Source organism: Pseudomonas baltica (assembly GCF_031880315.1).
Classification (GTDB): Bacteria; Pseudomonadota; Gammaproteobacteria; order Pseudomonadales; family Pseudomonadaceae; genus Aquipseudomonas.
The window spans coordinates 6305252-6420594 of record NZ_CP134771.1 but is presented as its reverse complement, the minus strand read 5'-3'; the positions used below and the strand labels follow the sequence as shown (position 1 = coordinate 6420594).

89 protein-coding genes (1 of these 89 cut by a window edge) are annotated in these 115343 nt (G+C 61.1%); 51 read left to right on the top strand and 38 right to left on the bottom strand.

Features of this window, described 5'->3' with window-relative positions; translation table 11 throughout:
• Positions 1 to 132: 132 nt before the first annotated feature.
• From REH34_RS29130 to gloA, 5 genes are all read left to right on the top strand, one after another.
• Positions 133 to 1236: a sn-glycerol-3-phosphate ABC transporter ATP-binding protein UgpC gene (locus REH34_RS29130; RefSeq protein ID WP_311970167.1), complete on the top strand. Its 1104-nt coding sequence runs from the start codon at positions 133 to 135 to the stop codon at positions 1234 to 1236.
• 14 nt (positions 1237 to 1250) lie between these two features.
• On the top strand, positions 1251 to 2732 hold the full coding sequence (locus REH34_RS29125; protein ID WP_311970166.1) for a mannitol dehydrogenase family protein: 1482 nt from the start codon (positions 1251 to 1253) through the stop codon (positions 2730 to 2732).
• 7 nt (positions 2733 to 2739) lie between these two features.
• Positions 2740 to 4212, top strand: a complete 1473-nt coding sequence (gene xylB, locus REH34_RS29120) for a xylulokinase (RefSeq protein WP_311970165.1) — start codon at positions 2740 to 2742, stop codon at positions 4210 to 4212.
• Between the two features lie 221 nt (positions 4213 to 4433).
• Positions 4434 to 4799 carry a histone-like nucleoid-structuring protein, MvaT/MvaU family gene (locus REH34_RS29115; RefSeq protein ID WP_311972183.1) on the top strand — a complete coding sequence of 122 codons (366 nt, stop codon included), beginning with the start codon at positions 4434 to 4436 and terminating at the stop codon, positions 4797 to 4799.
• 304 nt (positions 4800 to 5103) lie between these two features.
• Positions 5104 to 5628 (top strand): lactoylglutathione lyase, encoded by a 525-nt coding sequence (gloA, locus tag REH34_RS29110; RefSeq protein ID WP_226502530.1) that lies wholly within the window; start codon positions 5104 to 5106, stop codon positions 5626 to 5628.
• 54 nt (positions 5629 to 5682) lie between these two features.
• On the opposite strand, the gene ahpF is transcribed toward gloA, so the two are convergent.
• From ahpF to REH34_RS29090, 4 genes are all read right to left on the bottom strand, one after another.
• On the bottom strand, positions 5683 to 7245 hold the full coding sequence (gene ahpF / locus REH34_RS29105; RefSeq protein ID WP_226502529.1) for an alkyl hydroperoxide reductase subunit F: 1563 nt from the start codon (positions 7243 to 7245) through the stop codon (positions 5683 to 5685).
• A gap of 255 nt (positions 7246 to 7500) precedes the next feature.
• Complete coding sequence (gene ahpC / locus REH34_RS29100; RefSeq protein WP_311970164.1) at positions 7501 to 8064, bottom strand: alkyl hydroperoxide reductase subunit C; 564 nt, start codon at positions 8062 to 8064, stop codon at positions 7501 to 7503.
• 221 nt (positions 8065 to 8285) lie between these two features.
• Positions 8286 to 10718, bottom strand: a complete 2433-nt coding sequence (locus tag REH34_RS29095; protein WP_311970163.1) for an autotransporter outer membrane beta-barrel domain-containing protein — start codon at positions 10716 to 10718, stop codon at positions 8286 to 8288.
• A gap of 630 nt (positions 10719 to 11348) precedes the next feature.
• The gene (locus tag REH34_RS29090; protein ID WP_311970162.1) at positions 11349 to 13370 is read right to left on the bottom strand and encodes a hypothetical protein; all 2022 of its coding nucleotides are present in this window, start codon (positions 13368 to 13370) and stop codon (positions 11349 to 11351) included.
• Positions 13371 to 13826: 456 nt separating this feature from the next.
• Between REH34_RS29090 and REH34_RS29085 the strand changes: the two genes are divergently transcribed.
• Positions 13827 to 14102 (top strand): LuxR family transcriptional regulator, encoded by a 276-nt coding sequence (locus REH34_RS29085; protein WP_311970161.1) that lies wholly within the window; start codon positions 13827 to 13829, stop codon positions 14100 to 14102.
• Between the two features lie 62 nt (positions 14103 to 14164).
• Positions 14165 to 14773: a response regulator transcription factor gene (locus tag REH34_RS29080; RefSeq protein WP_226502524.1), complete on the top strand. Its 609-nt coding sequence runs from the start codon at positions 14165 to 14167 to the stop codon at positions 14771 to 14773.
• Positions 14774 to 14823: 50 nt separating this feature from the next.
• Here REH34_RS29080 and REH34_RS29075 read toward each other — a convergent pair whose 3' ends face one another.
• From REH34_RS29075 to REH34_RS29060, 4 genes are read right to left on the bottom strand one after another with little or no spacing between them, the layout of a single operon-like run.
• Positions 14824 to 18894, bottom strand: coding sequence for a sugar-binding protein (locus tag REH34_RS29075; RefSeq protein ID WP_311970160.1), 4071 nt, complete (start codon positions 18892 to 18894; stop codon positions 14824 to 14826).
• A 60-nt stretch (positions 18895 to 18954) separates the two neighbouring features.
• On the bottom strand, positions 18955 to 21573 hold the full coding sequence (locus tag REH34_RS29070; protein WP_311970159.1) for a hypothetical protein: 2619 nt from the start codon (positions 21571 to 21573) through the stop codon (positions 18955 to 18957).
• 30 nt (positions 21574 to 21603) lie between these two features.
• On the bottom strand, positions 21604 to 24024 hold the full coding sequence (locus REH34_RS29065; protein WP_311970158.1) for a hypothetical protein: 2421 nt from the start codon (positions 24022 to 24024) through the stop codon (positions 21604 to 21606).
• A 38-nt stretch (positions 24025 to 24062) separates the two neighbouring features.
• A complete protein-coding gene (locus REH34_RS29060) occupies positions 24063 to 25841 on the bottom strand; it encodes a hypothetical protein (RefSeq protein ID WP_311970157.1) in 1779 nt (592 codons plus the stop codon).
• Positions 25842 to 26042: 201 nt separating this feature from the next.
• On the opposite strand from REH34_RS29060, the gene REH34_RS29055 reads away from it, so the two are divergent.
• The 7 genes from REH34_RS29055 (at position 26043) to REH34_RS29025 (ending at position 37440) form a co-directional block, all read left to right on the top strand.
• The gene (locus tag REH34_RS29055; protein WP_311970156.1) at positions 26043 to 26606 is read left to right on the top strand and encodes a hypothetical protein; all 564 of its coding nucleotides are present in this window, start codon (positions 26043 to 26045) and stop codon (positions 26604 to 26606) included.
• 17 nt (positions 26607 to 26623) lie between these two features.
• Positions 26624 to 27190, top strand: a complete 567-nt coding sequence (locus tag REH34_RS29050; RefSeq protein ID WP_311970155.1) for a hypothetical protein — start codon at positions 26624 to 26626, stop codon at positions 27188 to 27190.
• Between the two features lie 44 nt (positions 27191 to 27234).
• Positions 27235 to 32151 carry an RHS repeat-associated core domain-containing protein gene (locus tag REH34_RS29045; protein ID WP_311970154.1) on the top strand — a complete coding sequence of 1639 codons (4917 nt, stop codon included), beginning with the start codon at positions 27235 to 27237 and terminating at the stop codon, positions 32149 to 32151.
• A gap of 207 nt (positions 32152 to 32358) precedes the next feature.
• Entirely contained in the window at positions 32359 to 32922 is a 564-nt protein-coding gene (locus REH34_RS29040; RefSeq protein WP_311970153.1) for a fimbrial protein, read from the top strand.
• A 115-nt stretch (positions 32923 to 33037) separates the two neighbouring features.
• On the top strand, positions 33038 to 33736 hold the full coding sequence (locus tag REH34_RS29035; protein WP_226502515.1) for a molecular chaperone: 699 nt from the start codon (positions 33038 to 33040) through the stop codon (positions 33734 to 33736).
• 22 nt (positions 33737 to 33758) lie between these two features.
• Positions 33759 to 36308 carry a fimbria/pilus outer membrane usher protein gene (locus REH34_RS29030; protein ID WP_311970152.1) on the top strand — a complete coding sequence of 850 codons (2550 nt, stop codon included), beginning with the start codon at positions 33759 to 33761 and terminating at the stop codon, positions 36306 to 36308.
• Positions 36298 to 37440 carry a fimbrial protein gene (locus REH34_RS29025; protein ID WP_311970151.1) on the top strand — a complete coding sequence of 381 codons (1143 nt, stop codon included), beginning with the start codon at positions 36298 to 36300 and terminating at the stop codon, positions 37438 to 37440. The genes REH34_RS29030 and REH34_RS29025 overlap by 11 nt, the downstream gene beginning before the upstream one ends.
• A gap of 8 nt (positions 37441 to 37448) precedes the next feature.
• On the opposite strand, the gene REH34_RS29020 is transcribed toward REH34_RS29025, so the two are convergent.
• The 3 genes from REH34_RS29020 to galU all read right to left on the bottom strand — a co-directional run bounded on the left by REH34_RS29020 (position 37449) and on the right by galU (position 41393).
• A complete protein-coding gene (locus tag REH34_RS29020) occupies positions 37449 to 38960 on the bottom strand; it encodes a hypothetical protein (protein ID WP_311970150.1) in 1512 nt (503 codons plus the stop codon).
• Positions 38961 to 39086: 126 nt separating this feature from the next.
• A complete protein-coding gene (gorA, locus tag REH34_RS29015; protein WP_226502511.1) occupies positions 39087 to 40442 on the bottom strand; it encodes a glutathione-disulfide reductase in 1356 nt (451 codons plus the stop codon).
• A gap of 111 nt (positions 40443 to 40553) precedes the next feature.
• A complete protein-coding gene (galU, locus tag REH34_RS29010) occupies positions 40554 to 41393 on the bottom strand; it encodes a UTP--glucose-1-phosphate uridylyltransferase GalU (protein WP_226502510.1) in 840 nt (279 codons plus the stop codon).
• 280 nt (positions 41394 to 41673) lie between these two features.
• On the opposite strand from galU, the gene REH34_RS29005 reads away from it, so the two are divergent.
• Positions 41674 to 41952: a hypothetical protein gene (locus REH34_RS29005; RefSeq protein ID WP_226502509.1), complete on the top strand. Its 279-nt coding sequence runs from the start codon at positions 41674 to 41676 to the stop codon at positions 41950 to 41952.
• A gap of 69 nt (positions 41953 to 42021) precedes the next feature.
• Here the strand turns inward: REH34_RS29005 and REH34_RS29000 are convergent, their stop codons facing one another.
• Positions 42022 to 42378 carry a hypothetical protein gene (locus tag REH34_RS29000; RefSeq protein WP_226502508.1) on the bottom strand — a complete coding sequence of 119 codons (357 nt, stop codon included), beginning with the start codon at positions 42376 to 42378 and terminating at the stop codon, positions 42022 to 42024.
• Positions 42379 to 42525: 147 nt separating this feature from the next.
• On the opposite strand from REH34_RS29000, the gene REH34_RS28995 reads away from it, so the two are divergent.
• The 5 genes from REH34_RS28995 to modC all read left to right on the top strand — a co-directional run bounded on the left by REH34_RS28995 (position 42526) and on the right by modC (position 45630).
• Positions 42526 to 42828 carry a DUF1883 domain-containing protein gene (locus REH34_RS28995; RefSeq protein WP_226502507.1) on the top strand — a complete coding sequence of 101 codons (303 nt, stop codon included), beginning with the start codon at positions 42526 to 42528 and terminating at the stop codon, positions 42826 to 42828.
• 28 nt (positions 42829 to 42856) lie between these two features.
• Complete coding sequence (locus tag REH34_RS28990) at positions 42857 to 43018, top strand: hypothetical protein (RefSeq protein ID WP_311970149.1); 162 nt, start codon at positions 42857 to 42859, stop codon at positions 43016 to 43018.
• 87 nt (positions 43019 to 43105) lie between these two features.
• On the top strand, positions 43106 to 43852 hold the full coding sequence (gene modA / locus REH34_RS28985) for a molybdate ABC transporter substrate-binding protein (protein ID WP_311970148.1): 747 nt from the start codon (positions 43106 to 43108) through the stop codon (positions 43850 to 43852).
• On the top strand, positions 43852 to 44532 hold the full coding sequence (modB, locus tag REH34_RS28980) for a molybdate ABC transporter permease subunit (RefSeq protein WP_311970147.1): 681 nt from the start codon (positions 43852 to 43854) through the stop codon (positions 44530 to 44532). The genes modA and modB overlap by 1 nt, the downstream gene beginning before the upstream one ends.
• Before the next feature lie 3 nt (positions 44533 to 44535).
• Positions 44536 to 45630 carry a molybdenum ABC transporter ATP-binding protein gene (gene modC, locus REH34_RS28975; RefSeq protein ID WP_311970146.1) on the top strand — a complete coding sequence of 365 codons (1095 nt, stop codon included), beginning with the start codon at positions 44536 to 44538 and terminating at the stop codon, positions 45628 to 45630.
• 38 nt (positions 45631 to 45668) lie between these two features.
• Here the strand turns inward: modC and REH34_RS28970 are convergent, their stop codons facing one another.
• Together REH34_RS28970 and REH34_RS28965 are read right to left on the bottom strand one after the other, a co-directional pair.
• On the bottom strand, positions 45669 to 49328 hold the full coding sequence (locus REH34_RS28970) for a transporter substrate-binding domain-containing protein (RefSeq protein WP_311970145.1): 3660 nt from the start codon (positions 49326 to 49328) through the stop codon (positions 45669 to 45671).
• A gap of 3 nt (positions 49329 to 49331) precedes the next feature.
• Complete coding sequence (locus REH34_RS28965; RefSeq protein WP_226502501.1) at positions 49332 to 49958, bottom strand: response regulator transcription factor; 627 nt, start codon at positions 49956 to 49958, stop codon at positions 49332 to 49334.
• 295 nt (positions 49959 to 50253) lie between these two features.
• Between REH34_RS28965 and REH34_RS28960 the strand changes: the two genes are divergently transcribed.
• Both REH34_RS28960 and REH34_RS28955 read left to right on the top strand, forming a co-directional pair.
• Positions 50254 to 51282, top strand: coding sequence for a DNA topoisomerase IB (locus tag REH34_RS28960; RefSeq protein ID WP_226502500.1), 1029 nt, complete (start codon positions 50254 to 50256; stop codon positions 51280 to 51282).
• A gap of 85 nt (positions 51283 to 51367) precedes the next feature.
• Positions 51368 to 52042 carry a TIGR02466 family protein gene (locus REH34_RS28955; protein ID WP_226502499.1) on the top strand — a complete coding sequence of 225 codons (675 nt, stop codon included), beginning with the start codon at positions 51368 to 51370 and terminating at the stop codon, positions 52040 to 52042.
• A 70-nt stretch (positions 52043 to 52112) separates the two neighbouring features.
• Here REH34_RS28955 and REH34_RS28950 read toward each other — a convergent pair whose 3' ends face one another.
• Complete coding sequence (locus tag REH34_RS28950; protein ID WP_311970144.1) at positions 52113 to 52265, bottom strand: hypothetical protein; 153 nt, start codon at positions 52263 to 52265, stop codon at positions 52113 to 52115.
• A 144-nt stretch (positions 52266 to 52409) separates the two neighbouring features.
• On the opposite strand from REH34_RS28950, the gene REH34_RS28945 reads away from it, so the two are divergent.
• The 3 genes from REH34_RS28945 (at position 52410) to csrA (ending at position 55526) form a co-directional block, all read left to right on the top strand.
• Positions 52410 to 53210, top strand: a complete 801-nt coding sequence (locus tag REH34_RS28945; RefSeq protein ID WP_226502497.1) for a glucose 1-dehydrogenase — start codon at positions 52410 to 52412, stop codon at positions 53208 to 53210.
• Positions 53203 to 55059, top strand: coding sequence for a glycoside hydrolase family 15 protein (locus REH34_RS28940; protein WP_311970143.1), 1857 nt, complete (start codon positions 53203 to 53205; stop codon positions 55057 to 55059). Before REH34_RS28945 ends, REH34_RS28940 begins: the two co-directional genes overlap by 8 nt.
• A gap of 275 nt (positions 55060 to 55334) precedes the next feature.
• On the top strand, positions 55335 to 55526 hold the full coding sequence (gene csrA, locus REH34_RS28935; protein ID WP_226502495.1) for a carbon storage regulator CsrA: 192 nt from the start codon (positions 55335 to 55337) through the stop codon (positions 55524 to 55526).
• Positions 55527 to 55646: 120 nt separating this feature from the next.
• On the opposite strand, the gene REH34_RS28930 is transcribed toward csrA, so the two are convergent.
• On the bottom strand, positions 55647 to 55970 hold the full coding sequence (locus tag REH34_RS28930) for a hypothetical protein (RefSeq protein ID WP_226502494.1): 324 nt from the start codon (positions 55968 to 55970) through the stop codon (positions 55647 to 55649).
• A 113-nt stretch (positions 55971 to 56083) separates the two neighbouring features.
• Entirely contained in the window at positions 56084 to 57709 is a 1626-nt protein-coding gene (locus REH34_RS28925) for a methyl-accepting chemotaxis protein (RefSeq protein ID WP_311970142.1), read from the bottom strand.
• 383 nt (positions 57710 to 58092) lie between these two features.
• On the opposite strand from REH34_RS28925, the gene REH34_RS28920 reads away from it, so the two are divergent.
• Positions 58093 to 58353: a DUF1652 domain-containing protein gene (locus tag REH34_RS28920; RefSeq protein ID WP_226502492.1), complete on the top strand. Its 261-nt coding sequence runs from the start codon at positions 58093 to 58095 to the stop codon at positions 58351 to 58353.
• Positions 58354 to 58411: 58 nt separating this feature from the next.
• Here REH34_RS28920 and REH34_RS28915 read toward each other — a convergent pair whose 3' ends face one another.
• Positions 58412 to 60988, bottom strand: coding sequence for a UvrD-helicase domain-containing protein (locus REH34_RS28915; RefSeq protein WP_409373200.1), 2577 nt, complete (start codon positions 60986 to 60988; stop codon positions 58412 to 58414).
• Between the two features lie 202 nt (positions 60989 to 61190).
• On the opposite strand from REH34_RS28915, the gene REH34_RS28910 reads away from it, so the two are divergent.
• Complete coding sequence (locus REH34_RS28910) at positions 61191 to 61895, top strand: pirin family protein (protein ID WP_311970140.1); 705 nt, start codon at positions 61191 to 61193, stop codon at positions 61893 to 61895.
• A 124-nt stretch (positions 61896 to 62019) separates the two neighbouring features.
• On the opposite strand, the gene pgm is transcribed toward REH34_RS28910, so the two are convergent.
• On the bottom strand, positions 62020 to 63660 hold the full coding sequence (gene pgm, locus REH34_RS28905) for a phosphoglucomutase (alpha-D-glucose-1,6-bisphosphate-dependent) (RefSeq protein WP_311970139.1): 1641 nt from the start codon (positions 63658 to 63660) through the stop codon (positions 62020 to 62022).
• A 202-nt stretch (positions 63661 to 63862) separates the two neighbouring features.
• On the opposite strand from pgm, the gene REH34_RS28900 reads away from it, so the two are divergent.
• On the top strand, positions 63863 to 65407 hold the full coding sequence (locus REH34_RS28900; RefSeq protein WP_311970138.1) for a sensor domain-containing diguanylate cyclase: 1545 nt from the start codon (positions 63863 to 63865) through the stop codon (positions 65405 to 65407).
• A 12-nt stretch (positions 65408 to 65419) separates the two neighbouring features.
• On the opposite strand, the gene REH34_RS28895 is transcribed toward REH34_RS28900, so the two are convergent.
• Both REH34_RS28895 and REH34_RS28890 read right to left on the bottom strand, forming a co-directional pair.
• Positions 65420 to 66148, bottom strand: coding sequence for a metallophosphoesterase (locus REH34_RS28895; protein WP_226502487.1), 729 nt, complete (start codon positions 66146 to 66148; stop codon positions 65420 to 65422).
• 37 nt (positions 66149 to 66185) lie between these two features.
• Positions 66186 to 66701, bottom strand: coding sequence for a DUF4946 domain-containing protein (locus REH34_RS28890; protein ID WP_311970137.1), 516 nt, complete (start codon positions 66699 to 66701; stop codon positions 66186 to 66188).
• A gap of 333 nt (positions 66702 to 67034) precedes the next feature.
• Between REH34_RS28890 and REH34_RS28885 the strand changes: the two genes are divergently transcribed.
• From REH34_RS28885 to REH34_RS28855, 7 genes are all read left to right on the top strand, one after another.
• Positions 67035 to 68306 (top strand): 3-methyl-2-oxobutanoate dehydrogenase (2-methylpropanoyl-transferring) subunit alpha, encoded by a 1272-nt coding sequence (locus REH34_RS28885; RefSeq protein ID WP_226502485.1) that lies wholly within the window; start codon positions 67035 to 67037, stop codon positions 68304 to 68306.
• Positions 68303 to 69364, top strand: a complete 1062-nt coding sequence (locus tag REH34_RS28880; protein ID WP_311970136.1) for an alpha-ketoacid dehydrogenase subunit beta — start codon at positions 68303 to 68305, stop codon at positions 69362 to 69364. The genes REH34_RS28885 and REH34_RS28880 overlap by 4 nt, the downstream gene beginning before the upstream one ends.
• A complete protein-coding gene (locus REH34_RS28875) occupies positions 69365 to 70699 on the top strand; it encodes a dihydrolipoamide acetyltransferase family protein (RefSeq protein WP_311970135.1) in 1335 nt (444 codons plus the stop codon).
• A 163-nt stretch (positions 70700 to 70862) separates the two neighbouring features.
• A complete protein-coding gene (locus REH34_RS28870; RefSeq protein WP_311970134.1) occupies positions 70863 to 71747 on the top strand; it encodes an EamA family transporter in 885 nt (294 codons plus the stop codon).
• A gap of 100 nt (positions 71748 to 71847) precedes the next feature.
• The gene (locus REH34_RS28865; RefSeq protein ID WP_311970133.1) at positions 71848 to 73083 is read left to right on the top strand and encodes an AGE family epimerase/isomerase; all 1236 of its coding nucleotides are present in this window, start codon (positions 71848 to 71850) and stop codon (positions 73081 to 73083) included.
• Positions 73084 to 73225: 142 nt separating this feature from the next.
• On the top strand, positions 73226 to 74833 hold the full coding sequence (locus REH34_RS28860; protein ID WP_409373199.1) for an inorganic phosphate transporter: 1608 nt from the start codon (positions 73226 to 73228) through the stop codon (positions 74831 to 74833).
• Between the two features lie 113 nt (positions 74834 to 74946).
• Positions 74947 to 75738, top strand: coding sequence for a methyltransferase domain-containing protein (locus REH34_RS28855; protein ID WP_311970132.1), 792 nt, complete (start codon positions 74947 to 74949; stop codon positions 75736 to 75738).
• Positions 75739 to 75968: 230 nt separating this feature from the next.
• On the opposite strand, the gene REH34_RS28850 is transcribed toward REH34_RS28855, so the two are convergent.
• Positions 75969 to 77252 (bottom strand): MFS transporter, encoded by a 1284-nt coding sequence (locus REH34_RS28850; protein ID WP_226502844.1) that lies wholly within the window; start codon positions 77250 to 77252, stop codon positions 75969 to 75971.
• A gap of 626 nt (positions 77253 to 77878) precedes the next feature.
• On the opposite strand from REH34_RS28850, the gene REH34_RS28845 reads away from it, so the two are divergent.
• Positions 77879 to 78697: an NAD(P)-dependent oxidoreductase gene (locus tag REH34_RS28845; RefSeq protein ID WP_226502480.1), complete on the top strand. Its 819-nt coding sequence runs from the start codon at positions 77879 to 77881 to the stop codon at positions 78695 to 78697.
• A 13-nt stretch (positions 78698 to 78710) separates the two neighbouring features.
• Here REH34_RS28845 and REH34_RS28840 read toward each other — a convergent pair whose 3' ends face one another.
• Positions 78711 to 80522 (bottom strand): ABC transporter ATP-binding protein, encoded by a 1812-nt coding sequence (locus tag REH34_RS28840; protein WP_311970131.1) that lies wholly within the window; start codon positions 80520 to 80522, stop codon positions 78711 to 78713.
• A 69-nt stretch (positions 80523 to 80591) separates the two neighbouring features.
• On the opposite strand from REH34_RS28840, the gene REH34_RS28835 reads away from it, so the two are divergent.
• The gene (locus tag REH34_RS28835) at positions 80592 to 81656 is read left to right on the top strand and encodes an FUSC family protein (RefSeq protein WP_311970130.1); all 1065 of its coding nucleotides are present in this window, start codon (positions 80592 to 80594) and stop codon (positions 81654 to 81656) included.
• A 24-nt stretch (positions 81657 to 81680) separates the two neighbouring features.
• Here the strand turns inward: REH34_RS28835 and REH34_RS28830 are convergent, their stop codons facing one another.
• Both REH34_RS28830 and REH34_RS28825 read right to left on the bottom strand, forming a co-directional pair.
• On the bottom strand, positions 81681 to 82169 hold the full coding sequence (locus tag REH34_RS28830; RefSeq protein ID WP_226502477.1) for a GFA family protein: 489 nt from the start codon (positions 82167 to 82169) through the stop codon (positions 81681 to 81683).
• 74 nt (positions 82170 to 82243) lie between these two features.
• Positions 82244 to 83395: an MFS transporter gene (locus REH34_RS28825; protein ID WP_226502476.1), complete on the bottom strand. Its 1152-nt coding sequence runs from the start codon at positions 83393 to 83395 to the stop codon at positions 82244 to 82246.
• 290 nt (positions 83396 to 83685) lie between these two features.
• Here REH34_RS28825 and REH34_RS28820 point away from each other — a divergent pair, with 290 nt between their 5' ends.
• Positions 83686 to 85761, top strand: coding sequence for a mechanosensitive ion channel family protein (locus REH34_RS28820; protein ID WP_311970129.1), 2076 nt, complete (start codon positions 83686 to 83688; stop codon positions 85759 to 85761).
• Between the two features lie 21 nt (positions 85762 to 85782).
• Here the strand turns inward: REH34_RS28820 and REH34_RS28815 are convergent, their stop codons facing one another.
• From REH34_RS28815 to lexA, 4 genes are read right to left on the bottom strand one after another with little or no spacing between them, the layout of a single operon-like run.
• Positions 85783 to 88944, bottom strand: a complete 3162-nt coding sequence (locus REH34_RS28815) for an error-prone DNA polymerase (RefSeq protein ID WP_311970128.1) — start codon at positions 88942 to 88944, stop codon at positions 85783 to 85785.
• Positions 88941 to 90356, bottom strand: coding sequence for a DNA polymerase Y family protein (locus REH34_RS28810; protein ID WP_311970127.1), 1416 nt, complete (start codon positions 90354 to 90356; stop codon positions 88941 to 88943). Before REH34_RS28810 ends, REH34_RS28815 begins: the two co-directional genes overlap by 4 nt.
• Before the next feature lie 7 nt (positions 90357 to 90363).
• Positions 90364 to 90984: a translesion DNA synthesis-associated protein ImuA gene (imuA, locus tag REH34_RS28805; RefSeq protein WP_311972182.1), complete on the bottom strand. Its 621-nt coding sequence runs from the start codon at positions 90982 to 90984 to the stop codon at positions 90364 to 90366.
• 44 nt (positions 90985 to 91028) lie between these two features.
• The gene (gene lexA, locus REH34_RS28800; RefSeq protein ID WP_311970126.1) at positions 91029 to 91643 is read right to left on the bottom strand and encodes a transcriptional repressor LexA; all 615 of its coding nucleotides are present in this window, start codon (positions 91641 to 91643) and stop codon (positions 91029 to 91031) included.
• Positions 91644 to 91910: 267 nt separating this feature from the next.
• Here lexA and REH34_RS28795 point away from each other — a divergent pair, with 267 nt between their 5' ends.
• Both REH34_RS28795 and REH34_RS28790 read left to right on the top strand, forming a co-directional pair.
• Positions 91911 to 93536: a methyl-accepting chemotaxis protein gene (locus REH34_RS28795; protein ID WP_311970125.1), complete on the top strand. Its 1626-nt coding sequence runs from the start codon at positions 91911 to 91913 to the stop codon at positions 93534 to 93536.
• Positions 93537 to 93690: 154 nt separating this feature from the next.
• On the top strand, positions 93691 to 94353 hold the full coding sequence (locus REH34_RS28790) for an HAD-IA family hydrolase (protein WP_311970124.1): 663 nt from the start codon (positions 93691 to 93693) through the stop codon (positions 94351 to 94353).
• A 103-nt stretch (positions 94354 to 94456) separates the two neighbouring features.
• On the opposite strand, the gene REH34_RS28785 is transcribed toward REH34_RS28790, so the two are convergent.
• Positions 94457 to 94888, bottom strand: a complete 432-nt coding sequence (locus tag REH34_RS28785; protein WP_311970123.1) for a carboxymuconolactone decarboxylase family protein — start codon at positions 94886 to 94888, stop codon at positions 94457 to 94459.
• 97 nt (positions 94889 to 94985) lie between these two features.
• Between REH34_RS28785 and REH34_RS28780 the strand changes: the two genes are divergently transcribed.
• Complete coding sequence (locus REH34_RS28780; RefSeq protein ID WP_311970122.1) at positions 94986 to 96371, top strand: PLP-dependent aminotransferase family protein; 1386 nt, start codon at positions 94986 to 94988, stop codon at positions 96369 to 96371.
• A 32-nt stretch (positions 96372 to 96403) separates the two neighbouring features.
• Complete coding sequence (locus tag REH34_RS28775; protein ID WP_311970121.1) at positions 96404 to 97255, top strand: CAP domain-containing protein; 852 nt, start codon at positions 96404 to 96406, stop codon at positions 97253 to 97255.
• Between the two features lie 13 nt (positions 97256 to 97268).
• Here the strand turns inward: REH34_RS28775 and REH34_RS28770 are convergent, their stop codons facing one another.
• Positions 97269 to 97448 (bottom strand): hypothetical protein, encoded by a 180-nt coding sequence (locus REH34_RS28770; RefSeq protein WP_311970120.1) that lies wholly within the window; start codon positions 97446 to 97448, stop codon positions 97269 to 97271.
• On the opposite strand from REH34_RS28770, the gene yghX reads away from it, so the two are divergent.
• Positions 97447 to 98334: a YghX family hydrolase gene (yghX, locus tag REH34_RS28765; RefSeq protein WP_311970119.1), complete on the top strand. Its 888-nt coding sequence runs from the start codon at positions 97447 to 97449 to the stop codon at positions 98332 to 98334. The genes REH34_RS28770 and yghX overlap by 2 nt on opposite strands.
• A gap of 29 nt (positions 98335 to 98363) precedes the next feature.
• Here the strand turns inward: yghX and REH34_RS28760 are convergent, their stop codons facing one another.
• The 5 genes from REH34_RS28760 to REH34_RS28740 form a co-directional block, all read right to left on the bottom strand.
• On the bottom strand, positions 98364 to 99527 hold the full coding sequence (locus tag REH34_RS28760) for an HlyD family secretion protein (protein ID WP_311970118.1): 1164 nt from the start codon (positions 99525 to 99527) through the stop codon (positions 98364 to 98366).
• On the bottom strand, positions 99524 to 101203 hold the full coding sequence (locus REH34_RS28755) for an MFS transporter (RefSeq protein WP_311970117.1): 1680 nt from the start codon (positions 101201 to 101203) through the stop codon (positions 99524 to 99526). Before REH34_RS28755 ends, REH34_RS28760 begins: the two co-directional genes overlap by 4 nt.
• A gap of 145 nt (positions 101204 to 101348) precedes the next feature.
• Positions 101349 to 102308 carry a zinc-binding alcohol dehydrogenase family protein gene (locus REH34_RS28750; protein ID WP_311970116.1) on the bottom strand — a complete coding sequence of 320 codons (960 nt, stop codon included), beginning with the start codon at positions 102306 to 102308 and terminating at the stop codon, positions 101349 to 101351.
• 79 nt (positions 102309 to 102387) lie between these two features.
• On the bottom strand, positions 102388 to 103185 hold the full coding sequence (locus REH34_RS28745; protein WP_311970115.1) for a helix-turn-helix transcriptional regulator: 798 nt from the start codon (positions 103183 to 103185) through the stop codon (positions 102388 to 102390).
• A gap of 194 nt (positions 103186 to 103379) precedes the next feature.
• Positions 103380 to 103706: a thioredoxin family protein gene (locus REH34_RS28740; protein ID WP_311970114.1), complete on the bottom strand. Its 327-nt coding sequence runs from the start codon at positions 103704 to 103706 to the stop codon at positions 103380 to 103382.
• 246 nt (positions 103707 to 103952) lie between these two features.
• Between REH34_RS28740 and REH34_RS28735 the strand changes: the two genes are divergently transcribed.
• The 3 genes from REH34_RS28735 (at position 103953) to REH34_RS28725 (ending at position 107555) form a co-directional block, all read left to right on the top strand.
• The gene (locus REH34_RS28735) at positions 103953 to 105635 is read left to right on the top strand and encodes an AMP-binding protein (RefSeq protein WP_311970113.1); all 1683 of its coding nucleotides are present in this window, start codon (positions 103953 to 103955) and stop codon (positions 105633 to 105635) included.
• A gap of 122 nt (positions 105636 to 105757) precedes the next feature.
• A complete protein-coding gene (locus REH34_RS28730; RefSeq protein WP_311970112.1) occupies positions 105758 to 106699 on the top strand; it encodes a class I SAM-dependent methyltransferase in 942 nt (313 codons plus the stop codon).
• Positions 106700 to 106784: 85 nt separating this feature from the next.
• On the top strand, positions 106785 to 107555 hold the full coding sequence (locus REH34_RS28725; RefSeq protein ID WP_311970111.1) for a 3-hydroxybutyrate dehydrogenase: 771 nt from the start codon (positions 106785 to 106787) through the stop codon (positions 107553 to 107555).
• Positions 107556 to 107669: 114 nt separating this feature from the next.
• Here the strand turns inward: REH34_RS28725 and REH34_RS28720 are convergent, their stop codons facing one another.
• Positions 107670 to 108827 carry a PilT/PilU family type 4a pilus ATPase gene (locus REH34_RS28720; RefSeq protein ID WP_311970110.1) on the bottom strand — a complete coding sequence of 386 codons (1158 nt, stop codon included), beginning with the start codon at positions 108825 to 108827 and terminating at the stop codon, positions 107670 to 107672.
• A gap of 85 nt (positions 108828 to 108912) precedes the next feature.
• Between REH34_RS28720 and REH34_RS28715 the strand changes: the two genes are divergently transcribed.
• Entirely contained in the window at positions 108913 to 110616 is a 1704-nt protein-coding gene (locus REH34_RS28715) for an ATP-binding protein (protein WP_311970109.1), read from the top strand.
• Positions 110617 to 110654: 38 nt separating this feature from the next.
• Positions 110655 to 110930 carry a peptidylprolyl isomerase gene (locus tag REH34_RS28710; protein ID WP_226502454.1) on the top strand — a complete coding sequence of 92 codons (276 nt, stop codon included), beginning with the start codon at positions 110655 to 110657 and terminating at the stop codon, positions 110928 to 110930.
• A 99-nt stretch (positions 110931 to 111029) separates the two neighbouring features.
• Here REH34_RS28710 and REH34_RS28705 read toward each other — a convergent pair whose 3' ends face one another.
• Positions 111030 to 111302 (bottom strand): DUF1652 domain-containing protein, encoded by a 273-nt coding sequence (locus REH34_RS28705; RefSeq protein WP_226502453.1) that lies wholly within the window; start codon positions 111300 to 111302, stop codon positions 111030 to 111032.
• A 352-nt stretch (positions 111303 to 111654) separates the two neighbouring features.
• Here REH34_RS28705 and REH34_RS28700 point away from each other — a divergent pair, with 352 nt between their 5' ends.
• From REH34_RS28700 to REH34_RS28690, 3 genes are all read left to right on the top strand, one after another.
• The gene (locus tag REH34_RS28700; RefSeq protein ID WP_311970107.1) at positions 111655 to 112563 is read left to right on the top strand and encodes a Ku protein; all 909 of its coding nucleotides are present in this window, start codon (positions 111655 to 111657) and stop codon (positions 112561 to 112563) included.
• Positions 112564 to 112814: 251 nt separating this feature from the next.
• Positions 112815 to 114725: an autotransporter outer membrane beta-barrel domain-containing protein gene (locus REH34_RS28695; protein WP_311970106.1), complete on the top strand. Its 1911-nt coding sequence runs from the start codon at positions 112815 to 112817 to the stop codon at positions 114723 to 114725.
• 555 nt (positions 114726 to 115280) lie between these two features.
• Positions 115281 to 115343, top strand: the 5' end (the start) of a protein-coding gene (locus REH34_RS28690) for an ABC-F family ATPase (protein ID WP_311970105.1). 1524 nt of this gene lie beyond the right edge of the window; only the first 63 of its 1587 coding nucleotides appear in the window; the start codon lies at positions 115281 to 115283; the stop codon falls past the right edge of the window.

Here is a 115343-nt window from a genome sequence, read left to right as displayed (position 1 = left end):
GGCCCGGCCCCTTCGCGGGCAAGCCTTGCTCCCACAGTGCAAGCCGGTATGGAGTCGTACACCTGTGGGAGCAAGGCTTGCCCGCGAAGAGGCCCGCCCAGACAACAACAATCCAATATCAGGAACCCAGACATGGCCACGCTGAAAATAAAAAACCTGAAAAAAGGCTTCGAAGGCCTGCAGATCATCAAAGGCGTCAACCTCGAAGTCCATGACCGCGAATTCGTGGTGTTCGTCGGCCCGTCAGGCTGCGGCAAATCCACCTTGCTGCGCCTAATCGCCGGCCTCGAAGATGTCACCAGCGGCACCCTCGAACTCGATGGCCGCGACATCACCGAAGTCACCCCGGCCAAGCGCGACTTGGCCATGGTGTTCCAGTCGTACGCGCTGTATCCGCACATGACCGTGCGCCAGAACATGGCCTTCGCCCTCAACCTGGCCGGCCAGGACAAGGCCGAAGTGACCCGCAAGGTCGACGACGCCGCGCGCATCCTCGAACTTGGCCCGCTGCTCGATCGCAAGCCCAAGCAACTGTCCGGCGGCCAGCGCCAACGGGTGGCCATCGGCCGCTCCATCGTGCGCAACCCCAAGATCTTCTTGTTCGACGAACCCCTGTCCAACCTCGACGCCGCCCTGCGCGTGCAGATGCGCCTGGAGCTGTCGCGGCTGCATAAGGAGCTGCAGGCGACCATGATCTATGTCACCCACGACCAGGTCGAAGCCATGACCCTGGCCGACAAAGTGGTGGTCCTCAATGCCGGCCAGATCGAACAGGTGGGCTCGCCGCTGGAGCTGTATCACAGCCCAGCCAATCTATTCGTGGCAGGCTTTTTGGGCACGCCGAAGATGGGCTTTCTCAAGGGCAAGGTCAGCCGCATCGACGGCCAGGCCTGCGAAGTCGACCTGGCGGCGGGCACGCGCATCACCCTGCCCCGGGTCAGCCCGACCCTGAGCGTCGGTGGCGAAGTCACCCTCGGTATCCGTCCCGAGCACCTGGAGCTGGCCAGCGAGGGCCAATGCCAACTGGCGGTGACCGCCGATGTCAGCGAACGCCTGGGCAGCGATACGTTCTGCCACGTGCTCACCGATTCGGGGGAGCCGCTGACGTTGCGGATCCGCGGTGACATGAGCAGCCAGTACGGCGAGCGCCTCAATCTGTACCTCAATGCCGAGCATTGCCACCTGTTCGATGCCCAGGGCGTCGCGGTCATCCCCGCGCTGCGCGCTGCGGCCTGAAATCGAGAACCGTCATGAAACTCAATCTGAAAAACCTGTCGCAGCTCCCCGCGCCTGTCGAACGCCCCGCCTACCAGGCAACGAGCACCACCCAGGGCATCGTCCACATCGGCGTTGGCGGCTTCCACCGCGCACACCAGGCGTTCTATACCGATCGCTTGATGAACCGCGGCGAGGGCCTGGACTGGGCCATCTGCGGCGCCGGCCTGCGTGCCGAGGACCGCAAGGCACGCGATGACCTGGCCGGCCAGGATTACTTGTTCACGTTGGTGGAACTGGCCGATACGCCGGACACTGAAGTACGCGTCATCGCCGCCATTACCGGCATGCTGCTGGCCGAAGATGACCCCCAGGCATTGATCGCCAAACTCGCCGATCCCGCCACCCGCATCGTTTCGTTGACCATTACCGAAGGCGCGTACTGCATCGACGACAGCAGCGGCGAATTCATGGCCCATCTGCCGCTGATTCAGCACGACCTGGTGCACCCCGACGCCCCCAGGAGCGTGTTCGGCTTCTTGTGCGCCGCGCTGGCTCGGCGCCGCGCTGCGGGGGTTGCGCCGTTCACGGTGATGTCCTGCGATAACCTGCCCCATAACGGCGCCGTGGCGCGCAAGGCGCTGCTGGCGTTTGCCGCGTTGGGCGAAGACCAGGCCCTGCATGACTGGATCGCCGCGAATGTGAGCTTTCCCAATGCCATGGTCGACCGCATCACGCCGATGACCAGCAACGCCCATCGCCTGGCGTTGCACGATCAACATGGCATCGACGATGCCTGGCCAGTGGTCTGCGAGCCCTTCGTGCAGTGGGTGCTCGAAGACAAGTTCAGCAACGGTCGACCCGCCTGGGAAAAGGTCGGCGTGCAGTTCACCGACGACGTCACCCCGTACGAAGCGATGAAAATCAAACTGCTCAACGGTAGCCACCTGGCCCTCACCTATCTCGGCACCCTGGCAGGTCATGAGTTCGTTCACGAGACCATGAACGATCCGTTGATCGTCGACTACATCCGCCAGTACATGGACCTTGATGTCACGCCCCAACTGGCCCCGGTGCCGGGTATCGACCTGAGCGACTACAAGGCGACGTTGATCCAACGCTTCTCCAACCAGAAGATCGCCGACCAGTTGCAGCGAGTCTGCTCGGACGGCTCGTCGAAGTTCCCCAAATTCACCGTGCCCACCATTGATCGTCTGATCGCCGATGGCAAGCCTCTGGACCGTGCCGCGCTGGTGGTAGCGGCCTGGGCCCTGTATCTGCAACAGCCGGCCGACGTGCGCGCCTATACCATCGTCGATCCGCGGGCCGACTTTTGCCGGGAACTGGTCAGCGACGATGCCAAGCTGACCGAACGCTTGCTGGGCGTCGAAGAGATTTTTGGCAAGACCATCGCGCAATCGACGGAATTCGCTGCAGCGTTCGAGCGTCAACTGCGCAACCTGCGCACATTGGGTGTGCAGGGCACGCTGCACGCCTTGCGGGGCAACGGGAGGTAGAGTGGGCATGTTTCTGGGCATTGATTGCGGCACTCAAGGTACCAAAGCGCTGATCCTCGATACCCGCACCGGCAAGGTGCTGGGCCACGGGTCCGCGCCTCACACGCTGGATGCGCAGGCCAATGGCCGACGCGAGCAGGATCCGGCCCAGTGGGTGGCGGCGTTCGAAACGGCCACCGCCCAGGCGCTACAGGAAGCGGGCATCGATGGCCAACTGATCGAAGGCGTCGGGGTGTCAGGCCAGCAACATGGCCTGGTGCTGCTGGATACTGATGGCCAGGTGTTGCGCCCGGCCAAGCTCTGGTGCGATACCGAAACCACCGCCGAAAACGACAGGCTGCTGCACTATCTGGGCGGTGAAAAAGGCTCGCTGGAACGTCTAGGGGTAGTCATAGCGCCCGGGTACACCGTCTCCAAGCTGCTATGGACCAAGGAGCAGTTTCCACAATTGTTTGCGCGGATCGATGCAATCCTGCTCCCCCACGATTACCTCAATTACTGGCTGACCGGACGGCGTTGCAGCGAATACGGGGATGCCTCGGGCACCGGTTACTTCAACGTGCGCAGTCGCCAGTGGGACCTGCAACTGCTGCGCCATATCGATCCCGATGGACGCCTGCAGGCAGCCCTGCCCGAGCTGCTGGACGCCCATGAGGCCGTGGGCCAGATACGCCCGGAAATCGCCCGGCGCCTGGGTATCAACCCAGCGGCTGTGGTCGCCAGTGGCGGCGGCGACAACATGATGGGCGCCATCGGTACCGGCAACATTGTCGCCGGGGAAATCACCATGAGCCTGGGGTCGTCGGGCACGGTATACGCCTACAGCGCCGAGCCGGTCATCAACCCGAGCAGCGAAGTAGCGACTTTCTGTTCATCCAGCGGCGGCTGGCTGCCGTTGATCTGCACCATGAACCTGACCAACGTCACCAGCGCCGTGCGCGAGCTGTTCGAACTGGACCTGGCGGGGTTCAATCACCAGATCGAACGCGCACCAATCGGCGCCGAGGGGGTGCTGATGCTGCCCTTCCTCAACGGCGAACGCGTCCCCGCCCTGCCACAGGCGCAAGGCAGCCTGCATGGCTTGACCAGCAGCAATCTGAACCAGGCCAATCTATGCAGAGCAGCGGTCGAAGGCACTACCTTCGGGCTGCGTTACGGCCTCGACCTGCTGCGCGACAGCGGCTTGCCTTGCCACAGCATCCGCCTGGTAGGCGGCGGGTCGAAGAGCCCGCTGTGGCGCCAGATAGTGGCCGATATCATGGGCGTTCCGGTGATTTGCACCGAAGAACCAGAGGCCGCCGCGCTAGGCGCGGCGATTCAGGCTGCCTGGTGCGTCAGCGCGGACGCGACGACGTTGCAAGCGCTGTGCAAACGCTGTGTGCGAGTGGACGACCACAGCCAGACGCCACCGGTGCCGGCGAACGTCGCCAAGTACCAACAGGTCTATCAGCGCTATCGCCAGCAACTAAAGGCGTTGTGAAAAAACGCCGTACAAGTTGATAGAATCGCCGCCAGCTTTTCAGGTGCGTAACTAACGACTTGATACAATTTTTGTGAAAATCAACTAAATCGCCGTCATTCAACGGCTTTTTAGTTGATTTTTTGCGTTCTTCTGCAGCTGGCTTATTTACGTTTTGTCTTTTGGACACTATTCTGGCGGCACATCAATGTGACCTCGTCACCCCTGCCGGAGCTTCAACCATGTCCAGACTCGCCGAATTTCGTGCTGCCGAAAAAGCCTTGCAAGAGCAACTTGCACAGCTGGAGACACTGAAAAACGACGCAGGCCTCAAGAAAGAAATCGAATTCGAAGAAAAACTTCAAGCATTGATGAAAAGTTACGACAAGAATCTGCGTGACGTTATCTCGATTCTCGATCCTTCCGCGGTCAACGCCAAATCCGCCCCCGTTGCCCCGGTCAAGACCCGCAAGCCTCGTGTACTGAAAGTTTACGAGAACCCGCACACCGGCGAACTGATCGAAACCAAGGGTGGCAACCACAGCGGCCTTAAGGCGTGGAAACGCGAGCACGGCAGCGATACCGTTGAAAGCTGGTTGCGCGCTTAAAAGTTTTTTTAAGGTTCACGGAACCACTGCCTGATTTTCACGGTATTTTCACCGTTGGAGGGAGATTATCAAGGCTGCTGAAGGACCAGCGCCCCATATGCCCGCTTCGGCGGGCTGCTTATTTCCCGCTCTGCCGTTTCAATCCTCTCCTGCGCTTCATTCGAATTCCATTTTCCTGAATATCCGTTCACATTCACTGCACTCCAGCCGTGCATTTGGCATTAGCGCCCTCCCTGCGTATTATTGATCAGCCCCGTCGCAAGACGCTTTGCATTGGCGACGATCATTTTCCAACGGAGCCCTCATGAGTCTCGACACCCTTAACACCTTGGCCGGCGTAACGGCGAGCCCTGACACAGCGACGCAACAGTTCGTGTTCAACCACACCATGTTGCGCGTCAAGGACATTACTCGCTCGCTCGATTTCTATACCCGCGTATTGGGATTCAGCCTGGTGGATAAACGCGATTTCCCTGAAGCCCAATTCAGCCTCTACTTCCTCGCCTTGGTCGATAAACAGCAAATCCCCCAAGACGACGCAGAACGCCATCAATGGATGAAGTCGATTCCCGGCGTATTGGAATTGACCCATAACCATGGCACTGAATCAGACGCCGACTTCGCCTACCATAATGGCAATACCGACCCACGCGGTTTCGGCCATATTTGTATTTCGGTCCCGGATGTCACAGTTGCGTGCGCCCGATTTGAAGAACTCGGTGTGACCTTTCAAAAGCGCCTGAGCGATGGCCGCATGAAGCATCTGGCCTTCATCAAGGACCCGGATGATTACTGGGTCGAAATCATCCAACCTGCGCCAATGGCGTGAAGGTATAAAAAAACCCGCGGATTCGCGGGTTTTTTTATCTATGCCAATACAGTATCAAGCCGGTGCGGAAGTGCGAATCAAGTGGTCGAACGCTGCCAGCGATGCCTTGGCGCCCTCGCCCATGGCGATGATGATCTGTTTGTACGGCACAGTGGTGACGTCACCTGCGGCAAATATGCCGGGATGGCTGGTTTCGCCCCGGGCGTCTACGATAATCTCGCCACGCGGGCTCAACTCGATAGCGCCTTTGAGCCAGTCAGTGTTGGGCAGCAAGCCGATCTGCACGAATATGCCTTCCAGCGCGACGGTGTTGAGCACGCCGTTGATGCGATCCTTGTAGACCAGGCCATTGACCTTCTGACCGTCGCCGGTCACTTCAGTGGTCAACGCGTTGGCGATCACCGTCACGTTCGGCAAGCTGTGCAGCTTGCGTTGCAATACCGCGTCGGCACGCAGGAGGCTGTCGAACTCGATCAGGGTCACGTGACTGACGATACCGGCCAGGTCGATGGCCGCTTCCACACCCGAGTTGCCGCCGCCAATCACCGCAACGCGCTTGCCCTTGAACAACGGGCCATCGCAGTGCGGGCAGTACGCGACGCCGCGGTTGCGATATTGCTGCTCGCCCGGCACATTCATTTCGCGCCACCGGGCACCGGTAGCCAAAATCAGCGACTTGGACTTGAGCACCGCGCCATTGGCGAAATGTACTTCATGCAGGCCGCCATCGACGGCGGGGATCAGTTTCTCGGCACGCTGCAGGTTCATGATGTCGACTTCGTACTGCTTGACGTGCTCCTCCAGCGCCATGGCCAGCTTCGGCCCTTCGGTTTCCTTGACGGAAATAAAGTTCTCGATCGCCATGGTATCGAGCACCTGACCGCCAAAGCGCTCCGCAGCCACGCCGGTACGAATGCCTTTACGCGCGGCATATACGGCCGCCGCCGCACCGGCAGGACCACCACCGACCACCAGCACATCGAAGGCTTCCTTGGCGTTGAGTTTCTCGGCCTGACGAGCACCCGCGCCGGTGTCGAGCTTGGCAAGGATTTCTTCCAGGCCCATCCGGCCCTGGCCGAAGTTTTCACCATTGAGGTAGAGGCTCGGCACCGCCATGATCTGGCGTCGCTCGACTTCGTCCTGGAACAGTGCGCCGTCGATGGCCACGTGGCGTACTTTCGGGTTGAGCACCGCCATCAGATTGAGCGCCTGGACCACGTCCGGGCAGTTCTGGCACGACAGCGAGAAGTAAGTCTCGAACAGGTACTCGCCGTCGAGCGCCTGGATCTGGGCGATGACTTCTTCGCTGGCCTTGGAGGGATGGCCGCCCACTTGCAGCAGGGCCAGTACCAACGAGGTGAATTCATGGCCCATGGGGATGCCGGCAAAGCGCACGCCGATGTCCGCACCTGGGCGATTGATGGAAAACGACGGCTTGCGTGCATCCTGGCCATCGCTGCGCAGGGTGATCTTGTCTGACAGTGCGTCGATATCCTGCAGCAGCCCCAGCAGCTCCTGGGACTTGGCGCCGTCGTCCAGCGAGGCGACGAGTTCGATCGGTTGGGTGACCCGTTCCAGGTACGACTTCAACTGCGCTTTGAGGTTGGCGTCCAACATGAGGGCGATTCCTTGGTGGTGTCTGAAAATAAAGGCGCAACAATCCCGCCCGCTGTTATCAGCAGAGTGGTCGATGCGGGTTTAAAAATAAAATATACAGCGGATCATTACCTTCACACCTGTAGGAGCGGGCTGTGCCCGCCAAGCTTTCAAGGTCGATAATGCCGACCTCTTCGCGGGCAGCGCGCGCCCCCACAGGGTGGATATGGCTGGCGATGGGAGCATCAGGGAGATGCTCTCAGCGCCGTCGGCAATTTAGATCTTGCCAACCAGGTCCAGCGATGGAGCCAGAGTCGCTTCGCCTTCTTTCCACTTGGCTGGGCAGACTTCGCCTGGGTGGGCGGCAACGTACTGAGCGGCTTTGACTTTGCGCAGCAGCTCGGATGCGTCACGGCCAACACCACCGTCGTTCAGTTCGACGATCTTGATTTCGCCTTCTGGGTTGATCACGAAAGTACCGCGGTCAGCCAGGCCAGCTTCTTCGATCAGCACGTCGAAGTTGCGCGAGACCAGGTGAGTCGGGTCACCGATCAGCGGGTACTGAACCTTGCCGATGGCTTCCGAAGTGTCGTGCCAGGCTTTGTGAGCGAAGTGGGTGTCAGTCGAGACGCCGTAGATTTCCACGTTCAGCTTCTGGAATTCAGCGTAGTTGTCAGCCAGGTCGGTCAGTTCGGTCGGGCAGACGAAGGTGAAGTCGGCTGGGTAGAAGAAAAAGATGGACCATTTGCCTTTGAGGCTAGCTTCCGAAACCTCTACGAACGCGCCGTTGTGAAAGGCAGTTGCGTTAAATGGTTTTACTTTGCTGTTGATGATAGGCATCAGGTGACTCTCCTTCAGGGTTGATAATCTGATGGGGGGTATCCTAACGGCCTTTTGCCCATCGTGCCCATTGGCAAAGTCGATGCGTGCGATTGCTTTTACCTATCGATGGACACTATAAAGAGTCATGGACGCGGGGATGGCACGCCCTGCTCCCACAAGTACAACTCAGTCTGTGGGAGCAAGGCTCGCCCGCGAAGAGGCCGAACCCGAACGCCGAATTACCAGCTATACCGCACCCCTACGTTAGCCCCCCAAGGCTGCGAGAGCTTCTCGCCATCGGTGTACTGGAAGTCGGCATGCACGTCCCACTTGTCGGCGATGGCCACCGACAGGCCCGCCCCAAGTTCGCCACGCGAGCCGGACAAATCGTTGTTGAAGCTGTTGCCGTTGACCGACACCTCGTTGCCCTTGGCAAATTCATGCACATAGGCCGCCCGCACATAAGGCTGGGCATAGCGCCCTTCGCCCAGATCAAAGCGGCGTCCGGCCGTGGCGCCCAGCTTGCCGAGCAGCGAGCGAGTACGTTCGCCACTGGCCTGCATGTCGTTGTCGAGGCTGTAATCGCGCCCCTGAATGAATACCGTGGCCAACTGCGCCGAGGGTTCGACGAAGTAGCCATCATCGAGCTTGATATGCTTGCCGAACTCCGCCGAGGCGCCCAGTGCGTTGTTGTCGTAGCTGCCTTTGGTACGGGTGCCGTCGCTGAGATTGACCTTGGAGTCGTTGTTGAACCGGTTGAATTTCAGCACGCCATCAAAGTAGTACCCGCTCTGGGCATCCAGCCAGGTGGTATAGACCCCCGCATAGTAACTTTTGACCGTACCGCTGGAACCCCGGGCCAGGCTCAGGTCGGAATCGCTATGACCCGCCAGCACCCCCAACAGCCACTGGCCGTCGCCCACGGGCAGCGGCGCATCCGCACCGATCGAGAAACCATTCTGCTGCTGGCTGTAGCTCAGGCCATTGTTGGCACTGACGTCGTACTTGGCGCCGTAGACTCGGCTCCACGCCCCGGTCTGGCTGCTGTTGCTGCGCAACTCACCCATGCGGCTGCGCAGCGAGCTCAACTCGCCGTACCACACGGTAGGCGCGGTGTTGAACAACGCCAGCACCGAGGCGGTACCGGGACTGATGGTCTTCTGCGAGGCATCCAGGTACCAGTCGGTACCTTCGCCGCGCAGTCCATAGGACCAAGTGCCCAGGTCGACAGCGCCGCCCACCAGCCCGAAGGTCGCATCGCCCGCGTTGATATGCACCACGTGCAGGCTGGTGTCGCTGACCGGATCGGTGCCGGTGCTGGCGATCAGCAACTCGTGATTGCCGCTGGCATTGCCGGTGACGTTGAGGAAGTCACGGTCGCCCGAAGCGAAATCGACGTCCATGACAAATGTGCCGTTGCCTGACAGATCGCCGACGTTCAGTGTCTGAAAGTCCGTGGCCTCGCCGAAGCGCACACGTCCGCCGTCCAAGCTCAGCGTGTCGACCGTACTGTCCTCGACCATCTGCCATTGCGCGTTATTGTTGATGCTCAGCGACTGCAGGTTTTCCAGACGACCGGTCAGCAAGGAGCCCGAGTCAAGGGTGACGTTGGCGGTTGTGCCGGCGGCGGCGATCACGTCACCGGTCAGTTGGCTGCCATTGGCCAGGGTTACTTGCGCAGTGCTGGTATCAGCCAGCTTGACCGAGCCAGTCATCTGGCTGCCGCTGTCGAGGCTCAAGCTAGCGCTGCTGGCGTCGTTGAGGTTGAGATCGCCCAGCAAATGACCGGCATTGGCGAGGCTTACCTGTGCCGAACTGGTACCGGCCAGGTTGACCGAACCCGTCATCTGGCTACCGCTGTCAAGGCTCAAGCTAGCGCTGCTGGCGTCGTTGAGGTTGAGATCGCCCAGCAAATGACCGGCATTGGCGAGGCTTACCTGTGCCGAACTGGTACCGGCCAGGTTGACCGAACCCGTCATCTGGCTACCGCTGTCCAGGTTCAAGGTGGCGCTGCTGGCGTCGATCAGGTTGATGTCACCCAGCAACAGGCTGGAAGTGGCCAAACTCAGCTGTGCGTCCGTCGTATCGGCCAGGTTGACTGACCCGGTCATCTGGCTGCCACTGCCCAGGCTCAGGCTGCCCGTACTAGCGCCGGCCAGATTGAAATTACCGCTCAGCAGACTGCCGTTGGCCAGTGCCAGGTTGGCCACACTACCGTCTTGCGCGTCGACATCGCCAGTGAGGCTGGCGCTGTTCATGCTCAAATCCAGCAGCGCATCACCGAACCCTGCAATGGGCGCATGCACGATAATGTTGCCTGTCAAATCGCTGTTGCTGACGTTGGCCTGTACCTTGCTGCTGCCATTGACGTCCAGGATTACCCCGTTACCGCCCACCAGGGTCGAGCCATTGCGGATATTGATCACTGAGGTGGTCAAGCCCCGATTGAACACATTGATCGCAGCACCCGTGCCCCCTTCTACCGAGGTGTTATCAAGATCGACCACCGAAATACCGTTGTTGGCCGGCCGTATTACGGTAATGCCGAAATTGCCGCCCTTGATCTGGCTATCGATCAACATGATCGTACCGCCACTGGAACTCAAACCGTTGCCATTGGCGCCAGTGGCGGTTACCTGCGAATTGATCAATGTCAGGTCGGATTCCGCCACATTAATGCCTCCCGTCCCTCCCGTTATTTGACTATTTCGAATGACGGCCGTGCTTGGACCGGCCAATGTGCTCGAGACCCGCATACCCGCTGCGCTACCGAAGATGACGCTGTTATCGACAGTCAGGGCGGAGCCTTGGTTATTCAGGCCAGTACCGGAGGACCCACGCAAGCCGATAGTTGCGCCACTGAGATTAACGGTAGACCCAAGGGTGCTAATACTCTCAGCATCACTGTTGATAACATTGAATACACCGCCATTGACCACATTCCAGGCCTGATAGGCTTGATCATTATCGATTAGCGAAACGGTGGTGCCATCCACGTCCCCTGCCAACGAGTAGCCACTCCACAGTAACGGCACCACGGTCAGGTACCTGATCAGGCCCGCCAAGGGGCTCAAAGGGAACTGTGCGGGACGGACGGGCAAAGCGTTGCGGGACGTATTCAACAAGATATCCTCTAGGGGGAGTGATGGGCATGGGTGGGTGCCCACCTCGCGGGTCCGCATGGTAGTTGCAACGATTTGTAATCTCTTTAGGACACGTCTGATTTTGCTTCTCGATCATTCAGTACCGACGCCAACAGGGCGCAGCGACCGGGATCACTGCGCCCACACGGCGTCTCTGACTCAAGGCAACTGGGGTATCTCGCACAAGCCGCCAGGGGTCCCCATCGTCACAAGGTTTTCTTTGATCTGCGACGTCACCGTCAACCCCTCGACCGCGATGGTGTAATAGTACTGGCACCAACCGGAGCCTCCTGTAGCGGGGTGCAAGCTGAACAACCGGTCCTCTGCGGGCTCTACCGTGGAAATATCGTTGGTGCTGCTCCACTTGAACGTTTTTGTCTGATGACTCTGAGGGATCTCGACACCCACTCCACCATCGGCAGCGCGCGTATAGCCCTTCCAATACACGGTCACCTCGGTTTTACCGTCTTCGAACTGCGGGTTACGAGGGATCTTTATATGGATGCGACCATGGTCCATGTGAGCGACTCTGCAATTGATGATGGCGCGCTCGTTGTCCGCCTCCGCCTGCGGCAGACCAGGGGCGATAAGGGTCAACTCGACGACGTTGACCAGAACCGGCGTCGGTTTGCACCAGAGCTCGTTGGCGCCGCTGGGATCGCTGATGCTGTAGGAAACCGGTACCTCCAGACCATTACCGCCAGCCTGTATCACCCCCCAGAGTATCTTGATGTCGACGGGACTACCGGGTAAGTCACCTGCTGCGACGGAGTGTGGGTCCCCGACTGGAACATCTCGCCAATAGGCCTGAATGACGTCGCCCTCTTTAGCGCCGTCAAAAAGCGCAAATTTCAGGGTTGCGTCTTTCTCGAAGTTGTCCTTCCCTTCAAGGGTGTTGTCGTCACCGGCGAACGGCTTGAGGGTTACCCGCGGCAAGTCGGGATTGACCGGCTCGGGCCACTCGGGATTGGGCGGACCTACGGTCTCGAAGTTAGCGGTGACAGTAATCTCAGCCGACGGCCAGGCGTTATAGCCCCGCCAGACCTGATACGACACCTTGATGTCGACATCCCCCGTGGTGCCTTCCGGATATTCCTTGCGCAGCACATCATTGGGCACACGGATATCCATCGGAAAACCCACGCCGTTATACAAGTAAACAGGCGGCAGATCAGTAGCGCCCCATGTCACCACGATGGAGTCGCTCGAACGGAAATAATCGCCAATCGGGCCAACGGTTACATCAATGCCTTGGGCAATATCCGCGTACTCGAGTTTCGGGTTGGCCAGAAACACAGAAGGACGGGTGATGGGACCTGGTACTGGCCCCTTGGCAACTTTGACCGGTAACGCCTGGGATAGACGGCTGATATTGCCGGGCTTGTCCTTGAGAAAATAGAAGAAATAACAGCGCCCGTTTACTTCGGCAGTATCGAGAAGCAGTTGCTTTGGAACAGTGACCTTGCGATCCACCAGCAACGCTTCTTGCATGTTAGGCAGCGGCTGTCCATCTTCGGGAATTTGCCCCAGCCATGACCACATGATCACATCGCCCGCGTCGTCATTGGCATAGGTGGGGATTTCCACTTCCAGCCCTTGGGTCAAACCGGCGATATAGGCATCGTCGACCAGAAAAGTTTCCTGGTCAAACGGGTATATGACCGGTGCGAGCATTTCGTCTGTTGCGCCAGGTGGGGTCCAGTCCTGAATGGCACTGACCACCTTGGAAGTTGACTCCGGCCCAGCCCAACTCTCCACACGGAAGCGATAGTCGAACGCCCCTTCGTCATTCATATACACCGCTGGCATCGATATACGAACCGGGAAAAGGCCGGCAACGGCTTCTAGCTCAATGACTTCACCTAGCAGTTGATAGGTCAGGTCCGGCTCGCCCTGATGCTTACGTTCAAGGAAAATCTTGTCGACTTCTCCAGGATACTCTGAGGGGTTAAAATATCCCAAGAGGTACACAGGCTGCGCCTGGTTCTTTTGCCCGGCCTTGAACCAACGGTCCTCGACCATATTGCTTGTTTCGAAATACGGCGCCGCTACTTCATTGTCAGCGCGCGGTTTGCGTTTCGATAAGGCCTGCGCCCGCAGATGTTGGTAAGCCTTTTGCCGACGTTCACGTTCATCCGCCCGCTTTTGCTTGGCTGCTTTCAACCTGGTGTTGAAGCTCATATCAGCAACTCCCTTATCGAACTCGGTGGTTGTGGGTTTACCGACATCTACATGACGCGCGGACGCCCTTACCACGGGATTAGGAGGCATATGACGGATTTCGCCTACTGTAAGAAATGACAGGTTTTTAGAACACTTCGCTATAGATATAATAGCCATTAGGCTTGGCGTACAAAAAATGAAGACTTTGATTTTAGTGAATATTTACTTTCATCAAAAAACGACGCAACGCCAGATATATCGAAAATTTCGACCTTTGTCATTTTTGTCGAAAATTCCTACAAATCCAATCAATTAGGTCCTACATTAATCTTCCGGCAGCACTACTAAACTGCAAAACCTGTCATTTCCTACAGGTTTCAAACATGGCAAATCAGGCTATAACCCATTGCGTATCCAGTCGCATCTACGCAGGTCCTAGCCAGCGACCTGCATCCACCGTTGGGAGTGATTGCCATGCCAAGGAATTCTCGCAAACACCTGACTACCCGCCCCGCCGATGCGGACACCGCCAAACATCTGGGGTCGATTTCGCTCACCTGCCGCGAGCAACAAGTGCTAATGTGGGTCGCTCAGGGAAAAAGCTCATGGGAAATCGGCCACATCATCGAATGCAAGGAATGCACAGTGAACTTCCATTGCCGAAACATCATGGGGAAATTGAATGTGAGCACCCGTGCTCATGCCTTGATCATGGCCGTGGGGCTGGGACTGCTAAGCCCCGGACCATAGGGCGCACCGCGCCCGGAGCGGCCGTCCATCTGCTGGGTAATTGAATCTTGGACCTCAAAGTAATGATCGCAGACGACCACCCCGTCGTCCTGCTCGGCACCACCGCAACGCTTAGCGCCGACCCTCGTCAAGGCTTCGAAGTGGTCGGCACCGCCAATACCGTGGTCGGCCTTTTCGATTTGCTTGCTCGGGTAACCTGCAAAGTCTTGATTACGGACTTTTCCATGCCCAAAGGCGAACTGGCCGATGGCCTGACGATGATCGGCCGCATACGCCGCGAATACCCCCAAGTACAGATCGTCGTGCTAAGCATGCTCAGCAGTACCCACATATTGCGGGCGTTACTGCGTATGGGCGTCATGGGTTTGTACAACAAGAACGAAAACCTGACCGAATTACCGCGGGCGACGCGTCTGGCGGGAATGAGACGTCGCTATATCAGTCCCAGTTATATGCGCAAGCTGGAACAACCCAACGATCCGTTGTCAGCACGAGAACTTGAGGTATTACGGATGATGGCCAACGGGTTGTCGGGTCGCGATATCGCCTTGCTTACCCATCGCAGCGAAAAGACCGTAAGCCGGCATAAACGCAATGCCATGGACAAGCTGGGGCTGGCCCATGACAGCGCGCTGCTCGATTACATCACTGGCCTGGACGCCAGCGGCTAAAAGGTCCAACCCTGCACGAAGGTCGATAATGGCCCCCGTGCAGGCATGCGTCATGCCTTGGGCGCGAGTTGCGTCTGATGCTCCGCTACCAGGGCATCACCCGCACGCACGATGGTGCGGGCGTCACCGTTGACCTCGACCAGGCTAACCAGCTCTCCGGATCGGTAGAAGCGGCGTTCGGCGGCGGCTTGGCAGATCCGATCGTCGGCGCTGTAGCGATAATCCAGCTCCGCCGCGTCGGTCGGCTTGACCCTGACCAAACGGCTCAGCCCATCGTACTCCAGCTCCCGGCCCTCCTCGTCTTGCAGCAGGCAGCCATTGGCATCGTATTTCAAGATCATGTTGAACCTGGCATACGCTGCGTGATCGTTAGTGATCTCTACCAGTTGCGCCGGATCTACAGCACTGTAGGCGTACGTGGCAAAGTTGCTCCCTGACGTGCCGTCAGCCTCCTTGAACTCGGTCAAGACAATCTCGTGGTTGTCGATGGCGTCGCACAGAAACACCTGGCTGACCATCTGCTTGTTCGCCGGATCAAAAGGCGCCTCACTGCCGGTGGCCGTGTACGTATCCAGCCGCCCGCGGACGTCGTAGTTGAAACCTTCCTCCCGCAGCACTGTGTCCGCTTCGCTGAGGGTGCGTTTGCTTATCTGGTCGAGCAAGGTGTAGGCCTGGGCGAGTTTTTGCACCTGGCCGTCGCCCAGGTCGAACGTGCGCAGGACCTCTCGCCCCTGTTCGTCATATTCCAGGCTAATGTTGACCTGCTGATCGAGTGCATCGTCCCGGGTATTGATACCATCGTTCAGGCCCGACGCGTTGTACGTCAGACGAGTGTGAGTGGTTCCCAGTCGAGTGGCGCTCAGACGTCCGCCCAGGTCATAGCTGTGGGTCTGGGTATTGCCCAGTACGTCAGTGTAACTGAGCAGTCGGCCGCGCAAGCTGTAGACGTAGCTCATGTCATGCTCGCCGTTGGCATCGATGAGCCGCTCGGACTTCAGCTCGCCTGTACTGAAGAACTCGCGCTTGAACTCATGCCCCGACTCGCTGCCTGACAACAACCGTGCATTTTGCTGGTCGAGGCTGTAGATCGCCGAAATAGGCCCGCCATCGATCTGCCGAGTTACCGGATCATCGCTCAGGTGGGGTTTGTAGGTGTAGGCAATCATATCTCCGGCTGGCGTGTGCACGAAATCCGGCTGCGACCCGGTGCTGTTGTAGGTATTTCTTCGATGACGGTTGCCGATGATTGAAACAGTGAGGCGCGACAACCCATCAAACTGCTGAGTCCCTAGATGATAGCTCTTGCCCGCCGCCACGACACCGATGGAAGTCGGTAGATCTTCGCTGCTATGCGCTGCAAACTCGCGTTTGACCACCGCGCCGTCCGGCAACAGGTTGCTGATCAGGCGGTCGAACACGTCATAGCTATAAGACGTCGCACGGCCGCGCGCGTCCTGCTCTTTGCGCAGCCGGCCCAGGCCGTCGTACTCGGAGGTCTCCTTGCTATACAACCCTCCGGCAACGCTCCGACGCTCTATCCAATCGGCCTTTTCGAACAGGTTGTTCTTGGTCACGGTCTTGCCAATCCCTGTACGCCAGGCGCTGGTCTCCAGAGACACTGGGTCGGTCTGCTCGTAGTCCACCACACCATCGGGGCCGGTCGCCGACTTTTGCTGGCCCCAATCGTCGTACGTAAACACAGTCGTCAAGGCCAGACTGTCTTGACCCAACCAATCCCATTCGGCCTTGGTGAATGAAGTATCGGACACCGCCGGAGCATCGCCCAAGCGCACATCAAACTCGGTTTCGCTGACCAACTGCCCCAGCGCGTCATAGCTGGCAGCGTAGGTCTGCACGAACTCGCTGGCGCGGGTCGGCGAATCGCAAAGCTGGCGCTCTTCTTTGATGGCGCGGTTGAGACCATCGAAATACGTACGGGTTTCCACCCCCTTGACATCGATGACCCGTTGCATGGCCTGTTCGCCCGCAGCATTGACCAACTCATAGAAATAGCTGCGCTGGGCACGCTCAGGGGTGTTGGGCGCAGCGATTTCAGCGGTTACCTGATCGAGCGCGTTGTACTGCGTTTCGATCTCCACGCCATTATCGTCGCGGTCAAGCAGGACGTTGCCGGTCAGTATCGACGCTTGGCGGCTGATGACCTTCTGTAGTGAATCGAAGGTGGTCGTGGTCTCTACGGTCTTCAGCGTGGCACTGGCAGATATTTTCTCGTACGTGTATTGGGTGGTCGATGCATAGCCGCCAGCGGTCACAGGCGCACCCGTGGCCGGGAAGGTGGTGACACCGCCCAGCGTGACTTTCACCGACTTGGTACGACCATGCTTTCCCGGGTGCGTCGGTTCATGCAGATAGTCGCTGACCTTCACCTGCACTTCGGTCGCACTATCATTGACCAGCGTGGTCTGCAGCTCGCTTGAAGGTGCCAGCCAAGGCATCAAGGAGCCCGACACCGGTGGCTGTTGGCCGGACTCGTAAGGGATCAGGTTCAGCGGATCCAGCAGTGCATAACGATAGCGAGTTCGCAGAACCGGCTCATCGGTATAGGCAGAGTTGGCCGGGTAGGTGGTTTGCTCGCGCAACTGGCTGACGAAGCCGTAAGGATGGGCTGGGCAGCCCTCGGAAGCTTCGGCGGGGTACCAGGTACTGACCTCACGCACACCATTGGCCGCCGTTGTTTCGGTCGGGTTGCCGTAGCGATCGAAGGTGCTGTATTCAGTCTCGGTACGTGCAGTGCCAGCGGCCACATTCCTCCAAGTGGTCTCGACTTGCCGGGGCAATTGGACTTGAGCAGGCTGCAGATCGAAGTCCAGCCCTTCAGTGATGTGATAACGGGTCACAACGCGCTTGATAGAGTCGTTCTGCTGGGTGCTTTCTTCAATCAACAGGTGATAGCGGTTGAACGTACGAGTGATGGATCGTACCGCCACGCCGGCCACCCACAGTGTCTCGACCGAGCCATAGCGATAAGCGGTGCGCGTCTTGTAGATGTTGTCCAGCCCGTCGTCTTCGAAGATGACATCGCTCAGGCCGGCCCCCAGAAAGTTGTGAATGCTGGGGTTTCCATCGAGGGTATAGGTGTAGCGGACCTCGATCAACGGCTGGCCGAACCCCGGATCGGTGACGTGGCGGGTTACCCGCGGCAACGGCGGGCGGGCTTTGGCGGCAGCACGTGCCTGCGTCACCGCCGGCGACTCGCCGCTGCGCTGGCGACGTCCAAGCTCGAAACGCTCCCGCGCTTCCCGGGCCAACAGGGACAACGGTTCGCCATCATCGGTCAGATGATCGGCTGCGCTTGAGCCGTCGGGGAATACGTGACCATCATCCAGATACTCGAGGGTTTCAACGGCACCGGTAGGCGAGCCGATGGTCTTGAGGATCAACATCCCTTTCGCCAATTCATAGGTGAATCGCCAGGAGGACGCGGGTGTCGATGGCAGGCTGATGCGATCGACTCGGTCGCCGGCGCCCAGCTGCAAGGTATAGCGGGCCCAGGCGCCGCCGTCCTCGGCGGCGCCCGGCCGTTGATCGATGTGTACCAGCTTGCCGTCGATCGAAATCTGCAACAGGACAGAGCTGTCGTCGCGCACGGTGGCTAACCGCAAAAAATTTCCGAAGGGTTGGTAGTCCAACTGCAAACGATGCCCCTGAGGCGACTCGACATAACGGGGCAGCGCCACCTGATAACCGGCAATGCCCTGCTCCTGGAGATACTCCACCAATCCCGACTTGTGGACTACACGGTACCAGCCGTTACCGTCTACAAAACAGCGAAAAGAGTCGAGTTTCTGCTCCTTGAATACCAGTCTGCCGCCCTCGGTAGCCGTCGACTTGAACGTTTCCCCCGTGCTCAGCGCGAGAATACCGGTAGCCGGCGTATACTGCGAAAGTTTCAAGTCCCACCCCAACCCATAGCCACTATGCGTGGTATTGAGCGGATTATAGCTGAGGGATATCGGGAACTCGGGGCCATTCAAATCATAGGACTGCAGCGCTGGCAAGTTGATCGCCAACGTATATTGCCCGGTACGCGGATCGACACCGCTTTCAATAAAGCTCATGAAATTAAAGGCATTGGAATGCACAGCGGTTGAAGAAGTCATTTAGGTCATGTCCTTTAAATTAAACCATGACCCCTGCGGGCCATGGGCATAGCGGGGGGTTTAAATAGGTTGGGAATTCCGCACTACCCTTTCCCGCTTATCGGCTTCGAACCCAAAGGAATTGCGATGTCGCGTACCATTTTCATCCCACAGGACGGCGGTGAAAGTACGCTCGAGATTGAAGCCCGGAATCAACGATTTTTGCCGATAGAAAACTTCCAGCACCCGATGCAGCGAAATCAACAGCGTACCGGTGTCACCTTTCTCGGCATCGATCACCCTGGAGCCTGGCACCTCATCGGTGAAGTCTGGACGGTCATACAACACCGAATTGTAGAGTTCGCTCGCATATCGCAAGTGCGTCTGAGGTGCGCTCTCGCGCTCTACCCCTACTAGCATATAGCCCAGGTAGCTGAATGCGTCTTCCTTGGGGTACGGGCTTTCCCATCTGACCCCGGGACCGTCTTGCTCCCATTGCAAACGCAGGAATCTGATCCGTTGCTGATCAAATAGCAGTTGATAATGCCAATAATCGACACTGGTAAAGTTCCACGCGTTATTAGGGTTGTCTGGCTTCCAGTACTGATCACTCGGGTCGTTGCTTTGGTATCCGCCTTCGACGCGTTTATTGGTCGTATCGTACTGATAAGACGAATACTGCGGTACAGCACGAGGTTCCACCGTCAGCTCCCGCTCATCTTGCTCGCCGCCCGAGACATTGGAAGTATGTTCACGATTGTAAATGTCGGTTAAACGCACAGCAAAAACGGCGGGACTTTCCGCCAGCGTGTGTAAATATAGGGGAACGGTTCGTGTATCGTTCGGAACAGCGGCCAGGTCGTGAGCGTTCGTCCCGCGCGCCAGATTGAAACGATTGCGCTTGGTACTGAACGCCCACGCCGGAACAGGGTCGGTAGACCCGGAAGGAGGCTGTGTCAAGCCTTCGACTGTCGTTGGCAGAAGCGGCACTTCCCGACCGTCCTTGAAGACAAGCCGCAGGGTTGCAAGTTCTTCAGGCAGCAACGGCTTGCCATTTTCGCCGGTGTCCCAAGTCACAGCGATCTCCAACTGCTGCAGACCATTGGCGTAAGGTCTAGCACCGGTCGACGCGGCCTTGAGTTTAAGTGTCAGGTTTTCCCAGTGTGCAGACTTGGTACTCATGTCGAATTGGACAATGCAATAGCCAAATCCAATGGGCATTACACCTGTGCCCATCTCTATCCAACACTCATAGACGACGACTTCGATATCGGCGGTAGGGTTTTGCGGCGATATATAGAACCCATCTTCGGCGACTGTGCCTGCGCCAATGACCGTCCAGCGGTTACGAAACTCAGGATGGCCGGCGTAAATATCATCGTCGGCCTCTAGAAGCAAGGCGGCATTGGGGGCGAAATTTTTTGCCAGGGGCGGATAGATTTCAATCCGGTTGGCCTCAGCCTGAAGGATGATACAAACCTCATGGTAAGCACCCGATGGGGTATGCGTCGCGAGCACGCGCTGAATAGCCACTTTTTCGCCCGCCGCCAGCGCTGCCGGAGGCGTATAGGTTGCGGACGCGCCGTTGGGCACGAGCGTGCCCAGGCCGGGAGTTTCAAGTTGCCAGGTCCAGACTTGCGTGGCGTCGCTCGAGGCCTGGATCCTCACCGCCGCGCTCCTCACTTCCCGGGTAATCACTTGCGCGGTCACTCCAGGTGTATGGCGTTGCGCGCGCGGTGCGTCCGGTGCGTCCGGTGCGGAGGCTGCTTTGCTGAAGCGCCCGAATACAACCTCATCCACGGTATCAGTATGACGGCTGACTACTGAAAAGTACTTCTCGTTCGGGAATAATAACTGACCAACTAACCGCTCTGCCTCGCCCTCCCTTAACTTCGGATACGTAGGCGCCACCAACACCGTGGCGCTGTAGTCACTGCCCGGGTCATCTGGAATGAAATACGGGAACGCGGCGTCATCGGGAACTCCTCCACGCGTACCGTCGGGATGCGCAATGAATAGTACCACCGCCCCCTCGCCGCTGGCGCTGTCAGGCTTGGCCTGGGTGCGGAGCACGAAACTTTTCGGCAGCGTGTGGCCGCGCTCGGTTTCGATCCAGCCTAGCGGCAGTTCCCCACTCGCATGGCTGGCATAGCGCAAGTTGATTTGCTCGAGCAGAAATTCGCCGAGTTTTCTGCGGGCGACATCGAAAGAGCCCAACTCGCAGTGTGGATTTTGGCCTGTCCCAAGGGTGAGCTTGACCGCGCCATAAGGATCTACAGTGCCCTCCTGCTGTGCCAGATCGACTTCGAAGGTGAACCGGTACGTGCGCCCTACGCTGGCGTTAATGATGCGAGTGACCCGTTCAGCCTGACCAACGCTCAGGCTATGCTCGGTATATATCCCTTTGGTCAGGGCAAAACTGACCAACATCCGTGAATCCTGCAAAGAGTTGGATATAAACGAGATGCGGGGGGCTTCTAACACCATACCCGTGAGGCTGGCGAAACTACTGCCGTCCTCGCTAGTACGGATTTGCGAGGCCTCGATAGGCGTCAATGCCGCCGAGCCATGAACCATCAGGGAATAATGGTCCGCCAGGCGCTGGGCAATCCTCGTCCCCTCGAATACTGCAATGGCGCCCCAACCCGCGGTATGGGAGCGACTTTTTAGTTGTTGCAATAACTGCTGTTTAGTAGCCATGAAGATAAGTCCTGATATAGGGGAAAGGGCTCAGCCAATGCAAACAAGCAAATTGGAAGCTTCCGGGGCCGGTGGTTCAGGCGGGAACGAAACCAGTGGCAAGGCGAGCAGGATATAGCCCCAATAAGGTGGCAGCCCTGGAATGGGTGCCTGATAAGTGGCAACCACCAACGCGAATGGCAGCACGGGATCGGCATCGGCTGTCAGCAATCCGTTGCTGGCTATGGTCGCGGAACCTGCCACGACCTCCCAGGTGATACCTGGAGGGTCATTCTCCAGACTGAGCTGTACCGTGCGATTTGCGCTATCGAACTGACTTGCCAACGGCTGGAATATAGGCAACAGGTTATGCAAAACCGCTACGAACACGCGTTCGGTGAGACTACCGACGGTAACGCTGATCGGTACAACCCTTACCAATGCATTGGCGATAGCCGTTTCTGGTGGGATGAAAAGCCGCGCGTTGGGTTCGCCCGGGATCAGTTGCAGTGTTCCATCCTCAGCGGCCGGGCCCGTCCACACAGCAGGTGTGGTGGAGAGTGAACCAAAGGATATCTTGGTGTCGCTACGTGACTGGATTTTGGTGAATTGAATCAGCGGGTTAAGTTCAAGCGATCGACGCACGGTAGTTACCAGAGCGGATGCGCGGGTCAAGCCCACTACAGCCTGGACCACCACTTGCACCTGCGATCCATTGAGTTGTGCGAGCGTCGGTGCGGTGTATCGGCCCGTTGAGCTTATGGAACCCGGGTAATGGGTTTCATCGGGCAAGTTGTGGACCGACCATGTCACCCCGGACCCGGGTTTGGAAATAGCGAAATCATGAGTGCTACCAGCGGCTAATACCGGAAACTGGTCGGTCACGGTAAAATCCAGCCAGCCTGGGGCGATATGGCCAAACATTGCCATATCCTGGCGTAAGGCGGCTTGACTGAGACGTGTCTCGAAAGGCCGATCAAGCAGCAGGCTCCTCAAGGGCACCGTCTCCAAGCCAGTTGCAACTCGCACCTTGCCCGCCATCCTTTCGAATATCATTGTCGTAAGAAGGAGGACTGTCGACTTCACATCCCCCCAGCTAACTACCTCAGAGTCATAGTTATATTCGCTGGCATCCACCCCAGATACGGCAGCTGATAGCACATTCGCCTCGATTTTCTGGGTAGTCGCATTCAACTGCAGTTTGTAGCGGATAGCAACCGAGCCGCTGATTTTTATCTGACACCTTCGGGTGCCATTGTTAGGATTGCCATCAGTATAAGAAGTTTCAAGTTGAACGACGACACTGGGCACTTCCACTTTTATCAAAAAAACGTCATTGAACCTACCCGACGAATCACGGCCTTCGACTTCAATTGATACTTTTGGACCATTGGCGGCCAGCGGCACAGTCGTGCCCCTAAGCGCGACTGCGGGATATCTCGACCCTGGTAGCGGCCACACAATCCAATCATTATAATTAACATTCAGCAGCCCTTCGGTCACCTCCAGACGAGTATTTGCATTTGCTCTATTCACTCTGGCCGCGAACGGTGCGGGAGGCGGCATGAGCACAGCCCAATTTTCACTATCACCAACAAAATAAGCCTTCAAGCAGGCCACCAATAACCTTGCATCCTGCAGGATAATCGTAGCGGTGTACTCATTGGCGCTATCATCAGGTACCAGGTAAGCAACGTCCGATTCACGCACAGGCCAAGTGGATGTCTCGAAAGAATCATCCATTTTGATGAAGGCGACGACGGCACCTTCCCCATATCCAACCTCAGCGCGACTCGCCGATGGCGCTTTGCGCTGGGTTCTTAGTGCAAATGATTGAATCGCGAGTGCACCGGTGTTTCTCCGAACCCGACTCACAATCCATTGCCGGTCGGCCTTGTCCCATTTTGTAAACTCTTCTTTTAAAAGTCTGCTATTTTCGCCAGGATCCCAAATGGTCTCACCAAAGTTTGCCTGGTAGGTCCCATCAGCCAAATCCAGTGCGATCACCCCCACGTGCCCTATTTGTTGCAAAGGCCTAAAATTTATCAGGCCACTGATGTTCGGCGCGTTTAACGCGGTGATCTCATTGATTCTCTTGCAGGTGACAAAGGACTCACCTGCATATTCGTATTGTGTTTCGCGACCTCCGACAACAGGCAACGTCACGCGCGTAACCGGGGCCGTCTTTTCAATGCTCGACTCTTCGAATGACACCAAAGCAGAGCCCAGCGATATGTTTTCAAAAAACCGATAAACGCGGTCTCCTACCGGCTCCGATCCGGTAATAAGAGGAAGACGTCCACCTCCGGTATAGCGTCGAAGGTACTGCTCACGGAATGCTGCATTAATCGTAGCCCGATCAAAGGCGGCTAACGCGTCCCAACCGAACGTTCTGTTCTTCGTCTGCAACCATTCCAGCAATTTGTCTTTGCTGATGTCAATGGCAGTATCGTCACTTGATGGATCTGACATGATGTAGTCCTCTGTTTGCAGTAAAGCCGCCTTACAACTTATAAGGTCGGCGCGATAATTTTGAAATAAACCCTTGGAAACAGGACACTCGTCTCCCCTCCATCAGCGGTCACACTGACGGTCAATTCAAGAGTGGAATCGGGCTTGAGTTTGAGCAGCCACTCCTTGCTCAAATACGCCTGCACTGGCGCGGTGGTGTTGGTGACTCTGCGGGCCTTGACGAATTCGTTGGTCTCGACGATGCCGGTGCGCAGAGTGCCCATTGCCGATATCGTCAGCAGTTGCCCCAGCGCAATCAGGGGCCAGGGGGCGACGCTCATCAAGGCTCCCGAGGAGCCAAGCCGCGCCACCTGCAATTCCCCATTGACCGCATCCGTAGATTGCAGGGTCGGATAGCCATTACTGGGAATCGGCAGCACCTTGAGGCTGAAAACCTCGGAATCACGGGGTGCGTCGCCATTGGCTGTGACGCGGTAGAACACCTTGACGACCTTGCCGATGTTCGACGCGACCACGTTGGGGCTGATCAAAAAGCTCGGCGGCCTGGCGCCGTCCGAGACGGTGACAATCTCGCTACCGGTGCCCGCGAACCCTTCCCAGTGCATCTGCACCTGCGCGTCGGCGGGATAAACCGCTTTGCTGGGCACTCGAACACGAATGCCGTCCTTGGTGTCCCCGGCCTTGAACTCGCCTTGCGCTTCACCTGCGCCACTGGCACCGTCGACCACCGGCAACGGCAGTTTCATGGTGGCCCTCACGGCCAGCACCAGAGGCTCGCCACCCTGGCCCATGCCAGGGCGGGCAACCTGATAGCGCAGGGCGATGTTGCGATCCAGGTAATCCTCGAGCCAGTCCCCCTGCAAGGTCGCTTCCAGCAAGCCGCTGTCTACCGAGCTGCGGTCCAAGCGAATACCGGTGATGAATTCGACCTGATGGTTGGCGGTATCCTCGATGCTGATGATCAGCGAGTCGCCTTCCTGCAGTTCAGGGTAAGCCGCGATGCGGAACGTCAGGCCATTGCTGACCAGTCCTGGATCGATAGGGCCGCCACCCGTATGTTCGAGGATACGCAGCATGGGCAGACGATCGGCTGGCGCTGGCAGTATGGCGAAACTCTGCGTGGGTGATGCGCTATTGCCGCCGTCCTTGTACTCGATGGAGTAACTCAGCACCCCAGTACCGTTTCTAATCAACGCAATGTTCGAGTACGGGATCTCGAAACCGACGGGCAGGCCCACTTCCGACTCCACCACCTCATGATCAGCCCTGAACTCGGGGATATTCCCGCCGTTGTCGCGAATGCCCTGCCAGCTCAGAAACACCTTGTCACCCGCCTGCATCGCTTGCCATGGTGGGATCGCCGCCATCGCGCCCCTGCCATCGAGGCCACTGGCATCGAATTGCAGCCGGTGCGCTTCCCTTATGGAGGCGACGGTCAGGCCTGCCCCGGGGAAATGCCGGAAGCCGACCAGGATATTGACCCGAAGCGATTCCGGGTAGTCATGTTCGAACTCCCAGGTGGGTTGCACCGTGTAGGAAAGCACCGCATGGCCCTGGTCGAGCTCTATGAGCATGAGGTATGGGATTTCGACCAGTATCTCTTCATCGCCTTCCACAAGTTCCCGAGAATCGGGAAACCAGTCGCGCTTCTCGCCGTTGCGGGTAGTACCGTGCCAATAAGCATGCAGCCACAATCCCTTCGCGGCCGTCGTCGCCTGGCAGATCGTGCGCAGCGCTTCGTTGTTCAGCTTTTCAAGGTCCAGGACCCCATATTGATCCAGCCCCGGAACCCTAGGGGGTGGTAGATCGAGTGCCATATCTCAGTCCTTCTTCAATGCCCCAGCGCGATCTCGTAATGGGGGAGACGTGTATCTGTCGGGCATTGTCGAACGCAATTGCAGGCCGCCGATACTCACAGAACTGATAGGTACGCAAACCAAAAACGGGTGCTACCGTTGGGCTTCGAGTTGCTGATGATCATTGGCAGCACCAAACGTTAATTACTAGCAGGGTTTGACATGAACTTCCTAACAGGTCGTTGGCATTCAGCGAAGACTATATTTTTTGGCGCTTCGCTTATATTTTTCTTGCTGGGTTGTCATCGACCGGCTGATACTGCTACTACTGTTTCTGGCAGCAAGACCACTACAGGAACAATTAGCTTGCTGACTGACTGGCATGAGGGGCCTGGCGCCTGCCACTTCCCCGCGTCTAATCGTGATATTGCCATAGCGGTCCCTATAGCTAATTGCGGTGTAAGGTGGCCGAAAGGGATTATCTTTACTGAAGTTCCGTCGGCTACAACCATACGTTTTATCGAATACCAGGGAATAAACGGGTGTAGCACTGCAGCGGATGCCCCGGTCTGGTATGACATTGAGTTTAAAACTCGTGGCGAATATACCAGTGACAACAAAGATCCTTGGAAAATTCAGTCACTGCTACGCGCCGCCAAGCCCGGAACAACTGTGGATCATAATTTACAGGTGATCAAAGTAGTGACTGTCGGCGACGACAAGGACGCGAGTTATGACTACCTGCGCAACCTGAACTGCATTCAGATCCGCGATAGCCGAAACTAACATTCCTGGAGATGACAATGAACGTAACAGACAAAAACAACTGGCGATGGGCAGGATTAGTGTATCTGCTTTTTTCAGTTATTGCGCAAGCAGACTCGAGACTTCCTCGCAATACTGGTTCTATTATCCTGAATGGAACATGTTTAATTCCGATTACTGAAAAGTCTTTAAGGAAAATCAGCAGCTGGGAGTATGGCACGTTCGAACCCTGTGATATCAACACCGTCAACACAATCCAGCTAAAAGATGTACGCTCTGCCGTGACTATAAAGTTGCGCAGTTATGGGGTGCGTGAGCGTCCTATAAGCGGGCTCCCCCGTCAGCCGCCCAACGACTGCGACGAAACTCAAAGCGAATACGCTTTTCGTATCGACATCAAAACAGTCGGCAATATCACCGGGACCAGCAAACCATTCGACATAGACGATCTGCTAAGTGCCAGTCCCGCATCGGGTGAAGTGCGTGCAAATAGCCACGGGGGCAGAGCGGTAGTCGAGAATCTTCGATTGGTTTCGAAAAGCCAGACCCTTACTCCAGAATATCCTATTCATGAGTACTTGAGCTGTTTTCACTTCGACTTCTGAACCCCATACGATGTTTAACGACATGACCCAGGAAGGGGATCGACATGACTGCACATAATAATATTTCTTCGAACGCCTTCAACGCGGTGAGTTTTGTCAGCAATGGCGTAGACCCGCGTACCGGCCAATACACGGTTACCGTCAATTTGCCCGAGCTCAATGGCAACCAGCTCTGCGGCCCTGCGTTACCTTTGGGCTTGAGCTTCAGCCCTATCAATACGCGCGACAGTGGCTACGGTGTCGGCTGGGACCTGTCCTTAACGCAGTTCAACCCGACCACTCGGGTACTCTCCCTCGCCAGCGGCGAAACCTACAAGGTCACAGGGCAAGGCTCGGAACCCAAGATCGCCGAATGCAAACTCGAGACCTTCAAGTTTTTCGACGAAGGCGCTGGGCGTTATCGCGTGGTGCACAAGAACGGGCTGGTGGAAGTACTGGCCGCCAGCGGGATCGCCGGCTACGTGCTGGCGCTACCGGTGCAGATTCAGTCACCGGAAGGCCATTCCCTGTCATTGAGTTACGAGCCTTATGGCAACTTTCAGCGTCTGCGCGAGGTCAAGCAAGCAGATGGCAGACAGCTGTTGCTGCTCAGGTACAGCAGCGGCTCCCTGAACATCAGCTATCTGGAGGGCGCTAGCGACCGGATTCTGGCCACCTACATGCTGATGCTCGACACCAGCACTAGCTGGCTGAAGCACCTGATTTTACCGAGCGGCGAAAATGCGCGATGGAGCTTCGATTACGAGCGTATTGGCGATTACACCTGCCTCAAGAGCTTGCGCTCACCCCAAGGGGCGATAGAGACCAACGTACATGGCGGACGTCATCCATTTCCCGCCAGCAACAAGGTGCTGCCAAGGGTCACCCAACACGTCATCGATCCGGGCCGCGGACAACCGGTGACCGAAACGCGCTATACCTATAGCAGCAACAACTTTCTGGGTTATAACGCCGCCAGCCTCACCTGGCGCGACGATGGCATGGATAATCTCTACAGGGTGACCGAGGCCTACGAGTACTACAGCATCCAGACCCGCTACAAGGACAATGTTGCGGGGCGCACCATCAAGTCCACCTACAATCGGTATCACCTGCTCACCGAGCAAGTGACCACCAACGGCAACGCTCGGCTGATCAACGCAACCGAGTACCATCTGGACGACAGCCTGCCTTTCGATCTGCAAATGCCGCAATGCCAGCTGCCGCGCAAGACCCTGTCGCGGTGGACCTTGGTGGACGACCCCACGAGTCTGCGCGACGAAGTTGAAACCACTCGCTTCGACGCCTTCGGCAACAAGATCGAGCATATCGATCCGAGTGGCGTTCGCGAGACCTGGAGCTACTACTCGGCACTGGGGGAGCCTGGCTGCCCTCCAGACCCGTACGGATTCTGCCGCCAGGCCAAAGCGCATCGACGTTATCCGGCCAAGCCGTCGGCTCCGGTTGCGGCGCCACTCCCACGGCTGACGAGCGCCCGCAAGATACCGGTCAAACGCAAACAGTCGACGCGGGTGTACAGCGATGAGCCGGTAATGATCACGGCCTACACGTACAAGACTCATCCACCGCTGAACGGTGGCCCGGTGACGCCGCTGGTGCTCGACACCTCCACCACCAGCACCGAGACGCCAGCCGGCGAACAGGTGCAGCTGCAATCCACCTACAGTTACTACGATTGCCCGGATATCCCCGGGCGTCACGGCAAGCCGCATACCACGGTCGAAGAGCTAAACGGTTACCGTTCCACCATCACCCACGACTATGACTATGTGACTCGCCCAGGGGGCCTGACCCACCGGGAGCAAGTCAGCCACGCGTTCGATGGGACCACGAGCGAAAGCCTGCAGTGTTTCGAGCTGTATACCGGCTTGCTGTTGGAAGAGCACACGCTTGAAGGTCGCATCCTGCGCAATGAATATGACGCGTTAGGGCGCCTGACCAGTGAAGGGGTGGACAGTGCCGACGGCCGGTATCCTGCCGTCCGCCGCTATAGCTATTCCTGGCCCACGACTACGGGGCGCTTTGCCGAGCATCGCGTGGTGGATGCAGAAGGCATCGAAACCATCGAGGAGCTCGACGGCATGGGCCGTACGATCCGCGAGCTACAGCAAAAAGCAGATGGCAGTAGTGACGATGATCAGTTCAGGCTGGTGTATAGCGCTCAGTATGGCCACGAAATGCAATTGCTCGAGGAAACCCGACACGACTGGCTCGACGACCAGCCATTGGCGACGACTCGACGCCTGGAGTACGACGAGTGGGACCAGGAACGCCGCGAGGTGGATGCCAACGGAATTGGCGTCAATACCCTGGTCGACCCCTTCGAGCGAACCGTGACCCGGTGGCAGGACGGCATGGCCAAGACCACCACGTACAACAATCAGTTCGGCAAGCCGGAATCCGTCATCATCTACCCGCCCGACTCGGAGCCCGATGCTGCCTGGGTCAGCCGCGAGCGATCCGTTTATGACGGGTACGGCCAGGTGCGCTTGAAGATCGCTAGCAACGGCGGCCGCACTTCCCACGATTACGACGTGTTCGGGCGACTCACTCGCCAGCAGTTGCCGGACCGAACCCGTATCTATCAGCATTATGCCGAACACAGCAGCTCGGCGTTGATCACCGAAATCCAGGTGAGCCACAATCACCGTACAACGGCACCGAGCGTGGTGGCGAGCCAGCGCTTCGATGGATTGGAGCGTGTCGTTCAGTCAACGGTAGGGTCACGGAACACGCAATTGCGCTACTACGGCAATCTGGACGTGGTCGATGAACGTATCACCCCCGCACAACAGACCATCAGCTATGAATATGATCTGGGCCTGGGCAACGAGGCCACCGCTACCCACGCCGAAGAATCCTGCACCTTCGAGTATCACCCGATAACGGCGGCGCTTACCAAAGCCACCTCGTCCCAGGGGACGCAGGAATACCACTACGATCGAGCTGGCAGGATCATCCTGGAGCGCAGTGAGACCGCAGGGAAAACTCGGGAGGTCTCCTATCGTCATTCTGCGGCTGGACGCTTGTTGGAGCAGATCGAGCGGGTCGGCGCCACGCAACTGGAAACCACTATCAAATATGATGCCGGCGGTCGAATCCAACGCACTGTTGCGGGGCAACTGCGCACCGATTTCGAATATAACCCCCAGGGTCAGCTTGCTCGTACCACCACGCAGGATCTATACAGCGGCAATACCTCGGTCACTGAACTGGAATATGATGCTCTGAAACGCGAAATCCTGCGCACCCAACGCCTGTCGGGTGCTGAATACCAGACGGCGCTGACCTGGGCGCCGGACGGTCATTTGCAGCATCGTGAGTTGCGTACCGGCATTGCGCAGACACTAGCGTTGCGCGAAAGCTTCACGTATGACCTGCGCGGGCGCCTCATCGAGTATGTCTGCAGTGGGCCGGACCTGCCGCAGGACGCTTACGGTAACTCGATTGTCTGTGAGCAGTTCGATTTCGACGAGCTCAATAATCTGATGTTCTGTACGCGCTGCTTTGGCGATGGCAGTAAAGATGAAGCCCGCCACTTCTATGCCGACGACGATCGCTGCCAGTTGCGCGCAGTGACCCATACCCACCCCGACTACCCGGCCGAAACCCTGTTCAGCTATGACGCTGACGGCAACTTGACACTCGATGCCAACGGCCGCGCACTACAATACGACCGCCAGGGCCGCCTGTTGCAAGTCAGCCAAGCCGATGGCGCGCCCCTCACCCGTTATCGTTACGATGCGCACGACCATCTTCTGGGTGTGACTCGCAGCACGGACGCCGAGACGCTGCGGTTTTATCAAGGCAATAAAGTGTGCAGCATGGTGGAGAGCGAACGTGTCCGCTCATTCAGTTACGCCGACGAGGTACCGCTGGGCGAGCAACGTGTGGGTGAACCCGATGACACCCTCTTGACCCTGTGTGGCGAGACCCACACCGTGCTTGCCGAGCTCAGGGGTAAAGGGCAGGTCAAACGCGCCAGTTACACCAGCTACGGTGATACCCCCAAAGCACTCGACAGCGCTTTGGCCTTCAATGGCGAGGTACGTGAAGCGGACACTGGGTGGTACCTGCTGGGCAAGGGTTATCGCGCCTATGATCCGCAGCTGCGTCGCTTCCTCAGCCCTGACAGTGCCAGCCCGTTCGGCGTGGGCGGTCTGAACTCCTATGCCTATTGCTTGGGCGACCCTGTTGGTTTGCGTGATCCATCCGGCCACTTCGCGCAACCGCAACGGGAGTTGCGTGAATATAACAAGGCGCTTGCAGCCGCAGCCGGGAAAAATGCCCTCGCTTCACTGGGTATGGGCACAATGTTTGCTGTTCTGGGCGCAGTGGTATTCGCTCCACTGACCGGGGGGTTAAGCCTGGCTTCGCTCTCTGTTGGACTAGCGATCGAGATGACCGAATTGTCGCTCAGGACCGCGTGGCTCAACGATATCCAGGCGAAGGGTAAAAGTACCCAAGCCTATAGTATTTATGACAATCTCACGTTGATTGTCGGGATTGTCGGGATCAGCGCATCGTTGTCACAAGCGATACCCAAGATTGGTGCGAAGCTGAGCAAACGCATACGGATGGACCAGCTATACGAACAAGGAAAGAACATTCCTCGCCCTAAAACCAAAGCGCCGCAAGTATCACCGCGCAGCCAATCGATACCTTACGCTGGCATTACAAGACCTAGGCCGAGCGTAAAACCTCGATCACCCGTCAATGAAATGATGCTTGACCCTAGAACAGGTATCGGTTCGACCAACGTCGCCCCTAACGTGGAAACCCCCTTTAGATACGACGATCCTAGTGGAAGCAACATAGATTTTGTCAGCGGCCTGTCAACGGAGTTCGAGGCGGGGTTGGGGCAAACGTCACAAATGCGGTCAAAATTCAAGTTCACGGGCGCTACGCGCGATAGGGAAAAGCGGGTGCGCAGTCCTCTGAGCGCCGAGCAAATGTACTAGCAAGCACCCAAATCCTGCACGAAATCCGCCCCCATTTCAGGGGGCGAACCCGCCTGAAAAAATCAGATATCTCTCATATCAACGCCCCCCTTCGCTCCCTAGACTCTTCCCCCACGCAGACGACCACTGACACGCTCCCCACGAGCGAGCCGGCACTGTCTTGCGCTTTTGAGTGCTGGCATTTTCAATCCAAACAAGGAAGCAACGATGAAAAAACTGCTAATGGCTGCACCTGTCGCACTGGCAATGGCGATGACTGCCGGCACCGCTGCTGCTGCCGAATCGGGCTCGGGCACTATCTATTTCACTGGTGAAATCAAAGCGGGCACCTGTGCAATCGATGTCACCACGCCAGGCTCCCCGGCGGGCAACCGCATCTTCCTCGGCCAGGCTACCCCTGCAGATTTTGGCGCGGCTGGAACCGAGGTCAACAACACCAAGTTCGCCCTGGTGGTAGACCCTGCCAACGGCTGTTCCGTAAATGACGGCGTCGCCAAGGTCAACTTTGCCTCCAACGACGGCGCGCACCCTGGCAACCCGCAACTGCACGCCCTGCGCGCCGGCACGGCTCAAGGCGTAGGCATCGCGATCCGCGACGCCAGTACCAAACTCATCATCGCCCATGGTGCTGACTCCAAAGACTTCACCACTGTGAAAGATCAGCCCCTGGTGATGGACTTCACCGCCGGGTACATGAGCACAGTCGCCTCCACCAACATCGTTGCTGGGGACGCTTACGCTGACGTGAACTTCACCGTCACCCTGCCGTAACACCCCGTACCGATGACAAAAGGTCGGGCACCAGCAGGGTGTCCGGCTCACAGGTAAGCCTATGCGCACTCATTTTTCCCCCTCTTCTGCCCCAGGATCCAAGGCTTGCTTATGCATGGCCGTCCTGGCATTGACCTGGCATGCGAGCAGCCAGGCCGCCCTGACCATGAGCACCACCCGGGTGGTGTATGACGCTGACCGTCGTGGCGTGTCGCTGTTGGTGGCCAACCCGAGCAAAAACGTGTTCGCCGCCCAGGCCTGGGTCAATACCGAGCAGGATGACACCACCAGCAGCGTGCCCTTCGTGACCAACCCGCCGCTGTTCCGGCTCGATCCGGTCAAGCAGCAGCAAGTTCAGATCAGCGTGCTGCCGAACGAGCTTGCACAAGACCGCGAATCACTGTTTTTTTTCAACTTGCAGGAAATCCCCCAACTCGACGACAGCCAGGCCAACGTATTGGCGATTGCCATGCGCACCCGCATCAAGCTGTTCTACCGACCGCCCGCACTCAAAAGCGGCCCGCAGCAGCAGTTCGACACCCTCAGTTGGTCGTTGGTGCAGGCCGATGGCAAGCGACGCCTGGCGGTCGATAACCCTACGCCCTATCACGTGACCTTTTCGCGGCTGCTGCTCAATGCCCACGGCAAGTCCGAAAGCATCAACACCTCGGCGATGGTACGGCCCCTGAGCCGCCTCTACTACGATCTGCCCGCCGGCTACAAGCAAGGGCCGATGAAGGTGGAATTTACCACCGTCAACGATCACGGCTCCTCCAGTCGACCGCTCACCATGACCGTCGCGCAGCCGCACTGAGCCCCTTTTGCAGGATTCAACCATGACCCGTTCATCAGGAACCGGACGTCCGGCTTTTGCGCTGCGCCTGGTTCGCCCTTTGGTCCTCGGTGCCGGCGTCTTTGCCTTGGCCGAACCCCACGCCTGGGCCAGTGACTCGACGCTCACGTTCCAGTCGCGTTTCATGTATCAGGGCGCGGGCTGGCCAACAGATGCCGGCCAGCTGGCGCTCGATGACCTCGCGCGTACCAGCGCGCTCGGCCCTGGACGCTACAGTGTGGCCTTGTCAGTTAATCTGCGGCCTTTCGATCAACGTGAGATCGACTTCACGCTCGACCCGCAGAATCGGCTACAGCCATGCTTGTCCAGCGCACTGCTGGAAGAGCTGGGCGTCAACCTCGGCGCAATCCAGGACAGAGCACTGCTCGAGCCATCCTGCATCGACCTGAGCAAGGCGATCACCGGCGCGTTCAGCGACTTCAACGCCAGCGAGTTGGCCCTCACGGTGTCGATCCCGCAAATCTCCATGCGCCGCGACAGCCACAAAAACGTGCCGGTGGAGCGCTGGGACCCAGGGATCAACAGCGCGTTCGTCAACTACCAGGCCTCGGCGCAACAGGGTCGCAGTGCCGATGGCCGCACCTATCGGAATCAGGACCTGTACCTGCTCAGCGGCATCAACCTGGGCGCTTGGCGACTACGCAGCAGCCAGTCGCTGCGCAATCACGAATCGGGCCGTGAATGGCAAAGGGCCTATACCTATGTCGAGCGTGATGTGCCCGGCACTCTGGCACGCCTGACGCTGGGAGAAACCTACACCGGCGGCGAAGTGTTCCGTAGCGTACCAATCCTCGGTGCGACCCTGGCCAGCGACATGGCCATGCTCCCCGACAGCGCGCAAAGCTACGCGCCGGTGATTCGGGGCGTGGCGCAAACCCGCGCGCGAGTCGAGGTGCTGCAGAACGGTTATCCGCTGTATTCCACCTACGTCAGCCCCGGTCCTTACGAGATCGACGACCTCAGCACCGGGGGCGGCAGTGGTGAGTTGGAAATCGTCGTCACCGAGGCCGATGGCCAGATACGCCGCTTTACCCAGTCGTACTCGGGGCTGAGCAACCTGATGCGCCAAGGCGTATGGCGTTACCAGGCCAGTGCCGGGCGCTATCACTCACCTGGCCAGAACGCCCAGCCGCTGCTTTGGCAAGGTGACATGGCTATGGGTATTTGTTGGCATTCGACGCTTTACGGCGGCCTGATGTTCAGTGACTTCTATCAAGCGCGCAATCTGGGCGTGGCACGGGACTTTGGCAGTTTTGGCGCGCTCTCGTTGGACATGACCTTGTCGGATGCCGACATCGGCAGCCAGCAACACTCCCTGCAGGGCAGCAGCTACGCCCTGCGCTATGGCAAAGCCTTCGCCAGCCGGACCACCTTGCGCTTCGCCGGGTATCGCTATTCCACCGAAAACTACCGTGATTTCGAAGAGGCCTTGAACCAGCGCACCCATCACTACAATTACCTCGGCAGCCGGCGCAGTCGCGTGGAGGCGGCGATCTACCAGAACATGGGCCGCTACAGCAGCCTGAGCCTGACCCTGTCGCAGGAGACCTACTGGAACAGCGATTACGAACGATCACAGTTCCAGGTGTATTTCAATACGTCCCACCGCAGTATCGGCTACAACCTCTATGCATCGCAGTCGCTGTCCGAACGCAACAACCGCTCCGATCGTCAACTGGGACTGAGCGTCAGCATCCCGCTCGGCGGGCGTAATACGCGGCTGAGCGTGGATGCACGGCGCAGCGGCGATCAGTGGTCAGAGCGTGCCAACCTCTCGGGCACTTTCGATCAAAACCGCTACAGCTACAACGCGTCGCTCGATCAACGCGGTGCCGGTGAGCGCAGCGGCGCGCTGTCGTTAGGCTATCAGGGGCCCTTCAGCACGCTGGGCGGCGGTTATACCCGAGGCAGCAACTACGACAGCCTGTCAGTCAACGCCAGCGGTGCCCTGCTGGCGCATGCCGACGGTATCGCGTTCGGGCCCTATGTGGGCGAAACCATGGGCCTGGTGCACGTCCCGGATACCCCCGGAGTCTCGGTCGCCAATACCACCGCGTCCAAAACCGACGCCAAGGGCTATGCGCTGATCCCGCACCTGCAACCTTACCGTATCAATCAGGTGCAACTGCACACCGATCACCTGGGGCCTGATGTCGCCCTGGAGAACGGCACCACGCAACTGGTACCGACACGCGGTGCGGTAGTCAAGGCCAGTTTCGTGGCGCGTCGCCAGCAACCGGTGGTCATCAATGCCTGCGGCCACGACGGCAACCCCCTGCCCTTTGGCGCCACAGTGCGCAATGCCACTGGAGTGACCCTCGGCGTCGTCGGCCAGGCCGGCCAGATCATGCTCGCCAGCCTCGACCAAGCGCAAACCCTGCACGTGCAGTGGGCACAAAGCTTGTGCCAGCTGCATCTGGACCCAAACACCATGACCGTCCGCGACGGTTATCGCCTGCAGGCCCTGACCTGCGACCGTACCCCACCCGCCACTGCCGTCCGTGAGCAGCAGGAGCCAGTCGATGAAGTTTGACGTCGTTACCCACGCAGGCCTTGCCCTGCTAGCCTTGAGCTGCGCCCAAGGCGCCAGCGCCGATGACTTCCGTTTCAACCAGTGCAATATGAGTAGCCGCAACAACAGCGACACCGCTCGCTATGTGGTGTCCATGGGCGATTTCTATGTGCCCCGGGACGTGCCGGTGGGTACGGTGATCGGCGAGGCGTTCAAAGGCAAGTCGACGCCCGCCCCGGGAGGGCTGAGCGTAAGTTGCAATCGGACTGCCTGGCAAAATCCAGACATCGACAACCCGGTATTCGTCTCGGACGTCATTGCCCTGGGCCGGCCTGTCCCTGGGGCGCTGCCTAGTGTCGGGGGGCAAGACCTGACCGGCAAGGTATTCGAGACCTCAGTGCCTGGGGTCGGCATCGCGGTGCAGTTTGGCAACCCCTATAGCGATCAAGGCTCGCGTCCCGGCGATTTCCAGACGCCTACTCGGCTTGCGCCGTTCAGCGCCACCAATTACTTTCCGAATCAGTCTGCCGGGCCCAACCTGCTGACCTTGACCGTGCGTACGCTGCTGATCAAGACCGGCCACATCGAACCGGGAACCCACAGCATCGCGCCGGACGTCCTATTCGAGGGCAGTATGATGCCCGCCGTGCCGAAGGCTTTTACCGTGGCCCTGACCGGCACGGTCCGGCAGGCCCAATGCACTTTGTCACCCAGCAATCCAGATATCGACGACCCGGTAGACCTGGGCGACTGGACCACTGACGACTTCAACGGCCCTGGCACCTTCACCCCGGCAAAGGCTTTCGGCATCAACCTGCAAGACTGCGAAAGCAACCCGGGCGATGATGCATTTGGCTTCGCCACCGCCCACGTGACCCTGACCGGCACTGACGGCTCGGCCATTGTCGACAAAGATATCGGGCTGTTCAGTCTCGACAGCAACGCCACTGCCGGCGGCGTCGGCATTCAGGTTCTCAAGGGTGATGGCGCCACCCCCGTGAGGCTGGGCGAAGCCTTCCCCATGGTGCGCATCAAACCGTCGGGCAATACTCGGATGGAATTCAGCGCGCGCCTCTATCAACTGCCCGACGGCACCCGGGTCAGTGCCGGGACCACCACGGGGGCGTTGAACTTCACCGTGAGTTATCTGTAGCGAGGCTGTCAGGCCACCACCGTAATGCGGCCGGACGCCGGGAATGCCACCCAGTTCTCTCCTGCATCGAAGCTGACCCTGACGTAGAGGGCCAGTGCGCTGTTGCTGCGCAGCGTCTGTAGCCAGGGTTTAGGCAAGGCGACGGATACCCCGCTGTTGATCTGTCCTGAGGTCACAGGGGTTGCGTCAAGCATCACGTACTCGCTGGCAAGACCGTTTTGGCCGGTGCCCTCGGCCCAGAGCCTGATTTTTTGTGTGGTGGAAATCAACGGCCAGGGCCGCAGGGTGATGGTGTCGCCGGCGGTCAGCGTGCTGAGGCTGATACGGCCACTATTGTTTATGGCTGCTTGACTCTGCACCTGCGGCAGGTATTGCTGGTCAATAACGCTCACGATCAGCCGCAACGGATCGGAAGCCGGCAGTTCCGGGTGATTGAGTAGCCCGTAGGTGATGACCAGCGCCTTGCCAATGCAGGCCGCGACTTGCTCCTTGGTGATGAATCCGCGCCATGGACCGGTACCCGAGATCCTCGCCTGGGTTTGCGCTGCGCCAGTCGTGCCTGGAGTACCCCAGTAAATCGAAGCGATTTCGTCGGGATTGAACGCGGCATTGGCGGGCACCCACACCGTCACGCCGGTCAGGGCTTTGGTCGGGTCGAGTACATTTGATACCCCGCCATTGGACGAATCACGCACCTGGGGCGCGGGCCAATACCGGGGTAGTGGCGCGGCGCTGACGTTCAGCTCGACCGCCGCCGACAAATTGCTCTCATTGCCTGCGCGATCGGTCACGCGATAAGTGGCGTAGCGCTGGCCATCACCCAATGCACGAATCTGCGCCCCCGTGAAGGTCAGTTCTATGGGCTTGCCGAGGTCGCCGACGCCCAGTACTTTGTCCGGCTGCGCCAGGCTGCCAACCGCCGCCTGCTCCCAGTAAGGGGTCAGCATGTCGCCGACACGCACCGGGTAATACTCAGGGACCTGGGCTACCACCTGATCGCCATTGAGCTCAAGGTAGCGCGCGGTGATATCCGTCGCCGCATCGGGCGGGAAGACCAGGCGCCCTCGGTTATCGCCCAGGTCCGGCGAGGTGGTATCGACAACGAAAGAAAACACCTGCGAGTCGCCACTTACCCCGGATAGCCCCAAGGTGACTCGGTAATAGACGCTGTGAAGACCCTCGGTGAGGTAAATTCTGTCCAGCATGATGAACAACTCATCGGCCTGAATAGGCGAACCCCAAGAGCGAGTCGCGACCGCAGCGGGCCGGTCGTCGAGAAACAGCTGCAGCACGTCCGGATATTGCACAGTCGGCTCGGAGTATTGCCAGAGATCAAATTCGAGGCGCAGATCAGCACGGACTTGCTGTTTGCTGAGCAGGTTGTGCTCGCCGCCCTCGATATCCGGCAAGGTGTCAGCCCGGGGTGCTGGCAGCAACGCCATGTTGTCGTGGAGCACCCAGTGCCACAGCCGGCGCCATAGCCTGTTTAGCGATACCCCACTCTTGCGTTTCCTGCCCATCGACCGCTCCATTGACTGTGTAATACCAAGTCTGATTAGAGAGCGGCGGCGGCTGGCTGCCTACTACAAGAACTGCTAGGTGTCGGGCCCCGCTATCCGTGCTAGGGCCGATGTGGCGAAGCGGGATCAGCGACTGGGGGTGCGCAGGGTCACGAACTCTTCCGCAGCAGTTGGGTGTACGCCGATGGTCTCGTCGAAAAGCTGCTTGGTGGCGCCGGCCTTGAGCGCGATGGCCAGGCCCTGGACGATTTCACCGGCGTCGGGGCCGACCATGTGGCAGCCCAGGACCTTGTCGGTCTGGCTGTCGACCACCAGTTTCATCAGGGTGCGTTCCTGGCTCTCGGTGAGGGTGAGCTTGAGGGCACGGAAGTCGCTCTCGAATATCTGCACCTGATGGCCCTGCTCGCGCGCCTGCTCTTCGGTCAGGCCGACCGTACCGATCGGTGGCTGGCTGAATACCGCCGTGGGAATGTGCTGATAATCCACAGGGCGATACTGTTCAGGCTTGAACAACTTGCGTGCCACAGCCATGCCTTCGGCCAGGGCCACCGGCGTCAGCTGCACGCGGCCGATCACATCACCGAGGGCGAGGATCGATGGCTCAGTAGTCTGGAACAACGCGTCGACTTTGATGAAACCTTGGTCGTTGAGCTGCACAGCGGTGTTTTCCAACCCCAGGTTGTCGAGCATCGGCCGGCGTCCGGTGGCATAGAACACGCAATCGGTCTCCAGCTCGCGGCCATCCTTAAGGGTGGCCTTGAGGCTGCCGTCAGCCAGTTTGTCGATGCGTGCGATATCGGCGTTGAACTGCAGATCGACGCCGGCGCGGATCATCTCGTCGCGCAAGTGGGTGCGCACCGTGCCATCGAAACCACGCAGGAACAGCTCGCGCCGATACAGCTGGGTGGTCTGCGCGCCCAGGCCGTTGAAAATGCCGGCGAATTCGACGGCGATATAGCCGCCACCGACCACGATGACGCGCTTAGGCAATTGTTCGAGGAAAAAAGCCTCGTTGGAGCTGATGGCGTACTCGCGGCCAGGGATCTCGGGGATCACTGGCCAGCCGCCGGTGGCGATCAGGATGCGCTCGGCGCTGTAACGCTGACCGTTGACCTCGACGGTGTGCGGGTCCAGCAGATGGCCGTGGCCTTCGAGCAAGGTCACACCGCTGTTGACCAGCAACTTGCGGTAGATACCGTTGAGGCGCTCGATCTCGCGGTTCTTGTTGGCGATCAGGGTCGGCCAGTCGAACGTGCTTTCGCCGACGGTCCAACCGTAGCCCTTGGCCTGCTCGAAGTCCTCGGCGAAATGCGAGCCGTACACCAGCAGTTTTTTCGGCACGCAGCCGACGTTGACGCACGTGCCGCCCAGATAGCGGCTCTCGACCACGGCGACCTTGGCGCCGAAGCCTGCCGCGAAACGCGCAGCGCGCACACCGCCGGAGCCGGCACCGATGACAAACAGGTCGAAGTCGTAGGCCATTGCTGTGTTCCTTCTGGTATTCGAGGGGCGCAGTCTAGCAGCGCCCGGCAGACAAATAAAAACGCCGCCGATGGCGACATCGGCGGCGTTGGTTCGACAACCTGCAGGCGCTTACAGCGCTTTGCCAGTCTTGTAGAAGTTCTCGAAGCAGAAGTTGGTCGCTTCGATGTAGCCTTCGGCGCCACCGCAGTCGAAACGCTTGCCCTTGAATTTGTAGGCCAATACGCAACCGTCCTGGGCCTGCTTCATCAAGGCGTCGGTGATCTGGATTTCACCACCCTTGCCTGGTTCGGTGTTGCGGATGATGTCGAAGATGTCCGGGGTCAGGATGTAGCGACCGATGATGGCCAGGTTCGACGGTGCATCTTCAGGCTTGGGCTTCTCGACCATGTTGGTCACCCGGTAGATGTCCTCGCGGATCATGTCGCCGGCAATGACGCCGTACTTGTTGGTTTCCTGCGGATCCACTTCCTGGATGGCGACGATGGAGCAACGGAACTGGTTGTACAGCTTGACCATCTGCGCCAGTACGCCATCGCCGTCGAGGTTGACGCACAGGTCATCCGCCAGCACCACGGCGAACGGCTCGTCACCGATCAGCGGCTCACCACTGAGGATGGCGTGACCCAGGCCTTTCATTTCGATCTGACGGGTGTAGGAAAAGGTGCATTGCTCGATCAGGCGGCGGATGCCGACCAGGTATTTTTCCTTGTCGGTGCCTTTGATCTGGTTTTCGAGCTCGTACATGATGTCGAAGTGGTCTTCGATGGCACGCTTGCCACGGCCGGTCACGATCGAGATTTGGGTCAGACCGGCTTCCAGTGCTTCTTCAACGCCGTACTGGATCAGCGGCTTGTTGACCACCGGCAGCATTTCTTTGGGCATGGCTTTGGTCGCTGGCAAAAAGCGAGTGCCGTAACCGGCTGCGGGGAACAGGCATTTTTTGATCATTGGGAGTCCTTAACAGGGCGTTGCGGCTGAATTCGGCGCAGTCTAATCAGGCCAGGGTGCGAATGACAATGCCTTGGCCCGGGGTGTCTGCAGGTTAAATAGAAAAATCTGTACGGGGATAGTTCCACGGCGATGAAAAAATCCTGCCGCATGACGGCGAACCGATCATTTTTATATACCCCACAACGCGCAATGTATAGCATTAAGCCATACACTGCGGGGGCAAACAGTCTTCGTTGTGAGCGTCAGACACTTCCCCTCTATCCATCGATGACTTCCCATGCGCAACCACTTCGCACTCATTGCAGTCCTGGCCCTGGCCGGATGTGCGACCGCTTCGCCAACCTACCTCAAAGACGGCCGCCAAGGACTGAGCATCAACTGCTCCGGCGAGGCCATGAAATGGCAGCAGTGCTACGACAAGGCAGCGGCCTCCTGCGCCAGTGGCCAGTACACCATCCTGGACCGCAACGGCGTACCGGTAGCGGCCGATGATCAGAGCATCACCGCCGATCTGGGTAATTACAAGAACCGCAATATGGTGATTACCTGCAAGTGATGGGTAATGTCTGACGGCCCTTTCGCGCGCAAGGCTTGCCCGCGAAAAGGCCACATCAGACAACCCCCATCACCCGGAAATACACTGATCTGCCGCTTTGCGCACATCGCCGAAGCGCAGCGGGAAGTTGTTCAGGTGCTCGTGCACCTTGATCGAACTGCCGCTGGAGCGATCCTCGATAAGGATCACCGCAGCCGGGCCGTCGGACATTTTCTGCGGTACGATCAAACGCAGGCCATTGTGAATGGGCTCAAGCTTCGACGGCTTGCGTGACCCTTGCAACTTGTTCATGACGCATTCCGCGTATTCCTGGGGCTTCTTCCCGGAAATCACACTCATGGTTTCTGGCGACTGTTCAATTTCGCCAACCGACGTACAGCCACCCAGCAATACCAACGCCGCCATGCCCCACCAGACCCGCTTCATATACTTCTCCACGCAAAAAAAAATCTTGAGACCGCACCAGTGATGTTTTGCTCCCCTGGCTGGCAGGTTTTTCGACTGCGAGCGCCAGAGCCAGTGCCATCATGGTATTGTTACACTTTTGCCCGCTATACCGCTTCGGAGCTTTCCATGAAATTCGTCCACCAGCGCGAACACCTCAACGAAGACGACCTCGTCGTGATCGTGTGCTCCCAGCGCTGCAATATCCGTTTGATGAGCGACGCCAATTTTCGCAGTTTCAAGAATGGCGGCCGGCACAGCTATCACGGCGGCGCCTTCGATACCTTCCCCGCGCGCATTACCGCACCCAGCACCGGGTTCTGGAACATCACCATCGATACCGCCGGCACCAAACCGACCGCAGCCGTGCGCAAGCCTGCGTTCACTCATACGATCAAGATTGTGCGCCGGTCGGCGTCAAAATTCAGTTAAGCGCCAGGCGCTAATAGGGACTGCCACCGTGACCAAATACGTGATCCGCTACCTGCTCAACGGCGAACGCCGCTGGGACTTCGCCCATTTGAACACTGGCTCGCTAGAAGAAGCCACTGCCGCCTTGAGGGGCATCCACGGTGACGACATCAGCCAGGTGTCTGACATCAGGGTCAGCAAGGCGTTGTGACACAGCAACTGCGCCACGGGGCTGGCGCTTCGCTATATATTGATTTATATAACGACACGATAACAACCAACAGCCCCGGAGCACTCGATGATCCCTCGCCTTGCCCTCTTCACCCTCAGCGCCTTGTGCCTGTCGATGGCCCACGCCGATGAAGTCCAGGTAGCCGTCGCTGCCAACTTCACCGCGCCGATTCAGGCCATCGCTGCCGACTTCGAGAAAGACACCGGGCACACGCTGGTCGCCTCCTACGGCGCCACCGGCCAGTTTTATACCCAGATCAAGAACGGCGCGCCCTTCGAGGTGTTCCTGGCCGCAGACGACAGCACGCCGGCCAAGCTGGAGAAAGAAGGCGATACCGTTGTCGGCTCGCGTTTCACCTATGCGGTAGGCACGCTCGCCCTGTGGTCGGCCAAGGAAGGCTATGTCGATGATCGGGGCGCGGTGCTCGCGGCCAATCAATACCAGCACCTGTCGATCGCCAATCCCAAGGCCGCGCCCTATGGCCTGGCTGCAACGCAAGTGCTCGACAAACTCAAGCTGACCGAGGCCACCAAAGCCAAGATCGTCGAGGGCCAGAACATCTCCCAGGCCTATCAGTTCGTCTCCACCGGCAACGCCGAGCTGGGTTTCGTTGCCTTGTCGCAGATCTACAAAGACGGCAAGGTTACCAGCGGCTCGGCCTGGATCGTGCCGAACGACCTCTACTCGCCGATCAACCAGGACGCCGTGGTGCTCAGCAAAGGCAAGGACAGCGCCGCTGCCAAGGCGTTGATGGACTACCTCAAAGGGCCTAAAGCGGCGGCGATCATCAAGTCATACGGCTACGCCCTCTGATGCCATTCAGCGCCAGCGATCTCAGCGCCATCTGGCTGACCCTGCAACTGGCGACTCTGACCACGGTGATCCTGCTCCTGGTCGGCACGCCCATCGCCTGGTGGCTGACCCACACACGCTCGCGCCTGCGCGGGCCAGTCGGGGCGATCGTGGCCTTGCCACTGGTGCTGCCGCCGACGGTGATCGGTTTTTACCTGCTGTTGCTGCTGGGGCCGCATGGGCTGATCGGCAAGACCACGCAGGCCCTGGGGCTGGGTACCGTGGTGTTCAGCTTTGCAGGGCTGGTGATCGGTTCGGTGCTTTACTCCATGCCTTTTGTGGTACAGCCGCTGCAGAACGCCTTTACCGCCATCGGCAAACGCCCGCTGGAGGTGGCCGCTACCTTGCGCGCGTCTAAGCTCGACTGTTTCTTCAGCGTGGTCATCCCCCTGGCACGGCCGGGTTTCATCACCGCCAGCATCCTCGGTTTCGCCCATACCGTCGGCGAATTCGGCGTGGTGCTGATGATCGGCGGCAATATTCCCAACCGCACCCGCGTGGTGTCGGTACAGATCTTCGACCATGTCGAGGCCCTCGAATATGCCCAGGCGCATTGGCTGGCCGGGGCGATGGTGGTGTTTTCGTTTTTCGTCCTGTTGGCGCTGTATTCCAGCCGCGGCCACAAGACCGCCTGGAACTGAGCCATGACCACAGCGCCACCGATCATTGCACGCCTGCGTCTGAACAAGCCGGGGTTCACGCTGGACGTCGACCTGCGACTGCCTGGCACTGGCGTCAGCGCCCTGTTCGGCCCCTCGGGCTCGGGCAAGACCACTTGCCTGCGCTGCCTGGCGGGCCTGGAACGGGCCGATGAGGCTTATATAGAAGTGGCCGGCGAGGTCTGGCAGGACAGCGCCCGCGGGATCTTTCTCGCGCCCCATCGCCGCGCCCTGGGGTACGTGTTCCAGGAAGCGAGCCTGTTCGAGCATTTGTCGGTGCGCGACAATCTGCTGTATGGCTGGCGCCGCGTCGCCGCCGCGCAACGCCGGGTGCAGATGGATCACGCGTGCGCGTTGCTGGGCATCGATGGCCTGCTGCAACGGCGCCCTGACGAGCTGTCCGGCGGTGAACGCCAACGCGTCGGTATTGCCCGTGCTCTGCTGACCAGTCCCGGCCTGCTGCTGATGGACGAGCCCCTCGCCGCCCTCGACAGCGCGCGCAAGAACGACATCCTGCCGTATCTGGAGCGCTTGCATCAGGAACTGGCAATCCCGGTGGTCTACGTCAGCCACGCCCAGGACGAGGTCGCGCGCCTGGCCGACCATCTGGTCTTGCTCGACAGCGGCCGCGTGCAGGCCAGCGGGCCGATCACCCCGATCCTGGCGCGGCTGGACTTGCCCTTGGCGCAACAACAGGACGCCAGCGTGGTGATCGACGGTCGAGTGATCGGCGTCGACGCACACTATCAACTGCTCGACCTCGCGCTGCCCGACAGCCCGTTGCAGTTGCGTATCGCCCATGCGCCCTTGGCAGTCGACAGCCGCCTGCGCGTGGCGATCCAGGCCCGGGACGTGAGTCTCAGTCTGCAGGACGAACACCAGAGCAGCATCCTCAACCGCCTGCCGGTTACCGTCAAAGCCCTGGTCAGCGCCGCCAACACCGCCCATGTGCTGGTGAGCCTGGACGCCGATGGCACCCCGCTGCTGGCACGTATCACGCGCTATTCAGCGGAACAACTGGGTATCGCTCCGGGCCTGCAGGTGTGGGCGCAGATCAAGTCGGTGGCGGTGCTTGCCTAGCCTGAAGCGGTTGACATCGATGTCCCCAGGCCAAAAGCCTAGGCCGATTCGGTGGTCTGCTCCAGCGCCTGTGACAATTCGAACATCGCCTCACGCAGTGTCGCCAGGGCATCTGCCAACGCCAGCGGATCATCATTCGCCAGCGCCTCACACCAGGCGCAGGCCTGCAGCACGTGATCGGCACGGATCATCCGTGCACTGCCTTTGATCCGATGCACCAGATCCGCCAGTTGCTGCAGGTCGCCTGCCGCCGTCAAGGTATCCAGGCGCTGCAGATCCTGTCGATGACAGGCCACCAGGGTTTCGAGCAACTGCGTGAAGTTTTCTGCGGAGCCTGCGGTCAGGCGGCGCAGTTCGCTCAAGTCAATCACCTGCGTCGGCTCGTTCAGGTGTCGACAGGCGCCCACCTCGCGCAGGCAATCGGCCAGATGCGCCAGGCTCAAAGGCTTGAACAGACAGTCGTCCATGCCCGCATCCAGGCAGCGTTGACGCTCCTCGGGCTGCGCATTGGCCGTGCAACCGACGACCAGGCACGCCAGCAACCCGCGCTGACGCTCACTGTCACGGATCTTCCGCGCGAGCACATAGCCATTGCCCTCCGGCATGTTGCAGTCGGTGATTACCGCGTCGAACGTATCGTTGCGCCACAGTTCGAAGCCAGCGGCGCCGTCCTCGGCCACCCTCACCGTATGCCCCAGATAACTCAGTTGCTGATCGAGCAACAGACGATTGGGCGGGTAATCGTCCACCACCAGCACCCGTAACGCTCGGCCGCCCTTGACCGGTAACGGTGTTATCGGATGACTGATGGGGACGGGCTCCACCGCTGCCCGCAACGCCTGCAAGGTGACCCACACCTGTGTGCCCTGCCCCGGCTCGCTGTGCAGGCGCAACGAGCCGCCCATCAATTCGCACAGCGCCCGGCTGATGCTCAGCCCCAAGCCGGTGCCAATGCGGCTGCCGATCACCTGATTGCTCGCCTGCACGAAGGGTTCGCACAGGTATTGTTGTTCGTGCTCGGCGATGCCCACACCGCTGTCTTCGACGCACAGCACGATGCGCACCTCGCGCCCCAGCGGCTGTACCTCGAGCCTGACCCGCACGTACCCGGCCTCGGTGAACTTGATCGCATTGCCCACCAGATTGGCCACCACCTGGCGCAGGCGCACCGGGTCCAGGATCAGCTCTTGATGGGTGTCGCCCAGCAACTGCAGCTCCAACGCCAGCCCCTTGTGCCGGGCCTGGGCGTCGAACACCCGCAGTACCGATTCGATCCAGGGCCGCAATGCCACCGCCCGCGTTTCCAACTGCAGATGGCCGCCTTCGATGCGGGTGATGTCGAGGATATCGCCGATCAGGTCCAGCAACCCTTGGGCCGCCTCGGCCGCCACTTCGATGGCGAGGCGATCCAGACGGCCCTCATCGGCCTTTTTCAGCGCCAGCTCGAGCATGCCCAGCACGGCGTTCATCGGCGTACGGATTTCATGGCTCATGGTCGCCAGGAAGTGCGTCTTGGCCTGGTTGGCCGCTTCGGCTTCCTGGGTTGCCTGCTGATGAGCGAGGCACAGGCGTTCGCGCTCGGTGACGTCGATCCAGCCGGCAATCAACCCGACCGTCTGGCCACCCGATGCCTTGTACGGCAGGATCCAGTGATAGATGGTCATTTCCGCGCCGCTGGCGAGGGTCAACTTGCGGTCTTCGACAATCGGCTTGCCCTGGGCCATGACCCGCAGATAGGAGTCCTGATAGAACTGCGCTGCCTGCGGCTCGACCACTTTGGTCATGGTGATCGGTTGGCCGATCAACTCCTCTCGACTTGCCCCCAAAGCCTTGAGGTAACTGGCATTGCAGTTGAGCAGCAAGCCTTGGCGATCGCGCACGTAGATCGGGTGGGGCGTGCCGTCGATCATCACCCGCATGAACTCAAGCTGATCGGTCAGGGCCTGCTCCGCGCGTTCGCGGCGGCGGATCTGGCGGCGCAACCAGGTGATCCATATCAGCGCCAACAGCAATAGCGCACCGCCCACCCACAGCACCCGGAAGACCCGCTCCCGGTGCCGGCTCCAGTAGCTGTCGGCAACGATGACTTGCGGATGGCTACGGTGGGTCAGCGCCTCCAGCTCCTGGGGCTCGATGCTCAACAAGGCCTTGTCGATGATCGACAACAGCTCGCTTTGCCCGCGCGCTGTGGCGAAGGCGAAATTGGCCGGGCTGACCGGCAGCGAGGCACTGATGCGTAATTCACCGCCGTAGCGCGCGGCCAGTTGATAGCGGGCGCTGAGCAGCGACACCACGGCCGCGCTGGCCTTGCCCTGAGCCACCAGCGCCAGGGCATCGGCCACGGTGGCGGCGTGCACCAATGGCACATGGGGGTAACGCTCGGCCAGTTCGTCGAGTAGAAAAGTGCCCTGCACCACCGCCACCGGCTTGCCAGCCAATTGCTCCAGACTGGTGGGTGCCAGGCCGTCGTCCGGTGTCACCAGCACCATGCCGCTGTTCAAGTAAGGTCGACTGAAGGCCAGTTGTTCCTCGCGGATGGGGCTCGGCGCCAAAGCCGCCAGCAAATGGGCTTCCCCGCGCACGATGCTGCGGCTCATCTGCGCCAACGATGTGGAAGACTGCACGTCGAACACCAGCCCGGTCCGCTGGCCGACGGCATCCAGCACCTGGGCACTGATACCGCGAAAGCGCCCTTGCTCGTCGCGATAACTGATGGGCAGCAGTCCTTCGTCGATCAAAACCTTGACCTGCGGGTGGCGCTGCATCCAACGCTGCTCGGAGGCGCTCAGCTGCACTTCCGCGCGGCGCGGGATCACCACGCCTTCGACGCTCCAGCGCCGCAGGATCGCGCGGCGCTCCAGCGGGTCGATCACTTGCAGCGCGCGGTTGACCAGCGCCAGCAGACGGCTGTTGCCTGGCGCCATGGCGAAGCTGAAGTGGCTTTCGCGCAACGCCGGGACCTGAGTCAGCTGCAGGTTGTTCAGCAGGCTGCGGCCGAGCTGGAAGTGCGCCCCCAGAGCATTGCCCAGATACAGGTCGGCTTGCCCGAAGGCCACCGCGCCCATGGCCGCCAGGGACGATTCATAGATCAGCACCTCGGCATCGGGATACAGCATGCGCACCACATCGTCGGGCAAGTAGTGCTGGACGATCGCCAAGCGCTGCCGGGTAGACTGCACGATCTGTGCTTCGGGTGGGTCGATCCGGCGTACCAGTACCGTCTGGTCGAGACCATACGCCTGAGACAAGCTCAGGTTGGCGTTCGCCACTTCGACGCTGTTGGAGGTCCCCAGCAGGTCGATCTCGCCGCGCTCCAACGCCCGCAGGGCGGCATCGCGGTTGCGATAGCGCGACACCGTGACCTGCAGGTTGAGCAATTCGGCGATCAGCCGCGCGTAGTCGGCAGTGATGCCTTCGTAGTCGCGACCGCTGCCAGTCATGTCGAACGGCGGATAATCGGGCTGGCTGACGCCCAGGCGCAAGGTGTGGCGCTCCCACAGCCAGCGACGATCTTCAGCGCTGAGGTCCATCTCGACCATGGCCCGGGCATTCAGTATCGAGCGCCCGAGCAATTGCAGGGTTTCAGGTACGGGGGGCAACGTTTGAGGTGACACCGGGCTCTGCGCCTGAACCTCGGCATGGATGAAACAGCAGCCAAGCACAGCATGGGCCAGGAGTCTGGAAAGACGCACATTCATGGCTTATATCAACTCGTGGCGTTTGGCGAGATCGGCCAGGTCCACCAGCGTGCGCACCTTGAGCTTGTACATGATGCGCAACTTGTAGGTGCTGACGGTCTTGTGGCTGAGCATCATGTGCTCGGCCACTTCACTGTTGCGAAAGCCGCGAGACAGCTGCTGCAGCACGATCATCTCGCGATCGCTCAGGCCGGCGATGGCCTCGGCTTCGCTGGCGCTGCGGTCACCGCGGTAGACGGATGCCTCTTCGACGTCCGGAAAATAGGTGTAGCCGCTCATGATGGCGCCAATGGCCTTGGACAACTCGTACAAGCGGTCGCTCTTGCACACATAACCCTTGGCACCGGCCTTCATGCACCGCGCCGAAAAATACTCGGCGGGCTGCGAGGTCAGCACCAGAATACGCGCCGGAATGCGTTGTTCGCGGATACGCTGGATCACTTCCATGCCGTCCAGGCCCGGCATGCTGATGTCGAGGATGATCAGGTCGGGGATGTAGTGCTTGGCCATCTGCAGTGCCTGCGCGCCGTCGCTGGCCTCGACGATGGTGTCGAAGCGTTCCTGCTTGAGCAACACCTTCACGCTGGCGCGAATGAACGGGTGATCGTCCACGATCAATGCCTTGTACATGGGGCCCTCCCAGGGCTTTGGTGTTCGGCAGCCGCCTCCAGGCAGCGGCTCGGCGCACAGTATTGGCGAGGATTTCGGCAGGGTCTGTAGGACCTTTCTGAAGTTACCTGCGATTAATCCTACAAACCCCTCGCAGGCCCGTGGTTGCGGGGTCCGCGCCACAAAAAATCTGCATGTGCGTGCATTTGAGGGGGCTGTCAGCGCTGCTAGGGCGCCGCGCAAAAGCCATTTCGATCGCACCCCGCAAGATGGCCGCGGTCAACAGCTCAAGCATTGCGCCACCAAGGTCCCCTCTATGCCCGACTCATCGAATCTGCCCCGCCTGCCCGCCGACCTCCATTACGTCGACGATTCGCAACCAGGCCTGCGCCGCAAGGTACTGCGCGGCCATTTCGCCTATTTCACCAGCGCCGGCGAGCGCATCCGCGACAAAGCCGAAATCGAGCGCATCAACAAGCTGGTAATCCCGCCGGCCTATACCGATGTGTGGATCTGCGCCGATCCCAACGGCCACTTGCAGGCCACTGGCCGCGACGCGCGGGGCCGCAAGCAATACCGCTACCACCCGCGCTGGCGCGAACTGCGCGACGAGGGCAAATACGCGCGCATGCTGGCTTTCGGCAAGCAGCTGCCACGGGTACGCAAACAACTGGACGAGCACTTGAGCACGCCAGGGCTCAACCACGACAAGGTCATGGCCACGGTCATCTCGCTGCTCGATGCGACGTTGATCCGCGTGGGTAATACCCAGTACGCGCGGGATAACCGCTCTTACGGGCTGACCACGCTGCGCAATCGCCACGTCGAAGTGCACGGTAGCCAGATCGCTTTCGAGTTTCGCGGCAAGAGCGGCGTCGAGCATCAGGTCAGCATCAAGGACCGACGCTTGGCGGGGATCGTCAAACGTTGCATGGAGTTACCGGGCCAGGCGCTGTTCCAGTATCTGGACGACGACGGCCAGCGCCACGGGGTCAGCTCGTCGGACGTCAACGCCTACCTGCACCGCCTCACGGGTGCCGACTTCACTGCAAAGGATTACCGCACCTGGGCCGGCACGGCGATGGCCTTGGAGATGCTGCGCGAACTGCACTGGCAGCCCGAGCCACAAGCCAAACAGCACATTGTCGAAATGGTCAAAGAGGTGGCCCGCCATCTGGGCAATACCCCGGCGGTGTGTCGGCGTTGTTATATCCACCCGGCGGTGCTCGAGCATTTCGCCTTGGGCGAACTGGCCAAGCTGCCCAAGCCGCGGCAACGCAAGGGCCTGCGCATGGAAGAAGTGGCCTTGGCGAGTTTTCTGGAAAAACTCGTGCAGATCGCCTGAGTCGTTGCGACAGGTCATGGCATCTAGCGGGCGCCTGTAATAGGCTTTGTCCTTATATCTTTACCTTGATCGAGCGAATTCCGTCATGTCTGACCAGCCTGCTTCCCCTCCCTTCGGCGTCGATGCCGGCCAGATCAAGATCAACAAACTCTTCGCCACCCCGGTCGCCAGCCTGCAGCACCCCGAGTTTCAACGCCTCAATGCCGAGTTGCGCGAGACCATCCTGGCTCGGGAGGCCGCGCAACCGAGCACCGACCACAGCAACGAGGGCGGCTGGCAGTCCACCGATGACTTCGGTGAATGGTCCGGTGCGGCTGGGGCAGAGTTGCTGGCGTTCGCCCAAGAACTGGCCAATCAGCTGTCAGCGGTCAACTCGCCGGAACATGGTCTGATCGAAGCCAAGTTGACCTGGACCTGCGCAGCCTGGGCCAATGTCAATCGCTCCGGCCATGGCAATGGCGTGCATGGCCACCCGGGCGCGTATTGGTCGGCGGTGTATTGGGTCGACGATGGCGGGCGCGGTGAAGATGCCGCACTGGGCGGCGAACTGGAATTCGTCGACCCACGCGGGGTGATGCCGACCATGCTCTACCCAGCCTTGCGGATGCGCATCGAAGGCTGTCTGACGGCGGGGTTCATGAGCAAAATGGCGCCTGCTGCGGGGACGCTGGTGATGTTTCCGTCATGGCTGCTGCATTCGGTCAAGCCCCATCGCGGGGATCGGGCGCGGATTTCGATTGCGTTCAATTTCGGGTTGTAAGATCGGTTACTTGCGCTCGCTGTAATGGCCTCTTCGCCGCCGAAGAGGCCCTATCAGGCATTGTAAAAACTCACCGTTTCTTTGGATCCGGCGGCGTACCCGGCCGTTCGGCCTCGCCCTTTTCGTTCATCCGCTTGTTTTTTTCCCCGACCTTGCCGGCATTTGCCGGTTCGTTTTGCAGATCTTCGCGTTTCGACTTGGATTCATTATTGGGCTGCGTCATCAGGCGTTCCTCGATAAGGACATACTCTAGTTCAGGCACCCGAATCCTGAAAAAGGTGCCATGTAATTTTCCTGAACCGATACACCCAACCGCCAGTCAGCTAAAGGAGACCCCTTCACATCCTTGCAGACAAGGCCCTCCATCATGCATATATCCCTTGAAAAACACGTTGCCCTGGTCACCGGTGCCAGTTCCGGCCTCGGCGCAGGCGCCGCCAAGGCGCTGGCTGACGCAGGTGCTGCCGTGGTGATCAACTACAACAGTCACGCCGAGCCGGCGGAGGAGCTGGCCCAGCGCATCCGCGAAAATGGTGGACGCGCCATTGCCATCGGTGCCGACGTGTCCAAGGAAGAGGACGTCGATCGCCTGTTTGCCGAGACCCTCGATGCCTTTGGCGCCCTCGACATTCTGGTGGCCAACTCCGGCCTGCAGCGCGACGCCGCCACGGTAGACATGACCCTGGCCGACTGGAACAAGGTAATCGAGGTCAATCTGACCGGGCAGTTCCTGTGCGCGCGCGCCGCACTGCGCCAGTTCGCCCGCCAGGGGCCACGCCTTGAAGTCTCCCGAGCGGCCGGCAATATCATTCACATGAGTTCGGTGCACCAGCTGATTCCGTGGGCCGGGCATGCCAACTACGCGGCGTCCAAGGGCGCCATCGATCTGTTGATGCGCAGCATCGCCCAAGAAGTCGGGCAGCAGCATATCCGCGTCAATGCCATCGCGCCGGGAGCGATCCGTACCGCCATCAATGCCGATGTCATGAAGGGCGACACGGAGAAAAAGGTTCTGGAACTGATCCCCTATGGGCGCATCGGCGAGGTCGAGGACGTTGCCAATGCCGTGGTCTGGCTGGCCAGCGATCTGTCCGATTATCTGCACGGCACCACGCTGTTCATCGATGGCGGCATGAGCCTCTATCCAGGGTTTCGTGACAATGGCTGAGTCTACCGCGCGTCACCTCGACCCCCTCGCCTCGCAACGCCCGATCGAAGCCCATGGCCTGATCGGCAACATGCGCAGCGCCGCACTGGTAGCCGACACCGGTTGCATCGATTTCTGCTGCTGGCCAGACTTCGACAGCCCTTCGCTGTTTGCTGCCCTGCTGGACACCCCCGATGCTGGCGTCTTTGAGCTGGCCCCGGACCTCCCGGATGCGCGTCGGCTGCAGATCTATCTGCCCGATAGCAACATTCTGCAAACCCGTTGGATCAGCGAACAGGCGGTGGTGGAAGTCACCGACTTCATGCCTATCCCGGAGAACGTCGACGACACCCCGCGCCTGGTAAGGCGCGTCAAGGTCGTCAGCGGCCAAGCGACCTTCGCGATGCGCTGCCGGGTGCGCCACGACTACAGCCGCGCCGACACCCGCGCCGAATCGGACAGCGTCGGTGAAAAGCCCGGCGTAAGCTTTCATGCCGACGGCCAGCCCAGCCTGCGGTTGTGCTCCGACCAGGCGCTGGATGTGGACGACAACGCTGCCGTGGCCCGCTTCGAGCTGAGCCATCAGCAAACTGCCGAGTTCATCCTCGGCAGTACCGATGACCCATTGGTGTACGCCGACAGCAGTGACCACTGCCTGCGCGCCACGATCGACTATTGGCGCGAGTGGCTCGGCCACGCCCATTATCGCGGGCGCTGGCGCGAAATGGTGATGCGCTCGGCGCTCACCCTCAAGCTGCTGACCTCGCGCAAGCACGGGGGCATCATCGCTGCCGCGACCTTCGGCCTGCCAGAACAACGCGGTGGTTCGCGCAACTGGGATTACCGCTACACCTGGATCCGTGATGCATCGTTCACCGTGTACGCTTTCATGCGTCTGGGCTTCAACCAGGAAGCCAACGATTACATGCGCTGGGTCCATGACCGCGTGGGTGCCAGTTGTGAGGAACAGGCCAAATTGCACATTCTCTATGGCCTGGACGGCCGTGAAGAACTGCCCGAAGCCAACCTCGACCACCTCAGTGGCCATGGCGGTGCGCAACCGGTGCGTGTCGGCAACGAAGCCTACAAGCAGAAGCAACTGGATATCTACGGCGAGCTGCTGGACGCGGTCTACCTTGCCAACAAGTACGGGGAAGCGATTTCCCACGAGGGCTGGCAACACGTCACGCAACTGGTCGATCAAGTCTGTCAGAGCTGGCGCGAGAAGGATGTAGGTATCTGGGAAATGCGCGGCGAACCGCAGCATTTCCTGCACTCGCGGCTGATGTGCTGGGTCGCGCTGGACCGAGCCTTGCGCCTGTCCTTCAAACGCTCGCTGCCCGCCCCCTTCGCGCGCTGGGACAAGGAGCGCCAGGCCATACACGATGACATCTGGAGCAACTTCTGGGACGCGGAACGCGGCCACTTCGTCCAGTACAAGGGCAGTGATCGGCTCGACGGCTCGATGCTGTTGATGCCATTGGTGCGCTTCGTCGGCGCCAGCGACCCGCGCTGGCTGAGCACGCTGGATGCCATCGAGCGCACGTTGGTGCGTGATGGCATGGTCTACCGCTATCGCACCGACGAGCAGAATGGCGACGGGCTGGACGGCAGCGAAGGCGCCTTCACGGCGTGCTCGTTCTGGTACGTGGAATGCCTGGCCAGAGCTGGTCGGGTCGAGCAGGCGCACTTGGAGTTCGAGCAACTATTGCGCTACGCCAGCCCGTTGGGGCTATACGCCGAAGAGTTCGACATGCACGGCCGTCACTTGGGCAATACGCCCCAGGCGCTCAGCCACTTGGCGTTGATCAGCGCGGCGAGTTTTCTGAACCGCAAGTTGAGTGGTGAACGAACCCTTTGGCAGCCATAAATGTGCGTAATTATTGCAAGATGAACAAAAGGTTGCAGGACATCTGCGGCGCCGCCGGATATCATGTGCGCAGTTATCCGGCGGTTTAGCATAAACCCAGCCATACTTCCTTTGGGTATCGTTCCCATTTCGCCAGTATTCCGCTTCAGGACGTGTCGACGAGGATTCCCGCAACGGAATTAAATCTTCATCCGTGCGTCCATTAAGTGAGGGGTGCAGCGGAAGACACCGACCATCGGACACATTTTTTTGCGTAAAGGACTTAGGAGCCATTCATGCTGATTCTCACCCGCAAGGTAGGCGAAAGCATCATCATCAACGACGACATCACCGTTACTATCCTGGGGGTCAAAGGCATGCAAGTGCGTATTGGCATCGACGCACCCAAGGAGGTCCAGGTGCACCGCGAAGAGATTTTCAAGAAAATCCAGGCTGGCAGCCCTGCTCCAGAGAAAGACAGCCACTAAGGCAATCGCTTTACACCTGTAGCGAGGGGGCTTGCCCCGATCACGATTTATCGGTCTCCCAGTGGGGACAGATGAATCGCCATCGGGGCCAAGCCCCCTCGCTGCATTGCGGTGTATGGATCAGACTGGCGTCTTCTGGTGATGATCGTCCAGCGGCGCCCCGTGGTGACCGCCCGCTACGCGTTTAGCTTGATCGATCCCCCAATTGAGCAGTTTTTCGACCGTCCAGTGATCATCCTTGGCCACTGAAGTCTCGTTGTGGATCTCCGTGCCCTCTGGCGACAGCACCACCACCTGCCACTGCGGGCGTTTGGGGTTGTGCACCACCGGCGTTACCGTGACGCGGATGGTGCAATGATTTGCCAGGGTTTCCTCATGGACGCGTTGCTTCCCCTCATCCGGGCCGTTTTTATGGTCTTCATAGTCCGTCGCTTGGTCCAACATGGTGAAACCTCCATCACTAACGTGATTATTGCCACTCTCTATAAACGACAGGTAGCAAGGCCGGAGGTTCAAGATTGACCGCCCGGCGCGACTGCCGGGCGTTTGGTCAAAGCTCACACCGTGAAGCGCGCCACCAAGGCGTTGAGGTCCACGGCCAGACGTGAAAGCTCATGGCTGGCCGCGCTGGTCTGCTGCGCGCCGGTGGCCGTCTGATTGGCCAGGTCGCGAATATTCACCAGGTTGCGGTCGACCTCGCGAGCGACTTGCGCCTGCTCTTCGGAAGCGCTGGCGATCACCAGGTTGCGCTCATTGATCAAGGCCACCGATTCGGCGATCTGCACCAGCGCACCGTCGGCGTCACGAGCCAGGGTCAACGTGCTCTGGCTGCGTGCGGTGCTTTGTTCCATCGACTGCACCGCATCGCCGGTACCGCTCTGAATACCGGCAACCATCTGCTCGATTTCGCGGGTCGACTGCTGGGTGCGATGAGCCAGGGCCCGAACTTCATCCGCCACCACGGCAAAACCGCGCCCGGCCTCCCCCGCGCGTGCGGCCTCGATGGCAGCGTTGAGCGCCAGGAGGTTAGTCTGCTCGGCAATGGCGCGAATCACGTCCAGTACCTTGCCGATATCACGCCCTTGGGCAGCCAGGCCTTCGATCAACTGCGAGGTGTGCAGCACATCCTGCGTCATGGTCTGAATAGCGCTCACCGTGGCCACCACCCGCTCCCGCCCCTGCCCCGCGAATCGGGTCGAGTCGGCTGAAGCCTGGGAGGTCGACACTGCGTTGCGCGCAACCTCCTCTACCGCAGCGGTCATCTGGTTGACTGCGGTGGCGGCTTGTTCGATTTCGTCGTTCTGTTGCGCGACACCACGGGCGGACTCTTCGGTCACCGCACTGAGTTCCTCCGCTGCAGAAGCCAGCTGCGTCGCCGAACCTGCGATCTGTGACACGGTGCGGCGCAGGTTACCCTGCATCTCATCCAGCGCCGCCAGCAAGCGCGCAGGCTCATCATGACCCTCAGCGCTGATGCTCACGGTCAGGTTGCCCTTGGCGATGGTGCGAGCGGCCTCCAGCGCCTGGTTCAGTGGCTGGATGATGCTGCGGGTGAGCAACCAGGCCAGCAACACAGTCAGCAAACACGCGACGATGGCGAACACGACGACACCCGTGTTGGCGAAGCGGTACTGTTCGGCGGCGATCTGACCGTTCTCCTTGGCCTCGCGCTGATTGATACCGATCAGCGCACGAATTTGATCGCCCATCTGATCGGTACCTTCCTTGATACGGGTATTGATCAATTCGCGCATCTCCTCGACTTTGTTCTGCCGCGAAAGACTCAACATTGAATCCTTCGCGCTCAAGTAGTTATCGAGCGTAGTGCTGAATTGTTTAAACACTGTCGACTCTTCGTCGCCAATCGTCAGGCTGGCGTAATTGCGCTGCGCAGTCCGAACTTTGTCGACTAATACGCCGATACGGGTTTCGGCTTCGTTCAAGGCCGCCGGTTCGCGGTTGGTCAAGATGCGAAATGACAGGATTCGCAACCGCAGGGTATTTTCCGAGAGGTCACCCAGGAAGGTGATGCTGGGTATCTGGTTGCCTTCCATTTCCAGCGAAGCGTCGCGGATCACGCTGATGCGGCTCGTGGCGAACCAGCCCAGCCCGACGACCAGCAAAGCGATGAAGGCGAATCCCAGAAACGCGCGAGGGGCGATATTGAGGCGGCGTAGCGACATGTCGGTCTCTCTCGTAAAGGCGTACGGCGTCCACTGCTCCATTGTTGTCGTCCGTATGAGAGCGGGGATGCCCTCATAAGGTCTATCGGCCCTTTCGCCCGAACTTGAGCTCGACAAGCGAAATATTTGAGGGCTAATTATTTAACCGTTCAGTCCGTTCTAAGCCATTGAGCCGATGATGGCGAATTAATACATATGCCCATTGGTCGGACCGGCCGTGATGCACGTCAATAAAGTCGAATAAAGTTCCGGTTGCCGATAAAAAATTAGTCTTATTGTCATCAGTGGGTGCTATTTTTATTTTGCACATCAATTCCAGCTACTGCTGGGTCCTTCCTTGGGAGCAGCAACGGATCGCTGCACGAAGCATTAGGGGCAGGCACATGAACAAGATGACGTTCCCAAATGCATGCCAGGTCATGCGTTGGCATTTTCACCCTCTGGGCTTCGAGGCCAGCATGGACGCCCCCAGCAGTATGGTCGCGCGATTGTTCGATCGCGCCAGCGGCCAGACCCTCATCGCGATCGCCGGCATCCCCTGCGCGACCGTCATGAACGCCGCCGATGTAGAGATCATCATCGAGGCGGTCGAGGCAGAACTCGATGCCTTCATACCGCCGCAGTCGTTGTGTGCGGTCGGCTGATGCGTTCGGCGGCAAAGAGGCCGGTATGGCTTGCGCAACAACCATAACCGTATCGTATTCAATCGACGCGAGTAGCCCGATGATCGTCAAAGAACGGCTTTGCACCGTCGACATGATCCGAGGCCTTGGCGGCGCCGGCCGCACCCTCCTTGCCTGAGGCGTCAACATACCAATAGCAATACTGGATCGCCCGCGTCACGCCGACGTAAGCCAGGCGCAGCGCTTCGTCACGCTGTGCCTTGTCATAACCTTCGGTCTCGCCGGGCGCGCTCAGACCTGCCAGCCGATAGAGCTGATTCTTGTAGGGTGAGCGCGTCAGGTGCTGGCAGTCGCCGACCATGAACACTACATCCGCTTGCAGCCCCTTGGCACTGTGATAGGTCAGCTGCTTGAGCCGGCGCTGATCTATTGGCTTTCTATAATCTTCATTAACTATAGATTCTATATGTTTGTTTAATATAGGTTTATCTGAATATTTCCGATACAGCACCAGCACTGAGTCGCCCCGCCGGTAATGGTCAATCAAACGCTGAGCAAGGGCTTCATCGTCACGTTCGTAGATGCGTACAGGCTCCAATGCAGACTCATCCCAGCCCACCGACCGGGCTTTTTTACCCGCGATGGCGGGGGTGGATTTCACCAGATGCTCGGCGGCATCGATGATGTGCTGATGGCTGCGGTAGTTGTCGCTGAGCATGACCCGCGTGGTAGCGGGCGCGATGAAAGTCTTGGCGAAGTCGGTGAAATACCGCGGCGAGCTGCCACGCCAACCGTAGATCGACTGCCAGTCATCCCCCACCACCAACAATGAAGAATGTTGCGCTGCACGGCCCCGGTGCAAGTCCGCGCCACGGCGACGGATCTCCCGCAGGCTGGCGCGCAGCCACGAGACGATCTGCGGCGAAACATCCTGGAATTCATCGATCATCAGGTTTGACATCGAACGCAATATGGGATCGCCGAGCAGCCGCAGGTTTTCCGGGTTGTTCTCGCCAAACAGGGCGAACATGCGGTTGTAGGTCATGATCGGCGGCGTCTGCGCCTGCAAGTGTTGTTCGAAGGCACGCCAGTACCGGCTCAAGGCCTCGAAGAACAGCCGGTCCGGGTCGTCGCTGGCGAAGGTCATGGCGGCGACGGCAGCCGCCACGTCGAGCCCGAGGTTTTCGATAAAGCCGGCGGTGGCCACGAACGCGTCGAGCAATGGCGCAGGCGCCAGCTCGCCATTGACTCTGTACGCGAACCCCGGCCCTGCTACGGCATCACCAGCCAGACTCTGAGTCAGGCGCCTGGCACCGACGTAATTTTCCAGCCAGATGATCGGTTTGGGGCTGAAAGCTTGAAACAGTGTGCGCTTGATGACCCATTCAGCCCAAACCGGCAACTTGGCGCCGTTACGCTTGATCTGCTGGCTTTCGCTCGGGTCGAAGCCGAGCACTACCCAGGCATCCAGCGCCCGGATATAGCCGTGGCAATGAAAACGGTGGCCGTTGATCTGCAAGGGTGTTCGGTCCGGTTCGATGCCCTGGATCGGCCACGCCCCGGCGCGAAACCACAGATCCTCGATACTGTCGCACAGCTCTTCGTCGCGCTTTGACGCGAGCTCGGTCACCGCAGCGCGCTTTTGCACGTCGGGGTGGTCACGCTCCAAGCGGGTCAGCTGCAGGGCCTCGCGGCGCATCAGGTCGATCAGTTCGGCAAAACGCTCATCACCTGCCATCAAATCGCGATAGCACAGGTTCATCTGCAGGCGCTGGGTATCGTTCAGGCGCAGATCGAAGGGGTTGCTGTCGGCCTCCTCCATAGCGAGGGGGCTTGCCCCCGAAAACCCCTCCAAAGTGCCTTGGGTGCCGGATTCAGTGGCAAGCCCCCTCGCTGCAGGAGCACTGCCGAGGTTTTCGAAAGCCTGTAGCTGGCCGAAGCCGGGCAAGCTGCGCACCATCGGCAGGATCCGCGAGTGAAAGGTGCGCACCAGCTGTTGCGCCTCACGCGAACTCAGCGTATGACCCCACAGGGCCATCACCGCCACCAGCCGGGTGATGAAATCCTTGCGCGATTCGCGGGTAAAGGTCACTACCGTCAACCCATCGAGTTCATAGCCCAGGTAGTGCACCAGCAACACGATTCGCAGCACCAGCGAGGTCGACTTGCCGGCGCCTGCACCCGCGATGACACAGGTGGACGGCGTATCGCTGAAGATCATTTTCCATTGCGCTGCGCTGGGCTGCTGATGCTTGGGCAAGCGCGTGGCGACATCGGCCTTGATGCGTTTCTTGAGATCGGCGCTCAACCCCAGGCGCCAATCGTCGAACAGCGCGTCGTCGACACCGGGCGCACTCACCGCCGCTGGCCGCGTGTCGCGAATTACCAGCACCTGGCGGCCTGCCTCCAGGCCGTCCAGATGGCCATCCTCATAGCCCTCGCGCACGCCATCGGCGTGCCCGGCGCGATGCCCCGCCGCATGACCGTGAAACCAAGAATCACGGTGCTGGGCCTGCAGGCCATTGAGCCCACGCCCGAGCAATCGCGCGGCAAGGCGCTTGAACCAAGGCAGCTCGGCGGGTGGAAGCAGATCGACGGACAATCGGGAAGGACGGCTCGGCACGCGGACTCCAGCAAGGTTTTTGGCAGCCGACATCTTCGCCGCTATGGCCCGTCTTTGCCAGTCAATTGCTTTGTGATCAATCTATTAGGCGACGAATCGCAAGCATAAGATCAGCTGCACGCACCCGGAAATAATCGACAAATCCGATGCTTTCACTGTGAAATCTGCGCTTTTTAATCGAGCACTATTAGCACAGAATTCCTATCCATGATCCCTTTCGTCTATGGAGACCAGCATGCTTGAACTACGGCCTTTCGCATCCCTCGGCGGTGCCGACCATGGCTGGTTGAATGCCCACCACCACTTCTCGTTCGCGCAATACCATGACCCCAAGCGTGTGCACTGGGGCAATCTGCGCGTATGGAACGACGACATCATCGCTCCGGGTACCGGTTTCCCCCAGCACCCGCACCGCGACATGGAAATCATCACCTATGTGCGTGAAGGCGCCATCACCCATCAGGACAGCCTTGGCAACAAAGGCCGCACTGAAGCCGGCGACGTGCAAGTGATGAGTGCAGGTACTGGCGTACAGCACAGCGAGTACAACCTGGAGACCATCGAAACGCGAATCTTCCAGATCTGGATTTTCCCTGACGACAGCCAGCTTGGCGCAGCGCCGTCGTGGGGCGCGCAGCCATTTCCCAAAGGCGAGCGCGGCGAGGGCTTTGTGACGCTCGCCAGCGGTAAGCCGGAAGATGACGCGAGCTTGCGAATTCGCGCGAATGCGCGCTTGGTAGCAGCGACGCTGCAGGCGGGCGAAACCGCCGAGTATGTGCTGGAAAGCGGTCGCAAAGCCTATCTCGTACCAGCGACTGGCTCCATAGAAATCAATGGCTTACAGGCCAAAGCTCGAGACGGTATCGCTATTGATAATGAGCCGGTGCTGATAGTGACAGCCCTGGAAGACACCGAGATCGTGCTCGTGGATGTCGCCTGACAAATCACTTTAACCTTGATGGATTTATCCTTTGAATTCATAAGGTTAGAGCTAGAAGACGTCTGGATGTACCTGTAGTGAGGGGACTTGCCCCTCGCTACAGGTGTAACTATCTCCCTGGCAATCAGGCGATTGCGCTATCCACCAGCACCTGAGCCTCACTCACCAAGCGCTGCAGGTGCGCCTCATCGACAAAGCTCTCGGCGTAGATCTTGTAGATATCCTCGGTGCCCGACGGCCGTGCAGCGAACCAGCCATTGGCGGTCATCACCTTCAAGCCACCGATCGCCTGGTTGTTGCCTGGCGCATGGCTGAGCACGTGTTCGATCTTTTCACCCGCCAGTTCGGTCGAGGTCACTTGCTCGGGCGACAACTTGCTCAGCAAAGCCTTCTGCTGGGGGTTGGCCTTGGCTTCGACACGCGTTGAAAACGGCTGGCCAAGGGTCTCGGTCAGCGCCTGATAGGCTTGGCTTGGATCGCGCCCGGTACGCGCGGTCATCTCGGCCGCCAGCAATGATGGAATCAGGCCGTCCTTGTCGGTGCTCCAGACGCTGCCATCGCGACGCAGGAACGAGGCTCCGGCGCTTTCCTCTCCACCAAAACCCAGCGAACCGTCGAACAAGCCATCGGCGAAATACTTGAAGCCCACCGGCACCTCGTACAACCGCCGACCCAACCGTGCGGTGACCCGATCGATCATGCCGCTGCTGACCACGGTCTTGCCCACAGCAGCATCGGTGCGCCACTGCGGACGGTTCTGGAACAGATAATCGATCGCCACCGCCAGATAGTTGTTGGGCGCCAGCAGACCGCCGCTCGGGGTGACGATGCCGTGGCGGTCGTGGTCCGGATCGCAGGCGAAGGCGACGTCGAAACGGTCCTTGAGGCCGATCAGGCCTTGCATTGCGTAGGGCGAGGAAGGGTCCATGCGGATCTGCCCGTCCCAGTCGACAGACATGAAACGGAAGGTCGGATCGACTGCGGTATTGACCACAGTCAGGTCAAGGCGGTAATGCTCGGCAATCGCCGACCAGTAGCGCACACCGGCGCCGCCCAGAGGATCGACGCCCAGGCGCAGCTTGACCGAGCGAATCGCGTCGAAGTCGATGACGTTGATCAGGTCCGCGACGTAGGTGTTGAGGTAGTCATGGCGATGGGTCGTGGCGGCCTTGAGCGCCTGCTCGTAGGGCATGCGTTTGATGCCTTTGAGTTCATCGGCAAGCAGCTCGTTGGCCTTGGTTTCGATCCACTTGGTGACATCACTGTCAGCCGGGCCGCCATTGGGCGGGTTGTACTTGAAACCACCGGCTTGTGGCGGGTTGTGCGACGGGGTGATGACTACACCGTCCGCCAGGCCCTGGGTACGGCCGCGGTTGTAGCAAATGATGGCGTGGGAGATTGCCGGGGTCGGCGTGTATTCGTCGTCGGCAGCGATCATGGTCTCGACGCCATTGGCCGCGAAGACTTCCAGCGCACTGGCGCCCGCCGGGGTCGACAGGGCGTGGGTGTCGATACCCACGAACAGCGGGCCGTTGATGCCCTTCTGCTGCCGGTACAGGCAGATCGCCTGGCTGATGGCCAGGACGTGGGCTTCATTGAAGCTGCCATCGAAGGAACTGCCGCGGTGCCCGGATGTACCGAAGGCTACACGCTGGGTGGCTACCGACGGGTCGGGGCGCTGGGTATAATAGGCGGTGACCAGACGCGGGATATCGACCAGCAACTCGGCAGGTGCAGTTTTTCCGGCAAACGGACTGAGCTTCATGCAAAACCTCTGAACAGGCAACTAGGGCTGGAAATGGCAGTTTACTGGCAGTTCGACCATTGCGGCAGGGGTTCTATCCCTCACAAGTCAAAAGATCAGCGGGCAGTGGTAACGACCACGTGACATTGGTCAAGCATAACGGCTCGACCTTCACTATCATCACTCGATTATCAGCCGACAAGCGACGCCGATGTCCGCACTCATGTCCCCTCTTAAAGAACCGCCCAACAGCGAATCCACGCGTCATCTGGCACTGGTGCTGATCATATTGGTCGGCTGCTCGGTTCTGGGGCTGGTGGCCTGGGAGGCCGTGACGTCGCGCCAGCAAGCGCTCGACGCCGCGCAAGTGACGGTATCGAACCTCTCGCGGTCGTTGACCCAACATGCCGACGATACGGTCGGGGAAGCCGAAACGGTGCTCAGCGAACTTGTCGAGCGGGTGCATAACGACGGCGTCACCGGGCCCCAGCACGAACGTCTGCACCTGGTGCTCAAGCAAACCACGGCCGCACTCGATCAACTGCACGGGCTGTTCATCTATAGCTCCGATGGCCGCTGGCTGGTGACGTCTAACGATGTCGATCCGCCCAATGCCAATAACAGCGATCGCGAATATTTTCTTTGGCATCGCAGCCACCCCGGGCCCGCCGTGCACATTGGAGCGGTCATCGTCAGCCGCTCTACCGGCGAGCTGATCATTCCGGTGTCGCGGCGCCTGGACAACGCCGACGGCTCTTTTGGTGGCGTGGTACTGGCGACACTGAAGGTCGATTACTTCAAGAAATTCTACGACGGCTTCGATCTCGACGAACAAGGCGCCATTGTCCTGGCGTTGGGCGATGGCACTATCCTGATGCGCCGCCCGTACGACCCCAAGGTTATCGGCACGAGTATTGCCAAAGGAGTGATCTACAGCCAGATGCTCCCCCACGCATCGACAGGCGCACGCATGGTGGTATCCGTCGTCGACGGTGTGAATCGCATGATCGCGTATCGAGCCTCCAGCGTTTACCCCCTGCTGATCCTCGCCGCGCAGCCTGAGTCGGCGATTTTCGCCGGTTGGCGTGCCAACCTGTTACGTTCGGGGGTACTAGTGGCGCTGGTGTTCGCCGTGCTGGGGGCTTTCGCCGTCCTGCTGATGCGCCAGATCCGCCACAATCAGCGCACCGAGGCAGACCTGCTGCTGGCCCATGCCAGCCTGCAGCAAATGGCCATGCAGGATGGCCTGACGGGGCTCGCCAATCGACGCCAACTGGACCTGGCCCTGCCCCAGGAGATCGGCCGTACCGTGCGCACTGGCCGCCCGCTGGGGCTGATCATGCTCGATATCGATCATTTCAAGCGCTTCAACGATCTGTACGGCCATCCCGCTGGTGATGCGTGCATTCGCGATGTCGGCCGCGCGGTACAGGGCTGCGTCGGCCGTGCAGGCGATCTGGTCGCCCGTTATGGTGGCGAGGAGTTGCTGGTGCTGTTGCCCGAAAGCGACGCCCCCGGTACCTGGCGCGTCGCCCAGCGCATTGTCGAAGCGGTGCAGGCACTGGCAATCAAGCATGCGGGCAGTGAGCATGGCGTCGTGACGGTCAGTGCCGGACTGCACGTATGGACTGCTACCAACCCGATCCCGACCGCGGAGGCGCTCATCGCTGCAGCCGACGTGGCCCTGTACGCCGCCAAGCACGGCGGTCGCAACCAGGTCTTCCCGACGCTCGATGAGCCGATCCGGGTCCGTCCGCAGGTATTTTGAGACCATGCGCGGCTAGAAACCGCGTAAGGGCTGCTCGTGAATCCGCAAGGTGCTCAGCTCGATGAAGGTGAAAAACCCTTCGCTCCAGCCTGCCGTATCGATATGAAAGACATTGCCCAGCTGCCGCGCCCGCCGCAGCGGCGTGTGGCCGACCACCACCGCGCGCACGTCCTTGACGCCACTGAAGTCGCGGCGCTTGAGGCGCGAGCGCGACCACTGGAAGATCTCGTCGACCCCCCCGCCCGCGTCTGGGGTATAGCCCTCTTGCAGCTCATGCGTCTGCAAGTAAGTGCGCAAGGTGGCCCAGCTGGGGAATGGGCAGTCGGCATGCACCAGACCTATCAGGCCTTCGGCGGTTTCAATCTCGATGGCCACCGGCAAGCGCCGGAATCGCTGGGCAAAACGTTCGCGGGTGGCCTGCGGGCTGTCGATGAACCAGGCCCCGCCGCTCTGCCGGTAATCCATCAGATTGAGCCGCGAGTGGCCAGCCATCAGTTGCAGGGTCAAGACCTCATGGTTGCCCTGCACGGCGAAGAACCAGGGTTTTTCGAGCCAGTCCAGGGCATCGAAGCTGTCAGGGCCGCGATCGACCAGGTCGCCGACGCTGAACAGCCGATCGGTGGCCGGATCGAAACCCAGTTGATTCAGCGCGGCCTGCAGGCGATGAAAATGCCCGTGGATATCGCCCACGGCAAAATCACGCCCGCGGGCGTTGGCCGAAAAATGGGCGAACTGACTCATGGTGCTGCTCTCCTCGAATGCAAGTCTGAACCGTTGCTCATGGTTGCGGGCTGAATATCAGTGAATCGCGGATGCCCTTGACCGCTGTTTCGTTATCGCTGTAGCCCTGGGCCGAGCCAGCATAGGTCAACGACCAGGCACTGCCTTGGGCCGTGGCGGCCACCAGCGTCTGGGTCATGACGTGGCCGCCATTGAGGAGCACCTTGCAGGTGGTTTCCATGGCGGTCAGATTGCCTAGTGTACCGGGATGAATGCTGTTGCAGACGCTTTGATAGCCGCCCTTGGAGAAATCGATCTGCATGGCCTTGCGCATTTCCAACAGCACGCCGGACAGATTGACCTGGTGGTCGGCCGCCACTGGCGTGCGCGTCAACTCGACCACCATCGCCGGATCACCGTGGTCGTCGGCCTTGACTGCGCGCTGTCGGTGCGCCTGATTGGCAGGGGCTGCGGGCAACGCCTCGACCTGCCAGCCCGGCGGCCAGACGATCACGCTGTCATCGGCCAGCGCCGGGGCGGTGCAAAATACCAGCGCCCAAGGCAGATACTTCAAGGCCTGGCGCGGCCGAGCTCGATCAAAAACTACAGAACCTGATGCCAAGGTACACAACTCGCTCGCAAGAAATCGAAGCAACCAGTCTCGCAGAGCCGGTTCACCGCTTTCAATGGGCGGCCAGAAAACAGCGTATTAGAGGCCAAAGATTATTTATCCGCCAATTGTGCCTGGCGCAGAATAAACCACCTGCCTGTTGCGGCGCAGCCCGTCCATTAAGGACATTTATTCTCCCAAGGCCGTCGTACACTGATGCCATCGGCTCACAGCGATTGGGCCTGCCATACCGTTGCACCCCACTAATAAAAAGCACAAAAGCGAGGGTTGTGAAGCGTGAATACCCCCTACGAGCCCCTGCGGCTGCATGTCCCCGAACCCAGCGGTCGGCCTGGCTGCAAGACCGACTTCTCCTATCTCAACCTGGCCGGCGCCGGCAGCGCGCGCAAGCCGCCCATCGATATCGAACCCCGCGAGACCCAGGACCTGGCCGTGGGCCTGGTGCGCGTGCTCGACGAGCAAGGCCGAGCGGTGGGCCCCTGGGCCCCGGAGTTGCCCGCCCAGACCTTGATCGAAGGGCTGCGCGCGATGATTCGCACGCGGCTGTTCGACACCCGCATGGTCACCGCCCAGCGCCAGAAAAAGATGTCGTTCTATATCCAGAGCCTGGGCGAAGAGGCCATCGGCTGCGCCCACGCTCTGGCCTTGCAGTACGACGACATGTGCTTCCCCACCTACCGCCAGCAAGGCATCCTGATGGCCCGCAAGGTGCCGCTGCTGGACTTGATGTGCCAGCTGCTGTCCAACGAGCGCGATCCGCTCAAGGGTCGGCAATTGCCCGCGCTTTATTCGCACAAGGAGGCGGGCTTCTTCACCATCTCCGGCAATCTGGGCACGCAGTTCATCCAGGCCGTGGGCTGGGGCATGGCCTCTGCGATCAAGGGTGACACGCGCATTGCCTCGGGCTGGATCGGCGATGGCGCCACGGCCGAGGCTGATTTCTATAACGGCCTGACCTTCGCCCACGTGTACCGCGCCCCGGTGATCCTCAACGTGGTCAACAACCAGTGGGCGATTTCCAGCTTTCAGGGCATCGCCGGCGGCGAGGCGACCACCTTCGCCGGACGTGGCGTGGGCAGCGGTATCGCGTCGTTGCGAGTGGACGGCAACGACTTCCTTGCCGTGTATGCGGTCAGCCAATGGGCCGCCGAGCGGGCCCGGCGCAACCTGGGCCCGACGTTGATCGAGTGGGTGAGCTACCGCGCCGGGCCGCACTCGACCTCCGACGACCCGACCAAATACCGCCCCGCCGATGACTGGAGCCACTTCCCTCTGGGAGACCCGATCGCGCGCCTCAAGCTGCACTTGATCGAGCTGGGCGTTTGGACCGATGCCGAGCACAGCGAGGCGGTCGCCGAGATCGACGCCGAGATCATCGCTACCTTCAAGGAGGCGCAACGCTACGGCACCCTGCACGATGGCCATGTGGCCAGCGACAGCAGCATTTTCGACGACGTCTACCATGACCTGCCCGAGCACCTGCGCCTGCAACGCGAGCAGATGCAAGCCCTGGCCAGCACCCATCGCCACGGGAGCAGCGCAGCATGAACAGCCAGACCGAACTCCAACCGGCGCTGCAAGACGCCAGCGCTACCACGGTGATGACCATGGTCCAGGCGATCCGCTCGGCCATGGACGTCATGCTGGAGCGCGACGACAACGTCATCGCCTTCGGTGAAGACATCGGCTATTTCGGCGGTGTGTTCCGCTGCACCGAAGGCCTGCAGGCCAAGTACGGCAAGTCACGGGTGTTCGACGCGCCCATCTCCGAAGGCGGCATCGTCGGCGCGGCGGTAGGCATGGGTGCCTACGGACTGCGCCCGGTGGTCGAGATCCAGTTCGCCGACTACGTCTACCCCGCCTACGACCAGATCACCTCCGAGGCCGCCCGACTGCGCCATCGCTCCGCCGGCCAGTTCACCGCGCCGCTGACCCTGCGCATGCCCTGTGGCGGCGGCATTTATGGCGGGCAGACCCACAGCCAGAGCCCGGAAGCCATCTTCACTCAAGTGTGCGGCCTGCGCACCGTGATGCCATCCAACCCCTATGACGCCAAGGGCCTGCTGATCGCCTCCATCGAGTGCGACGACCCGGTCATCTTCCTCGAGCCCAAGCGCCTGTACAACGGGCCGTTTGACGGCCATCACGAGCGGCCGGTGATGCCTTGGTCGAAACACCCCGCCAGTGCCGTGCCGGAAGGTTATTACCGGGTGCCTCTGGATTGCGCGGCCATCGCCCGCCCCGGTCGCGCCGCCACGGTCCTCACCTACGGCACCACGGTGCACGTCGCGGTGGCGGCCGCCGAGGAAACCGGTATCGACGCCGAAGTGATCGACCTGCGCAGCCTGTGGCCGCTGGACCTGCAAGCCATCGTCGACTCGGTGCGCAAGACCGGTCGTTGCGTGGTGGTGCACGAAGCGACCCGCACCTGCGGGCTCGGCGCCGAACTGGTGGCCCTGGTGCAGGAGCATTGCTTCCACTGGCTGGAGGCGCCGGTCGAACGCGTCACCGGTTGGGACACGCCCTACCCCCATGCCCAGGAATGGGCCTATTTCCCCGGCCCGACCCGCGTTGGCGCGGCCTTGCAACGCGTCATGGAGGTTTGAATGGGTACTCACGTCATCAAGATGCCGGACATCGGCGAAGGCATTGCCCAGGTCGAACTGGTGGAGTGGTTCGTCAAGGTCGGCGACAGCGTCAGTGAAGACCAGGTGGTGGCCGATGTCATGACCGACAAGGCCACGGTGGAGATTCCCAGCCCGGTCAGCGGCACGGTCATCTCCCTTGGCGGCGCGCCGGGAGATGTGCTGGCAGTGGGCAGTGATCTGATACGGATCGAAGTGGCTGGCGAGGCTGAACAGGAAGCGCCAGACCCCCTGCGCGAACGGGCTCTGCCCGCGAAAGGGCCAGCCTGTGCTGCGCAAAGTGATCAGACGCCCACTGCCCTGCTCACATCGGTCGACGGTGCCGAGCCCTCAGCGGATGAGCCGAAGTTTGAAACGCCTTCGCGAGAAGAGCCCGCTCCCACAGGGCCCGAGAATGACGATCATGCTCAGGTCGAGCCCGTCTCCCTACGCACCCTGGCGGCCCCGGCTGTACGCAAACGCGCCGCCGATCTGGGGATCGATCTGCACAGCCTCGACGGCAGCGGTCCTGATGGACAAATCCTGCACGCCGACCTGGATGCTCGATTGCAGGCCGCAAGCACCACCGGCGCAAGCTCTGCACGCGCCACCCAGCCCGGCGACGAACAGCAGATCCCGGTCATCGGCCTGCGGCGCAAGATCGCCGAACGCATGCAGGACGCCAAACGCCGCGTCGCTCACTTCAGCTATGTCGAGGAGATCGACGTCACTGCCGTCGAGGCGTTGCGGGTCGATCTCAATCAACGCTGGGGCGAGCAGCGCGGCCGCTTGACCCTGCTGCCGTTGCTGGTGCGCGCACTGGTGATGGCGGTGCGCGAGTTCCCGCAGATCAACGCGCGCTATGACGATGCCGCCCAAGTGATTACCCGCTATGGTGCCGTGCATCTGGGTATCGCGACCCAGAGCGACAGCGGCCTGATGGTGCCAGTGCTGCGCCACGCCGAATCCGCCGACCTGTGGGGCAATGCCAAGGAGATTCAACGCCTGGCCGACGCCGCGCGCCGCGGCAAAGCGACCCGCGAGGAGCTCAGCGGCTCGACACTGACCCTCAGCAGCCTCGGCGCGCTGGGTGGGATTGTCTCGACACCGGTGGTCAATACCCCCGAAGTAGCGATTGTCGGAGTCAACCGCATCGTCGAACGCCCGGTCGTGATCGATGGGCAGATCGTGATCCGCAAAATGATGAACCTGTCGAGCTCGTTCGATCACCGAGTGGTCGACGGAATGGATGCGGCCAAGTTCATTCAAGCGGTCAGACGTTTGCTGGAACAACCGTCGTTGCTGTTTATCGATTGAGCCTGCCTCAACACCTCTAGCGAGGGAGCTTGCTCCCGAAAAACCGTGTCGGCCCCGCTCTGTATCGCCACGAGTATTTTCGGCGCCAAGCCTCCTCGCAACAGGTGCGGTACATGCGCTATCCTCAGGCCCCGCCTACCGCCACACAAGGAGCGCACCCCCGATGGCACCCAAGGATCTGTTCATCGCAATCATCGTAATCATTGCCTGGGGCCTGAATTTCGTGGTGATCAAGGTCGGGCTCGACGGCCTGCCTCCCATGCTTCTGGGGGCCCTGCGCTTTGCCCTGGTCGCCTTCCCCGCCCTGCTTTTCGTCAAGCGCCCACAGCTGCCATTGCGCTGGTTGATCGCCTACGGTGCGACCATCTCTCTGGGGCAGTTCGCGTTTCTGTTCGAAGCCATGGCCCACGGCATGCCACCGGGGCTCGCATCGCTAGTGCTGCAGGCACAAGCCTTCTTCACGCTGTTTTTCGCCGCGCTGTTCCTCGGTGAAAAACTCCGCGCGGCCAGCCTGGCGGGCTTGATCGTCGCGGCCCTGGGCCTGGCGCTGATCGGCTTCGATGGCTCACGGCCAACGCCGGTCATTGCGGTGGTGCTGACCCTGTGCGCTGCCGCCATGTGGGCCATGGGCAATATCATCACGCGGCGTTTCGGCAACATCAATCTGGTCGGGCTGGTGGTCTGGGGCGCGCTGATTCCGCCGATTCCATTTTTCGCCCTGTCGCTGTGGCTCGAAGGCCCGGCGCTGATCGAACAATCACTGCTGCACATTGGTCTGCACTCTATCCTGGCGCTGTTTTATCTATCGTTCGTCGCCACCATGCTCGGCTACAGCCTGTGGAGCAAGTTGCTGTCGCGCTACCCGGCCGGCAAGGTCGCGCCCTTCTCGCTGCTGGTGCCGGTGATCGGCCTGGCGTCCGCAGCGTTGCTGCTCGACGAGCGCCTGGGCCAGTTGCAATGGATAGGCGGCGCGCTGGTCATGGCGGGCTTGGCGATCAATGTGTTCGGGCCCAATCTGTGGCGGCGTTTGCAGCCGGTGCAGGCTTGAACTTGATGCGTGGCTTGCGCGGGATACACAACCCCACATGCAACCACCCGGCAATCCCAGGCTCTATACCTCCACATCCCCAACAACAAGATCGTTGCCCATGACCTTCAGTAATATCCCCGCCGACAGCTGGCTCAATACTCCCGTCCACCGCGCCTGGCTAAAGGTCGAAGCGCAGCGACTGTTACAGTTCGCCCGCGCCGCGCAGATGCCCGACGGCTTCGGCGCTCTGGATCGCTACGGCAAGCTGCCTGACGATGCCCGCGCCGACACCCTGCACACCGCACGCATGGTCCACTGTTTTGCCATTGCCCACCGCCAAGGCGTCGAAGGCGCGGCGGCATTGGTCGATCACGGTGTCGCGGCGCTCCACGGTGCCCTGCGCGATGCAGCGTTCGGCGGCTGGTTCGGCTGCCCGGACGCGGCCGATGGCGATACCGACAAGCCCGCCTATCGTCACGCATTCGTCGCCTTGGCCGCCAGTTCGGCACATGTCGCTGACCGACCCGGTGCCAAGGCCTTGCTGGACGATGCCGTCGCCATCCTCGAAGGGCATTTCTGGCAGGAAGAGGAAGGCGCCTTGTGCGAGAGTTTTTCCCGGGACTGGCAGCAATCCGAAGCCTACCGCGGCGGCAACAGCAACATGCACGGCACCGAGGCCTTTCTTGCCCTGGCCGACGCACTGCAAGCCCCGCTGTGGCTGGACCGGGCGCTGCGCATCAGCGAGCGGATCATCCACCGTGAGGCGCGGGCAGCCAATGACATGCCAGTCGAGCATTTCGACGCGCAGTGGCAGCCGCTGCTCGACTACAACCTGGATAAACCCGACGACCTGTTCCGCCCGTTCGGCCAGACCCCCGGGCATGCCTACGAGTGGGCGCGCCTGCTGTTGCACCTCGAAGCCGCGCGGCGAGTGGCCGGCCTGTCGGCCCCACAGTGGCTGTTAGACGACGCCCGGCGCCTGTTTGCCGCCGCCACGCATCACGGCTGGGAGGTAGATGGCGAACCCGGCATCGTCTATACGCTGGACTGGCAACAGCAACCGGTGGTTGCCGATCGCCTGCACTGGACACTGGCCGAAGCGGTCGCGGCAGCCGGCGCCTTGTTGCAGCGCACCGGCGAGATCGAGTACGAGCAGTGGTATCGGCGTTTCTGGGATTACATCGACACCTGGCTGATCGATCGCCAGCATGGCAGCTGGCATCATCAACTGGGCGCCGACAATCAGCCCAGTCACACGATCTGGCCGGGCAAACCGGATCTTTATCACGCCTATCAGGCTACCTTGTTGCCGCTTCTGCCGTTGCATCCGAGCCTCGCCAGCGCCCGCTTTTGACGGTCGATGCCCGGAGCGAGAGGGCAAGGTCTCTCGCTCCGGGGGTGTGAAACCACCACCAACCATCGCCTTCATTGACCCACGTAGGAAAATCTTCACATTGCAGGGCTAGGCTTGGAGTCCCACCCAAAGGGTCCATCCGATGAATACCTCCGCCGAACATATGCACCGCGCCGTAGAAGCGCGTCCTCGTCTCGAACACCCCGTGGGCAAACGCAGCATCCTGTTGTTCTGCGGCCTGCTGATCGTGGGCATGGTCATCACCGCTTGGGGTATTTTCAGCGATGTCGACCAGGCCGGTACGGTCGCCAGTACCTGGCTGCCCTATGGCCTGCTGGGCCTGGCACTGCTGATCGCCTTGGGCTTTGAGTTCGTCAACGGTTTCCACGACACCGCCAACGCTGTTGCCACGGTCATCTACACGCATTCGCTGCCAGCCAATGTCGCGGTGGTCTGGTCGGGATTTTGCAACTTCGCCGGCGTGCTGTTCTCCAGCGGCGCGGTGGCGTTCGGCATCATCGCCCTGCTGCCTATCGACATGATCCTGCAGGTCGGCTCCAGCAACGGCTTCGCGATGATCTTTGCCTTGCTGATCGCGGCCATTATCTGGAACCTTGGCACCTGGTGGTTTGGGCTACCGGCGTCTTCCTCCCACACCCTCATCGGCTCGATCCTGGGCGTGGGCGTGTGCAGCGCCCTAATCAACGGCCGCCCTGGGAGCGAGGGGGTGGACTGGAATCAAGTCACCAAGGTCGGCTACACCCTGCTGCTGTCACCGATCGTGGGCTTTGTCTGCGCCGCCCTGCTGCTGATGCTCATGCGCGTATTGATCAAGCAACGCGAACTGTACCGCGCACCGGTCGGCAACCAGCCACCGCCGGCGTGGATTCGCGGGCTGCTGATCCTCACCTGTAGCGGCGTGTCGTTTGCCCACGGTTCCAACGACGGCCAGAAAGGCATGGGCCTGATCATGCTGATCCTGGTGGGCACCTTGCCCATGGCCTATGCGCTGAACCGCGCCGTCCCCTCTACCCAGACCACGCAGTTCGTGGCGGTCGCGCAAGTCACACATGATGGCCTGATGCAAGCTGCTCCTGGGGCGGCACCGGCAGATCCTTACGCGGTTTTGCTGGAGTTCGTACGCACCCATCAGAACAGCCCCCAAGTGGTACCGGCACTGGCCGCCGTCACTGGGCGCATTGCGGACGAGGTGCAGAACTACGGCACCCTGGACCGCGTGCCGGCGCAGGCCATGAACAACGTGCGCAACGATATGTTCCTGACCTCCGAGACCATTCGCCTGGTCAACCAGCAGCACCTGAGCAGTTTCAGCGCCCAGACGCAGACCAACCTCAACGAGTTCAAGCGTCAGATCGACGAAGCCACGCGGTTCATTCCGGCCTGGGTCAAGGTCGCTGTGGCCATTGCGCTGGGCCTGGGCACGTTGGTCGGCTGGCGACGCATCGTGGTGACGGTCGGCGAGCGCATCGGCAAGACCCACCTCACCTATGCGCAGGGCGCCAGCGCCGAACTGGTGGCCATGGCGACCATCGGCGCGGCGGACGTGTTCGGCATGCCGGTCTCCACCACCCACGTGCTGTCCTCGGGCGTCGCCGGCACCATGGCCGCCAACGGCAGCGGCCTGCAATGGGCGACCGTGCGCAACCTGTTGCTGGCGTGGGTGTTCACGCTGCCTGCGGCGATGTTGCTGTCGGCGGGGTTGTACGCGTTGTTCCATGCCCTCTTCTGAATCTGTAGCGAGGGGGCAGCCCCCCTCGCAACCCAAACAAAACCCGGCGATGCCTGAGGGATTGACTACGCTTTGAGAAGAACAATGGCGTAGACATTCGTTTGAGGGCATCCATGAAATCCATAAAAGAAATGCTCCATTGGTCCGCGTTCAGCGGTTATGTGCAAGCTGCCGATGTGTATGCCAAGGGCCGGCCGGGCTACCCTCCACAGGTCAACAAGTGGTTGAAGGACGTCATCAAGGTCGGCCACGACACCGTGGTGCTCGACCTCGGTGCTGGCACCGGCAAGTTCACCCAGCTCTTGCTGGATCTTGAAGCCAAGGTCATCGCCGTTGAACCGGTGCAGGCCTTGCTCGACCGATTCAAGAAGAATTTCCCTCAGGTACCCGCCTACCTGGCAGCAGCCGAAGCGCTGCCAAGCGAACTGCGCGATCACTCGGTAGACGTGGTCGTCTGCGCCCACGCCTTTCACTGGTTTGCCAACAACGAGGCCATGGCGCAGATCCATCGGGTACTCAAGCCTGGTGGGCGCCTGGTGATGCTATGGAATCTGCGTGATACCCGCGAGCCCTGGGTCGCCGAAGTGGCAGGGCTGGTCAGCGAGGTGGCGAGCGACAATCCGCGCTACTACAGCCAGGAGTGGCGCAAGGTCTTCCCTTATGGGAAGTTCGCACCGCTGCACGAGGAACATTTCGCCCATCTGCACACGGGCGCGCCGGAGGATGTGGTCGTCAATCGGGTCAAGTCGATCAGCTTTATCGCCTCCAAGCCCCAGACTGAACAGGACGCTATTCTGGCCAAAGTGCGAGGGGTGATCGCCAATCATGTGGATCTCAAGGGCAAGGACCCGGTGTCAGTGCCCTACGACACAGCGGCGTTCTATACCGTGAAGATATTGCCGTAGGAGCTTGAGTTGCCTGTTCGGACCTCTTCGCGAGCAGGCTTTGCTCCCCGCAGTGCTAGCCGAACTCGAATTGTGCGACTCGCGGTGTGCAATAGATACTAGCCTCTACGCCGTCGAAAGCGCACCTTTGACCCCATAGGTGTACGATTCAGGGTCAGTCAACGCTGTGGGAGCAAGGCTTGCCCGCGAAGGCGTCCTTCAAGACGCCATCGCGGCCCAAGCCAGCCGCATCAAGCTGAAGGCAAAGCGTTCCCGCCTATCGTGGTATCTGGCGAAACACGCGGCTCTGGCGGCTTGACCAGCGCGCGCGCCACGCTCAGCACCACCACCGCCGCGATCAGGTCGAACGCCGCCAGCACTACGAACAGCGGGCTGTAGCCGACCTTGGTGACCAGCACACCAAACACCATGGTGAACGCTGCAGCCCCCAGATAGCCGAACATGCCGCCCATACCGGTCGCTGTCGCCACTTCGTTCTTGCCGAACGAGTCAGAGGTGATCGAATACAGCGCCCCGGACAAGGTCTGGTGGGCAAAGCCACCGATGCACAGCAAGGCGATGGCCGTGTACGGGCTGTCCACCAGGCCAATGCAGGCTGGGCCGATCATGCACAGGCAACCGAACAGCATCACCAGCTTGCGTGATGTGAACAGCGAAACCTTCAGGTAGCGATGGAAAAACGGGCTCAGGTAGCCACCCAGCACGCAGCCGATGTCGGCAGCCAGGAAGGGCAACCAGGCGAACATGGCGATTTCCTTGATGTTCATATGACGCTCGGTCATCAGGTACAGCGGGATCCACGCGTTGAACGTCTGCCAGGCCGGCTCCGACAAGATCCGCGCCGAGGCGATGGCGTAGAAGTTGCGCGAGGTGATGATCTTTTTCCAGCTGCCTTTTTGCCGGGGCACGTCCTTGAAATGCGCCTCCTGGCCAGACAGGATGTACTCGCGCTCAGTGTCACTGAGGGCTTTCTGATCCTTGGGATGCTTGTACAACACTGCCCACAGGCCGGTCCAGACGATACCCAGGCCGCCTACCACCAGAAACGCCAACTCCCAGCCGCTGTGCAGAATCGCCCAGACTACCAGCGGCGGCGCCAGCAGCGCACCGAATGAGGAGCCGATATTGAACCAGCCGATCGCCACCGAGCGTTCCTTGGCCGGGAACCATTCGGTGGTGGCCTTGACGCCGGCGGGCAGACCCGCAGCCTCGGTCAGGCCCAACAGCCCGCGCAGAAACGCCAGGCTTTGCCAGCCCGTGGCCATGGCCGCGCCCGCACACGCCACCGACCAGGCGAGGGCGAAAATGGCGAAGCCCATCTTGGTGCCGATGGCATCGATGATGTAGCCGGCCACCGGTTGCATGAGCGCGTAGCAGACTTGCCAGGCGACCACGATCTGGGCGTATTGCGCGGTGGAAATACTCAGATCGGTCATCAATGTCGGCGCCGCCACCGACAGCGTATTGCGGGCCAGATAGTTGACCACCAGGCCGGCCGTGACCAACCCGACCATCCACCAGCGGATGCCTTTGATTTTCATCGTTTCACCTGAATTTGTTGTTGGAATGTGAACGCAAGGGCCGTTACGACAAGGCGTCGCCCGCCCCGATGGCAGCTGTGCTCAGCTGACCGGTACGAGCAAGAATGAAGGGTTGCCGAACACCTCGGCGGACGATCGGGTGTGGTGAATGCTGAAACAGCACTGCCGACGTGGGAGGTTCATCATGGCGGTCTACTCGGGTTTTATTGTTATGTGGCGGCGCTGTCGGGGAGACAAGTCGTCGTACCACTGCGCTATTTATAGCGAGTTGTTTCCAGATATGTCAAACGAAAATATCGGACCTGTCAGGATGACTGAACGGTTCTTGGAATGACTGCTGCACACTACTTAGCCTAGCTATAACTGAATATGGGGCCCTAAGCATCGCGAGCAGCTCTCAGCTCTACATTCCTCTCTTGACGATCTTGTACGACAACATAACAGCTGACAGAATAACCCTGATATGAGCTAAGCTTTTGTACGCCGACCCTGTAGCGAGGCGGCTTGCCCCCGATGGCAACCTTGGGGAAATACCGCTATCCGGGGGCCGCCCCCTCGCTACAGGTTGATCACCTCCAATAACAATTCGGGATTTTTTCATGAGCAGCAGCCCTACCCCTTTCAATCGCCTTTTGCTGACCGGTGCCGCTGGCGGCCTGGGCAAGGTCCTGCGCGAGCGCCTCAAGCCCTACGCCAACATCCTGCGGCTGTCCGATATCGCCGAGATGCCTGCAGCGACTTCGGCGCACGAGGAGGTCGTGCGCTGCGACCTGGCCGACAAACAGGCCGTCGACCAGCTCGTCGAAGGCGTCGATGCGATCCTGCACTTTGGTGGAGTGTCCACCGAGCATTCGTTCGAAACCATCCTCGGCGCCAACATCTGCGGCACCTTTCATATCTACGAGGCGGCCCGGCGCCATGGGGTCAAGCGGGTGATCTTCGCCAGTTCCAACCACGTCATCGGTTTTCATCAGCAGACCGAGACCCTGGACGCCCATTGCCTGCGACGCCCGGACAGCTATTACGGGCTGTCGAAGTCGTATGGTGAAGACCTGGCGAGTTTCTATTTCGATCGTTATGGCATCGAGACCGTCAGTGTGCGCATCGGCTCGTCCTTCCCGGAACCGCAGAACGTGCGGATGCTGGCCACCTGGTTCAGCTATGACGACCTGGTGCAGTTGATGGAGCGCGCGCTGTACGCCAGCGACGTAGGGCATACCGTGGTTTATGGGGTCTCGGACAACAAAGCCGGCTGGTGGGACAACCGTTATGCCGCGCACCTGGGCTATAAGCCCAAGGACAGCTCCGAGCCGTTCCGCGAGAAGGTCGAAGCCTTGCCGCCGCTACCGGCCGACGATCCGCAACGTATCTATCAGGGCGGTGCGTTCGCGGCGATGGGGCCGTTCGAGGGCAAGTAGATCAGGGTTGGCATCACCTATACCCCCGCGCCTGCAGATCGAACAACTGCGCATAACGCCCGCCAGCCGCCATCAGGCTGGCGTGGTCGCCGCGCTCCAGCACCCTGCCCTGATCCAGCACGACAATATGCTCGGCATTGCGCACGCTGGAAAAGCGGTGGCTGATCAACAGCGTCATACGTCCGCGCGCATATTTGCGAAAGTGTTCGAACACCGCCGCTTCGGCGCTGGCGTCGAGTGCCGCCGTGGGCTCGTCCAGAATGAGAATGTCAGCCTCACGGCGCATATAGGCCCGCGACAAGGCGATCTTCTGCCATTGCCCGCCCGACAGCTCCTGCCCTCCCGCAAACCAACGGCCCAATTGCGTGCCATAGCCCTGGGCCAGGCCTTCGATAAAGGGCGCCGCCATGCCCTGCTCCGCAGCTTCCTGCCAGCGCTGGTGATCGTCGAACGCGCGCACATCGCCCACACCGAGGTTCTCGCCGACCGAAAACTGATAGCGAATGTAATCCTGGAAGATCACCCCGATGCGCTCACGCAGCGCGGCTTCATCCCAACTTTGCAGGTCGCTGCCATCCAACAGGATGCGGCCCTGCTCGGGCTGATAAAGACGGGTGATCAGCTTGATCAGCGTGGTCTTGCCCGAACCGTTTTCGCCCACCAGCGCTACGCTGCGCCCAGGCGCCAGGTGCAGGTCGATGCCTTCGAGCGTCATGCGTCCGGCACCAGGATAGCGAAACCCCACGCCTTCGAGACGCAGGCCGTCGCCCGGCTTGATCCCCACGGTCAGGCTGCCGCCAACGGTAGTGACCGGCTGCGCCAGATACTCATGCAGATCCGCCAGGTACAAGCCATCTTCGTACAAGCCGCCGATCGCACTCAGACTGCTGCTCACCGCGCTTTGCCCCTGCTTGAACAGCACCAGATACATGGTCATCTGCCCCAGGCTGATATGCCCGCTCACGGTGTCGATCACCACCCAGGCATACGCCAGGTAAAACGCTGCGGTGCCCAGCAACCCGAGGGCGAATCCCCAACTGTCGCGCCGCAAGGTCAGGCGCCGGTCCTCGGCATAGAGCCGGCCATAGGCGTCGCGATAACGTTGCAACAGCAGGGGCGCGAAGCCGAACAGCTTGACCTCCTTGATGTGCGCCTCCTGGGACAGCAGCGCTTCGATATAGCTTTGCCGACGGCTTTCCGGGGCGCGCCGGGTGAACAGGCGGAACGCATCCCCAGAGAAATGCGCCTCGGCAAAAAATACCGGCAGTGCGCCGATCAGCAATATCGCCAGCGCCCAAGGCGAAAAGTGCACCAGCAGCACGGCGAAGCTGATCAGCTGGATCAGGTTCTGCACCAGCCCCAGTGATTTGGTCACCAAAGCCAGTGGCCGCGTCGATGCTTCGCGACGCACGCGCACCAGCTTGTCGTAGAACTCGGAGTTTTCAAACTGCAGCAGCGACAACGTCTGGGCCTTTTCAAGGATCAGCAGATTGACCTTCTGCCCCAACTGCGCGCGCAGCAAGGATTGCTGCACCGACAGCCCCCGTTGCGCGGCCGCCAGCAAGGCCAGCACACCGGCCTCCAGCAACACATATCGCAACACCGGCCACAGCGGTGGGCCTGACGCGCTGGGCGGCAGGGCCATGGAGTGCACCACCGCGTCGACGATACGCTGCCCGACCCAGGCCGCCAGCGCTGGCAACATCCCCGCCACGAGGGTGGCGATGATCAGGCCGATGAACAGCCCGCGTGACGTCTGCCACACCAGGCCCATGGCCCGCGCCGCTTGAACAAAGAAACCCCTGAAGCGTTGGAGCACTGGCATGCGACGATGAGCCTCGCAGTTATAAAGTTGTGTCAGGATATAATCAGCCCAATGATGGTCAGTTAACCCATGAAATTACAGAAAACTTTTCCCCTGCCTTTTTGGTTGCGGCGCGTGTTGCGCCCGCTCCTGGACCCTTATCGCCGGTATCGGCATGCGCGGCTTATTCACGCCGGCCGCATCGTGGTCAGTCTGCTCGCGAGCATTTTGCTGACCACCGGCCTGAACCTGCCCCATGGCGAGTGGGCCTCGGTGACACTGCTGATCGTCATCGGCGGCTTGCAACACCACGGCAACATCGGCAAGAAATCCATCGAGCGCGCCTGGGGTACCTTGATCGGCGCCGGCCTGGGCCTGGCGCTGGTGGCACAGCAGAACTATCTGGGCCTGCCCCTGCTGACCTACGTGCTGATGTGCCTGGCCTGCGGGTTTTTCGCCTATCACGCCATTGGCAAGGGCGGCTACACGGCATTGCTGTCGGCGATTACCCTGTTCATCGTCGCCGGCCATGGCGACAATCCGATGTCCGACGGTTTGTGGCGCACGGTCGATATCCTCATCGGCATCGCCCTGGCGCTGGCGTTCTCCTTCGCGTTGCCGCTGTATGCGGTGTACTCGTGGCGCTACAACCTCGCCAGTGGCTTGCGTGATTGCGCACAGGTGCATGCGCGGCTCATCAACGGCGAATCGGTGAGCAGCGACGAATTGGTCAGGCTCATGAACCGACTCAACGCGACCATGCTGCAACTGCGCTCGCTGATGCCGTCGGTGTCCAAGGAAGTCAAGGTATCCATGACTCAGCTGGACGAGATCCAGCGCTTGTTCCGCATGTGCCTGAGCAGCCTTGAATTGCTCGGCAACCTGCGTCCCAACGTCAATGACGAAGGGGCCATGGCGGTGCTGCGTGACAACCTGCTGGGCGAGCACCGCAAGATTCGTCATCAGTTCATCGCCATGGCGCGCGCCCTGCAGGCGGGCGCCATCGATAGACTGGAACGCCAGATGGATGCCCCGCCACTGCGCGCCGTGCCCGCCGAATGGGTGGGTTATCAGATGATGACCGTGCAGCTGTCGCACACGTTGGATGCCATGCAGGGCAAGCTTGCGCGCACCGCGCGGCGGTGGAAGATCTGAGATAGAGGGCGATTCGAACGGCCTCTATTTCTCCAACCCCAACCGCTGATGCCAGTCGGCGATCGACTCCTTGGGATATTTTTCGAACTGCTGGTCCTTGGGCCCGGCCTGGACCTCGACCCAGGGCGCCTTGGAGTCGAGCAACAAATGGGTATGCTCCGGCGGCACGGGTAGCGGTGTATCGATGGCGCTGGCGAAGGGGTGAATCAGCTCTGGCCATTCAGGGCTGAACAGCCACAACGCACTTGCGCACAGGTGGCAGAAATGCCGCTCGGCGCTACTGGCGTGGCTGCGTTGCTCGCCCTTCTCGCGCATTTTCGCGTGATAGATGCTGATGTTCTTGCGGCCCTGGACCTTGAGGGTCGTCGCATCGCCACCCAGGTTGATGGCATAGCCGCCACCGCCCTGGGTCTTGCGGCAAATCGAGCAGTAGCAGCGTTGATAAGGGTACGGGTGGGCGCTGTCGAGGCTGAAGGTGACGGCGCCGCAATGGCAAGATCCTTCCAGGTGCATGGTGAGGCTCCCGATCGCTGAGTGTTGAAGATAGACACCCGCACGGCGCTGACGGTTTCCTCGGATGTGCCGCACTACTGACGCAGATAGCGACCGCTGCAGGCAACCGCCAGTAGCAACGGGATCAACACGCCGATGGCCAGCGACAAACTGCTGAGGTGGGAAATCAAGCCGATCGCCGCTGGCCCCATGAGAATCCCCGCGTAGCCCAACGAGGTCATCGCCGGAATGGCCGCGCTCTGCGGCATGCTGGTCTGCCGCCCGACTGCGGTGTAGAGCACCGGCACGATGTTCGAGCATCCTGCCCCGACCAAGGCATAGCCCAGCAGCGCCGCCGGCCAGGCCGGTACCCATAGCGAAATCGCGATACCAGCGGCAGCACAGGCACCGCCGAGGATGGTCACCCGCGCCCCACCGAGGCGGTTGACGATGGCATCGCCCGTCAGCCGGCCCACGGTCATGGTTGCGGCGAAGGCGGCATAGCCGAGGCCTGCATAGCTGGCGTCCATGTGCCGCTGCGACACCAGAAATACCGCGCTCCAGTCCAGCATCGCACCCTCGGTGAGGAATACGATGAAGCACAGCACGCTGAGGAACAGCACGATGCCGTGAGGCACGGCGAACAACGGTCCGTCGCTGGCACTGCCAAACGGCAGCAGATGCGCTGCTGCGCGATAAAGCGCCACCAGCAATACCGCCACTACTACCAGGATGGCGATCAGCGGCGTCAGGCCTGCGCTGAGCAGCCCCGTCACGCCCGCTGCCCCGATGATCCCGCCGAGGCTGAACAACCCGTGAAAGCCCGACATCATGGCCCGCTCGCTGGCCTTCTCGACGATGATCGCCTGGATATTGATCGCGCAGTCGAGCATTCCCATGGCGGCGCCAAACACCAGCACCGCCGCCACCAATGCCGACAGGTTGGAAACACTGGCCAGCAGCGGCAGCATCAGGCAGACCAACAACCCGGCGACGCTGATCACTCGGCGGCAACCCAGCCGTGCCGTCAGGTAGCCGGCCAGGGGCATGGCCAGAATGGAGCCACCGCCCAGACACAGCAGCACCAGGCCCAAGGTTCCATCGTCGATGCCAACGCGCTGCTTGGCCAACGGCACCAGCGGCGCCCAACTGGACATGGAAAAACCGGTGACGAAAAACGCCACGCGGGTAGAAAACTGTTCGCGTTTGCCGGGCAACGCCCGTGAATGGGAGGTCGTAGAGGACATGAGTCAGCCTTGACAGCAGTGACGCTCACCAGCGCCACGATGGAAAAAATGCAGGAGGCAGCATCGATCTGTAGCGAGAGGCTTGCCCCCTACGAGTGATGGGCATAAGCGCCCGCCACGCGCAATCAATACCCAGCGCGCAGCTCAATCGCTACAGATGACTACCTTCCTGTGGAGCAAATAAACCAGAGAACAACGCCGGATATTATCGTGTTGTTCATCAACAGTGGCCGAACTTGCGCGGCCCAGAACGATCAGTCACTGAGGTAACGACCACAAAGGCCCTCCCCGTGTTCAGTCTGAAACGTAACCTCGCGTTGTTGGCAATACTCCTCTTTAGTACCCATTTACTGGCCGCCGCACCGGCCGCCCCCGCCGCCGCGCCAGCTCCGGCCACGAGCGCTACAGACAAGACCGCAGCGGCCGAAGATGACAGATCCGCGTTGGTGCAGGGTGGCTTGCTGGGTGCTATCACCACAGGGCTGGACACCGTGCAGGATCAACTGTCGATCGACAACAACGTCCTGGACGCCTGGCGGTTGCGCACTGATCGTGCCGCTGACGAAGTCGACACCTTGATCAGCAAACACTCAAATCGCCCGTTCACCCGTTTGGTGGCGGATTTTTTCATCCTGACCTTGAGCTGGCTCGCCACCTTCGCAGTCCTGGCCAGCATTGGCCGCTGGCTGCGCAAGCGTGCCGGCAGCTCGAAGTTTTTCCGCGCACGCGTCCGCATACTGGGGCTGCTGGGCTATCTACTGGCGTGGACTTTACCGGCCATGGCCAGCCTGCCCGTGACTTTGGCAGTGAGCCATCAGCTGGACCTGTCGGTGACCCGTGCCCTTGCCTTGTGCCTGGCCTACTCCACCACCAGCGGGATTTTTTCCACCACCCTGATCCTCTGCGTCATCACCCTCTTCGATGTCGGCCACAAGCACCGCGCTGTGCAGATATTGCGCAATTACGCGCCCCTGCGCCTGTTTGCCATCGGCTTTCTGGCAGCGTTGAGCGATGCCTTCGACAGCCCGCAGATCGCTCGTCAGTTTGGCGGCAACCTGGCCAGTAGCCTGGCGGTGTTCACCGGGCTGGTCGCGACCTTGATGTTCGCCGCCCTGGTGATCCATGTGCGCCGGCCGGTGGCCCACCTGATTCGCAACCGTCCGCTCAAGCAGCGTCACGAACACCGCGCCATCCAGGAGACCCTGCGAATTTTCTCGGGCCTTTGGTACTGGCCGATCCTGTTGATGATTCTGGTTTCGCTGGTGCATTTGATCGGTGCCCAGGAGAACAGCCAGGCCACTCTGCAGCGCGCGTTGATGACGACCGTGCTGCTGGTCAGCGCGGTGTTCGCCAGCACGTTGATGCATCATGTGTTCCGGCCCCATGAACAGGCCGCCGCCGAGCAGATCCGGCCTTACCGCGAGCTGCTGCGCAGCCTGTTGCATGCATTGTCGCGCATCGCCATCGCTGTGGCGTTCATCGAAATCCTCGGGCGCATCTGGGGTGTATCGGTACTGGCCTTCGCCGCCAACAACAGCTTCGGCCGGGCCATCAGTAATTCGCTGAGCAGCATCGGCCTGATCCTGCTGGTGACCTGGCTGCTGTGGGTGGTGATCGACACCGCCATTCAGGAAGCCCTCAAACCCGCGGTTGGCAAGCGCAGCACGCGCCAGCCCAGCACACGGGTCAAGACCATCCTGCCCATGATGCGTAACGCGGTAAAGATCGTGCTAGTGGTGATCTGCACCATTACCACCATGGCCAATCTGGGCATCAACGTCGCGCCACTGCTGGCCGGTGCCGGTGTGGTCGGCCTGGCGATCGGCTTCGGCTCCCAGCAACTGGTGCAAGACGTGATCACCGGGCTGTTCATCCTGATCGAAGACACTATCGCCATTGGTGATTGGGTCGTGCTCGACTCCGGCCATGCGGGCACCGTCGAAAGCCTGACCATCCGTACCCTGCGCCTGCGTGACGGCAAAGGCTTCGTGCATTCGGTACCGTTCGGGCAGATCAAGGCCGTCACCAACCAGTCGCGGCAGTTCGCCTATGCGTTCTTCTCGGTGCAAGTCAGCTACGACAGCGATATCGACGAAGCCCTGCAGATCATTCGCGACGTCGGTCAGCAGATCAGCGAAGACTTGCTGCTCAAGAACAACCTGCAAGGGCCGCTGCAAGTATTCGGGGTCGACAAGATGGACCTCAGTGGCATCACCCTCACCGCGCAGTTCCGCACTATTTCCGGCGGCCAGTACGGCGTCAGCCGCTCGTTCAACGAGCGCTTGAAGAAGTCCGTGGATCAAACCGACAAGGTCAATTTCGCGCAGTATTATCCTGGGACCTTGGCGCTGCCGGCGCCGAGCTGAGCCATTGCTGCTCGTCCCAGGTCAACGGAAATCCCGACTGCGCACATCGAGGCCATGCAGCAAGGGTGTCATGTCCTGCAGATGGCCGGCGATCACGTGGCACACCTCGCCCACGCGCTCCAACCGGCCACGCACTTGCAGCAGCTGCGAGCCTACCAGCACGCGGCGCTGGCGTTCGGCCAAATCGCGCCAGACCACCACATTGATCATGCCGAACTCGTCTTCAAGGGTCACGAAGGTCACCCCGCTGGCGGTACCGGGTCGCTGGCGACCGACCACCAGCCCGGTCACGATCACTGGCCGGCCATGTTCGACCTGAGCCAGCGCCTGGGAGCTGCGACAGCGCAGGGGCTCCAGACGAATGCGCAACAGCGCCAACGGGTGCGGGCCCAGGGTCGTACCGACGCTGGCGTAATCGGCGTGCAGGTTTTGCCCTGTGCTGGGCACGGGCAAGGCGACAGGGGCTTCCTGCACGGCGGCCACGTTGGCGAACAGCGGCAACTGCGCCTCGACACTGGCCACCTCCCAGCGCGCCTGATGCCGATGCCCGGCCAGTGCGCGCAAGGCGCTGGCATCGGCCAGACGCTCCAGTGCTGCCGGCTCCAGGCGCGCCCTTGCGGCAAGGTCATTGACGTCAGCGAATGGCTTTTGCGCCCTCGCCCGGGCGATCCGCCGGCCGTCGTCCTCCCTGAAACCCTTGATCATCCGCAAGCCCAGGCGTATGGCCGGCTGCGCTTCACCGTGATCCTCCAGCGAACAATCCCAGTCACTGTGCAACACATCCACAGGGCGCGTCTGGATGCTATGCCTGCGGGCATCCTGCAGCACCTGGTCCGGGCTGTAGAAACCCATGGGCCAGCTGTTGATCAGGGCGCAGGCGAAGATCGCCGGTTCATGGCATTTGAGCCAGCAACTGGCGTAGGTAAGCAAGGCGAAACTGGCCGCATGGGACTCTGGAAAACCATAGTTGCCAAAGCCCTTGATCTGCTCGAAGATGCGCGCCGCGAACGCCTCGGTGTAACCACGGGCGAGCATGCCTTCGGTGAGCCGCAACCGGTGCGGTTCAAGCCCGCCGTGGCGCTTCCAGGCGGCCATCGAGCGGCGCAACTGGTCGGCCTCGCCGGGGGTATAGCCGGCGGCGACGATGGCCATTTCCATGACCTGTTCCTGGAATAGCGGGATACCCAGGGTGCGCTTGAAGACCTTTTCCAGTTCAGGGGACGGATAGTCAACAGCCTCTTCGTTGTTGCGCCGGCGCAGGTACGGATGAACCATGTCGCCCTGGATCGGCCCCGGACGGACGATGGCGACTTCGATCACCAGGTCGTAGAAGGTCCTGGGCTTGAGGCGCGGCAGCATGGCCATCTGCGCCCGCGACTCGATCTGGAACACCCCGACGGTGTCGGCGCGGCTGATCATTTGGTAGGTCTGGGCACATTCTTGAGGCACGCTGGCCAGGTCCAGCCTGAGGCCGCGATAAGCGTGCAGCAGATCGAAGCTGCGCCGCAGGGCACTGAGCATGCCCAGCGCGAGGATGTCGACCTTGAGCAAGCCCACGGCATCCAGATCATCCTTGTCCCACTGGATGACGGTGCGGTCGGCCATGGCGGCATTTTCAACCGGCACCAGAGTGTCCAGCGGATGCTCGGAGATCACGAAACCACCGGGGTGCTGGGACAGGTGCCGGGGGAAGCCGATCAACTCGCCGGTCAGCGCCAGCACTCGGCGCAGCAGCGGACTCTCGGGGTCGAAGCCGGCCTCCTGCAGGCGTTCTACCGGAGGGATGTCATCACTGTAGCGGCCCACGCAATCGGCCAGGGCGTTGACCTGATCGGGCGGCAAGCCCAGCACCCGTGCGACGTCACGCACTGCGCCGGCACCGCGATAGCTGCTGGCCACGGCTGTCAGCGCCGCACGCCCGCGGCCGTAACGCTGGAACACATACTGCAGGACTTCTTCGCGGCGCTCATGCTCGAAATCGACGTCGATGTCCGGCGGCTCGTTGCGCTCGCGCGAGATGAAGCGCTCGAACAGCATGTTCTGATGGACCGGGTCGATGGCGGTGATGCCCAGTGCATAGCAGACCACCGAGTTGGCCGCCGAACCACGACCCTGGCAAAGAATGCTGCGCTCCTTGGCGAAGCGCACGATGTCGTGCACGGTGAGGAAATAACTCTCGTAATGCAGCTCGGTGATGGTCTCGAGCTCTGTCTCGATCTGCTTGCTTACCTTGTCCGCCACGCCCTGCGGCCAGCGCTCCCTGGCGCCGCGCGCGGTCAGTTCGCGCAGCCAGGAACTGGCCGTCTGGCCTTCGGGTACCAATTCGCGTGGGTATTCGTAGCGCAACTGGCCAAGATCGAAGCAGCAACGCCGGGCGATCGTCTGCGTCTGCTGGAGCAATGGCGAAGGATACAACTCGGCCAGCGCCGACAATGGCCGCAGGTGGCGCTCACCGTTGGCGAACAGGCGGTGGCCAGCTTCGGCCACCCGGGTGTGATGACGGATGGCCGTGAGCGTGTCCTGCAGCGCCCGGCGCCCACGGGCATGCATGTGCACATCACCGGTGGCCACGGCCGGCAACCCCAGGCGCAACGCCTGGGCCAGCCAGCGCTGCAGGCGCTCGCCATCCTCGGCGCCTCGGTGCAGGCCGATGCCCAGCCACAGACGGTCGGCAAACAGCGTCTGCAACCACAGGCCGTGGCTGTCATCTGCATCTGCATCGGCGCTCGGCAGCCACAACGCCAGCAAGCCGGACAGGTCAGTCGCTACGAAGTCTTCACGCAAGGAGCAATATTCGCCCTTGGCTGCCCGCCGGCGCGCCAAGGTGATCAACCGACACAGTGCTTGATAGCCTTGCAGGTTTTCGACCAGCAAGACGATCTTCGGCCCTTCATGCAGCTGGATTTCGCTGCCGACAATCAACATCAACTCTACGGCCTGGGCCGCCTGCCAGGCCCGCACGATACCTGCCAGGGTGCATTCGTCGGTGATTGCCAAGGCATTGTAGCCTTGCGCCTTGGCACGCTCGAACAACTCCCGGGCACTCGAAGCGCCGCGCTGAAAACTGAAGTTGGACAGGCAATGCAGCTCGGCATAGGCCGGGGGCGGCACCACAGCCGGGGGTTCGCTGGGCACGGAGGCTTGCCGTGCACGACCGATGCGTTGCAGTGCAACGACGTTCATCCGAACCACCCTTGCAACCACCACTGCTGCGGTGCGGCCACTGGCCGATAGACCCAGGCGCACTGCCCCTCGGGGGTTTGCAGCCGGTAATAATCGCGACGCACATCGGCGCCATCCCACCAGCCGGTCTCGATGCGCTCAGGGCCACTCAGCAACTGCCCGGCGTATTCACTCAATGCTTGAGGCTCGCGCAGCAGCCAGCCAGGCCGCGGGGTGGGTAATGCCTGTGGATAGCCCTGCCCTTGTTCAGCCAACAGCCAGGCACACTCCGGACGATGATCGGCCTGTGCGCACAGCCCCTGCACGGCGGCGTCGCCCAACCTGGCGCGCAAGCGTTCGCGCAACTGCTCCCAGGGCTGGGACTGCTGCGTGCGCTCATCGAAGAGTTCGCGACGGGTCGGCACGAAGCTGGGCAACTGCTCGGCCACCAGCCGCACGCTGCGCACCGGGCACGGCACCTGGACATGCTCGAGGCGCCCGCGGGCCAACTCGAACAACAGGCCCGGATCGCGCTCGGCGGCCAGCAGGCCCACGGGGATGAGGGTATCAGGCTGTTCGGCATGCTCCAGGTGCAGGTTGAAACGCTGCACACCGCCATCGCGCCCCGTCAGGAAAGCACTGAGATCGCCAATCAGGCGCCGCAGCGGAAACAACAAGGCCTGGTGCGATTCCACATCGAAATTGAGCTCAAGGCGGGTATCGAAGCGGTCCGGGGGCACATAGCATTCCAGCGCCATGGGCCGCTGCCCCAGCAAGGTGTCGAGGTGCACCAGCACATCCTTGGCGAAGCGCCGGGCCAGGGTGTCGCGGGGCAATGCCAGGACCTGTTCGACACAGTGCAGGCCCATCCGCACAAAGGCGGTGGACACCTCGGGCGCCAGGCCCACGCGATCGATGGGCATTTGCCCGATATGCGCTTGCAGCATGGCCTCATCCACGACCGCCAGACCATCGTGGACATTGGCCAGCATTCGCGCGGCCATGGGGTTGGGCGCCAGCACGACCCGATGACTGAAGCCCAGGCCCTGCAACTCCTGACGCAAACGAGCCTCGAAGCGCGACCAGGGCCCGAACAGGTTGAAGCCCGACTGCACTTCCAACAGCAGGGCGCGAGGGAAATGCAGGCTGACCTGGGAACTGAAACCATAACCCCAGGCCGCCAGTAGCTGCTGGCAATGATCGATACGCGCCGGGTCATGCTCGGCGCAGGTAAAGCCTTTAGCCAAGGCCTGAGCGGTGCTGAGCAACTGACCTGCCCGCAGCCCCAATGCTTTGGCAGGCGCATTGACGGCCTGCAGCACGCGCCGCTGCGTCGGCCCGCTCAGCAGTACCAGCGGCTGGGTCGGGTCTTCGTGGCGACGCGAAACGTCATCCAGCGCCAACTGCGGCAGGAGAATACAGGCCCAGAGCATGCGCGCCTCACCCCGCCCGATCACAGGCAATGGGTGCAGCGGGCGCTACGCCACCGCGGCATTTGAGGACCCGCCATTGCGGGGGTTGCAGCTCGATCATCAGGCGCAAGGCCGCCGGTGAAGCATTGACGGCGGCCGCTTGAGGCCGGCAGGCAAATGCCAGCGTCTGACCGCTTTCGGCCGCCACCTGCAACCGGCGCAAGGCCTTGTCATCGGCATGCATCGGCCAGCACAACACAGCGCCGCAACTGCCTGAGCGCAAGCATTGCTCGGCGGCCCACAAAGCATCCTTGCCCTCGGCAGCGATCACCGATAAATGCCGCAACTCGACGCCCGCCGCCTGCCAAGCCGGCGCATAGGGCACATGGGGCGGTCCCACCAGGACCACACGTTCGCCACTGGCAGTGAGCCGGGCCAGGGAGGGCCAGAGCAACTGCAGCTCGCCACAGCCATGGGCCGGCAGCAGAAGTTCGCTGAGTGCCGAGGCCGGCCAACCGCCACTGGGCAACACCGCATCGAGGGCTGCATGGCCGGTAGGTTGCTGGCCACTGATCCTGGGGGTGGCGCGGCCTTTCCACAGTCGTCGTTGATCAAGCAACCCCTCGAGACTGGTCACGGCACCCGCCATATGCGCAGCCGAATGGCTTGCCGCAGTGCCTGCCAACGCGCCGATCATCGCCGCACCAATCCGCAAAAAATACCTTCGATGATGAAGTCCTGCCCCGGGCCGACATCAATGGGCGCATAGGCCGGGTTGCGCGGCAACAGGCGAATACCGTCGGCATTCAGCTCGAAGCGCTTGATGGTGACCTCGCCTTCGAGCCGCGCCACCACGATCTGGCCATTGCGCGCCTCGGCCTGGCGCTGCACGCCCACCAGGTCGCCATCGAGGATGCCGTCTTCGATCATCGAGTCGCCCTCGACCCGCAACAGAAAATCCGGGGCGCGGGCGAACATGCGTGGATCGAACAACAAATGATCGTGGACCTGGGCATCCGGCTCGATCGGCCGCCCGGCCGCCACGCGCCCCAGCAAAGGGATCTCCAGTAAAGCGTTGCGCGGGGGTTGATCGAGCAGGCGGATACCCCGCGCCTGGCCAGCCCGTACTTCGATATAGCCGGCCTCCGTCAACGCCACGATGTGCTTGCGGGCCACGCTGCGGGAGGCAAAGCCAAAGGCTTCGGAGATTTCCGCCAGGCTCGGCGACTGCCCCTGATCGTTCAGGCGTTGGCGAATGAATTCGAGAATGGCGCTGCGGCGCTGGGATAAAATAGTCATGGAGTACATTTGTACTCTTTTGCGATTTGATTGACCAGCGCCTTTGGTCGTTCATCGGCAATGATGACGCGCCAGCACCGCCTGGATCACCACTGAGGGGACTACTTGATTGCGTTCGCTGTACCTGAGTAGGTGACAAGTCATGCGGTCAGGGGTGTCAGCCTGGGAGCTGTATCGATTCAGTCATAAAAATACGGTATTGCCCCCCTATTGTCGGTGGCTTACCGGCCGATACGCCCCCTAATGACCACTACACTCGGATCGAGGCTCACTCCCATGTCGCTGCGCAGTATCGGCATCGCTACCCGCGCTACCCTAGGTTTCGGCATCATTGCCGTGCTCGTGCTCTTTCTGGGCATCATGAGCCTGCGACAGATGTCGGAGCTCAACAAGAACGCCATCGACATCGCGCAGAACTGGCTCAAATCCACGCGTATCCTTGGCGAGCTGGCCGACACCACCACGCGCTTCAGGACCATGAGCTACTTCATCCAGGTCAACCGCAGCCAAACCGATATCGACAAGGCCGACGCCCGCATCGAGACCCTCACCCAACAAGTACGCGGCTTGATGGCGGCCTACCAGCCCACCATCAGCAGCCCCGCCGAGCAAGGCCTTTACGATGATCTAAGCAAGGCCCTGAACAGCTACATCGGCGCACAGGACCGCCTGCGTGCGGCGTCCAAGGCCAAGCAGGAGGACGTGATCCCCGGCATGATCAACGGCGACCTGAAAACCTACTCCGATCAGATGTCGCCGGTGCTGGTGAAGCTGATCGAGCTCAACCGCAAAGGCGCCGATGCTGCCGTGATCGACTCGCAATCCGACTACGGTGAAGCCAGGAACCTGGTGATCGGCGTGCTGGTGCTGGTCGCCGCCATGACCGTCCTGCTCGCTATTCTGCTGACGCGCAGCATCGTCGGGCCCTTGAATCGGGCGGTCAAAGTCGCCGAAGACGTGGCCAACAGCGACCTGAGCAAGAACGTCGAGGTCGATGGCGACGACGAGGTGTCGCGTCTGCAACAGGCCTTGAGCACCATGCAAGGCAACCTGCGCAGCACCATCCAGCGTATCTCCGGCTCTGCTACACAGCTGGCCTCGGCCGCCGAAGAGCTCAACGCCGTGACCGAAGAAGGCTCGCGCGGCCTGCAGCAGCAGAACAACGAAATCGACATGGCGGCCACTGCGGTCAATGAAATGACCGCCGCCGTGGAAGAAGTCGCCAGCAACGCCGTGACCACCTCCGAGGCCTCGCAGCAATCCTCGTCCGCCGCCTTGCAAGGTCAGCAGCGGGTCAGCGCCACGGTCAGCGCGATCTCGCAGATGAACCAGGATGTCGAAGCCACCTCCGAGCAGGTCCGCAAGCTGGCCGGACAGACCCGCGACATCGGCAAGGTGCTGGAAGTGATCCGCGCCATCGCCGAACAGACCAACCTGCTGGCGCTCAACGCCGCCATTGAAGCGGCCCGTGCCGGTGAAGCCGGGCGCGGCTTCGCAGTGGTGGCCGATGAAGTACGAGCCTTGGCGCATCGTACGCAGCAGTCGACCCAGGAAATCGAAACCATGGTCAGCGGCATTCAACAAGGCAGCACCCAGGCGGTGACGGCCATGGAAAACAGCAGCAGCAAGGCGCAGAGCACGCTGGAAACCGCTCGCGGCGCCGGCGATGCCCTGGAAGAGATCACCCGCAGCATCAACGAGATTTCCCAGCGCAACCTGGTGATCGCCAGTGCGGCCGAAGAGCAGGCTCAGGTCGCCCGCGAAGTCGACCGCAATCTGGTGAATATTCGCGACCTGTCGATGCAGAGCTCGGCCGGTGCCCATCAGACCACCGCCGCCAGCCAGGAGCTGTCGCGCCTGGCGCTGGATCTGAGCCAGATGGTCAATACCTTCAAGGTGTGATCGGCCCTCGGCAGCGAGGGGGCTTGCCCCGTAAATATTCGCCCTATGCATTGCCTGCGGCTGAAGAATTTTCGCGGGCAAGGCCCCTCGCTACAGACATGGCCGCGCTCTGTTAGGATAACCGTCCCTTGTTTTCCATGACGGATCCGCGCCCATGCTTGCTGCGTTGCTGTTCGACCTCGATGGCACCCTGACCAATTCCGACACCCTGCACCTGGTGGCTATTCAGCAGTTGCTGCTGGAAGAAGATGGCCGCTCGTTCACCGAGCATGAATTCGAACAACACTGCGCTGGCCGCGCCAATGCGCAGATGTGCATGAACCTGTTCCCACAGCGCAGCATCACCGAACACCAGGCCTTCGCCGATCGCAAGGAAGCGCGGTTTCGCCAGCTGGCGACGCAGCTGGAGCCTATCCCTGGCGCCACCCGCTTGCTCGATTACGCCGAGCAGCACGGCATCGGCATGGTGGTGGTCACCAATGCACCGCGGGCCAACGCTGATCACATGCTTGCTGCTCTGGGCTTCAGCGAACGGCTGGCACGCGTGGTGGTGGCCGAGGAGCTGCCTCATGCCAAGCCGCATCCGCTGCCCTACCTCACCGGGCTTGAAAAGCTCAAGGCAGAAGCCCACGTGGGCATCGCGTTCGAGGATTCGATCCCCGGTCTGACGGCCGCCAAGGCCGCAGGCATCTTTACCGTGGCACTGGCGACGACTCAAAGCCCTGCCGCGCTGCAGGCCGCAGGCGCGGATCTGGTGATCGATGACTACAACGACCCGCGCTTGTGGGCGCATATCGAGCAGATGCACAGTGCCTGAAAAGGCGCTGTAGCGACGGTGCCTGGCGCGAAAATAGCGCGTCAGGCACCTGCGTAGTGGCAGATGCAATATCGCAGGCAGCCACCTCGATACACTGCACCAGTTACAAACGCATGCCCACCGCCAACCGATTGAAGGCGTTCATCAACGACACGGCAAATGTCAGGTCGGAAATTTCCGCATCGGTGAACAACGCTTTCAAAGGTTCAAACAGCTCATCCGGGGCGCCCTGCCCCGACACATGGGTCAGCGCCTCGGCCCATGCCAGCGCCGCTCGCTCGCGCGGGTCGAACAGCGCGCTGATCCGCCAGCCCGCCAGGCAATCGAGTTTGCGCTGGGCCATGCCGCTGTCGCGCAAGGCCTTGGCATGCATCTCCAGGCAGAAGGCACAGCCGTTGATCTGCGACACCCGCAAGTACACCAGCTCCACCAGAGGCAGGCCCAGTGGGCTGTCGGTCAAGGCTTGGCTGGTGTCCAGCAGGCCTTGGTAGGCGGCGGGCGAAAGGGTCGAAAACGGCAAGCGCAGCTGGCTCATGGTGAAGCTCCGGTTGGTAGAAAGTGTGCTCACTCTAGAGCGCCTATGGCCTATGCTGTAGAGCCAAGAATCGTCATAACGACTAGGCCATAGCCCCATGCCCAGCTCTGCGGACCTGCCGGTCTACCGTCAACTCTATCTGCGCTTTCGCCAATCGATCGCCGAAGGCCGTCTGCGTCCCGGCGACCGGTTGCCCTCAGTGCGCGCCCTGGCCGCCGAGTTGAACCTGGCGCGTGGCACGGTGGACAGCGCCTACCAGCTGTTGATCGGTGAAGGCTACCTGCTGGCGCGCGGGCCTGCGGGCACTGTGGTGTCCCCGCAGTTGCAGGCCAGCGCGCAAACCCTGGCGCCGTCGCTGCCACCTGCTGCGATGCCGTCGCTGATGCATGGCGGTGGCGCGCCCCTGGCCTTGCAGATGGGCCTGCCGGCACTGGACCTGTTCCCGCGCAAGGCCTGGAACCGCCTGGCCAGCCGCGAACTGCGTCGCAGCGGCATCGACGGCCTGGTCTATCCCGATGCCCGCGGGCTGCCGCCCTTGCGCACGGCGGTGGCCAGTTACCTGGGGATTTCGCGCGGGATCGTCTGTGCACCCGAGCAGGTGTTCATCGGCGCCGGCTATCGCGCCTGTCTGCAGTTGATCTGCACCGCCGTGCTGCAACGTGGCGATCGCTGCTGGTTCGAAGATCCGGGGTATTTCATGGCGCGCCGGGTGCTCGAAGCCGCCGACATCGAGCTCATACCGGTTCGCGTCGACGCCCATGGCCTGGACATCGACGCGGGCCTGCAAGCGGCCCCCCAAGCCCGCTGCGCGCTGGTCACGCCCACGCACCAGAGTCCTCTGGGCGTGTCGCTGTCGCTGCCGCGACGCCAGGCTCTGCTGGACTGGGCCAACCGCCAGGGCAGCTGGATCATCGAAGACGACTACGACAGCGAATACCGCTACCACGGCCGCCCATTGCCAGCGCTCAAAAGCCTTGATCGCGAGGGCCGGGTGCTCTATTGCGGGACTTTCAGCAAGGTATTGATGCCGGGCCTGCGCCTGGCCTATCTGGTCGTGCCGCCAGCCCAGGTCGAGCGCTTTTCCGCGGTCGCAGACGCCTTGCACAACCATTGCCCGCAACTGTTGCAGGCGACCGTGGCGAGGTTTATGGAGGACGGGCACTTCGCCCGCCATCTGAACAAGACCCGCAGCCTTTATGCCCAACGCCGTCAAGGCCTGAGCGACGCTTTGCAGCGCGAGTTCGGTGCACAGTTGCAGATCGACGCTCAGGCCGGCGGCATGCACCTGCTCGCACGCTTGCCTGCCGGGACTGACGATCAGGCCATCGTGGCAGCGGCGCGCAAGGTGGGGTTGTCGATGGAGCCGTTGTCGACCTGGTATTTGCACGCACCGCCCTGCCCCGGGCTGCTGATGGGCTTTACCAACGTCGCCGATGCGGTACAGGCCAGCGATGTAGCTGCGCGACTGCGTAGCGTTTTGTAAGATAGGCGGCCATTCAACCGGAGGAGACTTTCATGGGTGCCATGCCATCCGCTGTGCGTTGCGTCGTGCTGTCGATCGGAGTCGCTATGGCAGGCAATGCGCTGGCCGGCGAAGAGTCTCAACTGGTCGAATCCATCAATGCCTACCGCAGCCAGCCGCAGCGTTGTGGCGAAAGCGCCTCGCCGGAATTGCCGCCGCTGTCGGCGGACCCGCGCCTGGTGCTGCCGGCCAGCGGTGTCGGCGACCTGCAACAGGCCATGACCAAAGCCGCCTACCCGATGGTCAATGTGCAGGCCATCAGCCTGTCCGGGCCGCGCGATGCCGCGTCGGCGATGACCGCCATTCAGCAGACCTTCTGCAAAGTGGTACTCGATCCACAATTCGTCGACATCGGCGTCAGTCGCCAGGACCGCGACTGGCGCATCGTCCTGGCGCGGCCGCTGCTCAGCGCGCGGCTGGGGGATTCGGCCAGCGAAGGCCAACAGCTTCTGAACCTGGTCAACAGTGCCCGCGCCCAGCCCCATCAGTGTGGCGCTCAACCGTTCAACGCCACCGGCCCGCTGACCTGGAACGCTCAACTGGCCAGCGCCGCCGACGGTCACAGCCGTGACATGGCCAACAAGAACTACTTCGATCACAAGGATCGCGACGGCTACATGCCCGGCGACCGCGCCGAATTGGCCGGCTACGTGCCCAAGGAAATCGGTGAGAACATCGCCGCAGGCCAGGACAGCGCCCGCAAGGTAGTCGACGCCTGGCTGGCCAGCCCGGGACACTGCGCCAACCTGATGAATCCGCGGGTCAATGAGTTGGGGGCCGGGTATGCCACAGACCCGAAAAGCGATGCCGGGATCTACTGGACGGCGATGATGGGGGCGCAATAGGTGATGGGCAGAATCAGCCGTGGCTGAACATGCCCGTGCGGTACAGCCGCACGGCTGCGAGTGCCATGCCGATGCAGAACGCCTCGATGCCATAGGCCGTCCGAGCCGCCGCGCCCAACACTCCTCCTGGCCCAATCCGCAAATCCCGACCATAGTTGAAGGCTCGCCCACCCTCGCTCACGGAGTGCTGCATGGAACGTCTCACCGCCAAAGACTTCGCCCCTGAACTGCTGGAGCTCTACGACTACTACGCCCATGGCAGGATCAACCGTCGGCAATTTCTCGATCGCGCGGCAGCCTTTACCGTAGCCGGCATGAGTGCCAGCGCTCTGTTGACCTCGCTCAGTCCCGACTATGCACTGGCCGAGCAGGTAGCCTTTACCGATCCGGACATCGTCGCCGAATACATCACCTACCCCTCGCCCAAAGGCAACGGCCAGGTGCGCGGCTACCTGGTGCGGCCGGCCAAGCCCAGTGGCAAGGTTGGCGGTGTGGTGGTGGTGCATGAAAACCGTGGACTCAACCCCTATATCGAAGACGTCGCCCGGCGCGTGGCCAAGGCTGGCTTCATCGCCCTGGCACCCGACGGCCTGACCTCGGTGGGCGGCTACCCAGGTAACGACGACAAGGGCCGCGAGCTGCAGGAAAAAGTCGACCCAGGCAAGCTGATGAACGATTTCTTCGCGGCCATCGAGTGGTTGATGCAGCATGACGCCAGCACCGGCAAGGTCGGCATCACCGGCTTCTGCTATGGCGGTGGCGTGGCCAATGCGGCGGCGGTGGCGTACCCGGAACTGGCCGCGGCGGTGCCCTTTTACGGCCGTCAGCCGGATGCCAAAGACGTCGCCCGCATCAAGGCGCCCCTGCTGCTGCATTACGGCGAACTCGACACGCGCATCAACGAAGGCTGGCCTGCCTACGAAAAAGCCCTCAAGGCCGATGGCAAGACATACGAGGCGTTTATCTATCCGGGCTGCAATCACGGCTTTCACAACGATTCGACACCCCGCTACGACAAAGCCGCAGCGGAACTGGCGTGGAATCGCACGATTGCCTGGTTCAAGCGCTATCTGGCTTGAGGCGCGGCACCTGAGGGCGTCGGCAGCCCTTACGGCTGTGGCGTCTCACCGCGATCGCTTTCCACCACAAAACCAGTATCGATACTCACCACCACCGACAACCCCGGGCGCAAGCGTTGCGCCTGGGGTTGATCGGCATCGACGCTGATGCGCACCGGCACCCGCTGGGCAATCTTGACGAAGTTGCCGGTGGCGTTATCAGCCTGCAACAGGCTGAACTCCGCACCGGTCGCCGGTGCGATGCGTTGCACATGGCCGCGCAGCCGCTGGTGGTCCAGCGCGTCGACCGTGAAGGTCACCGGCTGCCCGACCTGTACGTGATTCATCTGGGTTTCCTTGAGGTTGGCGATCACCCACAAGGTATCGGGCACCAACGCCATCAACTGCGTGCCGGCGCTCACATAAGCGCCGAGGCGCACACCAATCTGCCCCAGCTGGCCATCACGCGGCGCCGTCACGCGGGTGTTGGACAGGTTGATACGTGCCAGTTGCACCGCCGCCTCGGCGTTGGCGACCGAAGCCTGCAGCGAACCGCGATTGACCACTGTGCTACGCAGGTCCTGCCGGGCGATCTCCAGATTGGCCTTGGCCTGAGTCACCGCCGCCAGCGCCTGGGCGTTGGCAGCGCGGGTCACATCGAGCTGGCTGCGGGACACCGAACCATCAGTGATCAGCGCCTGATTGCGGCGCAGGTCGGCGGCGCTCTTGTCAGCCTGCGCCTGAGCGTCGGCAATGGCCGCCTGGCGCAAGGCGATGGTGGCCTCGGCGCTGCGTTGCTGTTGGGTGTTGTTGTCCAGCGCGGCTTTTTGCACCTGCACCTGAGCCAGGGACTGATCCAACTGCTGGGTATAGGTCCGATCGTCGATGCGTACCAGCAAGTCCCCCGCCTTGACGAACTGAAAGTCCTGCACCGCCACTTCATACACATACCCGGAGGTCTCCGGGCTGATGACAGTGACCTGGCCCTTCACCATGGCGTTTTCGGTGGACTCGATCTTGCTGCTGAACGGTGGCAGCTGCCAGGCATAGAGCACGATCAGCACGCCGGCCAGGGCGACGCCACCGAACAACAAGGTCGACAGCAGCCGTGTGCGCCGCGAGCGCGGCTCGGTGGCCGCACCTGCGGGGGGCGGAGTTTGTCCTTCCGGGGTGGCGGCGATGGCGGTGGTGGTTGTACTGGTCGGTTCGGTCATGAAGTGCGGGCGCCAGGGGTCGTGGTCGAGGTCGAGGTCGAGGTCGTCATAGGGGCCGCTGCGGCGGCTCTGCGAGTAGTGCTTTTGAGCCAGAGCACACGAATGCTCAGCCACACCAGCGTGAGGCTGGCGATAATCGCGATCAAGGCAAATACGTCGTTGTAGCCCATGATATTGGCTTCACGCGTGGCGGCACTGGCCAGTGAACTGGTGCCTTGCAGGTTGCGCGCCGCAGCATTGGGGATGCTCGCCAGGTAACTGTTGGCGCCGCTTTGCACTCGCGCGGCCACCAGGGGATTGTCCAGCACCAGGCGCTCGACGATGTAGCTGGAGTGGTATTTCTCCCGCACGATCTGATAGGTGCCCAGCAGTGCAGCGCCCGCCAGGCTGCCGAGGTTCTGGCTGATGCCGAACATCACCGAAAAGCTGACCAGATTGCGCGGATTGGTGACCACATTGCGCACCCCCAGGGCCATTGTCGGCCCAAGGAAGAATGTGCTGCCGAACGCCAGCAGGAATTGGCTCAGGTACATATTGGCCGGGCGCGTGAGGTTGTTGGAGAAGCTGTCCAGCGCCCCGCCGATCGCCATCATGCCCAGCGACACCAGCAGCGGCATGAACAAGTGATCGGCATGGATGGTCAGGGCGCTGGTCACCAGGCCGGCCACGGCGCCGATCAGCATCACCACGTACAAACTGTGCAACTGCTGGCTGCTCATGCCCAGGTACTGCATGAAACCTACCGCGCCAGTGGATTGTTCGGACGTGACCATGCGGATCAACAACACCGCCAAAAACAGGCGAAAGATAGGTCCACTGCCCAACCAACGGGTCATCAGCAGCGGATTGGTGCGGTTGTGCTCGATGCACAGCCCGGCCAGGATCAAGGCGATGGAGGCTGCCGAGGCCCAGCCGATCCAGGGGGCCTCCAGCCACCAGTCGATGCGCCCCAGCGACAGCACCAGGACCAGCAGCCCGACGCCGGTGGACAGCAAGGCGAAGGTGAGGAAGTCGAGGTTCTCGAACGTCTTGAAGCGGTCCCCCGGTGGCAGCTTGAGCAGCAACACGCAGCCCAGAGCGGACAACGCCAGGCCCAGTTCGAACAGATACAGCCCGCGCCATTCGGCGATCTGCAGCAAATCTTCGGAAAACAACCGGGCCAGGGGAATCGCCAATTGCGCCGTGCCCAATCCCAGTACCAGCGCCTTGAGTCGCCACTTGGCCGGGAAGGCCTGGATCATGTAATACAGGCCCAGCGAGCTGAGGGCCGCGCCGACCATGCCGTGGGCGGCCCGCACGGCAATTGCCGACTCCAGGTCGTTGACGAACAAGTGCGCAAAGGTCACCAACGCATACAGCGCCAGGAACACCTCGGTAAACGCGCGCAGGCCGAACTGCTGGCGGAATTTCACCAGCAGCAGGTTCATCGACACGTTGGTCATGACATAGGCCGCCGGCAGCCAGGCCATCTCCGCCGTGGTGGCTCCGAGCGCGCCTTGCAGGTAGACCAGATTGGCGGTGACCAGTGCATTGCCAAGGCCGCCGGTAATCCCGACCAGCAAGCCGACGGCGGCAAAGGCATAACGTTTAGGGGTGGAATGCAGCGGCGTCGACGGCGAACCAGGCATGCTCGGCCGTTCGTGGGGTTGCCATTGGTGAGGGGCGTAGCGATCCATCCGGTGACCTTGTCGACGAGCGTGTATGCACACGCGTAGTAGACCTCAGGCAGCGGCGGCTTGCCAACGTTCCTTCACTGGCCCACACCTTGGATGTCGAACGCCCCGGCCGGCCTGAAGCCGCACACTTGCGCTCAGCCGCACGTCAAGGAATCAGAATCACCTTGTCGCTGCTGCCCGCATTGACCTCGGCAAAGCGTTGCGGCCCCTCGCTCAATGGCACTTCCAGCAGGCCTTCAGGCAGCGCCAGCAAGCCTTGATCGAAGTAGCCGCCAAAGTGCTCGAGCATCCGCGCACAGGCAGCGCAGTCGTACAGCAGCGAGTTGACCCCGACCACCGAGCCACCCTTGCGGTACAGCCCCAGCGCCGGAAGCTGCACATACCCCTCCACCGGGGCGGCGATGATGGCGATACGGCCGAACTTGGCCAGGGCGCCGACTGCGGCTGGCAACCAGAAGCCGGTGGTATCGAAAATCACCTCGGCACCGCCTTCGAACACGGCGTGCACCTGGGCGCCGAGGCCTTCGGGCTGGTCCAGCACCAAGGTTTCATAGCCCTTGGCGCGCAACGCCTGTGCCTGCTCTGGCTTGCGTACCGCCGCCAGCACCTGAGCACCACGAATCCTGGCGAAGGCCAATGCCGCGCTGCCGACCGCACCGTTGCCGCCGATCACCAGCACCCGTGTGCCAGCGCTGACGCCGCTGCGCTCCAGGGCGTCCCAGGCCGTGGTATAAGGCACCCCGAGGCTGGCGGCCTGGGCGAAGCTCAGGGATTGCGGCTTGCGCGCGACCCCGCCGTTGGGCACGGTCAAATAGGCGGCGTGGGAGCCATCATTGAAAAACCCCAGATCGCTGCCCGTGCCCCAGACTTCCTGACCAACCCACTCCTGGGGGCCGTCGACCACCACCCCGGCAAAGTCGCGACCAGGGATGCGCGGCAAGGTGGTGTAGGGAAAGCGCCCGAGCACATTTTTGACATCGCTGGGGTTCAGGCCGGCCGCCTTGACCTGCACCAGCAATTGTCCAGGTGCGGCCACGGGTACGGGCACTTCAACGCATTGCACCGCGGCAAGGTCGCCAGTGCGGGAAAATTGCAGGGCTTGCATGGGGGTTGCTCCTTGGGTCGATTGACTGTGGCGCCAGTGTATGGCGGCTTCACAGGGGGTATCGGCCAAGAGCTTCGGTTTATCGGCCAGTTTCCAGCACGAAGGCCGAGGGCGACATCCCGCGCTCGCGGCGGAACATGTCGCTGAAACTGCTGGGTGAATAGCCCAGGGCGTGCGCGACCCGACTCACGGGCAACCCTTGCAGCAACTGCGCGGTCGCTGTGGCCAGTTGCACCTGACGGCGCCATTGGGCAAAGCCGACACCCATGCTTGCCTGAAACAGCCGGGCCAGGGTGCGCACGCTGGCACCGACCTGCTCGGCATGCTGCTCGAAGGAGATGTCCAGCGAAGGCGAGTCGATCACCGCCTGGCACAGGCTGCGCAGCCGCCGATCGCTGTGTTCGGGCATGGGGATACTTGCCCCGCGGTGCTGAGCGCGTTTGAGCTCCAGCAAGGCCAGACCGACCAGCGCTTCGTAATAATCCGGCTCGGCGCCGGTGGCCGCGCCCAAGGGATCATAATCCTGTGCCACTAACCCGACGATTAGTTCGCGCAGCAGGCCGTTGACCTCCAGCACCCGCACTTGCCCATCCAGCGTTGCCGCCAGGGCGGGTCGCAGATAGATGTTGCGCATCTGCAGGTCCGACACCACGCGGATCCCATGGAGCACGCCAGGCGGCAGCCATACCGCCCGTTGCGGCGGCACCGCGATGGCCTCGCGCGGCGTTTCGACCCACATCACCCCGGACACCGCATACAGCACCTGCCCCCAATCATGACAATGCGGCTCGGTGAAATGCCCACGGGCATAGGTGCGCGCCAGGGGCAGTACCGGGACGGAGGGGTCGCTCAAGTCTGGGGGTGCGGCGAGGGCCATGGTATCGAGATCGCGGGCGTCAGGAGTTTACGGCCAGCAGGATATCACTGTTGGCGGCGGGTAAAGACCACCCTGGCGCGCGACTGCCACGGAGCTTGCCTGCGAATACGCAACGTCCGTGGCCGTGCTGCTGATGCGTTAGGGCTTCAGGGGCAAGCCCCCTCGCTATAGGCAGGGTACGACGTCAGCGGCGATCAGGCCTCGTGGGTCAGTTGCTCGAAAGCTTCCTCGATATCGCTGATCCGAGTTGGCCGCACCAGGCGCGACACTTCCTGGCCATCCTGGAGGAAGATCAATGTGGGCCACAGCTTGACCCTGAACGAGCGCCCCAATGGGCGACCGCTGGCATCCTCGACCTTCAGGTGGTGCACTTGCGGGAAGTCGGCAAATACTTGCTTGAGCAGCGGTTGCGCAGCCTGGCAATGGCCACACCAGTTGGTGCCGAACTCGATCACCGCAGGGCCCTTGTGAGCGTTGACGTCGGTGCGATCGGGTTGATCTGCGCTATAGGTGTCCAGCATGGTGGTTCCTTGAGTGACCGGGGCATTACTTCATTGGAGCTCACGCCGGGCCTGACGTTCCCTGGATTCGCAGGGATCAGGGAGCTGCAAGCGGCAAGCCTCGAGCTATTTTGCATAACCAATCGGCAGATTTACCTGCTTGAACAACGTATTGCTGGCCTAACCTGTACTAGCTTGCAGGTTGCGGCTTGAGGCTGGCCTCCCGCTTCCCGCACCTGAGCACAATAATAAAAATAGGACACCGCCATGCCCTGCCCCGAGTTCATCGCCGCTCGAGACTTTCTGCTTGCCCACCGCACCGACTACGCCACCGCCGCCCGGGATTTTCGCTGGCCGCAACTGACCCATTTCAACTGGGCGCTCGATTACTTCGATGACATGGCCAGCGGCAATGGCGCCACGGCGCTGTGGATCGTCGAGCACGACGGCCAATCCAACCGCTACAGCTTCGAGCAACTCTCGCAGCGTTCCAATCAGGTCGCCAATCACCTGCGCTGGCTGGGGGTGAAGCGCGGCGATCGGTTGCTGGTGATGCTCGGCAACCATGTGGCGCTCTGGGAAACGCTGCTGGCAGCCTTCAAGCTGGGCGCGATCGTGATCCCCGCCACCACCTTGCTGACCACCGAGGACCTGCGCGACCGCCTCGATCGCGGTCAGGTCCGCCATGTCGTGGCGGGCAGCGAGTGGGTCGACAAGTTTGCGGACCTGGCCGGTGATTACACGCGCCTGAGCGTCGGCGCCCGGATGGACGGCTGGATCGATCATGAAGACGCCCGTCACTATCCGCTCAGTTTTGTCCCCAGCGGCCCTACCCTGGCCACTGACCCGGCGCTGCTGTATTTCACGTCGGGCACCACGTCAAAGCCGAAGATGGTCCTGCACAGCCAGCAGAGCTACCCGGTGGGGCACCTGTCGACGCTGTACTGGATCGGCCTGCAGCCAGGAGACATTCACCTCAACATCTCCTCGCCCGGCTGGGCCAAGCATGCCTGGAGCTGCGTGTTCGCACCGTGGAACGCCGGCGCCTGCGTGTTCATTCATAACACCCCGCGCTTCAACCCGGCGGCACTGCTGGAGATCATCGCGCAACATGGCATCACCAGCCTGTGTGCACCGCCCACGGTGTGGCGAATGCTGATCCAGCTCGACCTCAACGGCCGGCAGGGGCAGCTGCGCGAACTGGTCGGGGCCGGCGAGCCGCTGAACCCGGAAATCATCGAACATATCAAGGCCGTCTGGGGCTTGAACCTGCGCGACGGCTTCGGCCAATCCGAGACCACCGCGCTGGTGGGCAACAGTCCTGGCCAAGTGCTCAAGCCAGGGTCCATGGGCCGGCCGCTGCCGGGGTATCAGGTCACGCTGCTCGACCCTGATGGCCAGCCTGCCAGCGAAGGCGAAGTGGCCCTGCCGTTGTCAGGCGCACCAATGGGGCTGATGCTGGGCTACGCCGATGCCCCCGACAAGACCGCCGACGCCATGCGCGGCGGCGTGTATCGCACCGGCGATACCGCCGCCATCGACAGCGACGGCTACATCACCTTCGTTGGTCGCGCCGATGATGTGTTCAAGGTCTCGGATTACCGCATCAGCCCGTTCGAACTGGAGAGCCTGCTGATCGAGCACCCGGCCGTGGTTGAAGTGGCCGTGGTGCCAAGCCCGGATCCGCAGCGTCTGTCGGTGCCCAAAGCGTTTGTGATTCTGGCCGAGGGCGTCGAGGCCGACGCGCACCTGGCCCGCCTGCTGTTCGTGTTCGCCCGCGAGAAGCTCGCACCCTACAAGCGCGTGCGACGCCTGGAGTTCGTCACCGAGCTGCCCAAGACCATCTCTGGCAAGATTCGTCGGGTGGAGCTGCGCCTGCTTGAGGCGCGGGTGCGCGAGTCGGCGGTGCGCCGCGACCAGGAATATTTCGAAGAGGATTTCCACAGCTGAACTCCGTCCCTTGTGGGAGCGGGCTCTTTCGCGGGCAGAGCCCGTTCCCACGGGGGGAGCCACCCGATTTGCGTTAAACCCGCTAGAATGCGCGCCCCTGTTTTTGCCTGTGAACGCTATCCATGACGCCCGACGCCCTGACCGTGCTGCAGCAACACCTCGACCTCGCCCTCGCCCTCGCCCAGCCCACCGGCGAGGCTCGGCGCCTGCTGCACGGTCGCGGGCAACGCTGGCCGGGGCTGGAGCAGGTGACGGTGGACTGGCTGCAAGGCATGGTGCTGGTGTCGCTGTTTCGCGAGCCGCAGGCCCCGCAGCTGCAGGCGCTCAAGACCTTGCTGTTGCAGTGGGCGGCCCAACCGGCCTGGACCCTGGCAGGCGGCAAGGCCGTGCTGCTGCAACACCGCTACCTGCCCGCCAGCCCTACCGAATGCCTGCTCGGCGAAATCATCTCGCCCTGGGTGATCGAGGAAAACGGCCTGCGCTATCAGCTGGACCTCGGTCGCTCGCAGAACACCGGGCTGTTCCTGGACATGCGCTACGGCCGTCAGTGGGTACAGGCCAACGCTCAAGGCAAGCGGGTGCTCAATCTGTTCGCTTACACCTGTGGCTTCTCGGTAGCGGCAATCGCTGGCGGAGCGTCGTTCGTGGTCAACCTCGACATGGCCAAGGCCGCCTTGAGCCGCGGACGCGACAACCACCGCCTCAACGATCACGACCTGAGCAAGGTCAGCTTCATGGGCCACGATCTGTTCAAGTCCTGGGGCAAGGTGATCAAGGCCGGACCATACGATCTGGTGATCATCGATCCACCGTCATTCCAGAAAGGCAGCTTTGTTCTCACTCACGATTACCGCAAGGTCCTGCGCCGCCTGCCGGAAGTTCTCAGCGCGGGCGGTCAGGTACTGGCCTGCCTCAACGACCCGCAGGTGGGCGCGGACTTCCTGATCGACTGCATGGCCACCGAAGCACCGCAATTGCGCTTCCAGCAGCGCCTGGAAAATCCGCCGGAGTTCGTCGACATCGACCCCGAAGCCGGGCTCAAGGCCCTGGTATTCGCCGAGTAGCGATCTGCGATGGAACACGGCAGATTTCCCGCGCAGCTGCTACAAAGACAGCACTCAGAACGATAACAACGACGGGAGACAGGCAATGATTCTGAAAGGCAAGACTGCATTGGTCACCGGCTCTACCAGCGGCATCGGCCTGGGCATCGCACTGTGCCTGGCCAAGGCCGGCGCCAATGTCATCCTCAATGGCTTTGGCGATGCCAGCGCGGCCATCGCGCAAGTGGCCGCGCATGGCACGCAAGTCGGTCACCACCCGGCTGATGTCAGCGATCCGCAGCAGATCGCCGCAATGATCGACTACGCCCGCGACGACTTTGCCGGCATCGATATCTTGATCAATAACGCCGGTATCCAGCACGTCGACGCGGTCGAAGATTTCCCGGTCGAGCAATGGGACGCCATCCTCGCGATCAACCTGTCGTCAGTGTTTCACGCCAGCCGCCTGAGCCTGCCCGGCATGCGTGAGCGTGGCTGGGGGCGGATCATCAATATCGCCTCGGTGCACGGCCAGGTCGGCTCGATCGGCAAGGCCGCCTATGTCGCAGCCAAGCACGGTGTAATTGGTCTGACCAAGGTCATCGGCCTCGAAACCGCTACCACCCAGGTCACCTGTAACGCCATCTGCCCAGGCTTTGTGCTGACGCCCCTGGTGCAACAGCAGATCGATGCGCGTATCGCCAAGGGCGTCGACGCTGAGCAGGCGCAACACGAACTGCTCGCCGAGAAGCAACCGTCACTGGAGTTCGTCACCCCCAGCCACCTGGGCGAGCTGGTGCTGTTCCTGTGCAGCGAGGCCGGCAACCAGGTCCGCGGGGCGGCGTGGAATGTCGACGGGGGCTGGCTGGCGCGCTGAGTTCTGATGTCAGCCGGATTGGCCTCTTCGCGGGCAAGCCTCGCTCCCACAATTGACACCGTGGGAGCAAGGCTTGCCCGCGAAGAGGTCCGACGGCCCAGCATACCTCTGCCGTCAAAGCTGCTCTTCGTCGTTGACCAGCCCCCAGTCGCCCTTGGGCAATTCCTTCACCGGCGTAGGCGCCGCCGGGGCCGAGGTATGGGTGGCGCCGCCGTCGGCGTGCAGCTTGAGGCGCAGGCGCAGGTTGTTCTGCGAATCGGCGTTCTTCAGTGCTTCTTCCTCGTCGATAGCGCCTTCAACGACCAGATCAAACAACGCGCTGTCGAACGTCTGCATGCCCTGGTTACCGGCCTTTTCCATGATGCCCTTGAGATCGCTGAATTCGCCACGGTGAATCAGGTCGCGAATGGTCGAAGAGCCAAGCATCACCTCTACCGCCGCCCGCCGCTTGTTGTCGACGGTCTTGACCAGCCGCTGGGACACGAACGCCTGCAGGTTGTTGCCCAGGTCATTGAGCAATTGCGGGCGGCGGTCTTCCGGAAAAAAGTTGATGATCCGGTCCAGCGCCTGGTTGGCGTTGTTGGCGTGCAAGGTCGAGATCGCCAGGTGGCCAGTATCGGCGAAGGCCAGCGCGTGCTCCATGGTCTCGCGGTCGCGGATTTCGCCGATCAGGATCACGTCCGGGGCCTGGCGCAGGGTATTCTTCAGCGCCGCCTGGAAGCTGCGGGTATCGACGCCGACTTCGCGCTGATTGATGATCGACTTCTTGTGGCGATGGATATACTCCACCGGGTCTTCGATGGTGATGATGTGGCCGCTGCTGCTGCGATTGCGATAATCGATCAGCGCCGCCAGCGAAGTCGACTTGCCAGAACCCGTGGCGCCGACGAACAGCACCAGCCCGCGCTTGCGCATGATCACGTCGAGCAGGATCGGCGGCAGCTTGAGGTCCTCGAATTTGGGGATATCGAGCTTGATGTTGCGGGCGACGATCGACACTTCGTTGCGTTGCTTGAAGATATTGATCCGAAACCGCCCGACGCCGTGCATCGACAGCGCGAGGTTCATTTCCAGATCGCGGTCGAACTCCAGGCGCTGTTCGGCGTCCATGATGTCCATGGCAATGGCGGCGATCTCGCCTGGTTTGAGTGATTCGCTGCTCAACGGCTTGAGTACGCCATTGAACTTCGCACAAGGCGGCGCCCCTGTGGACAGATAGAGATCGGAGCCGTCCTGGCTGACGAGGGTTTTCAACAGGGCCTGGATATCCATGGGGCAAAGTCCGCGCGGCAATCGATAGGAAGTAAGCTATAGCTTGGCGGTTTTTCAGGCCAACGTGCAAATAAAGGGTAATGCAATGAAAGGATTGTCCGAGGGCGGCATGGCGGCCACGCTCATTTCGAGGCTACATGCCAGCGCCAGTCCCCTGCCAGCGCTGGAGCAGTGGCCGCAGAGCCTGCGCACCGCTGTGGATATGATCATCCACTGCCCGATGCCGATGCTGCTGCTGTGGGGGCCACAGTTGTGCCAGCTATATAACGATAGCTTCGCTCTGCTGGCAGGCAGCAAGCATCCCCGTGCGTTCGGACAACCGGTCGATCTGATCTGGCCGGAGCTGCGGCCATTCACCGACCCGATCTACCAGGCGGTGCTCGGCGGCGAGGTGCGCAGTTATGTCGAGCAGGGCTTTTCATTGCCGCGCGGCGACCATGAAGCCCAGGTATGGCTTGACCTCACCTACAGCCCGGTGCGCGACGAGAGTGGCCAGATCAGCGGCATTCTGGTCACTGCCATCGACGCCAATGCGCGCCTTGAGGTACAGGCTGAACTGCAACGGCGCTCCGAGGCCAGCACCGAGATGCATCAGCGGTTGCACGAAGAAATGCAAGAGCGCGAGCGCGCAGAGGACGCCCTGCGCCATGCCCAGAAGATGGAGGCCGTGGGCCAGTTGACCGGCGGCATCGCCCATGACTTCAACAACATGCTCACCGGCATCATCGGCAGCCTGGATTTGATGCAGCGCTACATCGCCAATGGCCGCAGCGCCGAGATTTCCCGCTTCGCCGAGGCCGCAGTGACCTCCGCGCAACGTGCTGCCGCCCTGACCCATCGACTGTTGGCGTTCTCGCGCCGCCAGTCGCTGGATCGCCAGCGCATCGACCCCAATCAACTGGTCCACTCACTCGAAGAGTTGCTCAGCCGCACCAAAGGCGAACACATCGAATTGCGCATCCGCTTCGGCCACGACATCTGGCCCGTCGACACCGATGCCAATCAACTGGAAAACGCCCTGCTCAACCTGGTCATCAACGCCCGCGACGCCATGCCCGACGGTGGCATCCTGCGCGTCGAGACCGCCAACTGCGTGCTCGATGGCAGCTTGCGTCAATTGGGCATGGAGCCGGTAGCGCCCGGCGAATACGTGATAATCAGTGTCACCGACACGGGCTCGGGGATGTCGCCAGCGGTGCTGGCCAAAGCCTTCGACCCGTTTTTCACCACCAAGCCTACCGGCCAGGGCACCGGCCTGGGGCTGTCGATGATCTACGGTTTCGCTCAGCAATCAGGGGGCCACGTCAGCCTCGAAAGCACGGTCGGCCACGGGACCCGCGTGCACCTCTACCTGCCGCGTCATGCCGATGCCGTGCAGGTCGAAAACGTGCTGCAGACCCCAGAGAACATCCCCCGCGCCCAGCAGGGCGAAAGCGTATTGGTGGTCGAGGACGATCAAGCGGTGCGCATGCTGGTGCTCAACGTGCTGGACGAACTGGGCTACCGTGGTCACCCCGCCGCCGATGCGCGCACGGCCATCCCGCTGCTCGAATCCTCGTTGCGTATCGACTTGCTGGTCACCGATGTCGGGTTGCCGGGCCTCAATGGCCGGCAGTTGGCGGAGATCGCCCGCCAGCATCGGCCGGGGCTCAAGGTACTGTTCATGACCGGTTACGCCGAAAAAGCCGCCGAAAAGCAACATTTTCTCGACGACGCTACGGACATGGTCGCCAAACCCTTTACCATTGACGTCCTGGCGAACAAGATTCGCGACATGATCAACGCGTAGCCCCCTGCGCCCCCCCTCCATACAAAGCAAGCACGCCCATGAAAGCACAAGCCCGGCACATCCTCGTCAAGACCAGCGACGAGGCCGAACAACTCAAGCAACGCATCGCCAAAGGCGAAGCCTTCGATGTGTTGGCGAAAAAATTCTCCCTATGCCCTTCAGCCAAGCGCGGTGGCGATCTGGGCGAGATACGGCCAGGGCAGATGATCGGCGCTATCGACCAGATCATCTTTAAAAAGCCTCTGCGCGTAGTGCACGGTCCGGTCAAGAGCAAGTTCGGTTATCACCTGGTGCAGGTATTCTACCGGGATTGATCCTGCGAGGCCTCGCGAGAACCCCTGAACAGCAAAAAGCCGCCGACACTTGAGAGTGTCGGCGGCTCGTCTGTTATCGGCCCGGGGTCGGGTAGCCCGTCAGAGGCTGGCGCTGGCGCGCTTGGCCTGTTCGATGCGACCTTTCTGGTGATTGATGGCCAGGTTGCTGCGCAGCCCCGCTACCAAGTTGGAAATGGCGCGGCTGCTGGTCAAGGATTGGGTGCTGATGCCGGTAACCGTCAAGTCGATGTGATCGGTCTTTTGATCGTACACCCGTACCGTCAGGGATTTATCCTGAGCCTGGGTGCATTGGCAGCGCATGGGCAGGAAGCTGCTTTCGATAATGTTGCGAAGTTCTAAAGTGGACAGCATAGCGACATCTCCTTGTAATTTCAGAGTCCGTGGCACCCGCGGGGAACAGAGGCGGCAAACCGCAGCCTAACTGTCACCAGTGCTCGTTCGACATGAACGCGTCCGTGGACTCTTGCTGTATAGCAGCAGGTTCCATGCCTGCGCTAATACCGTTCATCTGCACCATATATATCAATGGGTTGCGCCATAAACTTGAGACTTTGCTAAAAAGCCAGCATGCGCATTGCACGATGGCCGAATTTCGTCCCTGCAATTTGCATGGCCGTGCGCGCCAAAGCGAAGCATCTGCAACTTGTGGCCGCACCTGAATGTCACCTGTTCATCACTTCCACTCTGGCGAAAGGTATTGGCAATGGCACGGGCAATCTGGAAAGGCGCGATCAGTTTCGGGCTGGTACACATCCCTGTGGCGCTGGTATCGGCCACGGCCTCCAAGGGCGTCGATTTCGATTGGCTCGACAAACGCAGCATGGACCCGGTCGGCTACAAGCGCATCAACAAGGTCACGGGCGAGGAGATGGACAAGGAAGACATCGTCAAGGGTGTGCAATACGAAAAAGGCCGTTACGTCGTGCTCAGCGAAGAGGAAATTCGCTCGGCCCACCCGGTCTCGACCCAGACCATCGAGATCTTTTCCTTCGTCGCCAGCGACCAGATCCCGCTGCAAAACATCGATACGCCCTACTTCCTGGCGCCCGATAAGCGTGGCGAGAAAGTCTATGCGCTGCTGCGCGAAACCCTGATCCGCAGCCAGAAGGTCGCCCTGGCCCAAGTGGTGCTGCACACCCGGCAATATCTGGCGGCGGTCATGCCGCTGGATGATGCCTTGGTACTGGTGAAACTGCGCTGGCCTGCCGAAGTGCGCGAGCTGGCGACGCTGGAGCTCGGCGATGCGGTGAAAAAGGCCGAGCTCAGCAAGCGCGAGCTGGACATGGCGCAACGCCTGGTGGACGACATGAGTGGCGACTGGCAGCCGGCGGACTACGTCGATCAATTCGAAGAAAAGATCATGGCCCTGGTCGACAAGAAGGCTCGCGACGGCAAGATCGAGGACGTCGAGACCGGCGATCCCGAAGACGCGCGTCAAACCGCAGATGTCATCGACCTCACGGAGCTGCTCAAACGCAGCCTGGGCGGCAAACCCGCCACCAAGGCGACCAAGGACAAAGCCCCCGCTAAAGCCGCCGCACCGCGCAAGCGTGCTACCAAAGCCGCGCCGGCTGCGAAGCCGGCGACTCGCAGAGCAAAAAAAGCCTCCTGAGTCAAGCTCACAAAACTACTAGTTTGTATCTGGATTGATGTACGCCTATACCTGAGGACTACAGGAACTCTGGGTATGGAGCTGCCGGTCTATTCGCAGTGAACCGCTCCCAACTTTGAACAAGGAAGGCGAGCGGATGCGTGTATTGAAAGTTTCAGGTTTGGCGACCCTGACCTCATTGGCGGTGTTGACCCAGGCCGCCTACGGCGCCTGCAGCTTCTCTCCCACCCAGCGTCAGCGGTGGCAATGACGTGGTCACCGTGAGCGGCGGTAGCGTGGGCGGCAACATCCTGATGAGCTTTGGCGACGACCGCTTGGTTTGGCGTGACGGCGGCACCATCGCCGGCACCATTCAAATGGGCGACGGCACCGACAGCGTGCTGCTCAGCGGCCTCACCGAGAGCCTGCTGGCTGGCAGCGCGGGGATCGACGGCAGCACGGGCATCGACACCCTGACCTTTGATCGCACCACCAGCCGCTCCGGTGCGCGCTACAGCAATTTCGAGCAGGTCAACCTCGACAACGGCTCGACCCTGGACCTGGATGACCGACTAGTGCTGGGCGACAGTGGCACTGGCACCGGCAACCTTGTGATCGACAGCACCAGCGTATTGAGCTCCAGCCAGGGCGCCGTCGCTGCGTTTACCGCGGGTCAGAACGTCAGCGTCGATAACGCCGGGCTTATCGACCTGACCACCAGCGGCAGCCGCGCCGACGATCGCTTGACTATCGTTGGCAACTATGTCGGCAGCAATGGCCAATTACGGTTGCAAAGCGTACTCGCCGGCGACGGTGCCGCGTCCGACCGACTGGTGGTGTCCCAAGGGACATTGAGCGGCAGCACGGCAATTAGCGTGGTCAACCTTAATGGCACCGGTGCCCTGACTACCGCCAACGGCATCCAGGTGGTCGAGGCCAATAACGGCGCAAGCAGCAGCAACGGTGCCTTTTCCCTGGCCAGCGCGGTGTCCGCCGGCGCGTATCAATACTATCTGTTCAAGGGCGGCATCACGGCCGGCAGCGAGAACAGCTGGTACTTGCGCTCCAGCGTGGTGGCCCTGCCGGTGGCGGCGACGCCGAGCACGCCGAGCACGCCTGGGGATTCGGCTGACCCCTCGACACCTGCCGAGCCCGTGGCGCAAAGTGCGCCGATCGCGGCCGTCGGCACCCCCGCCTTGCCGGCGGCCGCCGCTGGCCAAAGCATCGCTCTCTATCGCGTCGAGGTGCCGCTGTACAGCGTCATCCCTCCTGCCGCGGCGCTGCTGGCACAAACCAGCCTGGGGACTTTCCACGAGCGCCAGGGCAGCCAGCGCCTGTTGCACGAGGCTGGATGGGTTCCTGCCGGCTGGGCTCGGGTGTTCGGCAACAGCCTGCGTCAGAGCTGGGCCGGCGACGCGGCGCCGAGCCTGAACGCCAGCATCGATGGCTATCAGGTGGGCCACGACCTGTATGCCCATTTGAATGACGATGGCTATTGGCAGCGCGCCGGGGTGTTCGTCAGCCATGCGCACATGAGCGGCGACGTCAAAGGCTTTGCCTTGGGCTTCGATAACACCCACGCAGGGCGGTTGCGTCTGGATGGGGACAGCCTGGGGGCCTACTGGAGCCTGATCGGCCCCCAGGAGCAATATCTGGATCTGGTACTGATGGGCACTCGCTATGATGGTCGCAGCCGCTCAGAGCGTGGCCTGACCCTGAATCTGGACGGCCATGGGGTGAGTGCGTCCGCCGAAGTCGGCTATCCCCTGCGCATCAGCGATCACTGGCGCGTCGAGCCACAAGCGCAACTGGTCGCGCAACGCGTCGACCTTGACGCCAGCCATGACGCGGTCGCCAAGGTGGCCTTCGATAACCCGACCACGTGGCGCGGTCGCCTCGGTGCACGGCTGCTGGGCGACTATCAGATCCGCGGCGTACCGATGCAGCCTTATCTACGTACCGACCTGTGGCACACCTCGGGTGGCGACGACGGCGTCACCTATGACCACGCCGAAACCCTGCACACCCGCCAGCGCAGCACCACGCTGGACCTGGGCGGCGGTGTCGCGGCGCGCCTGAACAGCCGCACGCAGGTCTATTTGAGCGCCGGTTACAGCCGCAATCTCGACAGCGTGGCCGAGCAATCCCTGCAAGGCACCCTGGGATTGCGGATCTCCTTGTAGGCGATCAACCGCGCGATCAATAGCGCGATCAACAGAGCGGTAAATAGCGCGACGAAAGGTCGCCTGTTCCGATTTGTCTACATCCATTTCACGCCACGTTCACGCCTTCAGGCGCATCTTTAAGTCACTCCTTTGTGTGATCCCTTTAGCCCGCGCCCCATCGCGGGCTTTTTCTTGCGTGTGATTTGTCAACAGTCGATGTTTCCGAATTGTCTACATCCATTTCACGACTCGTTCACGCCCGCAGGCGCATCTTCAAGTCACTCCTTTGTGTGATCCCTTCAGCCCGCGCCCCATCGCGGGCTTTTCTTTGCCTGGCGTTTGGCACCGCCCCTGCCATACCCCTGTCGCCTCAGCTGTGCGACAATAGCCGAAATGTCCGGTTTCAACCCCGCGCAGGTATAAAAAAGCTCACGGCAGATACAGCTGCAGTGGGCTTTTGCGCGTTGAATGGGCCCATGCTCCGACTGGAGCGAACTGAACAGATTGCAGATCGGCCCAACGCGGGCTCAGTTTCACTCCCAGCGCTCTCTACGTTATTGATAGGTAAGCCCTTTGATCTCCACAGCTAACATCACCATGCAGTTCGGCGCCAAGCCGCTGTTCGAGAACGTCTCG

Bases quoted from the DNA above. Each gene is read 5' to 3' on its own strand.
- REH34_RS29130 (WP_311970167.1), top strand. From the start codon at position 133: ATGGCCACGCTGAAAATAAAAAACCTGAAAAAAGGCTTCGAAGGCCTG.
- REH34_RS29125 (WP_311970166.1), top strand. From the start codon at position 1,251: ATGAAACTCAATCTGAAAAACCTGTCGCAGCTCCCCGCGCCTGTCGAA.
- xylB (WP_311970165.1), top strand. From the start codon at position 2,740: ATGTTTCTGGGCATTGATTGCGGCACTCAAGGTACCAAAGCGCTGATC.
- REH34_RS29115 (WP_311972183.1), top strand. From the start codon at position 4,434: ATGTCCAGACTCGCCGAATTTCGTGCTGCCGAAAAAGCCTTGCAAGAG.
- gloA (WP_226502530.1), top strand. From the start codon at position 5,104: ATGAGTCTCGACACCCTTAACACCTTGGCCGGCGTAACGGCGAGCCCT.
- ahpF (WP_226502529.1), bottom strand. From the start codon at position 7,245: ATGTTGGACGCCAACCTCAAAGCGCAGTTGAAGTCGTACCTGGAACGG.
- ahpC (WP_311970164.1), bottom strand. From the start codon at position 8,064: ATGCCTATCATCAACAGCAAAGTAAAACCATTTAACGCAACTGCCTTT.
- REH34_RS29090 (WP_311970162.1), bottom strand. From the start codon at position 13,370: ATGAGCTTCAACACCAGGTTGAAAGCAGCCAAGCAAAAGCGGGCGGAT.
- REH34_RS29085 (WP_311970161.1), top strand. From the start codon at position 13,827: ATGCCAAGGAATTCTCGCAAACACCTGACTACCCGCCCCGCCGATGCG.
- REH34_RS29080 (WP_226502524.1), top strand. From the start codon at position 14,165: ATGATCGCAGACGACCACCCCGTCGTCCTGCTCGGCACCACCGCAACG.
- REH34_RS29075 (WP_311970160.1), bottom strand. From the start codon at position 18,894: ATGACTTCTTCAACCGCTGTGCATTCCAATGCCTTTAATTTCATGAGC.
- REH34_RS29070 (WP_311970159.1), bottom strand. From the start codon at position 21,573: ATGGCTACTAAACAGCAGTTATTGCAACAACTAAAAAGTCGCTCCCAT.
- REH34_RS29065 (WP_311970158.1), bottom strand. From the start codon at position 24,024: ATGTCAGATCCATCAAGTGACGATACTGCCATTGACATCAGCAAAGAC.
- REH34_RS29060 (WP_311970157.1), bottom strand. From the start codon at position 25,841: ATGGCACTCGATCTACCACCCCCTAGGGTTCCGGGGCTGGATCAATAT.
- REH34_RS29055 (WP_311970156.1), top strand. From the start codon at position 26,043: ATGAACTTCCTAACAGGTCGTTGGCATTCAGCGAAGACTATATTTTTT.
- REH34_RS29050 (WP_311970155.1), top strand. From the start codon at position 26,624: ATGAACGTAACAGACAAAAACAACTGGCGATGGGCAGGATTAGTGTAT.
- REH34_RS29045 (WP_311970154.1), top strand. From the start codon at position 27,235: ATGACTGCACATAATAATATTTCTTCGAACGCCTTCAACGCGGTGAGT.
- REH34_RS29040 (WP_311970153.1), top strand. From the start codon at position 32,359: ATGAAAAAACTGCTAATGGCTGCACCTGTCGCACTGGCAATGGCGATG.
- REH34_RS29035 (WP_226502515.1), top strand. From the start codon at position 33,038: ATGGCCGTCCTGGCATTGACCTGGCATGCGAGCAGCCAGGCCGCCCTG.
- REH34_RS29030 (WP_311970152.1), top strand. From the start codon at position 33,759: ATGACCCGTTCATCAGGAACCGGACGTCCGGCTTTTGCGCTGCGCCTG.
- REH34_RS29025 (WP_311970151.1), top strand. From the start codon at position 36,298: ATGAAGTTTGACGTCGTTACCCACGCAGGCCTTGCCCTGCTAGCCTTG.
- REH34_RS29020 (WP_311970150.1), bottom strand. From the start codon at position 38,960: ATGGGCAGGAAACGCAAGAGTGGGGTATCGCTAAACAGGCTATGGCGC.
- gorA (WP_226502511.1), bottom strand. From the start codon at position 40,442: ATGGCCTACGACTTCGACCTGTTTGTCATCGGTGCCGGCTCCGGCGGT.
- galU (WP_226502510.1), bottom strand. From the start codon at position 41,393: ATGATCAAAAAATGCCTGTTCCCCGCAGCCGGTTACGGCACTCGCTTT.
- REH34_RS29005 (WP_226502509.1), top strand. From the start codon at position 41,674: ATGCGCAACCACTTCGCACTCATTGCAGTCCTGGCCCTGGCCGGATGT.
- REH34_RS29000 (WP_226502508.1), bottom strand. From the start codon at position 42,378: ATGAAGCGGGTCTGGTGGGGCATGGCGGCGTTGGTATTGCTGGGTGGC.
- REH34_RS28995 (WP_226502507.1), top strand. From the start codon at position 42,526: ATGAAATTCGTCCACCAGCGCGAACACCTCAACGAAGACGACCTCGTC.
- modA (WP_311970148.1), top strand. From the start codon at position 43,106: ATGATCCCTCGCCTTGCCCTCTTCACCCTCAGCGCCTTGTGCCTGTCG.
- modB (WP_311970147.1), top strand. From the start codon at position 43,852: ATGCCATTCAGCGCCAGCGATCTCAGCGCCATCTGGCTGACCCTGCAA.
- modC (WP_311970146.1), top strand. From the start codon at position 44,536: ATGACCACAGCGCCACCGATCATTGCACGCCTGCGTCTGAACAAGCCG.
- REH34_RS28970 (WP_311970145.1), bottom strand. From the start codon at position 49,328: ATGAATGTGCGTCTTTCCAGACTCCTGGCCCATGCTGTGCTTGGCTGC.
- REH34_RS28965 (WP_226502501.1), bottom strand. From the start codon at position 49,958: ATGTACAAGGCATTGATCGTGGACGATCACCCGTTCATTCGCGCCAGC.
- REH34_RS28960 (WP_226502500.1), top strand. From the start codon at position 50,254: ATGCCCGACTCATCGAATCTGCCCCGCCTGCCCGCCGACCTCCATTAC.
- REH34_RS28955 (WP_226502499.1), top strand. From the start codon at position 51,368: ATGTCTGACCAGCCTGCTTCCCCTCCCTTCGGCGTCGATGCCGGCCAG.
- REH34_RS28950 (WP_311970144.1), bottom strand. From the start codon at position 52,265: ATGACGCAGCCCAATAATGAATCCAAGTCGAAACGCGAAGATCTGCAA.
- REH34_RS28945 (WP_226502497.1), top strand. From the start codon at position 52,410: ATGCATATATCCCTTGAAAAACACGTTGCCCTGGTCACCGGTGCCAGT.
- REH34_RS28940 (WP_311970143.1), top strand. From the start codon at position 53,203: ATGGCTGAGTCTACCGCGCGTCACCTCGACCCCCTCGCCTCGCAACGC.
- csrA (WP_226502495.1), top strand. From the start codon at position 55,335: ATGCTGATTCTCACCCGCAAGGTAGGCGAAAGCATCATCATCAACGAC.
- REH34_RS28930 (WP_226502494.1), bottom strand. From the start codon at position 55,970: ATGTTGGACCAAGCGACGGACTATGAAGACCATAAAAACGGCCCGGAT.
- REH34_RS28925 (WP_311970142.1), bottom strand. From the start codon at position 57,709: ATGTCGCTACGCCGCCTCAATATCGCCCCTCGCGCGTTTCTGGGATTC.
- REH34_RS28920 (WP_226502492.1), top strand. From the start codon at position 58,093: ATGAACAAGATGACGTTCCCAAATGCATGCCAGGTCATGCGTTGGCAT.
- REH34_RS28915 (WP_409373200.1), bottom strand. From the start codon at position 60,988: ATGTCGGCTGCCAAAAACCTTGCTGGAGTCCGCGTGCCGAGCCGTCCT.
- REH34_RS28910 (WP_311970140.1), top strand. From the start codon at position 61,191: ATGCTTGAACTACGGCCTTTCGCATCCCTCGGCGGTGCCGACCATGGC.
- pgm (WP_311970139.1), bottom strand. From the start codon at position 63,660: ATGAAGCTCAGTCCGTTTGCCGGAAAAACTGCACCTGCCGAGTTGCTG.
- REH34_RS28900 (WP_311970138.1), top strand. From the start codon at position 63,863: ATGTCCCCTCTTAAAGAACCGCCCAACAGCGAATCCACGCGTCATCTG.
- REH34_RS28895 (WP_226502487.1), bottom strand. From the start codon at position 66,148: ATGAGTCAGTTCGCCCATTTTTCGGCCAACGCCCGCGGGCGTGATTTT.
- REH34_RS28880 (WP_311970136.1), top strand. From the start codon at position 68,303: ATGAACAGCCAGACCGAACTCCAACCGGCGCTGCAAGACGCCAGCGCT.
- REH34_RS28875 (WP_311970135.1), top strand. From the start codon at position 69,365: ATGGGTACTCACGTCATCAAGATGCCGGACATCGGCGAAGGCATTGCC.
- REH34_RS28870 (WP_311970134.1), top strand. From the start codon at position 70,863: ATGGCACCCAAGGATCTGTTCATCGCAATCATCGTAATCATTGCCTGG.
- REH34_RS28865 (WP_311970133.1), top strand. From the start codon at position 71,848: ATGACCTTCAGTAATATCCCCGCCGACAGCTGGCTCAATACTCCCGTC.
- REH34_RS28860 (WP_409373199.1), top strand. From the start codon at position 73,226: ATGAATACCTCCGCCGAACATATGCACCGCGCCGTAGAAGCGCGTCCT.
- REH34_RS28855 (WP_311970132.1), top strand. From the start codon at position 74,947: ATGAAATCCATAAAAGAAATGCTCCATTGGTCCGCGTTCAGCGGTTAT.
- REH34_RS28850 (WP_226502844.1), bottom strand. From the start codon at position 77,252: ATGGTCGGGTTGGTCACGGCCGGCCTGGTGGTCAACTATCTGGCCCGC.
- REH34_RS28845 (WP_226502480.1), top strand. From the start codon at position 77,879: ATGAGCAGCAGCCCTACCCCTTTCAATCGCCTTTTGCTGACCGGTGCC.
- REH34_RS28840 (WP_311970131.1), bottom strand. From the start codon at position 80,522: ATGCCAGTGCTCCAACGCTTCAGGGGTTTCTTTGTTCAAGCGGCGCGG.
- REH34_RS28835 (WP_311970130.1), top strand. From the start codon at position 80,592: ATGAAATTACAGAAAACTTTTCCCCTGCCTTTTTGGTTGCGGCGCGTG.
- REH34_RS28830 (WP_226502477.1), bottom strand. From the start codon at position 82,169: ATGCACCTGGAAGGATCTTGCCATTGCGGCGCCGTCACCTTCAGCCTC.
- REH34_RS28825 (WP_226502476.1), bottom strand. From the start codon at position 83,395: ATGTCCTCTACGACCTCCCATTCACGGGCGTTGCCCGGCAAACGCGAA.
- REH34_RS28815 (WP_311970128.1), bottom strand. From the start codon at position 88,944: ATGAACGTCGTTGCACTGCAACGCATCGGTCGTGCACGGCAAGCCTCC.
- REH34_RS28810 (WP_311970127.1), bottom strand. From the start codon at position 90,356: ATGCTCTGGGCCTGTATTCTCCTGCCGCAGTTGGCGCTGGATGACGTT.
- imuA (WP_311972182.1), bottom strand. From the start codon at position 90,984: ATGGCGGGTGCCGTGACCAGTCTCGAGGGGTTGCTTGATCAACGACGA.
- lexA (WP_311970126.1), bottom strand. From the start codon at position 91,643: ATGTACTCCATGACTATTTTATCCCAGCGCCGCAGCGCCATTCTCGAA.
- REH34_RS28795 (WP_311970125.1), top strand. From the start codon at position 91,911: ATGTCGCTGCGCAGTATCGGCATCGCTACCCGCGCTACCCTAGGTTTC.
- REH34_RS28790 (WP_311970124.1), top strand. From the start codon at position 93,691: ATGCTTGCTGCGTTGCTGTTCGACCTCGATGGCACCCTGACCAATTCC.
- REH34_RS28785 (WP_311970123.1), bottom strand. From the start codon at position 94,888: ATGAGCCAGCTGCGCTTGCCGTTTTCGACCCTTTCGCCCGCCGCCTAC.
- REH34_RS28780 (WP_311970122.1), top strand. From the start codon at position 94,986: ATGCCCAGCTCTGCGGACCTGCCGGTCTACCGTCAACTCTATCTGCGC.
- REH34_RS28775 (WP_311970121.1), top strand. From the start codon at position 96,404: ATGGGTGCCATGCCATCCGCTGTGCGTTGCGTCGTGCTGTCGATCGGA.
- yghX (WP_311970119.1), top strand. From the start codon at position 97,447: ATGGAACGTCTCACCGCCAAAGACTTCGCCCCTGAACTGCTGGAGCTC.
- REH34_RS28770 (WP_311970120.1), bottom strand. From the start codon at position 97,448: ATGCAGCACTCCGTGAGCGAGGGTGGGCGAGCCTTCAACTATGGTCGG.
- REH34_RS28760 (WP_311970118.1), bottom strand. From the start codon at position 99,527: ATGACCGAACCGACCAGTACAACCACCACCGCCATCGCCGCCACCCCG.
- REH34_RS28755 (WP_311970117.1), bottom strand. From the start codon at position 101,203: ATGGATCGCTACGCCCCTCACCAATGGCAACCCCACGAACGGCCGAGC.
- REH34_RS28750 (WP_311970116.1), bottom strand. From the start codon at position 102,308: ATGCAAGCCCTGCAATTTTCCCGCACTGGCGACCTTGCCGCGGTGCAA.
- REH34_RS28745 (WP_311970115.1), bottom strand. From the start codon at position 103,185: ATGGCCCTCGCCGCACCCCCAGACTTGAGCGACCCCTCCGTCCCGGTA.
- REH34_RS28740 (WP_311970114.1), bottom strand. From the start codon at position 103,706: ATGCTGGACACCTATAGCGCAGATCAACCCGATCGCACCGACGTCAAC.
- REH34_RS28735 (WP_311970113.1), top strand. From the start codon at position 103,953: ATGCCCTGCCCCGAGTTCATCGCCGCTCGAGACTTTCTGCTTGCCCAC.
- REH34_RS28730 (WP_311970112.1), top strand. From the start codon at position 105,758: ATGACGCCCGACGCCCTGACCGTGCTGCAGCAACACCTCGACCTCGCC.
- REH34_RS28725 (WP_311970111.1), top strand. From the start codon at position 106,785: ATGATTCTGAAAGGCAAGACTGCATTGGTCACCGGCTCTACCAGCGGC.
- REH34_RS28720 (WP_311970110.1), bottom strand. From the start codon at position 108,827: ATGGATATCCAGGCCCTGTTGAAAACCCTCGTCAGCCAGGACGGCTCC.
- REH34_RS28715 (WP_311970109.1), top strand. From the start codon at position 108,913: ATGAAAGGATTGTCCGAGGGCGGCATGGCGGCCACGCTCATTTCGAGG.
- REH34_RS28710 (WP_226502454.1), top strand. From the start codon at position 110,655: ATGAAAGCACAAGCCCGGCACATCCTCGTCAAGACCAGCGACGAGGCC.
- REH34_RS28705 (WP_226502453.1), bottom strand. From the start codon at position 111,302: ATGCTGTCCACTTTAGAACTTCGCAACATTATCGAAAGCAGCTTCCTG.
- REH34_RS28700 (WP_311970107.1), top strand. From the start codon at position 111,655: ATGGCACGGGCAATCTGGAAAGGCGCGATCAGTTTCGGGCTGGTACAC.